Origin of the sequence: Salinarchaeum sp. IM2453, assembly GCF_019693215.1 — an archaeon.
Taxonomy (GTDB): Archaea; Halobacteriota; Halobacteria; order Halobacteriales; family Salinarchaeaceae; genus IM2453.
On record NZ_CP081183.1, the window covers coordinates 2129764 to 2245106 of the forward strand.

General features: G+C 47.1%; 102 protein-coding genes, 2 tRNA genes and 5 pseudogenes (1 of these 109 running past the window's edge). 60 read left to right on the forward strand and 49 right to left on the reverse strand.

The features are described from left to right. Nucleotides 1–49 precede the first annotated feature (49 nt). The gene (hemH, locus tag K0C01_RS10185; protein ID WP_221169598.1) at nucleotides 50–1108 is read right to left on the reverse strand and encodes a ferrochelatase; all 1059 of its coding nucleotides are present in this window, start codon (nucleotides 1106–1108) and stop codon (nucleotides 50–52) included. Nucleotides 1109–1222: 114 nt separating this feature from the next. Next, nucleotides 1223–1651, reverse strand: a complete 429-nt coding sequence (locus K0C01_RS10190; RefSeq protein ID WP_221171251.1) for a universal stress protein — start codon at nucleotides 1649–1651, stop codon at nucleotides 1223–1225. Nucleotides 1652–1855: 204 nt separating this feature from the next. On the opposite strand from K0C01_RS10190, the gene hisF reads away from it, so the two are divergent. After that, entirely contained in the window at nucleotides 1856–2671 is an 816-nt protein-coding gene (gene hisF / locus K0C01_RS10195) for an imidazole glycerol phosphate synthase subunit HisF (RefSeq protein ID WP_221169599.1), read from the forward strand. A 55-nt stretch (nucleotides 2672–2726) separates the two neighbouring features. On the opposite strand, the gene K0C01_RS10200 is transcribed toward hisF, so the two are convergent. Next, on the reverse strand, nucleotides 2727–3011 hold the full coding sequence (locus K0C01_RS10200; protein ID WP_221169600.1) for a DNA-directed RNA polymerase subunit L: 285 nt from the start codon (nucleotides 3009–3011) through the stop codon (nucleotides 2727–2729). A 118-nt stretch (nucleotides 3012–3129) separates the two neighbouring features. Here K0C01_RS10200 and K0C01_RS10205 point away from each other — a divergent pair, with 118 nt between their 5' ends. Beyond that, a complete protein-coding gene (locus K0C01_RS10205; RefSeq protein WP_221169601.1) occupies nucleotides 3130–4776 on the forward strand; it encodes a rhomboid family intramembrane serine protease in 1647 nt (548 codons plus the stop codon). Between the two features lie 49 nt (nucleotides 4777–4825). On the opposite strand, the gene K0C01_RS10210 is transcribed toward K0C01_RS10205, so the two are convergent. Beyond that, entirely contained in the window at nucleotides 4826–5452 is a 627-nt protein-coding gene (locus K0C01_RS10210) for an METTL5 family protein (RefSeq protein ID WP_221169602.1), read from the reverse strand. Between the two features lie 79 nt (nucleotides 5453–5531). Then, a complete protein-coding gene (gene dph2, locus K0C01_RS10215; protein WP_221169603.1) occupies nucleotides 5532–6560 on the reverse strand; it encodes a diphthamide biosynthesis enzyme Dph2 in 1029 nt (342 codons plus the stop codon). A gap of 127 nt (nucleotides 6561–6687) precedes the next feature. On the opposite strand from dph2, the gene K0C01_RS10220 reads away from it, so the two are divergent. From K0C01_RS10220 to K0C01_RS10245, 6 genes are all read left to right on the forward strand, one after another. Further along, the gene (locus K0C01_RS10220; RefSeq protein WP_221169604.1) at nucleotides 6688–7161 is read left to right on the forward strand and encodes a deoxyuridine 5'-triphosphate nucleotidohydrolase; all 474 of its coding nucleotides are present in this window, start codon (nucleotides 6688–6690) and stop codon (nucleotides 7159–7161) included. 140 nt (nucleotides 7162–7301) lie between these two features. Next, nucleotides 7302–7376 (forward strand) — tRNA-Ile (locus tag K0C01_RS10225). Nucleotides 7377–7800: 424 nt separating this feature from the next. After that, complete coding sequence (locus K0C01_RS10230) at nucleotides 7801–8847, forward strand: enolase-like domain-containing protein (RefSeq protein WP_221169605.1); 1047 nt, start codon at nucleotides 7801–7803, stop codon at nucleotides 8845–8847. Nucleotides 8848–9123: 276 nt separating this feature from the next. Further along, the gene (locus tag K0C01_RS10235) at nucleotides 9124–9690 is read left to right on the forward strand and encodes a hypothetical protein (RefSeq protein ID WP_221169606.1); all 567 of its coding nucleotides are present in this window, start codon (nucleotides 9124–9126) and stop codon (nucleotides 9688–9690) included. Between the two features lie 20 nt (nucleotides 9691–9710). Then, nucleotides 9711–9839, forward strand: coding sequence for an AbrB/MazE/SpoVT family DNA-binding domain-containing protein (locus K0C01_RS10240; protein WP_221169607.1), 129 nt, complete (start codon nucleotides 9711–9713; stop codon nucleotides 9837–9839). A 22-nt stretch (nucleotides 9840–9861) separates the two neighbouring features. Then, nucleotides 9862–11100, forward strand: a complete 1239-nt coding sequence (locus tag K0C01_RS10245) for an RNA-guided endonuclease InsQ/TnpB family protein (protein WP_221169608.1) — start codon at nucleotides 9862–9864, stop codon at nucleotides 11098–11100. A gap of 239 nt (nucleotides 11101–11339) precedes the next feature. Here the strand turns inward: K0C01_RS10245 and K0C01_RS10250 are convergent, their stop codons facing one another. From K0C01_RS10250 to K0C01_RS10265, 4 genes are all read right to left on the reverse strand, one after another. Beyond that, nucleotides 11340–12101 carry a hypothetical protein gene (locus K0C01_RS10250; protein ID WP_221169609.1) on the reverse strand — a complete coding sequence of 254 codons (762 nt, stop codon included), beginning with the start codon at nucleotides 12099–12101 and terminating at the stop codon, nucleotides 11340–11342. Nucleotides 12102–12171: 70 nt separating this feature from the next. Next, a complete protein-coding gene (locus K0C01_RS10255; RefSeq protein ID WP_221169610.1) occupies nucleotides 12172–13035 on the reverse strand; it encodes a hypothetical protein in 864 nt (287 codons plus the stop codon). Continuing rightward, nucleotides 13032–14309, reverse strand: a complete 1278-nt coding sequence (locus tag K0C01_RS10260; RefSeq protein ID WP_221169611.1) for an MFS transporter — start codon at nucleotides 14307–14309, stop codon at nucleotides 13032–13034. The genes K0C01_RS10255 and K0C01_RS10260 overlap by 4 nt, the downstream gene beginning before the upstream one ends. 265 nt (nucleotides 14310–14574) lie before the next feature. After that, nucleotides 14575–14757 (reverse strand): hypothetical protein, encoded by a 183-nt coding sequence (locus tag K0C01_RS10265; protein WP_221169612.1) that lies wholly within the window; start codon nucleotides 14755–14757, stop codon nucleotides 14575–14577. Between the two features lie 250 nt (nucleotides 14758–15007). Here K0C01_RS10265 and K0C01_RS10270 point away from each other — a divergent pair, with 250 nt between their 5' ends. The 3 genes from K0C01_RS10270 to K0C01_RS10280 all read left to right on the forward strand — a co-directional run bounded on the left by K0C01_RS10270 (nucleotide 15008) and on the right by K0C01_RS10280 (nucleotide 18561). Then, a complete protein-coding gene (locus K0C01_RS10270; RefSeq protein WP_221169613.1) occupies nucleotides 15008–15964 on the forward strand; it encodes an extracellular solute-binding protein in 957 nt (318 codons plus the stop codon). Further along, entirely contained in the window at nucleotides 15961–16779 is an 819-nt protein-coding gene (locus tag K0C01_RS10275; RefSeq protein WP_221169614.1) for an ABC transporter permease, read from the forward strand. Before K0C01_RS10270 ends, K0C01_RS10275 begins: the two co-directional genes overlap by 4 nt. Nucleotides 16780–17685: 906 nt before the next feature. After that, nucleotides 17686–18561, forward strand: a complete 876-nt coding sequence (locus tag K0C01_RS10280; protein WP_221169615.1) for a polymer-forming cytoskeletal protein — start codon at nucleotides 17686–17688, stop codon at nucleotides 18559–18561. Between the two features lie 196 nt (nucleotides 18562–18757). Here K0C01_RS10280 and K0C01_RS10285 read toward each other — a convergent pair whose 3' ends face one another. Next, complete coding sequence (locus K0C01_RS10285; protein WP_221169616.1) at nucleotides 18758–19594, reverse strand: helix-turn-helix transcriptional regulator; 837 nt, start codon at nucleotides 19592–19594, stop codon at nucleotides 18758–18760. A 267-nt stretch (nucleotides 19595–19861) separates the two neighbouring features. After that, nucleotides 19862–20269, reverse strand: coding sequence for a universal stress protein (locus K0C01_RS10290; RefSeq protein WP_221169617.1), 408 nt, complete (start codon nucleotides 20267–20269; stop codon nucleotides 19862–19864). Nucleotides 20270–20415: 146 nt separating this feature from the next. On the opposite strand from K0C01_RS10290, the gene K0C01_RS10295 reads away from it, so the two are divergent. The 5 genes from K0C01_RS10295 (at nucleotide 20416) to K0C01_RS10315 (ending at nucleotide 27115) form a co-directional block, all read left to right on the forward strand. Next, the gene (locus K0C01_RS10295) at nucleotides 20416–23508 is read left to right on the forward strand and encodes an efflux RND transporter permease subunit (protein WP_255568279.1); all 3093 of its coding nucleotides are present in this window, start codon (nucleotides 20416–20418) and stop codon (nucleotides 23506–23508) included. A gap of 296 nt (nucleotides 23509–23804) precedes the next feature. Continuing rightward, on the forward strand, nucleotides 23805–24284 hold the full coding sequence (locus K0C01_RS10300) for a redoxin domain-containing protein (RefSeq protein ID WP_221169618.1): 480 nt from the start codon (nucleotides 23805–23807) through the stop codon (nucleotides 24282–24284). 339 nt (nucleotides 24285–24623) lie between these two features. Then, on the forward strand, nucleotides 24624–24968 hold the full coding sequence (locus tag K0C01_RS10305) for a sensor domain-containing protein (RefSeq protein ID WP_255568281.1): 345 nt from the start codon (nucleotides 24624–24626) through the stop codon (nucleotides 24966–24968). Nucleotides 24969–25148: 180 nt separating this feature from the next. Further along, nucleotides 25149–26402, forward strand: a complete 1254-nt coding sequence (locus K0C01_RS10310) for an RNA-guided endonuclease InsQ/TnpB family protein (RefSeq protein ID WP_397541133.1) — start codon at nucleotides 25149–25151, stop codon at nucleotides 26400–26402. A gap of 155 nt (nucleotides 26403–26557) precedes the next feature. Beyond that, on the forward strand, nucleotides 26558–27115 hold the full coding sequence (locus K0C01_RS10315) for a diadenylate cyclase (RefSeq protein ID WP_221169620.1): 558 nt from the start codon (nucleotides 26558–26560) through the stop codon (nucleotides 27113–27115). Nucleotides 27116–27224: 109 nt separating this feature from the next. On the opposite strand, the gene K0C01_RS10320 is transcribed toward K0C01_RS10315, so the two are convergent. The 4 genes from K0C01_RS10320 to K0C01_RS10335 all read right to left on the reverse strand — a co-directional run bounded on the left by K0C01_RS10320 (nucleotide 27225) and on the right by K0C01_RS10335 (nucleotide 31886). Continuing rightward, nucleotides 27225–28907 carry a cation:proton antiporter domain-containing protein gene (locus K0C01_RS10320; RefSeq protein ID WP_221169621.1) on the reverse strand — a complete coding sequence of 561 codons (1683 nt, stop codon included), beginning with the start codon at nucleotides 28905–28907 and terminating at the stop codon, nucleotides 27225–27227. Beyond that, complete coding sequence (locus K0C01_RS10325) at nucleotides 28904–30700, reverse strand: cation:proton antiporter (RefSeq protein WP_221169622.1); 1797 nt, start codon at nucleotides 30698–30700, stop codon at nucleotides 28904–28906. Before K0C01_RS10325 ends, K0C01_RS10320 begins: the two co-directional genes overlap by 4 nt. 12 nt (nucleotides 30701–30712) lie before the next feature. After that, the gene (locus K0C01_RS10330; protein WP_221169623.1) at nucleotides 30713–31168 is read right to left on the reverse strand and encodes a universal stress protein; all 456 of its coding nucleotides are present in this window, start codon (nucleotides 31166–31168) and stop codon (nucleotides 30713–30715) included. Between the two features lie 406 nt (nucleotides 31169–31574). Beyond that, complete coding sequence (locus K0C01_RS10335; protein ID WP_221169624.1) at nucleotides 31575–31886, reverse strand: DUF7521 family protein; 312 nt, start codon at nucleotides 31884–31886, stop codon at nucleotides 31575–31577. A 67-nt stretch (nucleotides 31887–31953) separates the two neighbouring features. On the opposite strand from K0C01_RS10335, the gene K0C01_RS10340 reads away from it, so the two are divergent. Then, the gene (locus K0C01_RS10340) at nucleotides 31954–33144 is read left to right on the forward strand and encodes an ISH3 family transposase (protein WP_397541158.1); all 1191 of its coding nucleotides are present in this window, start codon (nucleotides 31954–31956) and stop codon (nucleotides 33142–33144) included. A gap of 256 nt (nucleotides 33145–33400) precedes the next feature. Here the strand turns inward: K0C01_RS10340 and K0C01_RS10345 are convergent, their stop codons facing one another. Continuing rightward, nucleotides 33401–33799, reverse strand: a complete 399-nt coding sequence (locus K0C01_RS10345) for a winged helix-turn-helix domain-containing protein (protein ID WP_221169625.1) — start codon at nucleotides 33797–33799, stop codon at nucleotides 33401–33403. A gap of 138 nt (nucleotides 33800–33937) precedes the next feature. On the opposite strand from K0C01_RS10345, the gene K0C01_RS10350 reads away from it, so the two are divergent. Further along, nucleotides 33938–34114: a DUF6498-containing protein gene (locus tag K0C01_RS10350; RefSeq protein WP_221169626.1), complete on the forward strand. Its 177-nt coding sequence runs from the start codon at nucleotides 33938–33940 to the stop codon at nucleotides 34112–34114. Between the two features lie 135 nt (nucleotides 34115–34249). Beyond that, the gene (locus K0C01_RS10355; protein WP_255568284.1) at nucleotides 34250–35329 is read left to right on the forward strand and encodes a DUF6498-containing protein; all 1080 of its coding nucleotides are present in this window, start codon (nucleotides 34250–34252) and stop codon (nucleotides 35327–35329) included. Between the two features lie 651 nt (nucleotides 35330–35980). On the opposite strand, the gene K0C01_RS10360 is transcribed toward K0C01_RS10355, so the two are convergent. Further along, complete coding sequence (locus K0C01_RS10360; RefSeq protein WP_221169628.1) at nucleotides 35981–36400, reverse strand: HVO_A0114 family putative DNA-binding protein; 420 nt, start codon at nucleotides 36398–36400, stop codon at nucleotides 35981–35983. A 724-nt stretch (nucleotides 36401–37124) separates the two neighbouring features. Next, the gene (locus K0C01_RS10365; RefSeq protein WP_221169629.1) at nucleotides 37125–38576 is read right to left on the reverse strand and encodes a PAS domain-containing sensor histidine kinase; all 1452 of its coding nucleotides are present in this window, start codon (nucleotides 38574–38576) and stop codon (nucleotides 37125–37127) included. A 181-nt stretch (nucleotides 38577–38757) separates the two neighbouring features. Between K0C01_RS10365 and K0C01_RS10370 the strand changes: the two genes are divergently transcribed. From K0C01_RS10370 to K0C01_RS10385, 4 genes and pseudogenes are all read left to right on the forward strand, one after another. After that, a complete protein-coding gene (locus tag K0C01_RS10370; protein ID WP_221169630.1) occupies nucleotides 38758–39228 on the forward strand; it encodes a cation:proton antiporter domain-containing protein in 471 nt (156 codons plus the stop codon). Between the two features lie 372 nt (nucleotides 39229–39600). After that, nucleotides 39601–40893 (forward strand): annotated as a pseudogene (locus K0C01_RS10375) (cation:proton antiporter); the annotation flags it as partial. Nucleotides 40894–40976: 83 nt separating this feature from the next. After that, nucleotides 40977–42623: a cation:proton antiporter domain-containing protein gene (locus K0C01_RS10380; protein WP_221169631.1), complete on the forward strand. Its 1647-nt coding sequence runs from the start codon at nucleotides 40977–40979 to the stop codon at nucleotides 42621–42623. 135 nt (nucleotides 42624–42758) lie between these two features. Then, the gene (locus K0C01_RS10385) at nucleotides 42759–44141 is read left to right on the forward strand and encodes an APC family permease (RefSeq protein ID WP_397541159.1); all 1383 of its coding nucleotides are present in this window, start codon (nucleotides 42759–42761) and stop codon (nucleotides 44139–44141) included. 124 nt (nucleotides 44142–44265) lie between these two features. On the opposite strand, the gene K0C01_RS10390 is transcribed toward K0C01_RS10385, so the two are convergent. Further along, complete coding sequence (locus K0C01_RS10390; RefSeq protein ID WP_221169632.1) at nucleotides 44266–45084, reverse strand: TrmB family transcriptional regulator; 819 nt, start codon at nucleotides 45082–45084, stop codon at nucleotides 44266–44268. Nucleotides 45085–45445: 361 nt separating this feature from the next. Here K0C01_RS10390 and K0C01_RS10395 point away from each other — a divergent pair, with 361 nt between their 5' ends. Then, nucleotides 45446–46174 carry a hypothetical protein gene (locus K0C01_RS10395; RefSeq protein ID WP_221169633.1) on the forward strand — a complete coding sequence of 243 codons (729 nt, stop codon included), beginning with the start codon at nucleotides 45446–45448 and terminating at the stop codon, nucleotides 46172–46174. 54 nt (nucleotides 46175–46228) lie between these two features. Here the strand turns inward: K0C01_RS10395 and K0C01_RS10400 are convergent, their stop codons facing one another. After that, nucleotides 46229–46678 carry a hypothetical protein gene (locus K0C01_RS10400; RefSeq protein ID WP_221169634.1) on the reverse strand — a complete coding sequence of 150 codons (450 nt, stop codon included), beginning with the start codon at nucleotides 46676–46678 and terminating at the stop codon, nucleotides 46229–46231. A 488-nt stretch (nucleotides 46679–47166) separates the two neighbouring features. Between K0C01_RS10400 and K0C01_RS10405 the strand changes: the two genes are divergently transcribed. The 5 genes and pseudogenes from K0C01_RS10405 (at nucleotide 47167) to K0C01_RS10425 (ending at nucleotide 49800) form a co-directional block, all read left to right on the forward strand. Next, a complete protein-coding gene (locus K0C01_RS10405; protein ID WP_221169635.1) occupies nucleotides 47167–47442 on the forward strand; it encodes a hypothetical protein in 276 nt (91 codons plus the stop codon). Beyond that, a complete protein-coding gene (mnhG, locus tag K0C01_RS10410) occupies nucleotides 47435–47845 on the forward strand; it encodes a monovalent cation/H(+) antiporter subunit G (RefSeq protein WP_221169636.1) in 411 nt (136 codons plus the stop codon). Before K0C01_RS10405 ends, mnhG begins: the two co-directional genes overlap by 8 nt. 207 nt (nucleotides 47846–48052) lie before the next feature. Continuing rightward, entirely contained in the window at nucleotides 48053–48535 is a 483-nt protein-coding gene (locus tag K0C01_RS10415; RefSeq protein ID WP_255568286.1) for a GNAT family N-acetyltransferase, read from the forward strand. 152 nt (nucleotides 48536–48687) lie between these two features. Then, nucleotides 48688–48885, forward strand: a pseudogene (locus tag K0C01_RS10420) (zinc ribbon domain-containing protein); the annotation flags it as partial. Between the two features lie 669 nt (nucleotides 48886–49554). After that, the gene (locus K0C01_RS10425) at nucleotides 49555–49800 is read left to right on the forward strand and encodes a DUF7861 family protein (protein WP_221169637.1); all 246 of its coding nucleotides are present in this window, start codon (nucleotides 49555–49557) and stop codon (nucleotides 49798–49800) included. Between the two features lie 494 nt (nucleotides 49801–50294). Here K0C01_RS10425 and K0C01_RS10430 read toward each other — a convergent pair whose 3' ends face one another. The 4 genes from K0C01_RS10430 to K0C01_RS10445 all read right to left on the reverse strand — a co-directional run bounded on the left by K0C01_RS10430 (nucleotide 50295) and on the right by K0C01_RS10445 (nucleotide 53159). Beyond that, on the reverse strand, nucleotides 50295–51035 hold the full coding sequence (locus K0C01_RS10430; RefSeq protein WP_259372367.1) for an SDR family NAD(P)-dependent oxidoreductase: 741 nt from the start codon (nucleotides 51033–51035) through the stop codon (nucleotides 50295–50297). Nucleotides 51036–51214: 179 nt separating this feature from the next. Then, a complete protein-coding gene (locus K0C01_RS13100) occupies nucleotides 51215–51382 on the reverse strand; it encodes an FAD-linked oxidase C-terminal domain-containing protein (protein ID WP_221169638.1) in 168 nt (55 codons plus the stop codon). Between the two features lie 182 nt (nucleotides 51383–51564). Beyond that, nucleotides 51565–52644, reverse strand: a complete 1080-nt coding sequence (locus tag K0C01_RS10440) for an SPFH domain-containing protein (protein ID WP_221169639.1) — start codon at nucleotides 52642–52644, stop codon at nucleotides 51565–51567. Nucleotides 52645–52781: 137 nt separating this feature from the next. After that, on the reverse strand, nucleotides 52782–53159 hold the full coding sequence (locus K0C01_RS10445) for a VOC family protein (protein WP_221169640.1): 378 nt from the start codon (nucleotides 53157–53159) through the stop codon (nucleotides 52782–52784). An 860-nt stretch (nucleotides 53160–54019) separates the two neighbouring features. Between K0C01_RS10445 and K0C01_RS10450 the strand changes: the two genes are divergently transcribed. Beyond that, nucleotides 54020–55351, forward strand: coding sequence for a hypothetical protein (locus K0C01_RS10450; RefSeq protein ID WP_221169641.1), 1332 nt, complete (start codon nucleotides 54020–54022; stop codon nucleotides 55349–55351). Between the two features lie 1142 nt (nucleotides 55352–56493). On the opposite strand, the gene K0C01_RS10455 is transcribed toward K0C01_RS10450, so the two are convergent. The 4 genes from K0C01_RS10455 to yciH form a co-directional block, all read right to left on the reverse strand. Further along, nucleotides 56494–57078 (reverse strand): DUF4382 domain-containing protein, encoded by a 585-nt coding sequence (locus K0C01_RS10455; protein ID WP_221169642.1) that lies wholly within the window; start codon nucleotides 57076–57078, stop codon nucleotides 56494–56496. A 132-nt stretch (nucleotides 57079–57210) separates the two neighbouring features. Then, nucleotides 57211–57447, reverse strand: coding sequence for a hypothetical protein (locus K0C01_RS10460; RefSeq protein ID WP_221169643.1), 237 nt, complete (start codon nucleotides 57445–57447; stop codon nucleotides 57211–57213). Between the two features lie 322 nt (nucleotides 57448–57769). Further along, entirely contained in the window at nucleotides 57770–57913 is a 144-nt protein-coding gene (gene rpoP / locus K0C01_RS12840; protein WP_255568288.1) for an Rpo12/RPC10 RNA polymerase subunit family protein, read from the reverse strand. A 108-nt stretch (nucleotides 57914–58021) separates the two neighbouring features. Continuing rightward, complete coding sequence (gene yciH, locus K0C01_RS10465) at nucleotides 58022–58315, reverse strand: stress response translation initiation inhibitor YciH (RefSeq protein WP_221169644.1); 294 nt, start codon at nucleotides 58313–58315, stop codon at nucleotides 58022–58024. Between the two features lie 870 nt (nucleotides 58316–59185). On the opposite strand from yciH, the gene K0C01_RS10470 reads away from it, so the two are divergent. The 6 genes from K0C01_RS10470 (at nucleotide 59186) to K0C01_RS10495 (ending at nucleotide 64731) form a co-directional block, all read left to right on the forward strand. Further along, nucleotides 59186–59419 carry a hypothetical protein gene (locus tag K0C01_RS10470; RefSeq protein WP_221169645.1) on the forward strand — a complete coding sequence of 78 codons (234 nt, stop codon included), beginning with the start codon at nucleotides 59186–59188 and terminating at the stop codon, nucleotides 59417–59419. Between the two features lie 492 nt (nucleotides 59420–59911). Further along, nucleotides 59912–60514 (forward strand): helix-turn-helix domain-containing protein, encoded by a 603-nt coding sequence (locus K0C01_RS10475; protein WP_221169646.1) that lies wholly within the window; start codon nucleotides 59912–59914, stop codon nucleotides 60512–60514. Nucleotides 60515–60612: 98 nt separating this feature from the next. Then, nucleotides 60613–61362 (forward strand): 4Fe-4S dicluster domain-containing protein, encoded by a 750-nt coding sequence (locus K0C01_RS10480; protein ID WP_221169647.1) that lies wholly within the window; start codon nucleotides 60613–60615, stop codon nucleotides 61360–61362. Beyond that, nucleotides 61359–63389, forward strand: a complete 2031-nt coding sequence (locus K0C01_RS10485) for an aldehyde ferredoxin oxidoreductase N-terminal domain-containing protein (protein ID WP_221169648.1) — start codon at nucleotides 61359–61361, stop codon at nucleotides 63387–63389. Before K0C01_RS10480 ends, K0C01_RS10485 begins: the two co-directional genes overlap by 4 nt. A gap of 6 nt (nucleotides 63390–63395) precedes the next feature. After that, nucleotides 63396–63785 carry a hypothetical protein gene (locus tag K0C01_RS10490; protein ID WP_221169649.1) on the forward strand — a complete coding sequence of 130 codons (390 nt, stop codon included), beginning with the start codon at nucleotides 63396–63398 and terminating at the stop codon, nucleotides 63783–63785. After that, nucleotides 63775–64731, forward strand: coding sequence for a cytochrome b/b6 domain-containing protein (locus tag K0C01_RS10495; protein ID WP_221169650.1), 957 nt, complete (start codon nucleotides 63775–63777; stop codon nucleotides 64729–64731). Before K0C01_RS10490 ends, K0C01_RS10495 begins: the two co-directional genes overlap by 11 nt. 714 nt (nucleotides 64732–65445) lie before the next feature. Here the strand turns inward: K0C01_RS10495 and K0C01_RS10500 are convergent. Next, on the reverse strand, nucleotides 65446–65676 hold the full coding sequence (locus K0C01_RS10500) for a hypothetical protein (RefSeq protein WP_221169651.1): 231 nt from the start codon (nucleotides 65674–65676) through the stop codon (nucleotides 65446–65448). A gap of 775 nt (nucleotides 65677–66451) precedes the next feature. Between K0C01_RS10500 and K0C01_RS10505 the strand changes: the two genes are divergently transcribed. The 3 genes from K0C01_RS10505 to K0C01_RS10515 all read left to right on the forward strand — a co-directional run bounded on the left by K0C01_RS10505 (nucleotide 66452) and on the right by K0C01_RS10515 (nucleotide 70658). Next, the gene (locus K0C01_RS10505) at nucleotides 66452–67342 is read left to right on the forward strand and encodes a coiled-coil domain-containing protein (RefSeq protein ID WP_221169652.1); all 891 of its coding nucleotides are present in this window, start codon (nucleotides 66452–66454) and stop codon (nucleotides 67340–67342) included. 484 nt (nucleotides 67343–67826) lie between these two features. Then, nucleotides 67827–69146, forward strand: coding sequence for a DEAD/DEAH box helicase family protein (locus tag K0C01_RS10510; protein ID WP_221169653.1), 1320 nt, complete (start codon nucleotides 67827–67829; stop codon nucleotides 69144–69146). A 3-nt stretch (nucleotides 69147–69149) separates the two neighbouring features. Continuing rightward, a complete protein-coding gene (locus K0C01_RS10515; RefSeq protein WP_221169654.1) occupies nucleotides 69150–70658 on the forward strand; it encodes a DUF790 family protein in 1509 nt (502 codons plus the stop codon). A gap of 245 nt (nucleotides 70659–70903) precedes the next feature. On the opposite strand, the gene K0C01_RS10520 is transcribed toward K0C01_RS10515, so the two are convergent. The 3 genes from K0C01_RS10520 to K0C01_RS10530 form a co-directional block, all read right to left on the reverse strand. Beyond that, complete coding sequence (locus K0C01_RS10520; protein ID WP_221171259.1) at nucleotides 70904–71461, reverse strand: TATA-box-binding protein; 558 nt, start codon at nucleotides 71459–71461, stop codon at nucleotides 70904–70906. 366 nt (nucleotides 71462–71827) lie between these two features. Next, nucleotides 71828–72844 carry a 3'-5' exonuclease family protein gene (locus tag K0C01_RS10525; RefSeq protein WP_221169655.1) on the reverse strand — a complete coding sequence of 339 codons (1017 nt, stop codon included), beginning with the start codon at nucleotides 72842–72844 and terminating at the stop codon, nucleotides 71828–71830. 679 nt (nucleotides 72845–73523) lie between these two features. Continuing rightward, entirely contained in the window at nucleotides 73524–74789 is a 1266-nt protein-coding gene (locus K0C01_RS10530; RefSeq protein WP_221169656.1) for a glycosyltransferase family 2 protein, read from the reverse strand. Between the two features lie 1001 nt (nucleotides 74790–75790). Here K0C01_RS10530 and K0C01_RS10535 point away from each other — a divergent pair. Together K0C01_RS10535 and K0C01_RS10540 are read left to right on the forward strand one after the other, a co-directional pair. Beyond that, nucleotides 75791–75919, forward strand: coding sequence for an AbrB/MazE/SpoVT family DNA-binding domain-containing protein (locus tag K0C01_RS10535; RefSeq protein WP_221169657.1), 129 nt, complete (start codon nucleotides 75791–75793; stop codon nucleotides 75917–75919). Nucleotides 75920–75941: 22 nt separating this feature from the next. After that, complete coding sequence (locus K0C01_RS10540) at nucleotides 75942–77180, forward strand: RNA-guided endonuclease InsQ/TnpB family protein (RefSeq protein WP_221169658.1); 1239 nt, start codon at nucleotides 75942–75944, stop codon at nucleotides 77178–77180. A 152-nt stretch (nucleotides 77181–77332) separates the two neighbouring features. Here K0C01_RS10540 and K0C01_RS10545 read toward each other — a convergent pair whose 3' ends face one another. From K0C01_RS10545 to K0C01_RS10550, 3 genes are all read right to left on the reverse strand, one after another. Next, nucleotides 77333–78181: a hypothetical protein gene (locus K0C01_RS10545; RefSeq protein WP_221169659.1), complete on the reverse strand. Its 849-nt coding sequence runs from the start codon at nucleotides 78179–78181 to the stop codon at nucleotides 77333–77335. A gap of 284 nt (nucleotides 78182–78465) precedes the next feature. Next, nucleotides 78466–78600: a hypothetical protein gene (locus K0C01_RS12845; protein WP_255568290.1), complete on the reverse strand. Its 135-nt coding sequence runs from the start codon at nucleotides 78598–78600 to the stop codon at nucleotides 78466–78468. Between the two features lie 163 nt (nucleotides 78601–78763). Next, nucleotides 78764–79036: an AbrB/MazE/SpoVT family DNA-binding domain-containing protein gene (locus tag K0C01_RS10550; protein ID WP_221169660.1), complete on the reverse strand. Its 273-nt coding sequence runs from the start codon at nucleotides 79034–79036 to the stop codon at nucleotides 78764–78766. Nucleotides 79037–79406: 370 nt separating this feature from the next. On the opposite strand from K0C01_RS10550, the gene K0C01_RS10555 reads away from it, so the two are divergent. Further along, complete coding sequence (locus K0C01_RS10555) at nucleotides 79407–79808, forward strand: hypothetical protein (protein WP_221169661.1); 402 nt, start codon at nucleotides 79407–79409, stop codon at nucleotides 79806–79808. A 178-nt stretch (nucleotides 79809–79986) separates the two neighbouring features. Here K0C01_RS10555 and K0C01_RS10560 read toward each other — a convergent pair. Next, nucleotides 79987–80127 (reverse strand) — tRNA-OTHER (locus K0C01_RS10560). A gap of 580 nt (nucleotides 80128–80707) precedes the next feature. Continuing rightward, nucleotides 80708–81799 (reverse strand): glycosyltransferase family 4 protein, encoded by a 1092-nt coding sequence (locus K0C01_RS10565; RefSeq protein ID WP_221169662.1) that lies wholly within the window; start codon nucleotides 81797–81799, stop codon nucleotides 80708–80710. Between the two features lie 487 nt (nucleotides 81800–82286). Between K0C01_RS10565 and K0C01_RS10570 the strand changes: the two genes are divergently transcribed. After that, the gene (locus K0C01_RS10570; RefSeq protein ID WP_221169663.1) at nucleotides 82287–83207 is read left to right on the forward strand and encodes an NAD-dependent epimerase/dehydratase family protein; all 921 of its coding nucleotides are present in this window, start codon (nucleotides 82287–82289) and stop codon (nucleotides 83205–83207) included. 230 nt (nucleotides 83208–83437) lie between these two features. Here the strand turns inward: K0C01_RS10570 and K0C01_RS10575 are convergent, their stop codons facing one another. Beyond that, nucleotides 83438–85213 (reverse strand): zinc ribbon domain-containing protein, encoded by a 1776-nt coding sequence (locus K0C01_RS10575; RefSeq protein WP_221169664.1) that lies wholly within the window; start codon nucleotides 85211–85213, stop codon nucleotides 83438–83440. Next, entirely contained in the window at nucleotides 85206–85832 is a 627-nt protein-coding gene (locus K0C01_RS10580; RefSeq protein WP_221169665.1) for an IS607 family transposase, read from the reverse strand. The genes K0C01_RS10575 and K0C01_RS10580 overlap by 8 nt, the downstream gene beginning before the upstream one ends. Nucleotides 85833–87125: 1293 nt before the next feature. On the opposite strand from K0C01_RS10580, the gene K0C01_RS10585 reads away from it, so the two are divergent. Next, nucleotides 87126–87440 carry a YbjQ family protein gene (locus K0C01_RS10585; protein WP_221169666.1) on the forward strand — a complete coding sequence of 105 codons (315 nt, stop codon included), beginning with the start codon at nucleotides 87126–87128 and terminating at the stop codon, nucleotides 87438–87440. Nucleotides 87441–87884: 444 nt separating this feature from the next. On the opposite strand, the gene K0C01_RS10590 is transcribed toward K0C01_RS10585, so the two are convergent. Then, the gene (locus tag K0C01_RS10590) at nucleotides 87885–88790 is read right to left on the reverse strand and encodes an ATP-grasp domain-containing protein (protein WP_221169667.1); all 906 of its coding nucleotides are present in this window, start codon (nucleotides 88788–88790) and stop codon (nucleotides 87885–87887) included. Next, a complete protein-coding gene (locus tag K0C01_RS10595) occupies nucleotides 88787–88948 on the reverse strand; it encodes a hypothetical protein (RefSeq protein ID WP_221169668.1) in 162 nt (53 codons plus the stop codon). Before K0C01_RS10595 ends, K0C01_RS10590 begins: the two co-directional genes overlap by 4 nt. A 279-nt stretch (nucleotides 88949–89227) precedes the next feature. Here K0C01_RS10595 and K0C01_RS10600 point away from each other — a divergent pair. The 5 genes and pseudogenes from K0C01_RS10600 (at nucleotide 89228) to K0C01_RS10620 (ending at nucleotide 94526) form a co-directional block, all read left to right on the forward strand. After that, a pseudogene (locus tag K0C01_RS10600) lies at nucleotides 89228–90321 on the forward strand (IS630 family transposase). 75 nt (nucleotides 90322–90396) lie between these two features. Further along, nucleotides 90397–90723 carry a cupin domain-containing protein gene (locus K0C01_RS10605; RefSeq protein WP_221169669.1) on the forward strand — a complete coding sequence of 109 codons (327 nt, stop codon included), beginning with the start codon at nucleotides 90397–90399 and terminating at the stop codon, nucleotides 90721–90723. Between the two features lie 102 nt (nucleotides 90724–90825). Further along, nucleotides 90826–91695 carry a sulfurtransferase gene (locus tag K0C01_RS10610; RefSeq protein WP_221169670.1) on the forward strand — a complete coding sequence of 290 codons (870 nt, stop codon included), beginning with the start codon at nucleotides 90826–90828 and terminating at the stop codon, nucleotides 91693–91695. Between the two features lie 187 nt (nucleotides 91696–91882). Next, nucleotides 91883–92356, forward strand: a complete 474-nt coding sequence (locus tag K0C01_RS10615) for an LUD domain-containing protein (protein ID WP_221169671.1) — start codon at nucleotides 91883–91885, stop codon at nucleotides 92354–92356. Further along, nucleotides 92349–94526, forward strand: coding sequence for an LUD domain-containing protein (locus K0C01_RS10620; protein ID WP_221169672.1), 2178 nt, complete (start codon nucleotides 92349–92351; stop codon nucleotides 94524–94526). The genes K0C01_RS10615 and K0C01_RS10620 overlap by 8 nt, the downstream gene beginning before the upstream one ends. Before the next feature lie 359 nt (nucleotides 94527–94885). Here the strand turns inward: K0C01_RS10620 and K0C01_RS10625 are convergent, their stop codons facing one another. Further along, a complete protein-coding gene (locus tag K0C01_RS10625) occupies nucleotides 94886–95086 on the reverse strand; it encodes a hypothetical protein (protein WP_221169673.1) in 201 nt (66 codons plus the stop codon). 622 nt (nucleotides 95087–95708) lie between these two features. Further along, a complete protein-coding gene (locus tag K0C01_RS10630) occupies nucleotides 95709–97178 on the reverse strand; it encodes a short-chain fatty acid transporter (RefSeq protein ID WP_221169674.1) in 1470 nt (489 codons plus the stop codon). A 508-nt stretch (nucleotides 97179–97686) separates the two neighbouring features. Here K0C01_RS10630 and K0C01_RS10635 point away from each other — a divergent pair. Genes K0C01_RS10635 through K0C01_RS10645 form a run of 3 tightly spaced genes read left to right on the forward strand, consistent with a single transcriptional unit; the run spans nucleotide 97687 to nucleotide 99325 of the window. Continuing rightward, a complete protein-coding gene (locus K0C01_RS10635; RefSeq protein WP_221169607.1) occupies nucleotides 97687–97815 on the forward strand; it encodes an AbrB/MazE/SpoVT family DNA-binding domain-containing protein in 129 nt (42 codons plus the stop codon). Between the two features lie 22 nt (nucleotides 97816–97837). Further along, a complete protein-coding gene (locus tag K0C01_RS10640; protein WP_221169675.1) occupies nucleotides 97838–99097 on the forward strand; it encodes an RNA-guided endonuclease InsQ/TnpB family protein in 1260 nt (419 codons plus the stop codon). Between the two features lie 57 nt (nucleotides 99098–99154). Further along, nucleotides 99155–99325, forward strand: coding sequence for a hypothetical protein (locus tag K0C01_RS10645; RefSeq protein WP_221169676.1), 171 nt, complete (start codon nucleotides 99155–99157; stop codon nucleotides 99323–99325). Nucleotides 99326–99330: 5 nt separating this feature from the next. Here K0C01_RS10645 and K0C01_RS10650 read toward each other — a convergent pair whose 3' ends face one another. Next, a complete protein-coding gene (locus K0C01_RS10650; RefSeq protein WP_221169677.1) occupies nucleotides 99331–99669 on the reverse strand; it encodes a hypothetical protein in 339 nt (112 codons plus the stop codon). A gap of 319 nt (nucleotides 99670–99988) precedes the next feature. After that, nucleotides 99989–100245: pseudogene (locus K0C01_RS10655) on the reverse strand (alpha/beta hydrolase family protein); the annotation flags it as partial. A gap of 363 nt (nucleotides 100246–100608) precedes the next feature. Between K0C01_RS10655 and K0C01_RS10660 the strand changes: the two are divergent. The 3 genes from K0C01_RS10660 (at nucleotide 100609) to K0C01_RS10670 (ending at nucleotide 104004) form a co-directional block, all read left to right on the forward strand. Beyond that, on the forward strand, nucleotides 100609–101709 hold the full coding sequence (locus K0C01_RS10660; protein ID WP_221169679.1) for an NAD(P)-dependent alcohol dehydrogenase: 1101 nt from the start codon (nucleotides 100609–100611) through the stop codon (nucleotides 101707–101709). 309 nt (nucleotides 101710–102018) lie between these two features. Beyond that, complete coding sequence (locus tag K0C01_RS10665) at nucleotides 102019–103038, forward strand: amidohydrolase family protein (protein ID WP_221169680.1); 1020 nt, start codon at nucleotides 102019–102021, stop codon at nucleotides 103036–103038. Between the two features lie 294 nt (nucleotides 103039–103332). Next, a complete protein-coding gene (locus K0C01_RS10670; RefSeq protein ID WP_221169681.1) occupies nucleotides 103333–104004 on the forward strand; it encodes a peroxiredoxin in 672 nt (223 codons plus the stop codon). Nucleotides 104005–104141: 137 nt separating this feature from the next. Here K0C01_RS10670 and K0C01_RS10675 read toward each other — a convergent pair whose 3' ends face one another. Then, nucleotides 104142–105413: a GTP-binding protein gene (locus K0C01_RS10675; protein ID WP_221169682.1), complete on the reverse strand. Its 1272-nt coding sequence runs from the start codon at nucleotides 105411–105413 to the stop codon at nucleotides 104142–104144. 88 nt (nucleotides 105414–105501) lie between these two features. Between K0C01_RS10675 and K0C01_RS10680 the strand changes: the two genes are divergently transcribed. Both K0C01_RS10680 and K0C01_RS10685 read left to right on the forward strand, forming a co-directional pair. Continuing rightward, nucleotides 105502–106752 (forward strand): FAD/NAD(P)-binding protein, encoded by a 1251-nt coding sequence (locus K0C01_RS10680; RefSeq protein ID WP_221169683.1) that lies wholly within the window; start codon nucleotides 105502–105504, stop codon nucleotides 106750–106752. Between the two features lie 722 nt (nucleotides 106753–107474). After that, nucleotides 107475–107768 carry a DUF8139 family protein gene (locus K0C01_RS10685; RefSeq protein ID WP_221169684.1) on the forward strand — a complete coding sequence of 98 codons (294 nt, stop codon included), beginning with the start codon at nucleotides 107475–107477 and terminating at the stop codon, nucleotides 107766–107768. A 101-nt stretch (nucleotides 107769–107869) separates the two neighbouring features. Here the strand turns inward: K0C01_RS10685 and msrA are convergent, their stop codons facing one another. Further along, the gene (gene msrA, locus K0C01_RS10690) at nucleotides 107870–108463 is read right to left on the reverse strand and encodes a peptide-methionine (S)-S-oxide reductase MsrA (RefSeq protein ID WP_221169685.1); all 594 of its coding nucleotides are present in this window, start codon (nucleotides 108461–108463) and stop codon (nucleotides 107870–107872) included. 277 nt (nucleotides 108464–108740) lie between these two features. Between msrA and K0C01_RS10695 the strand changes: the two genes are divergently transcribed. Both K0C01_RS10695 and K0C01_RS10700 read left to right on the forward strand, forming a co-directional pair. After that, on the forward strand, nucleotides 108741–108986 hold the full coding sequence (locus tag K0C01_RS10695; protein WP_221169686.1) for a hypothetical protein: 246 nt from the start codon (nucleotides 108741–108743) through the stop codon (nucleotides 108984–108986). Nucleotides 108987–109353: 367 nt separating this feature from the next. After that, complete coding sequence (locus K0C01_RS10700) at nucleotides 109354–110793, forward strand: alkaline phosphatase (RefSeq protein ID WP_221169687.1); 1440 nt, start codon at nucleotides 109354–109356, stop codon at nucleotides 110791–110793. 41 nt (nucleotides 110794–110834) lie between these two features. On the opposite strand, the pseudogene K0C01_RS10705 reads toward K0C01_RS10700, so the two are convergent. After that, nucleotides 110835–110984: pseudogene (locus tag K0C01_RS10705) on the reverse strand (RNA-guided endonuclease TnpB family protein); the annotation flags it as partial. A gap of 398 nt (nucleotides 110985–111382) precedes the next feature. Further along, nucleotides 111383–114457, reverse strand: a complete 3075-nt coding sequence (locus K0C01_RS10710; protein WP_221171260.1) for an FAD-binding and (Fe-S)-binding domain-containing protein — start codon at nucleotides 114455–114457, stop codon at nucleotides 111383–111385. A 423-nt stretch (nucleotides 114458–114880) separates the two neighbouring features. Here K0C01_RS10710 and K0C01_RS10715 point away from each other — a divergent pair, with 423 nt between their 5' ends. Then, nucleotides 114881–115343, forward strand: partial view of an L-lactate permease gene (locus K0C01_RS10715; protein ID WP_221169689.1) — the 5' end (the start) only. Its footprint extends 1292 nt past the window's final position; 463 of the gene's 1755 nt are visible here — the first part of the coding sequence; the start codon lies at nucleotides 114881–114883; the stop codon falls past the right edge of the window.

Below are 115343 nucleotides of genomic sequence, written 5' to 3' on the forward strand. Positions count from 1 at the left end.
CGCTCGCTGAGCGTAGTTATCTGCGTGCAGGTCAAAAAGGAAGAATCAGTCAGTTCTCAAACGGCGCGTTTAGACAATATGTGTTTTCTTTTGGACGGCATTGACACTGTCGCAACTGATAATACTCAGGAGAAACATCAGCAATAATCGGCTCTACTAAGTCTGCGAGTAATGCCGGGAACCGATCGTCATCATGTGGGACAGGAATTCGATGGAACGAAAATCCTCGCTCAACTGCCTCTTTTTTAAGATCAATATCCAGCTCGACAAGTGTCTCAGATTGTTCGTGCATGAAGCTCATCGGTTCGACGATAACGTGTTCGACTGATTCATCTAAGGATTCAATCACTGTCTCGATGTCTGGTTCGGTCCAGTCAATTCCACGGTTTTCATGATTTTGGAATCCGAGGTGATATTCTTCTATCCCAAGCACTTGACTGATCATCTCGGTATATTCATCGACATAAAGATCATAGCGGCTGTCGCCTTCCAAATACTTTATTGGCGTACCATGAGCTGAGAAAACAAACGCTGTGTTTGAGTCATTTGGTTCAAGATTATTACGGTCCAAATACGTGGTAATGTTCTCTGCCCGCAACCTAGTGTACGATGGTGATCGGTGCCATCCTGTAATCGAATAAAAATTAGGATTATACTCAGAAAGATCTGCAATACTTTCTTCCAACGCGTTGACAGATGAAACTGTTGTCGACTGGCCACAAAGCGGATACACGGGAACTGCAATGACTTGTGAGATCTCATCAGCCGCCAGTTGTTCTGTAATATCCGGAATTAACGGATCAACGTGTTGCATTGCATGGTACACATTAACGGATTGGCAACGTTGATCTAGCTCTGTATCGAGAGCTTCCTTCTGTGAGGTGGCCTGTTTAATAAGTGGTGATCCATCAATTTCCCGGTATTCTTCAAGCAATCCAGGCAAACGTCGTTCAGCGAGTTGCTCTGATCGTTCTCGAATCTCAGCCTCGGTTGTATCTCCATCCAATGAGGCATTGTCCATAAAGATACGAATGAGATAGTCTCGAACAGTATTCCGATCTACGGTCTGTGGCTCACCATAATTAAGTAATACAATTCCTGTTTTCATGTTTCTCCCGACTGATTACGGTAAGCTCATATTGGAGCACACACAAAAAAGTCTGGTGAGGTACTAATTGGCTTCTTGAGTTCCAGATCCGCAATTTTTCTTGTCGCACTGTGACTATCTGACAACAATCACGGGGATTGGAGCACGTTTTGAGACCGCATCTGCTACGTTTCCAACAAGGAATCGCCGGGACGCACGCTTCCAGTCTGAACCGTGTGCTCCAATAACAATTGTGTCATATTCTTCGGCACGGTCAATAATATTTCGCGCTGGATGCCCAATGCCAGTTAGCGTCGTGACTTCTCGGTTACGCTTTTTTGCAATCTCCTGAGCACGTTTGAATACCGGATCCGTTCGTTTGGTAACTGCTTCCTCAGCGTCATCTTCCAGTGCAAGCGTTGTTGCCTCACCCATCATCGAAGAAGGTACTCCAATTACGTGCAGGACAGATATTTCGGCCTCAGGAAAATTATCTATTGCATATTCGAGCGCTTTTTCGGCGTGCTCTGAGTCATCCATCGGTACGAGGATCTCTGACACCATGTCTCGATCAACGTTGCCTGTCAATGTGAATCACTAGGGAGGAATGCTTCAGATGTTACTAGTACAAATTATCTATATGCATTCACAGACGAATTAAGGCGGGTGACACGGAAGCTGTTCCAAAGGTGGTTGGCTGAACTATCGTAAAGTCATATAAACCGCTGTTCGGCCATTTTATACGGTGGCATCCGTTAGCGGATAATAATGACACTCACAAAACGCATCATTCCATGTATCGATGTTGACTTAGATGAAGATGGGAACGCAGCCGTTTATACTGGGGTAAACTTTGAAGACCTCAAGTATACAGGAGATCCCGTTGAAATGGCTAAGCGATACAACGAGGCAGGCGCTGACGAGTTCGTCTTTCTCGATATTACCGCATCTGCTGAAGGTCGTGAAACGATGCTTGATACGGTTTCTGCGGTTGCCGATGAATGTTTCATTCCGCTTACTGTCGGAGGTGGAATTCGAACAAAGGAAGATATCAAAGAAACGCTACGTGCTGGAGCCGATAAAGTCTCGATCAATACTGGAGCATTGAATAACCCTAAGTTAATTAACAACGGTGCAGCGGCATTTGGTTCACAATGTATTGTCATTTCCGTTGATGCTAAACGGCGCTTCGATGAACAGGGAGAGCATTATGCACAGATCGACGGTGAATCATGCTGGTTTGAATGTACAATCAAAGGCGGCAGAGAAGGAACTGGTCGCGATGTGATTGAATGGGCAAATGAAGCAGAATCACGTGGCTCCGGTGAATTATTCATCAACTCCATCGATGCAGATGGAACAAAAGATGGCTATGATATTCCACTTACTCGAGCTGTTTGTGATACGGTAAATACACCAGTTATTGCGTCTTCAGGTTGTGGTGGTCCAGAAGACATGTACGAAGTTTTTGCTGAGGCTAATGCTGATGCTGCTCTTGCAGCGTCGATTTTCCACTTTGACGAGTATGGAATCAATGAGTGCAAACAGTACTTAGACGAACGTGGAATTCCGGTTCGCAGATAACTTGGTTTGTTATAGTTGATACAATGCTACTGATCTGTTTTCTTTTTAGGTGATATTATGTCGCTGCTTCAAAAGCGGATGTGAATGCGTCTGTCTTTTCACGGACTTGGCTGGCACCGTCCTCAAGTGCGTCTAGGGGATCTACACCTGGTTCGGTCTTGATTGTTAGCACCGGATCAGTTTGCCCACCAGACTGTTCCGGGTTCATGTCATATGTCGCCGCAGTAACTCCTTCTGTTTCTAGTAGCGCACCCTTCAGAACATTCATAAATGTGTGACTCTCTCCGGCAATTTCAATTGAAAGTTCATTATCACTATGATCGATAACGCGAAGATCCATATTAACAAAGAGGTCCGTAATCTGTTTGTAATTTACGGAACAGCCCCTGTTGCTGAAAGAGAAATTTGTCCAACAATAATTCTGCGTTTTATATGCAGACAGTTCATACCAATGCACAATGGAGACGGAGCTTCTGTCTTATGCGTTTTCCGGACTTCTTGTTATTGTGTTTTTCATCTCGATCGCACTTGCGTTTCGGTTCAGTGACGGACACGTTCGTCTGCGAAAGCGGCTCAAATCGCGACTGATATATGGACTTCCCGTCGGTTCGATGATCACGATTGTGACGGTTCTTGCAGTATACCTCTTTTTGCAAGGCGGGATTCATGATTGGGATAATCCTGTTGTCCATCCTTTCAGATCATGGTCTTACTTTTATCCAACTGGTACAGTCGCCTCTGGATTTGCACATGGTTCTCCCTCTCACCTAACCAGCAATCTTACAACTACGCTGATCCTTGCGCCAATCGCTGAGTATATCTGGGGCCACTATCCAGATGGACAAGGTGGCACAAACGCTAGCCGTGATCAGCCGTGGTATCGGTATCCGATTATACGAGCTTGTGTTTTGTTCCCTGGTGCTGCGTTTGTGATTGCTGTGTTGACTGGAGCTTTTTCGCTTGGGTCAGTGATCGGATTTTCTGGTGTTGTATTTGCATTTGGCGGGTTTGCCGTTGTTTATTACCCGATTATCACAGTCGTCGGATTACTTGTCGTTGGTGTTGTTCGAACAATTCTTGACGGATTAGTCGAACCAATTTCCTTTGCTGGTGTAACATCAACTCTTCCTGGATGGACTAGCACAGCTGTTCAGGGGCATGGCCTTGGTTTTTTGATTGGTGTACTACTTGGAATTACGCTCCTCTACCACCGAAATAAACGTCCACGTATCTTCGAATTGTTTGTTGCACTCCTCATCTATGGACTTACTCGAGGGTTATGGCAGATTTACCGACCACTTGGCGGAAATGAATTTGTACTCTATCGTGCTCTCGGTGTGAGTGTCGTATTAATCGGTGCGGTTCTTGTTACTGCTACCGTTGTCGCGTCTAAACGGCCGTTATTCGAAGGCTCTTCTGTCACTCAGCGAGAGGCGGGTGTCATTTCATTAGTTGCTATTTTGGCTTTTCTGATTGGTCCCGGAATTGTGACTAATCTTGTTATCATCGACTATCACGATGAGCCAGCAGATGATGAGTTAGCTGTTGAGGACTATATCATTGGATACGATGAGAATGCGGAGAATCCAACAGAATTTGTGTTTGATGCCCCTGGTACTGATGAGACAATCGAACGAACAAGTAGCGGCGTCTATGTTGCTAGCGATCAGCGACAACTCTGGATCATGGATACGTCACAAAACCAACTTCGGTCAACCGGAACTGCAGACATTCAGATTGGCGGGATTGGGTGGCGTGAAACTGTTACTGCAGAGCGAGACGGATTGCAGGTTCTAGGTGCACAGTCGGTCTATGCTGTCGAGTTACGTCACGATGATCAGTTGGTCACAGCTTACGAATCCAACGCGTCAACAGCAAATATTCGCATTGACAATCGGAGTATCTCGTTTGCCCCCGACATAGATGACCGGTTTACAATTACGGTAGAGGGTTCTGACGGTGTCGAAGAAACGGCATCGATCCCGAGTGTCAACGAGTCAGTTGAGATTGGCGGAATTATGTTTCGAGCAAGCGAGACTAATGGTACGAAATTCATTAGCGCAGAACGTGATGGTACAGTAACAACAGTCGCCCAAGAAGAATAACTTGGCCTGTGTATCAGGGAAAGATAACCTCTAGACGGATGTCTGATGTTCACCCCCAGACAATTCGGAAGACTTCAGCATCGATAGATTTGGTTGCTTTTTCATGGAATGCAAACTGATGGTCAACATCTAACTCTGCTGCGAATTCGTGTGTGACTTCACCACCAAGTTCTTCGACAAAAGCATTAACAAACTCCTGACTCCCTGCATTATGCACCGAGTACGAAACTCGGGCAAGTGATTTGGCAGTCTTGAGGAACGATCGATCTGCGCCTTCGTTGCCATCTTGGGCGCCGAATGGTGGGTTCATCAACACTGTCGTCTGCGAACGCTTTGTGGAAAGAGGCGGATTGCGGGCATCTGCACAGATCCAGTCAACTGATGTATTTGTTGCAATACGCTGTCGGTTCTTTATAGCAGTTGATAGTGCGTCTCGATCAAGTTCAACACCAATAACACGGTCCGGGCCGCGCAATGCTGCTGCCAGAGCAAGCATTCCGGTCCCACTTCCAAGATCAATAACAGTCTGATTCTCGATGTCTTCGTGCAGGTCGGCAACGTGAACAATGCTGGCGGCTAATTCTGGGGGTGTTGTGTACTGTTCTAAATCAACAAGTGGGTCATCAAACCCAGCCACTACACCTAGTCGTTGGGCCAAAGACCGCCGTGTACTCATACACTTTAATACACTGTGCTAATACTAAAGTATTGTTGAATTACTTATAGTAATTCATTGAGAATCTCGGAGCTATCGTTTACCAAGTCCCGTGGAACGTATCAAATGACAACTCATCCATTGGTTTTTGCCCGGTCGCAATCTCATACTCTTCCGGTGTCAGTAGTGGCTTTGGGAACTGTGGTCCGTCATCGGTCGTGATTCGCGGACAGCCAGTGTTTACAAATGCATCAACATCGAAGCTATGGAGACGGTCTGGAGTCACCTCGTCCGTTGTGATCAGATATGCGTTCTCGTTATCTTCCACAATTTCTGTTGCTGTCTCCCATCGGCCTTGTCCAATCTTTGTACAGTAAATAACTCCCCAGGTAGTTGCGTCCATCGCTTTGTGGATCGTTGCGTAGCGTTTTTTGATAAACTGTTCCGACTCTGCTTCGGTGACAATATTGTTTACCGGATCAGCTATCACAACGGTCTTTTCGGGGTGTTCCATCGCCAATCCAACCGGATGGAACTTACCGCCACCTACATAAAGGAGATATTCCGCATCAAGATCTGCACTTGTATAATTGCATCCCAAGACCTGACCTTCGCGAGTTAGTCGTTCATCGCCGTCGTCAGTTAGTGGTGTGTAACCGTCATTTTTAATAAACTTCTTAATCCCATCGATTTTATTGAGATGCTGGGCTGTGGTTGTGAGCCCAACCTTCTCTGTAGAGTTAGGAATTGACTCTAATGCTTGCTCAACAATGGGCAGTGGATCAACATTTGAGAACAGCGGAACGTATATCATCCCATCGCTGTTTTGCATTGGGGTATGACCGAAATGAATGAATAAATCTGTCCGTCGAGCTAACTCCATATCAAGATCACATGCTCCATAGCAAGGCTTTCCAGAGACAAGCATGGAAACATCGCGATCAAGGTAGGCATCAATGTCGTCTACAACATCTGTTGACTGCCGTTTTAGTCCTTCGGGGAACTGCAGACCAATTGTCTCAGCATCCTTCTCGGCGACGGCGTCAGCAATCCGATCAAGTTCATAGTCCCATTCCCGATCATGAGTAAGGACAAGCCCTGAGCCGCCAATACCATCGTTATTCGCCATTTTACTGTATTAGTGATTACGTGCGTAAAACCTCGCCGCTTTTCTCTCTGGCAGTAAATATCGATCCACTTTCGATGATTCTCATTGCTCTCGAAAAGCATTTGCAAGCCGACCAGATACATCCGATATGTATCGTTCTGGGTCTTTTGTTGCAGAGCATATTGAACCGGTGAACGCTGAGCAGGTACAGCCAAATGGCGTGGATTTGACTACCGAAATGATTTATGAACAGATTACCCCCGGTGCAATCCGTCAGAACGGGAAGGAAATTGGAGATCGAGCTGAGATTGAGATGGTTAACGGTGAATTTCAGCTTTCGGCAGGTGCCTACATTCTCCAGTACGGAGAGGTAATCTCTGTTCCTGACGGCCACATCGGTTTTGTACTACCGCGATCCTCCCTTATGCGTAATTCCGGCATGCTCAATACTGCTGTCTGGGATGCAGGGTATGAAGGCAAAGGAGAAGGCCTTCTCACCGTAAACCGACCACTTACTATTGAGCAGGGCGCACGAATTGCTCAGTTTGTACTAGCCGAAGCAAATCATGACGGACACTATAATGGATCCTATCAGCACGAACGGGTCAGCGAAACAGAGTAGAAATATATACTTCCCGTAGTGTGCTCTCGAAATGTGGACTCCATTAGCTCACAAAATATAAAATATGTGGTATTAACTATCTGAAAAGCCAAAGACTGTTCCGACAAACATTAGTTACAGTTTATCCTACAGACCAGTGAGGGCCTGTATCTCAGTCTGGTTAGAGAGAGCGGCTCATAACCGCTTCGTCCTCGGTTCAAATCCGGGCAGGCCCACTCTATAAAGGTGCGTTTTCCAGCCACCTGCTATACGGCTATTATCAGACGTCTCAACGTCTGAAAAGCAGATATTGGAAATCGGATTACCACCCATTTTTCAATGAGCTCACCGGATTGGTGAGCGGTGGGCGTCGCCGTCATGCGATTAAAATAGCCGAAAAGAGGTGGTCAAAATGACAGTCCGCAGATGTAAATTTTGCGGGACTGTCGTTTCAGACGACTTCTGTCGTGTTTTCGGCGATCAAGAAGATGTCATCTGGCGATGCCTTGCTTGTGACTGCAAAAAACGACTCCAGAAAGGATCGGGTGCGGATAAAAATGTCAGATTACCCGACCCTTCCGAACATCCGAACCGAAATCAAGAATCTTCTGTAGAAAAGACCAGCCTAAGCCATACCTGTTAGAAACACATATACGATTTATGCTCTATGATCACCTGAGTGACCTTAGCGTTGAAATTGAGGGGTATGACCTACATCGTAACGAACGAGAGACTTCCAGCGGTTTTACCCGTGTCACAACAACTGTTTCGCTCCACGGTGAGGATGAGACAGGGCATGGTGAAGATGTAACATACGATGCAAATGAACACGACACATTCCATCGTGCGTCATCTCTCTCGATAACAGGACAATTTACGCTGACAGAGTTCTCTGATATGATTGGCGATTTGGATCTCTTCTTCGGGAGCAGACCAGAGCAATCTGTTTTTTGGAACTACCGACGGTGGGCATTCGAAAGTGCTGCACTTGATCTCGGGTTGAAGCAGACTGGAGTAAATCTTGCAGAGCGTCTCAACCGAGAATGTGATCCAGTACGATTTGTTGTAAGCACACGATTGGGTGACCCACCAACAGGTGATCGAATACTTAACTGGCTTGAACGAGATTCTAGCCTTGAGTTCAAACTTGATCCAACCTCTGACTGGACAGATGAAACTGTTTCTCTCTTAGCTAACACCAACGCCGTTCGCGTTCTCGATCTCAAAGGCCAATATCATGGAACGACAGTTGATCAGTCAGCAGACCCTGACCTGTACAGGCGAATCATCGATGGCTTTCCTGAGGCACTTATCGAAGATCCAGCATTAACCGAAACGACACGACCGTTGTTCGAAGGTCATGAAGGACGTGTTACCTGGGACTATCCGATTCGGAGTGTCGAGACTGTTGAACGCCTTCCTTGGGAACCTGCATGGATAAATATCAAACCCTCCCGATTCGGTTCAGTACAGGCCCTCTTTGATACGATTGAATATTGTCTCAACAACGGGATACAGATGTTCGGCGGAGGACAGTTTGAACTTGGAGTTGGACGTGGTCACCTACATGCTCTTGCATCGTTATTTTATCCCGATGCTCCGAACGACATAGCTCTCAAAGAGTACAACGATCCAACGCCAAGCAGTGGCCTTCCGTCGAGCCCACTTGTTCCTCCGTCAGAACAACAGGGATTTAGCTGGAAATAGTCGCTTGCGCCTCATACGAGATCAATCTTCCTTGTGTGTTCGTAGTATAAAGACATAAAATAAGTTATACTATCTGTACCGTTTAGAGCTGGACCTCAACAAACCGCCCTCCATTATCGATAGAGATCAACGCCAAGTCCGTTAACCAGCCGTATTGTAAACACTGAATAAATTAAATATAAATTATCTATTATCTTTGTATATTATACACCTATCTATATCCCAAATATCCCCTCCAAACTGGGTGTTAAGTATGCCTATTCATAGAATTGAGTAATGTTATTAGCCAACAGGCTAGAAATGGCTCCGCTCCTTGCCGATACGTTTACTGAAACCATTGAAGATAGCATTGAAACAATTATTGAGTTGCTGCCGACTATTATCCTCGTTGTCATAATCCTCGTCGCTGGTATCGTTGTTGCAAGAAGGCTTAGCCCTCCAGTGGAGCGGCTAGCCAATCAATTGAATATTGCTACTCGTCTTGACAAGACACCTCTTGAGAATGTTGTGAGCGAAAATCAAACCGCAGCGAGCCTTGTAGTATTCGTCGTGCAGTTGTACGTACTTTTGTTTGCGATTTTAATTTCTGCCGAGGTTGCGAATGCAACTGTAGCAAGTGACTGGGCAGAATTTCTAGTTCTCTATGTTCCTGAGTTGATCGGTGGTGGTTTGATTATTATCATTGGGCTTCTTATTGGTGATGCCACCGCCAAACGGATGCGGACTGCTACTGTCATCCAAGATAGTAATTATGGGGAATGGATTGTCACAGGAGCCAAGACTGCGGTGTACAGGCGGTACAAGGCGACTGCCCCGGGGTTGAAGCCGACAGCTTTATACTGAATCAAAAAGTATAATACAGTATGAGTCAGATGGAATGTTACCCGAAGATACGACAGCGCGGTGTCGTTACAATCCCAGAAGAAGTCCGAGACGGGCTTAATCTCGAAGAAGGCGACCAGCTGAAACTCACCGTCGAAAAACTCGACTGAACCAAAACTCGACCATCCAACGATGAAACACACGCTTCGCTTCCGTGCGTATCTGCCCGATGACGTAGCAACCGAAGCGTGGCGGCACATCGACATCCTCCGGCAGATTCGCAACCACGCTGTCCGAGACTACTACAACGCAGACTACAACGACAGGCCATCTGACTACGACCAACACAACAAACTCAAAAACTGGACAGACCAGTGGCCCACCTTTGCAGAACCCTCTCAACACGCCGCACAACAAGCCATCACCCAAATCCACAGCGATCTGGAAACCTTGAAAGAACGGCGAAAAGAAGGCTACAACGTCGGACGGTTGAAATGGCAAGGAGCGGGCGAATTCCGGTCGGTGTCGTACAATCAACCCCGTCGCTGGAACGTGGATCACAACACGGGCGACGACCGGTTCGTGCGACTCCGACTCGAAAAAATTGGCTGGTTCAAAATCCGAGCAGACCGCGACGTCCCACCAGCAGAGGACATTGACGAGATAATCCTGAAACAAGAAACGACGGGCGAATGGTACGTCTCGCTCGTCACCACTGTGGAAGGCACGCCGGGGAAACCGTCACTAAGCGAGATCGACCCCGAAGACTGTGTGGGTGTTGACCTTGGCATTACCAGCTACATCCTCACGTCGGAGAACCTGTCCGTTGATACACTCGACCTGTCCGATGAGTACGACCGTTACGCCCGCGAACAGCGGAAACTCGCTCGAAAAGAACACGGGTCCGCTAACTGGGAGAACCAGCGTCGGAAGGTGGCCCGAGCGAAACGAACAATCAAGCGGAAGGTCGAAGATTTCCAGCACAAACTGACGACGTGGTTGGTTACAGAGTACGATGTCGTGGCCGTCGAAGACTTAGATGCGAAGCCAATGCTGGAAACCAGCCAGAACGCCAAGAACAAGCAGGATGCCGCGTGGTCACGGTTTATCGAACTGTTGGAGTACAAGGCTGAGCTACACGGCACACACGTTGAAACGGTGAAGCCGGAAGGCACGACGAAAGAGTGCGCTGTGTGTGGTGTTGAGACGGATAAGCCACTCTGGGTGCGGGAACACTCGTGTCCAGCGTGCGGTCATACGGAAGACCGCGATCTGAACGCGGCGAAGAATATGCTCTACAGAGGACTCAAGCAGTTAGGGCTGGGACAGTCCGAATCAACGCCTGTGGAGACTGCGCTCCCTACGCTCACGCCTCAGCGAGAGACTGTGAGTGCAAAGCGCGTCGTTGAAACAGGAAGCCCTGGGGCTTGACCCCGGGGTGAGTTCACATTCATTGAACCATGCTCTGACTGGCTGGTGTTCCGTACTATCACAGGGAACTAATAGTAACTCTTCTTTATTGTCATGCTGATCTCGAACCGTACAAAGCCATGATCCTTCTTCACGGATTATTTCAAGATCAGTGAGTCGATAACGAGACATAATGGCAGTTAGCGCTCTGTGTATATATCCACTGCTGGTGTTTATCAGGTGGCGATTGTTTGCTCGTGCTACCGCTTTTCTGTTGGCGATGAGCAGCGAAGGCACAGCGTGCTATCACCTGTCCAATTAACGTCTCTTGACCCGCACGTAGGACACTGATAAGAATCCGTGTTGTATGCTGTTGAACCCCGTGGAGCAGCAAACATGCTGTCTTTGATTGCTTGCGTAAGATACGCCGGTAGATGCTGATGTTTGTATTTCACTCGATGTGCAAGGAATGCACTTGGTTGCGATGGATCAGACCCGTGCAAATCTTCCCATGTAACCGCAATTTCCCCGTTTTCTTGTCCTCGGGCAAGCTGCTTGAGTGGTGATGCTGCAGCTTCAAAGAGTGGTGTTGTTGTCCATGACTGGGGATCATCTACTGTTACGTCCTGATACGTTGAGACTGCAGATTTGTATACTGGTTTGGCCTCGCCAAGGTCTGCTATCACTCGAAAGTCACCTCCCATCTCTTTGAGACAGCCAACTTGTACTGTTCGTTCTGTACGACCAATAAGATCTTTTGTAATCATTAACCCAGCTGTCCCTCGCTGTTCGGCTCGTGTATCCAATCCAGCGACTCGATAACAGATTGCTGCTTTTAACAGATAGCTTATCCCGATCCCAGTCCAGCCCTTTTGTGAAAGCTCAAATGTGTCAACATCTTCACGTGGATCAGATAGCACAGACCAGGCGGCACGGCTGTACTCGTCGCCTGCTGAGTCATACGCTTGTGCTGCAAGTTCCTGTATAGCTGCCTGCCGGTGTCCACCAGTATTTACGCTCATGCATATACTTTGTTTGCTTACCAAAGCCTCCTGCTATTTATCTCCAGAAATCACCTCAGATGTCTTAATATCACCCAGGAAGTGAAACTGGCTCAAATTCTTGGAGCCCGAAATACGTAATAATGACTGCTCCAAGCCCAATCAGTAAAAGCCCAATAGCGATGATATCCCCAAGGACTGGAAGAATACCAATCACTTGCAGGAACATCATAACGGCCACAATTCCAAGAGCAGTTGCTAAACCGCTCCGCGAGGTGTCTATTTGCTGACCGATTAAGTATCCCAGCGCAATGATTCCATAGGCAATTACCAGCATCCCAGCAAGCAGTCCGATAATGCTAACCGGCAGTAAGACGAGTGTAAACGCCATGAACACAAAAAGGACCAAGAACGTGACTGCGAGAAGAGTACCGACACTTAGGCTGATAACCGGATAATTGCGTGCTGCTGAACCAACGGTGTTGAGAAGATGCTGATGTGTCCGCGAAAGCCAAGCCCCTGCAATTGCCAGCACGACTGTCATTACAACGATGGGAGTGTACGCTGCAACTGGGTCAGGATCGGCCGGAGTGAACTCAAGCGTTGACTGTTCAACAATTAATGCTCCACCAGCGATTTCTTTTGTCCCACCAATATGTTGGAACTCTCCATCGATAGAACCACTGCTCTCAACAATAAGTATCCCTGCCAACTGTGTCACGTCGTCTTCGATTGAGCCCTGAACCTGTAGCTCACCACCAATGATATACACTGGTCCAGATATAGATTCATCAGCCGGCACTGTAACGGTTGCATCTCCGACAATCAATGCACCATCATGCTCTGTTATCTCGTGTTCGCCTTCGATCATGAGTTCTGTAGTTTCAATACCTGCCCCGCCAGCTGAAATCATGAGTAAAGCGATGATCAACAGTGGAATTGTTTCTATATTCATGAAGGTACACCTCTTTTTGCTAACACAAACATACGATGAATATAGAGTAGTATCGGCAGACCAGCAACGAATAGGAGCGAAAGCGCATTAACATATATTAGGTGCGTTTCAAGGGGAAGCCCAATCCCTTCAGAATACAGTGCCAGTGCGGTACTCATGAACGTTGCTAGCCATCCAGCAATACCAACACCGAGTGCAGTATGGATCCCAATTGTCTCAGGAGTTGAGAGGTCTGGCCATAGAGCAAAATTAAGCGTAGTATAAAAACTAACTGCTAACACATAAAACATTGGCAGCAGCAGCGCTGGTGTACCGTCTGTTCCAAAGCGAATATCGAATACGTATAGCAGGTGAGTGAGTGCAAACAGACAGAATACCCAAAAAAATAACCAGTTTCGGCTAAAGTTTGTGTACAATAGCCCCCCAACCAGAGCGCCGATCACGTGCATAACCGCAATAAATAACCGGACATTCAGATCTGGTGACTGCCAAGAGGTATAGATATAGATCGGCTCTTCAATGATTCGAAGGAAGCCGAGACTGTCAATAAAGAAAACACCAAACATCAGCACGATTGGTGCTAAAAGTGCAAAACTAAATGTCCGGACAGGGGCAGGACGACAGAATCGACCGACACCAAAGTGTTCTCGCTTATGCTGTTCAGCAAGCATGTCGATAAATGCGAATTGTTTTAGAGAGAGCACACCGAGAATCAGCACACCCGGTACCATCATTACACTCATGACGAGACTGAATTGTTCAATTTGCCACTCAATAGGATATAACGCTGCAACGAAAAATGAAAGGCCTGCTACAGTTGCAGCGGCATATCCTCGATCCCTAACTGGGATAAAATCAATCATAAAACTGAATGTGACCGGAATTCCAACCCCGAGAGTCAAAGAACAGATAACAATCCATCCAATGAATGCCTCAGTTGTGGCTATGAATGGCGAGGCTATGGTCAAACAAAGCTGAACAAGGACAATCAAAAATAGCAACCGAAATTTTGCATAAAGATCTGTGCTCCACCCTTGTCTGTCCATCACTATTCCACTGAGGATGGCAACGATCAACGTAAGAAGAGCAAGCACAGCCATCACAACTGACACTTCCTCAGGTGGCATCCCAATTTCTCGTGTTCCAAGATCAGTCAGCCCCAGTTGTACAAAGGTGAGATTGTAATAGTACCCGGCAGTGAGTGTCGCAATATAGATCACATAGCCAGCAATTGGAGTCCACTGACGATTAGAGGCAAATTCAAAGAGTTTCATTTCTCACGACAAGACTGCATCTAATCTTCACTCCGAGTCATTAGATTTCTTGTGATCCCCAGAGTAATACCGTTTCTGTGCCTGACTTTCTGGGGTGAATGCTGTCATTTCGGTGCTCGGGCTCTCCATGTTAATCGCCATCATGGTTATCATCAGTTTCCTAACAAAGACATATAAGCATTTGGACAAGGAGATATTCTAGAGATTGTGTCATCTGGTCAGTGTAGTTAGAACAGGAAGCCTCTGTCTCAAGGGAGAGCGGCTATTACGGCAGGTGAGTAGGAAGGGGTAATTCACACTCAAGTGATCCATGGTCACGGTATGGATTGTATATATCATACTCTTTGGCGACTACAGAATCGGTGGTGTCCACTACACATGAGGATTCATCTATATCATATAATCTTGCCGTGTAATGAACAATCGCTGCGTTTCCATCTTGCGCCATGTACTGAGTAATATAGACTGATATTATGGGTATAACTCAAAACTTCGCAGTCTGCAACCTACCAATGCAGTCTTAACCTACAGACGATCTGCGAAGTAGTTACTTATCCATTATGGGTTCTCACTTTGGCTCTCTGATAAACAGTTCTGTAAATCTAGATTCGATCTTAATATGTAACTTATTTCATTCACACATTTTTCTAATGAAACTAAAAAAAGTTATATGTAGGAGAATGGGTAATGAAATCCACATGTCACCCCCCCAGAACAGTCGATCAAAATATCTGCACCGACGGGATCTCCTCAGTATCACTAGCGGATTTGTTGGTGTCAGCGCACTTGCTGGTTGCCTAACCCTTGGATCCAATGCGTTAACCGTTTTGTCTGCTGGTAGTCTGGCCACTACTTTTGAAGATTATATTGGTCCGGCTTTTGAAGCTGAGACTGATATTTCACTACACGGTGAGTACTACGGCTCAAATGCAATTATGCGGATGATCGAAGATAGAACGAAACATCCCGATGTGATTGTGAGTGCTGACGCGACATTACTACGTGATCGGTTGTACGGTAGTGTCACCAAGTGGGATATTGAATTTGCGTCAAATAGCGTTGGTATTGGCTATGATGAAAATACAGACTTTGCTGAACAACTTGACGCCGGAAATGCGTGGTATGACATTATCGAATCGACCGACAAAGATGATGTGGCAATCGCAGATCCGGATCTTGATCCTCTTGGGTACCGTGCTATTCAGGCATTTAAAATCGCACAGAAAGAACACAATCTCAATGACGATTTTGTAAGTAAGCTAGATGAGCTTACATACAGAGAACCAGAAGAACCACAGATAATGTCCAGCGTCGAGACGGGAGCACGATCAGCAGCTATCGTATACCAAAATATGGCTGTTGATCATGAAATGCCGTTTTATGAATTCCCTGAAAAGTATAATTTCAGTAATCCTGAGCTGGAAAACCATTATGCAACCGTTGAATACACGACCGACGAGGAAGAGTACACAGCAGAAGGACGCCCGATACTTTATAATGCAACAGTTAGCAACGAAGCTAACGAGCAGGATGCAGGATATCAACTGATTCAATTCCTTATTGACAATCCCGATATTCTTAAAGAAGCTGGACTGGTTGCTGGAGGTCAGCTTCCCCGTGCTTCAGGAACTGTCCCCGAACGTATTGATATATGAGCCTTACTGATATCCTCTCAATTCGTCGAACAAATCGCACAATAGGACTGTTACTTCCAGCTCTTCTCGGGAGCTTAATCCTTCTTTATTTTGCATTGCCGTTTGTTATGTTCCTTTTCCGTACTGGCTCAGCTGATATTATCTCAGGACTGTCAACGCCAGAGGCGCAATTAGCAATTCGAAATTCGCTTATTACGGCACCTATCTCGACGATGATTGCAACTGCTCTGGGCGTCCCTCTGGCTTACGTACTAGCCCGACGGTCATTCCGGGGAAAACGCTTCGTTGAGGCCTTGGTCGTCCTCCCACTTATTGTACCACCGGTAGTTGGGGGTGCTATGATTCTTACCGCAGTTGGCCGATTTACACCAATCGGTTCGGTCGCGGCTGCCGCTGGTATTCCGTTAACTGATAGTCTTATCGGGATTATCTTGGCACAGACATTTGTTGCTGCACCATTTGTTATTATCACCGCTCGAGCGGGATTCGGAGCTATCGATGAACGGCTGGAGCAGGCATCACGATCGCTTGGGCACGGACCGCTTCGAACGTTCTGGAATGTTTCGCTCCCGCTGGCAAAGGGTGCAATTCTGGCTGGAATTGTACTGACATTTGCTAGGGCTATTGGTGAGTTCGGAGCAACGATGATGGTCGCATATAACCCTCGAACAATGCCAACCCAGATTTGGGTTGATTTTATCGCGGGGGGTATCGACGAAATTGTTCCACTTTCGCTTGCATTGCTTGGCATTACACTGGTTGTCTTGGCGGCTGTTCAGTACTTTTCTCGTGTACCAACGGTGATTGATCGATGATTTTGGAAGTCGACTTACTTACACACTATTACAGCGGTAGCAAGGCGAACACCCACCCGTTTACGGGTGGGGATGAAGCCGACAATTGGGAACCATTCCACACTGGTAGTTCAGGCAGGATATTCAACGAAATCCACGAATTAATTTGCCTTCCATCACAATTATCAGATACTGACGTAAAACAACGGTCCCTCCGAGTCACCAGGGCAGAAGCACACAGAACCCACCGGCGGATAGGAAACGGCTGCTTGGCTCAGCCAGCGCCGTCGGTCGCAAACCACAATATCCCAATGTGGGAATCCCACGACCTCAGTCGTGTAGAGGAAGTCAGGATAGAGAGCGGGCCATTACTGATATTTCGTCTGGACTTGAGTCAGGAAAGTTGATCGGGCTTCTGGCCCCAACTGCGGTAAAACCACTATTGTGCAGACCATTGCCGGGCATCTATCTCCAACAGCTGGACGGATTAACACTAATGTTTAGCAGTTCTCCGTGCCAGAGACCACGGTGAAGCCACGGGCCATCGCGCCCGTGGCACTCCACAGAAGAATCAAGACGGATGCCACGGGGCTTGACCCCGAAGTTGTTGACGATGTGTGACAGTGGATATTTTATTGGATTATGTGATTCTTACTTAGTGAACTTACCCCGCCCTACTTGCTCCCTTCGGTCGCTCCTTGAGGACGGGAACGTAGCCTGTAAAAGTTAAACAGTCACTTTAATCAATTGTGTCTGAATTGGTGCTAGTCTTGTAGTGGTATTCTCTGTGGTAGTTTATTACCTACCCACAACCTGAGAAATATTCAGTTGCTAAGAATCAGTCAGCACGTAGTAAATCGTCACTGATTAGCGTAATTACATTTCCCAGTGTATTGTCTAGTGCGGTCAAATGGCCGTGAGTTACCGATGGTATGGAAAATACACACACGTAAACCTACATTCCTGCTGGCACCCAGCGATTCGGAAACAGGTTCGTCAGAGGAAAGCACTGTTATTAGTTCCCATACTGATGAAGATATTTCAGCCGAAGGCGACCTTCGTATTAAAGAAGGTGTTGAGGTGGATGGACGCGTTACGGCGACTGGGTCAATTGTAATGGAACCAGAATCATCCATTGAAGGCGAAGTTTCATCTGATGGGGATCTTGAAATGCATGACCAGGCAGAAATTGATTCAGATGCTCATGTCGGTGGGGACTTGACGATGGGCACAGAGTCGGAAATTGATGGGGATACAACAGCTACTGGAAGTACCTCCATGGGTCAAGAAAGTGAAATTGACGGAGATCTCCATACTGAGAGTTCCGTCAGCATGAGTAAAGGCTCCTCTGTAGACGGAGAAGTTACAGCCTCTGAGGAAGTAATGTTATCTCAAGACGCCGAGATTGACGGAGATGTTGAATCAGGCAGTGACGTCTCTCTCGCAGAGGACAGTGAAGTCGATGGAGATGTTCATTCTGAAGGTTCCGTCAGCACGAGTGATGGATCTTCTGTGGATGGAGATGTCACCGCTTTTGGGGACATCACGTTATCTCAGGGTGCTGAAATCGATGGTGATGCGGAAGCAGGTGGTGATATCTATCTTGCAGAAGAAAGTGAAATTGATGGTGAAGCCCATGCACAGGGATCTGTTGAAATGGCCGAAAGTTCCCGCATTGACGGCAATCTTGAGTCAGAAATGGTATCTGCAAGCCAAGGTTCCAAAATCAACGGTGATGTAGTCGCAAGCGAATTGCAAATGGACTCAGACACTAGTGTCCGAGGTGAGACAATCGAAAAGTAATCCCGACAAAAACGCCCCCTTTCCCTGCTCCCACTACCCGCACTTCCTTCTCAAATCACCTTCTCTTCCCCTGCATTTTTTATTTCATCAACCAAGCAACCGAGACCGATATGGCTAAAATTTCATACAAAAATACCCACGTATCTACTCTATTCCGAGCATAGACTTTTTTAGGCGTAGCAAATCCTCGACGCTACTACAAGTCTTCTTCTGATCCGGTCAGGCTAATTGAAGCTCTGACTGCAGATTCTCGGACCTGTTCGTATCGTTGCTCGGCCCACTCATACACTGAATTTTCTTCCCAGACCATTCCACCGGCAATCACGCCTCTATCGCTATACCCGAGAAGAGCAACGATAGGGCTCATTGCTTTCTCGTACTCAATAATCCATAATCCGTATGGAAGTGATACTGATGTCTCAAGTAGCTGAAATTGATTGGCAGATGCCAAATCAATAAGCGCAGACTGGACAGATGCAAACTCAGGAAACTGACATCTATTTGTATCCTCAATAATGACCTCAACCGCAATGTCGTTGTCAATTACATGATCACGAAGAAGGCTCACATACGGAACCTTCACCACTGGTGTAAATCCCATAACCGTTGATTTTGGCTGTAATCTCTTCGCTAGTGATTCAAGTACTTTCTCAGGAGCTTGTCGCTCAGGTAGCACAACCGTACATTCATCCAAATAATCCGGTTCAAGCTCAATTTCTTCAGGAATGTCCTCAAGCAACCCTGCTGCTCGCGCAAGTGTATTCGTCTTCTCTACGTATTCAGTGTGAAGATCTAGTCCGAGTTCACCAGCCATTGTTGATGTATATCCATTTTCTATCCGTTCGATCAATCCAATTTCTGCCAATTCATTAACTGCACGATTAATCGTTGATCGGGATACGTCCAGCTGTTCGTCTAGTTCCGGTTTCCAGAGTGGTTCATCATTAAGCACTTTAAGAACTGACCGACGCTTTGCGATTATCTCACGCATATCGCTACCAGTGTGGTCAGATGAGTCTTTGGAGTTATTCATGTCTGTAGGGAAGGAAACCTGACTGGATATCTGTCGAACATATTTCTCTGCAGGTTATATTCTGCGTTTGATGACTTATTTAATAACTTTCTATATATTAGATAATGAACATTTTTGATTGCATATATACTATAATGGATGTTTTATTGTGCAGGTCTCAGTGTAATTATGGATTAATCAGTGGTTTGATTTGGAGACAATCGCAAAAACACTCTCTTGATTTCAATAAATCTAACATAGATCCGCATGGACTTCGCGATAACCTTCTCAGATAACATTTACCGGTACGCTTGCTTTCCTGACAATTGTTTCTGTTACACTCCCCATTAAGATACGTTTAATTCCGGATAGTCCTCGAGTTCCAATAACCACCTGATCAATGTTACTTTCATCAATGTATGCTAAGATTTCTTCTTGTGGCCGGCCTTCCCTTGTCACGTACTGTAGGTCAACACTATTGTTGTGCTCAGCAACCCGGTCATGTACCTCCTGTTCGATCTGCTTACTGCGTTTCTTGGCGCGCTTTTTTGCGCCGGTTAATTCATATTCTCCTTCTAATGGGTTGACAACGTATAGGACAACAAGTGTATCGTCATTGTGTTCGTTGATTGCAAACTCAAATGCTTTCCAGGCATTTTCTGACCCGTCGACCGGTACAAGAACCCGATTATTCATACCTGTACTATCAGCGGTACTGATATGATACTTATGCCAATATATCGCAGATAATATTACTAAATTCCGGGGACAACAGGCATATACGGAGAACAGCCTTATACAGGATATCTGTTTGAAACTATGGAGTCGATGGAGTGAAGAGTATGAGTGAAATTTCTGCACGAGTATCGAATGTACTTACGACATATACAAAGAGTATAATTCTTGTTATATTGCTGTTTACCGTTGCAATCGGAGTTGGAGTGACGCAAGTTGAACAAGAATCTGATACAGAGCAGTTTGAGACTGAATCTCCTGCTGCGGAAGCACAGGAGTATATTGGTGCGAACTTTACAGCTGACACAGAAGGAAGTGTAGCACCTGTTCAGATAATTCAGCGCGGAGATAATGTTCTTACACAGGAGGCGTTGCTTGAATCACTTGCACTGCAGCAAGATATACGCGATAACGAGAAAATTAACGAAACTCTGATTACCAATAGTAATCAGCCATCCATCACTGGGTTTGCAAATGCAATTGCTGCTGCAGCAATAAATCAAGAACAACCTGCATTTGGTGCTTCACTGGAGACGCAGCGTGACGTAATTGATGAACTTGAAGATGATGAACTTGAAGACATTGTTACCCTTGTCTTGGATGAGGAGGACCGATTTGACGCGCTCAGCTTTATGCCGTCATCTTATACTCCCGGATCATCGAACGCTACGGCTGGCCTTACTATTGTCAGTCAAGAACTTGAAAATGATGTACAGGATCCAGATGCCTTTCCGGATGATCTGACAGAAGCACAACTCGAGATCCGAGAACTTACACAGGATCGAGACTCGGAATACTCGCTGTTTGGCTTTGGGATTCTTAACGACGAAATTGAGAATTCTCTTGCAGACAGTGGTGCAATTGTCGGTCCTTTAGCACTACTTTTCGTTGTCGTTGCATTGACGATTGCTTACCGCGATATCCTTGATATTACGCTTGGTGTCTTTGGGATACTTCTTGTTCTAGTTTGGACCTTTGGATTCATGGGGTGGGCAGGAATTGATTTCAATCAGCTACTGCTTTCTGTTCCAGTGTTGCTAATCGGGTTGTCAATTGACTATGCGATCCATGTATTCATGCGCTACCGGGAGCAGCGCGAAGCTGATGAAAGTGCTGATAATTTACGACGGCCAATGGCTGTGGCACTGGCCGGGGTAGGTGCTGCATTAGTCTGGGTGACAGCTACTGCTGCTCTTGGGTTCTTGGCAAACCTCACAAGCCCGGTCGGCCCACTACAAGACTTCGGTATTGTGAGTGCATTTGGTGTTTTTGCAGCATTGATTGTCTTCGGGGTGTTGACGCCGGCCTTGAAAATTGAGCTTGACGGTGCGCTTGAGGCGCGTGGTATTAACCGACAAAAGCAAGCCTTCGGGACAGGTGGATCCGCTTTCAGCCGTGTTTTGCAAATTGGTGTCACAACGGCTCGTCGCGTTCCACTTGCTGTTGTCGTCTTGGCTCTGATTCTGTCTGCCGGCGGTCTCTATGGTGCAACACAAGTCGATACGAGTTTCGATGAAACAGACTTCCTTGCTGACAGTCCGCCTGATTGGACAGAGAATCTTCCCGGACCGATGGCACCTGGTACCTACCAAGCAAGTGATGATCTGGACTTTATCGGCGAAAACTTCCAGCAAGATGATAACGAGGCGGAGATACTGATACGCGGCAATGTAACTGACGATCAGACGCTTCGCTGGCTTAATACTGCAAGTACAGATGCCAGAGAATTAGATACCGTGTTTGTCGGAGCAGATGGGTCACCTGACATTACGTCACCGCTTTCTCTCATGGAAGAGGCGGCGGCACAAGGAAGTGATAACGCAGATATTCCTGAAACAGAACGTGACGAAGCTGAAAATAACTACGTTGAATTCTGGAATCTATACGAGCAGTCTGTCGATAATGCCGGTGTTCCAGAAGAGAATGTTACTGCACTGTATAATCGTCTTCTAGTAGCGAACCCACAAGCAGCAGAGTACATTTATAACGATGGCGATGAATACCAAGCGGTTCGACTGCAGTTCGGTGTTGTTGGCGACGCCGGCATTGGAGCCATTGCTGATGATAACAGGGAGATTGCTTCGAATCTTGAAGATGAAAGTGATGGTGTACTCACAGCCTCTGCGGCTGGTGATCAAGTCATCTTTGATAATGTCCAGGAGGATCTGTTGGATACGGTCATTCAAGGACTGGTAATCACTCTTGTGTCTGTGTTCGTATTCTTGGCTATCGCATACCGCTTGACCGGCAGTCCAGCATCATTAGGAATTGTAACAATGATCCCGGTTGCATTAGCCGTGACATGGATACTTGGATCCATGTGGGTGCTTGATATTCCGTTTAATACGTTGACCGGTACGATCACGTCCCTAACAGTCGGGTTGGGTATTGCATACAGTATCCACATAAGCTCACGATATGAACTTGAACTTCGTCGACAAGGTGATATCTGGAATGCACTTGAGACAACCGTTACAGGCACAGGCGGAGCGTTACTTGGTAGTGCCGCGACAACTGTCGGTGGGTTTGGAACACTAGTCTTCGCAATTTTACCAATCCTTCGCCAGTTTGGAATTGTTACTGGACTAACAATAATATATGCATTCTTTGCGAGCGTACTTGTCCTACCAGCACTGCTGGTTCTTTGGACACAGTACATTGGATTCTCAGCCGATGATTCGTCATCAAGTGATTTGTCAAGGGACGATGACTCGTCAGGACCTGGCTCCCCGACTGATGCGCCAACCCCGGCGACCACTCAGAATCAAGATCAGGAGGCAAGAAGTTCACCTGTTGAAGGCGATGCCCAGAGCACCGCTGGAACTGGTAGTACTCGACCAAAGACTGCCCTCGCCCAGGATTTCACAACACAAGACGATCCACAAGCAAAGTCTGTTCCACCTAATACTTCATCTATTGAGAATCATGTACAAGAACGGTCTGAAGCTCCTTCCAACGTAAATTCAGCTAAACCGGATGCTACGTCAGAGAATTCACCTCCGTTTAACCAAACAGCAGACAGCTTGCACCACCAAGCTGATGTAGTAATCATTGAAGAGCCAGATCCTAATGTGGCTGTGGATCCTTCAGAAGCAACTGACCCGGGAACAACAAGTAGTGTAGAAGATGCAGATTCAGTACCAACCCGAGATCATGATGACGTAACGGTAATCAGAGACAGTACAGCTAACAACCAGTAGTAGCATATTCTATTTTTCTGTCAAAGCGCTTTGCCAGTCAAAATAGCTGTTTGCAGCAGATTCAAAAAATATGGTAAGACGGATTCTTCGCTCCACTGCTGGCGGGCCATCAGCCGTCTGGTCGGAAGAGTGTCAGTCAGTCCTTCTGACGTCCGAGGTAAGGACGCTGAGTTGACCGGGTTCATCAGTCCGTCCATCATAGTACTTCACGGAAAGGGATTCTATAAACGCCTACAGCACTGTATGTCAGGTTGTACCAAGACTAAGTTTAAATTCATAGCGACAATATCACATTCATGGCTTCTGTTGGAAACCAAGCTCCGGACTTTACCGCAACAATTGTTGCGGAGGAAGATGGTACAATGGTCCTCTCGGACCGTCTCTCGGATGAGGCTCCGATTGTACTCGTATTTTTCCCTGGCCCATTTACTCCTACGTGTACGGACGAATTGACCGCATTTCAGGATGACTTAGACACATATAATGAAATTGGTGCGACGATTTACGCCGTCCATACAGATACGCCGAAATCTCTTGAGGTATTTCGTGATCAGTCTGGTATTGAGTTTTCACTGCTCAGCGACACCGCACGAAATGTCGTAGACGCATACGATGTTCGATGTGATTTTGAACAGTACGGTTTGATCGGTGTTCCGGATCGTGCAGTCTTTGTTATTGACTCTACTGGAAAAATCACATACAAATGGATAGCCGACGATATTAGTCAAGAACCAGACTATGAGCTCATCAAGGAGGCGGTTAGAAATTCTATTTGATCAAACTGATGACTTTATTCTGAACTAAGCCACGTTTTCGTTTAGCTCTTACAGGCTACGTCCCCGTCCTCAAGGAGCGACCCGCATCAGCGGTGAGTGAGTAGGCAGGGTAGTTCACTATCTCTATCCGGTCGTTGAAGGGACCGTCAAAGAATGATTTGGAGCATCTGGCATACGGACAAGTGAGCGTATGGAAGCATACTCCATCATCAATATTATCCTTGAGTTGATATTATTCTACGCGTTCTGTTGAATTATCTGGAGAACAGACAGAGGATACACAAAGACAAATTATAGTAACCGGAAAAGTCTATACTCAATGATTTATGACTATATGTGATGTCAACCATTCAATTGAATAGTCTTTACTCAATCTTCACTGAGTTTATCAGTGTTGTCACGGAGCGACAGACCTACCGAAATCTCCTTTATCTCCTCATTACTAGCATCGTCGGTGGGATTTACTTTCTTGGGATATTCTTTGGCTTTACTGTTTCAGCTATTCTTGTGTTTGCACTGATCGGCATTCCGCTTTTTGCTGTGTTGATCATCGGTGCTCGTGGAGCAGCAGCGTTTGAGCAACGGTTGACAAACCGCCTCCTTGAGACAGAAATTCAATCACCAGATTCCGAGATCGATCCCCGAACAGAAGGCTTACGTCCTGCATTTCGTGAGCTATCTTGATACAGCGAGAGAACCCCGCCCTTCCCGTGAGCGACGAGTGTTGCGATGCTCAGTCGGAACCGAGGAGCGAACAGGGCAGGTGAATCGCGTACGCTCAGGGAAACTGCCAACACGTTCCTACTGACTGGATATTCAACATCTACTCATAATTAGTTACTACATTGTCATAGACTATGTATAGTGAATCTGGTCACGACACGTACTATTACAGCGACACTCACCAACGACCGTGAGGGTGTCGTGCGTGAGCTGGATTCACTCGGTCGTTCCGGCAGTAAAATCTGGAACGTTGCTCGGTGGACCATCAGCCGCATCTGGGATCACACGGGAGAAATCCCCGACGAAGGACCGCTCAAGTCCTACATGAAAACACAGGGCTACTGGAAAGACTTGAATGCCCAATCCAGTCAGGCAATCGTCGAAGAATTGTCTGGCGCTTTCCAGTCGTGGTTCCAACAGGACGATCCAGACGCGAATCCACCGGGCTACCGGAAACACGGTGATCAGCGACCACGTAGCACGATCACGTTCAAAGAAGACGGGTTCAAACTCGACACCAAACACCAGCAAGTCCGACTGTCGAAAGGCAAGAACCTGAAGGATGGATGGGCCGACTTCGTCCTCTGTGAATACGACACCGGCCCTGACGCAAGCTTGGCTGGTGTTGAAGATGTCCAGCAAGTCCGGGCAGTGTGGGCTGATGACCACTGGGAGTTGCACTTCGTGTGTAACGTTGCCATCAACGTCCCTGATCCCCCCGGCGAAAAGACGGCTGGTGTTGACCTCGGCATCTGTAATACAGCAGTAGTCTCAGTCGGTGACGAGACACTGCTGTATCCTGGTAACGCCCTGAAAGAAGACGTCCACTACTTCCGGCAGAAAGAGTACGACACTGAAGGTGAGAACGGTCCCTCACAGACCGCAGAGTGGGCACGAGCGAAAAAATCACGCCGCCAGACACATGTCCTGCACGCGGTATCGAAAGATATCGTCGACCAGTGTGCAGAGCGTGGTGTTGGCACGATCGCGGTCGGCCATCCAAAGAAGATCCGGGAGGATGAAGATTGGGGACGCCACGGTAACAAACGGCTGCACGACTGGGCGTTTGAGACGCTGATTGAGCAGGTCGAGTACAAAGCTGAAGAACGTGGAATCGACGTTGAACGAGTTGATGAGTCTGAGTTGGCAACGTCGATCAGCTGTTGTGAGTGTGGCACGAAAGCTGATTCACACCGAGTTGAGCGTGGGTTGTACGTCTGTTCGGCCTGTGGACTGGTCGCCAACAGTGATCTGAATGCGGCAGAGAACATGCGAGTGACGGTAACTCCGAATCCCTCACAGGATAGGAGTAACGGCTGTCTGGCCCAGCTATCGGTTCGCCTGTTCGATAAACAAACGGGGCGAGTAGCCCCACAAGAACAGGTGCGACCGTAACCCGGCAAATATCCCAACGCTGCGGTGCGGTTCGGGAAGCCTCGTCGTTCACGACGGGGAGGATGTCACAGATGGGCGTTCCACTTTTCCGCATAACCGGTTGAATCAATGAAGACTTTAAATTAGATGCATCCTATATATGTAGTTACAAACTAATGGAAGAGCTAGACGAAGTTCTGGATAAGTATGCAAATAGTCAGGACCTAATGGACCAGATTCGGTACGTTGCTGAAACACTAAGCCTCAATTTTGACAGATGGGAAGAACCGTATGTGAGTGGCCCTGGGCTGTATTTTCTGGTTATTGCTGAGACTGACTTTGAGTCATATACTGACGCACTTGGAGAGAATGTCTGGCCGGTTGACCGGTGTAAGGTCGTGTCTGATTCTGCCGAGAAATTTCGACAAGTTGCCAAAGATGTAGCATTCAGTAGAGATGGAGCGATCATCGTGACTGGAGACGGAACTATCCAGCGACAAATGGTCCGTGTCCGAAGTCCTAATGAAACCGAAGTTCCAGAGGTTGCTGATATTGACTACCCTGACTGGATGGGCACAAAGCATATGAGTGCACTAGAGACATCACTCCGCGATAATGTCTTGTGGGCAGTTACACTCAGTGAGGAGGATGGCCGTGTCACGAGCTATCTCAATGGTACGTATCAGGACTACCCCCGGGATGAGATCGGTGGCCGATGGCGACCACATGGATAGCCTATACTTTATGAGTTTAGTCACATAGCTGTACTTCAGTCTTCAGGAAGCAAACGACATCAGCTGTAAGTGAGCATGGTTGGTTGGCCATCTATTTATGCTAAATATATCACCGACTGACAGGCTCGTCAGACAATCCTGAAAGATAGCGAAGATGCTCTTCTTTGAGACGAGAGATTTCTTGGTTATCTTCACATACTCGCTGTATATTCTCAATTAACTGGTTTGATGCTAGTCTATCTGGAAGGGCCACGAATGTTGCTCCCATATCAAGTAATTCTTGGGCATTAACCGGATTATCTGCTTGTACGATAATATCCGTTTCTGCTGCATACTCGATAAGGGATCTAGAGAGCGGATCGTAATCAACTGTCGAGACAACGAGGTTTGCTTGTGATACGCGTGCTTTCTCCATTGGATATGATGCCATCGCGTCACCAAACACGTAGTTTTGACAGTCTGACTCGAGTGCTTTGCGTTGTACTGGATCATTTTCGACAACAACATATGGCTCATTTAGTGCTTCAAGTCGTCGTACAAGCTGCCGTGCCTTTTGACTGTATCCAATAATTACGGTATGATCCTCGAGTGTCTTATCGACAGAACTGTGTTCATCTACCTGTCGAGTTCGATGCTCATTTATTATATACGTGCTAATTATACTATATAGCGTCTCCTCGTAGCGACGAATGAGTGCAGTAGCTATCATCGTTATTGCTGCTGCCAAAATAATTGCATTGAATAAATCTTGAGCAATCGTCCCAAGCATCCATGCCTGAATGGCGATGATCAGTGCAAATTCGCTTGTTTGTGTTAGTGCTGAGCTTGCAAAGAATGATGTTCGTATGTCGTATCCCTCATATAGAAACGCAACAGTGTATATAGCGGGATTGACAAACAGGACAAGGGTAATCAAAACAGCAGTCAGCACAAGTGTTTCAATCGTCGGTAATTGCACCAGAGCACCGATTGTGACAAAGAAAACTGCAGCGAAGAAATCTTTAATTGAGTTGATTCCATTGCGAACTGTCAACGCTTCTTCACCTGTATCTCGAATTGCTAATCCGGCAGCAAAGGCTCCAACAACAATGGAAACATTCGTTATTTCAGCGGCGGCAATAAATGCAATCAGAATAGAAATACTTCCCATTAATACAAGCTCATCCGATCCACCAGCGATCCGAACAAGGATTGGAAATCCGTAGCGATAGAAGACTATACCGGCAAGTAGCAATAGAACGCCAACCCCAATATTTGACGCGATTAACTGTGGATCTGTAAGTGTTTCTGCCGAGAGAATCAACACTAAGCCAATTGCAATAATGTCATCGAAGAAGTGTATTGAAGAAGACAGTCGCCCGTAGACAAGATTATTCTGGATTTCATTCGCGAGTATGCCTGATCCTACAATCGTTGAGCTAAGGATCGCAGCGGCGGCGAAATAAATCGCATTTCGACTGGGGTGTTCAAAGCCAAAGGACAAACTCAATCCATATCCAATGCTTGCGGCAATTACGCTTACGACAAGGAGTTGCGTAACCGCTGGAATCTCTACATCTCGGAATACCAACTGAATATCGCTTAAATCAATGCGAATTCCAAATACGAATACTAAAAATGCAATTCCCCATTGTGCAAGATCGATTATGTCATCTGGAGAAATGACTACCCCTGCGATGACACCAGCTATGATATAAAATGGAATAATTGGATAGCTAAACTGGTTAGCCAGTAGGAGCAGTGCACCTGCAGCAACGAATACGACAGATAGCGTAATAATGACTTCAGTCATTGTTCACCCCCCGATGTTTGTATATCAATATCGACCTCAGCGGCTGGGTAATCTTCATCTGTGTGCGTATCAACTTGCTGTTCAATCCATCTAATCTCCGTCTGAATTTGCTCTCTAAGCTTTGTCCTGTCTGTAACGTACATTTCGAGATAATCACTCAACTGATCGGCTGTTAAATGAGATGTTATCACAACATATGCTGCCCCTGCTTCATACAGTCGATGGGCGTCTTCGGCGTTTTCAGCTTCTGTGAATACAATCGTCTCATCGCTTGTTTCTGAGAGAAGAATCTCATTTACTTCCCGTTCCACACTTGAACTCAGCACGAAGTTAGCATTTTTCAGATTTGCTGCCTTGCGGACTTCTTTATGTTTGAAATCACCAAATATATGTTCGTATTGGTCTTGTTTCTGCAATTCTGAGCTGTGTTCTGTGTCTCTATCAATGACAACAACTGTGTCAAATTCCTCGTTAAGCACTGGAAGAGCTCGTTTCGTAACCTCGTCATAGCCAATGGAAACCACATGGTCGCCGTATTCAGACAACTCTTTGTCAGTCCCATTGTCTGAGGCAATTCGCTGAAACCATGGCTCAACACGCTCGTAGATCGTATGATTGTGGAGAATGACATATGTCGACACTGTCATCGTTAGCAGGGCCATCAGTGTGAGGTATCCAAGTACATCGGCTCCAATGTACTCTTGTTGGAAAGCAAGTGCTCCAACGACAAGTGAGAACTCACTTACTTGAACCATGTTGATTGAGCCAAGAAAAGATGTTTCGACGCTAAATCCTTCTCGATCAATCAGATAGAACATAATCCAGAAGTTTCCAATCATGAGGACAACAGACGCGATTATCGCTTCCTGCCAGTATGCAAGCAAACTTCCAAGACTTTCGATTTGAAGGCCGATCGACGCAAAGAACACAAGAATGAAGAAATCTGTAATCGGAGTAATACGGTCCTGTAATTCCTTGCTATATGGAAGTTGTGCAAGGCTGATTCCGGCGAGGAATGCTCCCACCTCAACGGAGAGGTCAAACAGTTCAGCGATTGCGATAAACAAAAATACCCAAGCAACTGCAACGATGAGAAAGACATCCTTGTTGTCTGCGATCCGTTTGAACAATCTTGGCAAAAGGTAGCGAGATGAAGCAATTGAGAAAATCCCAATAAAACTCATCATAACAAAGATAACAGCAAGTGTACTCGCAATTTCGCTGAGGTTGCCGAGTTGATCAGCACCGAATAAGGCAAGAACAACAACAAGATAGATATCTTGTACAATAAGCACCCCGACATCAATCTTGCCAGGGAGCGATGAAATTTCATCTTTATCAGTAAGTACCTTCACAATTATCGGAGTTGCACCGAACACAGTTGCTAAAGCAATGACTAGAATCTCTTGTGTAGCAAATCCAAGCAAGACTGCGACCAAGAGTGCTAATGCGGTTTGTAATATCGTCTGTCCGATTGCAATATTAGTAATTGGCCTTAGAATCTCGCGGATATCTTCAAGCCGCATTTTAAGCCCAAGCAGAAAGAGGAGGAACCCAAGCCCAAGCTCGGCCATATCATCAATCAGGCCTTCATCAGTGACGATGTCTAATGCTACTGGACCAAGTAGCACGCCTGTAATGATGTACGCCACGATGGTGGGTTGTCCGAATTGTCGTGCGAGTAACCCAACAAGAGTAGCCACAACGATAACGATAGCAAAATCAGCGGCAAGCGTGAAATCACCTAATGTACCAATCTCCTGAGCCCCGTCGAGAGAATATCCTTGAAGCATGTACAAAAAGCATTAACTATTAGCCAGTGAGTTTATTTGCTGCTTTTCTGTGGTCTGAGGAACAGCAAGAACCGGTGCAGGCGACTGTTGAAGAACCTGTTTTGCTGTATTCCGATTCAAAAGCCGTTCAACACCTGTCTGACTTCCGGTGTGTACAACTACCAGATCAATTTGTTGTATCTCAATATATCGGACAATCTCTTTGACAGGATATCCAGTAGAGACTGATCCGGTAATATCGTCGAATCCCCGTTTATTTGCCTGCTGGTAAACCTCCTGCATTGCCTCACAGTCAATATCTTCAAGATCGGTATTGAACACGGGAGGTCTGTCAAGTTTCTTAGGAACTGTATTATTTACATATAGTGCATGAAGCGTCGCATCATAGTTATCAGCAAGATTGACAGCAAGTGCAGCAGCTTCCTTTACGTGTCCAGTCCCATCGGTTGGTATCAACACTCGTTCCATCACAGACTCAACTATATTTTAGGGAAGCACACGTGTCATTCTTTCATTCACTTTCATTCTGGGTAAACTAGAACCCGAAAATAGGTAAAAAAACAGGTCTCATTGGATCTATTTACGGATACTAGTATTCAAACTCTGATAATAGCTCTAAAATAATGAAATATATTAAATATTTTGAGTCAACCACTGTCTGATGTTCACTAAGTGTTAAAAATAGATAGCGAGATGGATTTCTGTCCCACTCTGGGTGGAACCATCAGTCGTCTGGTCGGAAGAACGTCACTCAGTACGCTCTTAATTTAGGGCTAAGAATGTCAAGTGAACTGGATACACCAGTCCATCCATTCTGTCTCAAATTTGATCTGACTGACAGGCCATATGACAACCGCACCCATCCGGATCGGAGCTATCGGTCGTATTGTAGTACGGAGTACGCGATACAGGCCAGCCCAAATCCAATTAGCGCTGACTCAACTGTATAGAGAGCGAGAAGTTGCCCGTCCTTTAGTGGACCGGTATCAATCATTCCTGGGGCATAGAAGGCCTCTACGATTGTGCTGACGGTAATAAGTGCAAAGCCAAGCGTCGTGTACCGGAGACTTTTATGTTCAAACCGCTGCTGCGCCTTGTAGCTAAGAATAGTGAGTGTACTTCCGACGACGAACACGAGTAGGTTCGCTAGTTGTCCACTCTGGCTTAAGAGACCAGTTGCTGACACATAGTGATCAGAATGACGCGACTGAATCAGTCGCCTGATTCAGCCGCTGTCCGGATTCCTGTGTGTGATGGAGTTCCCAAGACTCAAACGCATCCTCACAGATCCGGACGAATACATTTCGAACAGTCAGTTGAAGTCTCTTAGCATGGAGTTGCTTGAGCTGATACCGATGGACGGAATCGAGGCCGGAGCCCTCGATTCCGAGGAGATCATGGAAGTCGTCTTACGAGCTGCTGTTGACACAACCTCAGTCAACGGCGTCACGACACACACTGAGGACACGCCAAACCGCGAGACAGTGATGGACTGGTTGCACACCCTGGACAAAAAGCCGATGCTTGATGCGGTTAACGATATCCTCGCACTGGTGGCAATGACGGTTCTCGACCGCGACCGGTCGAGAACCATCTGTCTGGACTTCATGGACAATCCGTTCCACGGTCATCCAGACGACGAGGACGAGTTCAGGAGGATGCAAGCACGCGACGGAACGACGAAGTGTCACCGGTACTGTACTGCGTTCGTCATCGCGCAGGGAAAGCCACTGACACTAGCGGTCGAACCAGTCGACGGCGAGGACAGCAAGGCGGACGCGGTCGAGCGCGTGCTCGCCTGCGTCAAGAAATACCCATTCGAGATCGACCAGATTCTCATGGACAGGGACCCCTTTGTCGGGGAGTTAATCGGTGTGCTTCGGGAGACAGCACCGCCAGTCTTTCCGGTCATAACCCGGAAAGACTCGCTCCGAGAGAAACTCTCCAAGACCGCGTCACATATGACCGAAGAGACAATCTGTGAAGGGAAGGAGCACGAACAGACATATCCACTGGCGGTGAACGTCACCTATCAGAACGGTGACCGCGGGAAGTCTGGTGTGAAAACGACGGGATACGCGGCGTACGGTCTGGAAGACCGCACGCCCGCGCAAGTCGCTACAGTCTACGACAAGCGTTCACGGATCGAGAAGAGCTACGAGAAGTTCCGAGAAGCGCGTGCCCTGACAACAACGCCTTCGACGACAATTCGGCTCTTCTACGTGGGCGTGGGGTTTCTGTTGGAGCAGCTGTGGCTCGTGTTACAGTGGGCGGTGCTCGCCCGTCCACAGCGTGGCGGGCGAGCACTTCCCGAAACGTTCACGTTTGGCGATGCGTTTCTGCATGGGGTCGAACGGGTGTTAGATGATGAACTCGGCTGGAAGGAGAAGCATCAGACGAACGGAGAAGGACTCCCACCAGGATACGACCACGGACTCGGTTAATCCGCCTCGCTTCGCCTGAAGCGAGGCTGGCGAACAGCGACAGCTGTCTTCGGAGATCGGTCTGAGCGACGACTATAGTCGAAACCAACCAGATTTGTGACTGTTCCTCAACTCTTCGTGGTGTCAGAAGTGTACTTCGTCTCGTATCGGCGTCCTTACGGTGTCAGACCGGACTCTTGCTGCCACCGCGATCAAGAGAATGGACAACTAGCGAGGTTGCTGGCTACGAACATCCAAACTTCTACATCAATCATGCTTATTCCTCCGTTTGTGAGTCTGGCTCCGATTGGTCAGTTGAATCCGGATCTCTGCGCCCCTCCCCAAGATCACGGAACAACTTTCCAAACTTGTCCACAGTGTCTTTTTGCACACGGATATCCACGTTGTAACTACCATTCTCCACAACAATATTGATTTCCTTTAGATCAGTTGAATACTGCTTGTATTGGCCATCTTCTGGATCAACAACTTGCTGTTCAGAAAGAAGATCATAGTTCTGGAGCATCTCAAGACGACGATAAATCGTTGGAAGGGATGCATCACATACCTGTTCTAACTCTTGAGCGGACATAGGTCTTACACTTGCTGCCGCCAGAATCTCTCGACTTATCTCGCTTGAAAGGGCCTCAAAGATATCATCCGGATCACTTGTCATTATTGATCGTGGCCGTGTAGAGTTAACACCACAAACGAGTGTCGTCAGACTTGTTTACCTACCGGTATTTGCATAACCTACTGCTCGGATAACAACTAACTCCCTACTGAATACTAAATAACGGTGTTAGTACAGGATATGTCCACCAAAACAAGATCATCACTGGTTCCGACGACAGCATTATTGCTCGTCAACTTGATCCCTCTTGCTGGCATCTTGGTGCTTGATTGGAATCCCAGGCTTGTTTTAGCCCTGTACTGGTTCGAATTCGCTGTTGTCATCTTACTTAATGTGGCGGGCGTGCAGAAAGGTTAGCACATCTCTACTGCCTGATTAGAGATTTCGGCTCAAATCATTATTTCATCTATACCAGGCCGTATTTTGAGGATCTGGCGCAGATAGAGATCAGCCGGTTCAGCCCTGTGAACACTTCTGCACGCCCGCCTTAATGTGCCAAAAATTATGCTTGCCGAAGGGGATCGTACTGGGCGGTTACCAGACGATATCCAACTGTCTCCAGAAGGTCCATCAGTTCGGCTCGGGAAAGCGTGGCTTGCAGTCGCTTCACTTGTCATATATGGAATGTTTTTCCTTGTAATTACTCGAGGATCCCCAATTTGGGACACACTCACTGAAGTTATGAGTACAGATGCTGAGTTGCTCACAGTAGGTACTGTGGTTCTCGCTGTGGCAGCAATGGCTGGGTCTCATCTTTTTAAACTACAACATGATTTTATTGGTAATGAGGAATACACGAATGTTACACCAGAATTCCAAACAGCTCGATTAGTCGGACAACTGTGGCTTTTCCTTGCTGTGCTAGTTTTTGCAGGTGGAATACAGTGGCTTGAAACAAATCCTACTTTTCTTGCTGCCATTTTGATTTTGGTTAAAGGAACCGGCGACGTAGCTGCTTCCCAGCTGCTTGGTATTACTTCACCAACTGTGGCACCGTTCTCAAGAGAGACATCTCCGGAAGAATCGCCAGAGTGGACCGGAACCCCGAGCATACGGCCATTGCTTGTTGTCCATGGACTCATTTTCGCTGTTGCTGCACCAATAGCGACGCTACTGACAGTTGGGATTTATGGGGGTATTCTGCTTGATCTCCTCAAATGGCCATTCTATGCGACAGTGATGTTCGGTGGTTTTCTGGCTATCAGCACCGTCGGATTATGGCTCTTCGGACTGGCAGTTATATACTACCGCTATCGCTATCTTGAGTACCGTGTATATTCTCACGGCCTATGTATTTACAACACCCGTCATGAGACAATTGCTACGTACATCCCAGCACACAAAGTCAGTGAGTGTATGATTTATCGCGGAATCTTCGGCCGCATATTTGGAACGGGAGTAATACGAGTCCGGATGAATGACACTCAGCATGCCGGCAGGTGGACACTCCAATCGGACATTGTCCCCGGCCAGAGCGCCCGTGTAACCAGTGATGACGAGGAGATGATTCAGGACTTGCCCTCGATTTCTGATCCAGAATCGGTACGTAACCAGATCAGCTGGTGGCAGTAATAACTGAACCGTATATAATACACTCTACACACGGCCCCAGTGAACAAGTAGGAAGTAATTCTGGGGCTATATATGAAACGACTATTTCAAAGGTATAATTTGATTACTGATTGTATTATGTACTATACTCACTGACAATCAGCAATTTCTGTACCAAGTGGCGGGTTCGGTATCTTGAGCTTGTGCTGTTGTTTCTGTCTTTGGATGCTATTCGCAACTAGTGGAATGTTTGAACTTGGAATTTATATTACTGCGTTGCTCGGCTTTGTAGCTCTTGCTCACGCCGAACTTAACGTGTATCTGGTTCTGTGGAGGGAAGGTGGGATAGATCCCAACAGCTCATGATGGCACATGATGGGCACGCTGGGAATTACGGAGATTATTAGCCTCCTTACAATCACTATATTATATATCATTGATCAGACAAACCTTGTCATGACCAGGATTGATGCTGGCAGGAGAGTAATATTTACTTCCATCGTCCGAATGCTTGTAGTGGTCCCTTGCTCCGTAGTGACTTGCTTTCGATCCGCTACTGAACCGGCATTTGGCGACGGACCCCAATTAGTATGGAAAGATATAACGTAGCGGTCGGTCGAAAGTCTCCGAGGTGTTCGGGTTATTATCCCAGCGTTTGGGATTCCTCCGCCTTCAGGCGGGGGAGGATGCCAATGGAAAGTCAACGTCTACTCGAACCGTATCATACGGCAGATATGACGTCATCATATCATCAGTCTCGGTCACCTCAATAACTCCGTGGCTTGAGAGTAATTTAACATCATTGCAAACGGTCTCTGTTCCTCGATCAACTACCCTTGAGAGCGTCTTGATATCAACAGGTTGCGCTGATTCAACCAATACGTTGAGAATCTCCATTCGCTGTGGTGTAACCACTTTTTGAAACGCATCTGGCGTATTAAGCACAATGGTCTTATCTGGATTTACTGCCCGTTCTCTGCTAGGTAGTGTTGTTTCCTGATCTATATTGTCCGTGGGTATAACCCATAATTGCAAGACTCGCTGGTCTTGGTCCTTCGCGTTATGTTCTTTGTCGTTATCATTGCTGCTCATACACTCTGTCAAACTCCCGTTAATTGATAGTCAGCGTAGGCACTCTGCTGTTTTACCGACTGCTGCTGCCTATCCCCGCATGTCTTGTGTTGTGTATCGTCTATCGAACCAGTTAGTCATTTTGTCCAGACCAACTAGTTCAATAATTTATATTCAAACATAATAATAATTCCCCACATGTGTAATATATATTACTAAACCGCTTGGCTTTTTCAGAACAGGAGAAAGACACGGTCTCTAGCCAGATTATCGATAGTACTGCTCTACTACGGTTGTGCCAATTTAACATTTACAGGCTACGTTCTCGTCTTCTAGGACTGACCGGTGTTGACTACCTCGGTATCAAGTAGTTCGAGAGGTGAAGCGTCTTGTCATCACGGAAATTTTCGATTTCTGTACGACCCCGAAGCTTGTTAGTGGACCCCTGTTCTCCCCGAGCGTAGTTCGGTAGGCCTGGTCTGACCAGTCACACTCAACGCCCCTACCTTGCGGGTTGATTGACTGACACCCCGTAACTCACAACGCTTTGGGCTGTGAGTCACTGTGCTTTCGTGTGGATTCAAACTAAGTAAATGGTTATGGTCAACTACGTGTCGGCTTCCTCCAAAGGGGGGCAAGCCCTGTGGCATCCGCCTCGTACCGCCTGTGAATTTGAATCCAGCTATGAATCCAGAAAAGTTAGATATCCTGAGGTGCACCTCAGAATAGCTAGTTAGTTTCCAGATTACTTATCGCTAAATACAACGCTTGTAAACTCAAATCGGGTTCCACCGTCTTTCTCTGCTTTCAGAGTTATTTCCCAGCCATGCGCTTCGATGATGCGACGAACAATTGATAGGCCAAATCCAGTGCCGTCCTTTGATGATGAATAGCCGGGATCGAACACCAGATCTTGTCTTTCGTCTGGGATTCCTGGTCCGTTATCCTCGACGAATATACCATCATTGCCATCCAATTGACCGACGCGCACAGTAACATCTTGCCTCCCGTGCTCGACCGCGTTGCGAAATAGGTTCTCAAATACCTGTTGTAAGCGACTGAAGTCACCTTCCACTGTCATATTATCAACGACCTCTAATGTCGCATCATTAGTGTCGACTTGATTCCAACACTTGCCAACAAGATCAGTTACGTTGATTGATTCAACTTCAGCAATTGTCTCACCCTGTCGAGCAAGTGCAAGGGTATCTTCAACGAGAGTTTCGATGCGGTCGAGCGACTCAACAAGCGGGTCAGTATGTGGACTCTCAACTTCCTCTTCGAGAAGTGCAGCTCGTCCCTGTGCAACATTGAGCGGATTGCGTAGATCGTGTGAAATAACACTTGCAAATTCGTCAAGTCGCTCTTTCTGCCGACGAAGCTTTTGTTGCTGGTGCTTCTGTGTGGTGATATCTATAAGAAGTCCAATATCAGCGACATTGGCATCATCTCCGGATCCAGTTTCGATCCGCTGGGCGTAATCACTCACCCAGCGAATACCCTCCTCAGTCTGAAGACGGTACTCACGCTTATACGAATCTCCAGGCTCAGCCAGTGTTGCTTCCTCCTTTACTAATGATTCGTCCTCCGGGTGAACATAAGTCAGATATTCATCAGTGGATTTGATGTTAGTTTCCAACACTGGATTTGGTGTCGGATAGGTTTCAACAGCTCCCGTTGCTGGATCAATTTCATAGATAACACTGGTTGTCGCCTTGAGTATCAGCTCTATACGCTGCTGTGTCTGCTCAAGTCTTTGCTGGTATGCCCGCTGTTCAGTCTGATCTCGCGCAATGCCAACAATTTGCGTTACCTGTCTATCTTCGATGATAGGTGTCAGCGTTGTTTGCCAGTATGTTATTCCAGCAGGAACCTCAATCGTCTCTTCGTAGTTGATCGTATCACGACAATCAACACATCGCTGATAGTTTTCAACAAGTTCAGTTGCTTGCTGAGCGTCAAAGAGGTCTGATGGTGTCTGTTCCTGCAAGTCTTCCTGGGAAAGACCGGTTCGCTGTTGATGTGACGGATTATTACGTTGGTAACGGAATACATATTCTCCGTCCGTCTCCTCAACATTAATCAGAAATATACTGTCATCGACTGTGTCGAAGATCCGCTGATATACCTCCTCGTTTTCATTCGAATCAGAACCAGCGGTATTGATAACTTCATTGCTCTTCTCTTGATTTCCCATTGCATAATATATGTTTGGTAGATACAAAAGTAGTCAGTTCTGTGCGGCCACTGTGATATTGCCCCCATCTATGTGATTCGTAATCTCTGCTCCCAGAATGATAGCTACCTGAAGGAACCCAGGCAATCTTCTATACGGTGGTTTTATTTCCTTCAGAGTGTTTTCAGAACAGACAAGTCAAGTGGTTACTGATATCGCACTCACTGTTGATCTCGCAATCATTCTATTGAGCGCAGCATTACTCGGGTTTGTCGCCAGACAGACCGGACAGCCCACAATCATTGCGTATATTGTAGCAGGGGTACTTATTGGGCCTGTTGCCTTCGGAATTGTCGAGGTTACGGAACTGACTGAGACGCTCTCAGATTTCGGGCTTGCATTTCTCCTCTTTTTACTCGGAATTAAGATGCGGCTTGATGATATCCGACATGTTCTTTCTCCAATTGTTAAGATATCAATTCCGCAAATGACAGCCGTTGCAACTGTCGGATTTGGAGTTGCTTACGTGCTCGGGTTTTCGCTTCTTGAGTCAGTTATGATTGGTCTGGCGGTGATGTATAGCTCGACGGCAGTTGTAATTAAGATGCTTACTGACAAGGGTGAAGCAACGACCCTTCACGGAAAGATCGATGTTGGTGTCTTACAGCGTTAGCAAGGCGAAAGCCCACCCGTTTACGGGTGTGGATAAAGCCAACAACTGGGAATCTATCCACGGGACTGAGCTATCCCGGTGTTTTATCAGCAATCAGAACGTAGACATGACCACGCCGAGGCGGTTTCGCCGCCCTATTAAACGGATAATATCGGGATTCGGACCACACCACGTCTGAAGGAATCCCCTTCAGGCCGCTGGCTGTGGATTCCGGACACACGGTAACTCTGAATCCCATGCCGGGATAGGAGTAACGGCGGCTTGGCCCCGCCAGCGGTCTGGTCATGCCGACTGGACTGCAAACCTGAAACTCCCAACCAAGCGGTGCGGTGCCGTGGGAATCCCACCCCGTTCACGGGTGGGAGGAGGTCAATTGCGCAGGACATCGTCGTTGTTATTCTACTTGCTGTTTTGGCTGCAGGACGACCAGACAGTGTAGCTGAGATTGGGACAACTCTAGTGATCGTTCTTATACTTGTTGCGCTTATTATAGTTGCTGCATTAGCTGCCTCGAAATATGTTCTTCCGAAGCTCTTTCGGCGAATCGCCAACAACAAAGATGTCTTTTTCCTAATTGCAATCTCGTGGGTATTTCTGTTTATTTTTGTTTCTGATCAGATCAATCTCTTTCTTTCGCCACTTGGTATCGAAGCGTATCTCTCTATTGAGATGGGAGCATTCCTTGCTGGACTGGCAATTGCTCAACTTCCATACAGTAAACAACTACAAGACCGAGTCAACCCTCTAACTGACCTGTTTGTAATGATTTTCTTTGTCTCTGTCGCACTGGACATTGAAGCAAGCGAACTTCTATTCTACTGGGAGGAAGCGGTTATCGCTGCTGCAGTACTTATGCCTGCGAAATTCCTGATCTTCTTTGTCCTCATCAACTGGCAGGACTTCGACATTGAGACAAACTTCCTTGGCAGTCTGTATATGATTCAGGTTAGTGAGTTTGGCATTGTTGTCGGTGTTGCTGCACTCGAAGGGAATTTTATCAGCGAAGAGATCCTTGGATTCCTAACTCTGCTTGCGTTGATCACGATGGCTGTTTCGGTATACTTCATTGCCTTTGGTGACAAACTATTCAACCGATTTGAATCACAGCTATCACGGTTTGAACCTGAGGATACCTTCTCTGACGGCGCGAAAGATTACTATGAGCACGCTGTTGTTGTTGGATATGATGATGTCACGCGAAATATCCTTCCGTTATTGGATGAACATTATGATGATGTAGTTGTTGTTGATCGCCAGGTAGAACATACTGAGGCTCTGAAATCCGCCGGATTTGATGCTGTGTATGGCAACATGAAAAGTGCAACTATCCGCAAGGACATCGGCTTAAAGAAAGCTGACTTTGTTCTTTCATCATCTGACCAAGTTCCAGTGAATAAAACAATATTAGAGGAAGTACCTGACGATGCGACAGTATTTGTTGAGGCTAATACGCAAGAGGAGGCTGATGAACTGTACAAGCATGGAGCTGACTATGTTATTACGAGTGTTGATCTTGCAGCTGATCGATTGGCTAATTATCTCCGAGCGCACGCTGAAGGGCGCCCGGAATTCAACCGAGCGATCACAAGTGACGGAGAACTCCTTCGCAACCCGGATCCATTTCCGGAAACACATGACCAGATGGTTGGTGATCTTGATGATTAATCAAATTACCCGGTATACGTTGCGAAACACGCGTCTTCGGCTACTAAGTAGTAGCCGACAGCCGATGTGCGGTGGTGATTGCAATGTCTGAGCTTTTGACAACAGTTGCGGTTCTGTTCATTATTGCTGGACCATTCCTGCTAATCGCCGATTGGTTTGACTTCCCGGCGGTTCCATTTTTGATCATCGCAGGCATTCTTGCCGGTGCTCTTGTTATTGAGGAAGACGCATTGCTACTTGAGCTGGCTAGATACGGCGTCGCACTGTTAGTATTTGATTTCGGACTCCGGATTCAACTGGATGAAATCCGAACTGTTCTTGCCGATAGCGAACTTGCTGCCCTTGGTCATATATTCATTGCTGGATCACTGGGTACAGGATTTGGATTTGTACTTGGAGTGCCACTTGAGCAAGCGGTCTTTCTGGGTGTTGCTGTGGCACTGTCCTCAACGATGGTTGGAACAGCACTCTCAAAAACAGAACTCAATATAAATCTCGTTCGTGGTCGATTGGCAGACTCGATCAATTTTGTCGAAGATCTCGTTGCTGTCGGTATTATTCTGGTGGTCGGAGCAGGGACACTTGCGCCAGATCCTGTCGCAATCGAGCTAGGTTACGGTGTTATGCTACTAATTGGGGCTCTTATTGTCAACCGATACTTGTTCAGTCTGGTTGGCCGACTGGCGAGTGGATCTGATGAGCTTATGATTGTTGGCGTGGTCTCGTTGCTGGTTTTATTTCTCGGCGCGGCAGAGCTTGCTGGCATCTCGATCGTTATTGGGACATTTGCCGCCGGCATTGCGGTCCGACACGAACCTGGAGAATATCTCGGTTTGTTCACTGGTCTGGAATCAATCAAGGACTTCTTTATTGCAATTTTCTTTGTTACTGTTGGAGCACTGGTTGTGGTTCCGTTCTTCGAGATGCCTGCAGCCGCGTCCATCGAGAAACTCCTGATCGCTTCTGGATTAATCATTTTCACTGTGGTGATAAAACCAGTAATCACAGTTGCGACTCTTCTCTACCAAGGATACGAGGCACGTACCGCGACATTAACAGCGCTGACAACTGATCAAGTCAGCGAATTCGCTCTGATTATCGCAATCGAGGCGTTGTTGCTTGGCTTGCTGGCCCAGTCTGTGTTTGATGCAATTATCTTTGCTGCCGCTGTTACAATGGTCACATCGAGTCTCACACACCGATATGACGAACAAATATATCGGTGGCTTGCAGGTCAAAATATCCTCCCGACTCGGCACAGAAAAGTTGATGAGCTAAGCCATGTGTCTGAAGATATCTCAGACCATGCCATTATCGTCGGCTATGGAAGAACGGGCAGACAGCTCGTTGAGACGTATGAGGAAATGGACGAGCCTTACGTTGTGATTGAAAATGATTTAACCCGTCGTGATGAGATTGCTGCTAAGTGTGATCAGTATATCTTTGGTGATGCAATGAACCAGTATGTTTGGGAGAAAGCAAATGCCGATGAGGCTAATATCATTATTTCGACAACACTGTCCGAACGAATGTCTAAGCGGCTACTTGAATTTGACTTTGATCCAGATCTTATACTCCGTGCGACAGAACAGCGCACCGCCCTTGAGTTGCTTGATGCTGGAGCGACATACGTTATTGTCTCAGATCTGCTGGCAGGTGAGCAATTGATAAAGAAGGTCCGGGAAGTGCTTGACGACGATGTCAGTTCTGTAGAACCAAAGTTCCATTGACATACACATAAGTTGTCTACTGCAAAATCCACTTTCCATTGTCGCATTGAACAGCTCAAACACCGTCAGTCTGCTACACAAACAGCATTGAAAATAGGACGCTGACGCTAACTTAATTAGGCTAGCGCAGATACTATTGATACCGTGACAGATAACGGCGGCGGACAAACAGGTGAAGACGAACTTGATCGGACAATTGGGTTAGCTGGTGCTCTCACAATTGGGACAGGTACGATGATCGGTGCCGGTATCTTTGTTTTTCCTGGCCTGGCAGCAGGTGAGGCTGGACCTGCGGCATCAGTTTCATTCGCAATCGGAGCAGTCATTGCCTTACTGGTGGCATTGCCAACATCGGAGTTGGCAACAGCAATGCCCAAAAGCGGCGGTGGCTATTATTTTGTTTCACGCGGACTCGGAGCATTGCCGGGGGCAATTGTTGGGATTGGGCTCGTTTTTGGACTGACCTTTGCAACGGCGTTTTATTTGGTTGGGTTTGGCGAATATGTCATTGAGATTCTTATCGAAATAGGGGTCATAGAATCACCAGGTGTGGCGGTCGGACCTATTGAGGTCGTCAGCGTTGTTGGTGTTCTCCTTGGCGTGGGGTTGACGGTCCTCAGTGTGTTTGGCACAGAGAATACTGAATCGTTACAGAACGCTGTTGTTGGACTACTATTGGCAATTCTAATCGTCTTCCTTACAGTGAGCGGACTCGATTTACTTGGCGTTCGAGGAGAATCAAGAGTTAGTGGATCCTTCGCTCCAGAAGGATATACTCCGATTCTTACAACGGCTGCTCTTGTTTTTACCTCATACCTTGGTTTTGCACAGATTGCCACAGTCGCTGAGGACATTGTTAATCCTGATCGTAATCTTCCACTCTCAATGGTTGGATCAGTTGTTCTTGTCGGCGTCTTTTATGTTGTGACGCTCCTGATCACGGGCTACACTTTTCCAAGTGAGGAGTTATTGGAAATGGGTGAGACCGCAATTGTTGACGTGGCAGAGGAGTATCTCGGCTTGGCCGGCGCAATTGCTATCCTTATCGGTGGATTGCTCGCAACGCTGTCATCAGCAAATGCATCGATATTGAGTGCGTCTCGAGCACTATACGGTCTAAGCTCTGACCGACTTGCTCCACCGGTTGCTGCAAAAGTCAACCGGGAATATGGTACACCACACTTTGCGTTAGCGTTTGTTGGTGGAACTACGATTGTGCTTGTTGCTTTCGGGCGAACAGAGGTTCTTGCAGAAGTCGCATCGTTCCTACATCTCATTCTTTACGGGCTCATATGTGTTGCACTACTTGTCATCCGACGGCGTGATCCAGGCTGGTACTCCCCATCGTTCCGTTGTCCTGGATATCCAGCTGTTCCAATCATAGGGGGCCTTGCCAGTTTTGCGTTGATTCTGTTCATGCAGCGACTTTCACAGATCCTTGGCATCATCATTTCTGTGATCGCAATCGGATGGTATCTGGTCTATGCAAGAGATGTGAATCTGAAAGATGATCTCTAACCAACAGGAACTACCGCGGAATTGAAGCAATTTATCTAACGCTATTCGCTTTTTATGCCATAGCTGGTATACGGTAATGCCCGTCTTGATCAAGATACAATACCGTTCTGTACTCTCATCTTCTTCAGGGGTCGTTGGCAGGTAATGTCCCTAATCCAGCGGCCATAAGCCGACGGACAATTGCCACAAATCCATTATTAAATCCGCGACCAAACACCGCTTGCTCGCGTACCCCGTTCTCTGGGGTTGTCTCTTCAAATGTACTGACCATAATTGTCGCTTTATCAACCAAGAGCAACCGACTGATCGTCGTATCATCTTTAGGAATCGGCGACTCGTCTAACCATTTCAACTCAGAGAGGAACACAGAAGTGCTGGGAAGATGTTCCTGCAATTGTCTTTGTGTAGACTCATCGGTCGTACCAATTAGAACATTAGCTCCCCGAGCTGCTGCCTCAGCAAGATGATCAATGAGTCGTCCAGATAGATCAACACGTTGATCAAAAATTAGCAGTAGTTCTTCTTCTGCCTCTGTCGTAAGCTGATTAATTCGGTTTTCAATCGCCGCGCTGCCCGAAAGTGTCCATACCTCATGTTTTACCGATCCGTCGTCGTCAATCGGATCCATGATTTCCAGTGACTTCTGTAACTCGGCTACCCGCTCGGTATACTCTTTCCGAAGTGTTTCAGTTGCTTCAGGAATTGAAACAGCGCGGAATACCTTTGGATTTGAATGCTGGATCTCGATTAAACCTTTTTTTTCAAGTACGTCGGCAGCATCGTACACTCGAGTTCGTGGCACAGCAGAAATCTCGCTTATTTCCTTTGCCGTTGCCTCCGGCAAGCGCGTCAAAGCGGTAAATGTTCGCGCCTCATATTCTTTTAATCCCAATTTCTTAAGTAATTCAACCGCACTCTGTTGCTTTTGTGATGTCATATTCATGGGGCCCCAACCAATTACACAATAAAGTATAACCGGCTAGAAAAAGATAATTGTTCAGAGAAAAAGACTTTTTCCTGTTAAATGTGGTAATTTTGTAACTCAGATAATCACAACAAAACTATAACACCCTCACCCGTATTGTCTAATGGCACATGGCACTAGGTCCCAACCATATATTCGCTGTGTGCTATCTTTCTTTCTTTTTTGCATTCATATTAGTCTAACCAGCAATAGCTACCTGATACAATGCTGGCCTAGTTACATATCAGTACAGAGAAGTGGCGCCATTTCCCATCAAGTTTTGTAGCTTGTCATTGTGGTGAGCCCATGATATTTAACTCGACAGCTATGAGTACGTGTTATGACAGCTCTCAATCGAGTGCTTATACCGGTTGATGTGTCTGAGTCACCATCGGTTAGTGGAGCACTCGTTAATGCCTTGCCTCCAGCTGACGTGATCCTCCTTGGGTACTGGTTGATTCCACACCAGACAACATCGGAGCAAGCCCGTACACAGTTTGGTGCAGAAGGCCAACAGACACTACAGTCCGTTGCTGATCAGATCACAGATTACGGCCTTGGTGTACAAACAGAATTGGTATTTGCTCATGATCGAAGCCAATTGATCGACAGAGCTACAAACAAATATAACTGTCAATCGGTGCTAGTTCCAGGATCTGAGTCGCCTTCTACTGACACGCCACGCGGACTGGTACTCGTGAAGCCTGATGCCGATCTCGACCGGATTGCTACGACCATTGGAACACTGTTCGAGGAAACTGATGCCGAATTTACACTGTTTCATGTCGCTGGGGATTCGGTCGATCAGCCATACGACACGACTGAATATTTACTTCGAGGGATGAAAAGCCGACTTACAGAGCTTGGTCTTGACAAGGATCGGATTTCATGGAAACGATCAATGGCGTATAATCGGGTTGATGCTATTCTTTCAGAAGGTTCTGACTATGATTTTGTAATCCTGAGTGAATCCGAGCCAACACTGCGGGAGCGAATTTTTGGCCCCGTTCAGTCCGAACTTGCCAAAAATACACAGAAACCCCTGCTTACAGTTCGCGTTCGTGAATGAGCTAATACAAGATCATTGGTCTGCTCTGTTGTGTGTACATGCAGCCCCGGCGATTCACACGCTGGCTTCTGATGACACAAACACAACTGGAGTATTTCGTTCTCCGAGCAGCGTTTCTGCAATGGTCTCTGAGGCAAAAAACTGCTGTGTTGCTGATCGTGGCTCGTAATTGAGAACAACGACATCGATTGCCTGCTCATCAACAAGATCAAGCAATCCCTGCCGCACTGATTCTGTTGATTCGTCGTTGTACTCCAGTTTACGAAGACCAGCAGTCACCGTTGCATCGTATCCTTCTCCCATTGATTCAATTTGGCTGAGCATGCCTTCTTTTTCCTCGATCTCTCCACGGGTGAGGTGAGCAACAACGATCTCTGTCTGTGGACTTCCACCGAACAGTTCAAGAGCCTGACGAATTGTCTCTTTACTTTCAGCAGTAATCTTGAACTGCTCTCTCGTGATTATATCGGTCGTGTCGGTATTAAAGGGAACGAGTATTCGCATGATTTCTATTTTGTAGCAAGACGGAAAGTTCTGTTCGATAGAACCAAAAATAGCAATCCATCACGCAGCTCGGGTTGAAAACATCAACAAAAATATGTGTTTTGACTGCATGGATTTTCCCAATACTGACGTTTCTTTTACCGGTGGTTGTAACCAGAGAAAGAGCTTCATGCGTGACAGCCAACGGCCTCGGGGTCAAGCCCCGAGGGTTTCGGACGACCACGAGTCACTCGGCCTGCTCTATCTATAGACAACTAGGTTATCAGTATTTTGAGTGCTATTCACCACATTGTTACAACAATTGTATATTTCACTATCAGAGATAGCTAGTCAGTGCTAGCTTGTCTGTTCACTGATGATCCCTGGCACGTTCTCTAACGTGTAGGTTGTACATCAGGCTTGAGAGATGCAGAGATACGGACAGCACTTATTGATGTATCCTCCGTAAGGTATGACAGCTATCGTAAAATCCCAGCAGACAGGAACCCATGATTGAGCCAAGTATCGGGTATATTCAGACATTGTTTATTGCAGCGGCGACTTTTATTACTCTCATTATTGTGACATTTTACTGGACAAAAAAGACCTCGACAGCACACAGCTGCGTGATCACTGTTATCTTCTCCGGTATAAACACTGTTGCCGTACCTGCTTTGTTATCTGTCGGTATTGATGAACTGACACTGATCTATACATCACTTCCTTTTTTGATGGCTGTTTCCTTCTTTAGGCGTGCTATTGATGAGGTGATACGCTATGATTGAATTTATTTATTTCACGCTAATTGTCGTTTGTCTTATCTTTGGAATCTTTTTCACACTGGTGTCAGCAGTCGGAGTAATTCGGCTTCCTGACGTATATTCACGTGCACACACTGTTTCACAGACCGACACACTTGGCGTAGGTTTGGCGCTTGCTGGAGTAGCTTTTGCAGCAATCGCACTTGGTTGGGGCTCACCGACGGTAAAAATTGTCTTGCTGTTGTTCTTTATTTTTATTACAAATCCAACGGCAGCACATGCTATTGCTCGTGCTGCAAGTGAACAGGACATAGTTCCGTGGCGAGAAGATGATGATCGAAAAGACACAGACCTAGTGAATCGGACTACATCTGATGATACAGGGCATGATATGCCTCGTTCTGACTCTCAAGATACCAGCGAATAGCTATATTAAGGCCTGCAAAATGATCAGTAACGTAGGCCTTTCCGGAAGACCTTTGCTTTGCCCTGTGTAGGAAATGGCTAAAAACAATACCCAGTATCGTTCTACAGAAAAAGCAGGCAAAGTGCCTCGGAGCTTGACCCCGAGGTACTTCACTACGCTCAAGAACAAGACATACATCTATTCAGACGGCAAATATTTCGTCACCTGATGATTCGCACCTACCAACCAGATCGTGATTCTGAGGTTCTCTGGAAACTAAAACAGAGGTTTGAACGCGAGCTTGGAGACACCACTGGTGGTCCAGAAAAAATGTCTCAATATGAGGCAAAGCTGGATGATGCATACAGAGATCGCTACCTGCAGTGGGCCGCTGACTGTGTAGCTACAGAAGATTGCATCATGCTCGCTGAGATTGACAACGAAGTAGTTGGCTATGCGTTTGTTCTCCCAGAACGCTTTGCGATGATCTGGGACGCTGCCGTGCTTAATGAATTATTTGTTATACCAGATCATCGCGGTACAGTTGTTGGATCAAGTTTGATGGATGCTGTAATTGAGATTGCCTCAGCACAGGAACTCCCACTGGATCGACTGGTTCTCGATGTTGATCCAACAAATAAGCGAGCAAAGACGTTTTACGAGCGGTATGGCTTTGAACACTGGGGAGAGATGGTTGCTCGACCACTTTAACCACTCTTGTTATACTGCTGACGAAACCTTACGAGACGATCATCGAAAGAAAATACAACGAGTTGACACAACATATTCAGAAATATCTGTGGCTTGATAGGTTGCTGTCGTCTAATCTTCTTAGTAAAGGACGTGCGCTACTTCTGACCCGACAACAATTCGCGTGTCAGGACTGTGGATACGAGGCAAATGCCGATTACAATGCGGCGAAGAACATCGCCAATCGATATTGCGGGTATATCCACCGAGGGCAGAAGTCTCGCGGTGGATGGGCCAGTAGTCAACTGGCCCTGAAGTCAGGGACGTTGAACGTGAACGGTGAGTACACCCCTGCCGAATTGCCCGGCTAAAACGGGAGTCCACTGACAAGCTCCGGGGCTTGACCCCGGAGCAGTTGACAATAATACCAAGATGCATACTCATGGGTTTCGCTGTGGGAAGAGAAGCTGGGTCATGTGATCATTATGTTGTATGTTATAGATCTGAAGTCATATACTCTATAACATGAATCACGTACCTAATGACGTCATTGACAAAATCGATTCCTTTGGGAGAGATCTTCTTCACGGGACGCCATCTCAAGTCGAAGGACAACTTCGACGTGACCTTCGATTGACTATTGGGCGCAGGCGCGGACTGTTGAAACTGCCGAACTTTGTTATCTTACTGAGCACACACAGGCTCCGCAAACACTCCGTGGCCGAGGTTCGTTTGTAACGACGATCGTTGACAATGTTGATGATCGACTCCGGTCGTGGGGTGTTACTCCTCCCGACGCCTATGAGTATGTCCGAACAAGAGATAATTCTCACGTATACAGTGGACAACTCAGTCTCCCTTAACCACCCATTTACACTCCTGAAAGGCGTGAGCTTTCGCCTCGATACCGCTGTAGTCCAATATCCTTCTCACTGACAGTAGGATAGACCGCACTAGATACGTAGCAAATGCGATGTTGCTTTTCTCTTCAATATCGAGGCATTCCATACTGTTTTGCTCTTCTAAGTCTATTGTGAGTCATGGACCAAGACCGTATTCATGCTCAAAAGCCACAGCAAGATCCTGAGAACTGGTCGACTGGACAGATTGAATCAATACGTAGTGAGGACGGACACTGCATTGTGACAGTTCATACCGATGAAGGTTTGATTGAGCTTACCGTCACTACTGCTATTCGTGACCTCTTTGTGAGCAGGCTGCCAACAACAAAAGAAGAATCGCCAGTCGGGGAGGTGATCTGGTTTAAACGGCGAGGTAGACATTAATTCGACCGCTTCATTGGCATTATTAAGCGACAAAACCATATCTGTCGTTGCTTATCGGTTGTCTGCAAGGACAAGTTCTTGCTGATTATCGGTTCCAAATGGATCTGGATACGTACTCCAGTTCTCGTTCACCTCTGTATCTATAAGTAGGCAGTCCTCAAGCCATGTATTTATCTCAGCAATCTTAACGTTGTGCCCAATAAATATAAGCTCAACTTGATAATCTCTCTCTTTATTATCTCACCGATATTTAAAATTTACAGGCTATGTTCCTGTCCTCAAGGAGCGACCGCTGGGGACGAGTAGGGCGGGGATACAACCGTTCGCTCAGTCAAAAGATACTGTGAACAAATGAGAATGGAACTCCTCTGCTTGCTCTGCAAATGATCTTACTACCAGTATTTGAGATGCTCAGCCTGATAATCCTTGGAAAATGATAAATCGAGCACAGTAATCGTACATACCCGATAATCTTCGCCCAAAAAAGTTAGGAACTACGCTTCATGGAGTCGACCGCCATCAACTGCAATGTTCTGACCAGAGAGATAGCTCGCAGCATCACTACAAAAGAAAAGAATAGGAGCAGCAACATCCTCAAACGATGCTGGGCGGTTACGAGGGAGGTCAACCACATCAACAACACTGTTCTCAACAACAAACGGGGAGACAGTGTTGACTGTAATTCCATCGTATTGTGTATCGTAGGCTAATGCTCGAGTGAACATCAGTACAGCTTTTTTTGCTGCAAAGTAGGGAAAGTTCAAGGGCAATGAGTGGTCGTCACGTGCGTCAGCTACACCGAAGTTGATGATGCGACCCCATTCCTCCTGCCGCATTGCTGGAAGGACTCGCTGGGAACAGAGGTATGTGCCGTAGAGACATCCTTCGATAGTTCTTTTCCACTCATTGAATGAAAGCTCGTCCCAGTTTCCTCTTGGAAATGGACCAACAGTGTTAATCAGTATATCAACACTTCCGAGCGTAGATTCACAATCTTCCACCAGTGAATCAACTTCTTGAGAAACGGTTATATCTCCTTGAACAGTTGTTGCTCTGGCTCCCAAATCACGAGCAGCATCAGCAGTTTCTTCTGCCTCCGTTTTGCTTTCTCGATAATGGACAGCGACATCTGCTCCAGCGTCTGCGAGGTTGAGCAAAACCTCACGTCCGACACGCTTGGCTGACCCAGTAACAAGCGCAGTTCGACCAGTTAAGTTCGGGTTAAGATCAATCACAACTCAAGTTAGTATGTGCACCTGCAAAAACATATGCTATTCTACAACAGTACACATGTTATCTTTTTTTCACGTGAGTGCAGAGATCTGGATGCGGTTTCACAAGCTCGGCTGCTGAATCACTTACCTGCTCGCTCCATATGATCACTTCTTGAGAACGAGGACGCAGACTGTCAGAACTAAGAAGGTCGGTTGTTGTCTGGAAGTACCTTCCCTGGGTTAAGAATATTGTTTGGATCGAGTGATGACTTTACTGATTGCATTGCTTGCACTGTTTCTTGGTTATACTCAGAATCAAGGAACCCGATGATAAGGCAATTGAAGAATGACTCACTGAAGTCGAACAACGCTGTCCGATCAGCGACAATATCGCTAACACAACACCGACCAACCTCTCTGTTGCCACGCGTTGAATCGCTTCACACAGAGGATTCGCTATCCTTGTTTTATTGCAACCTCAATGGGTTGTCGTCCACACAAACTATAGGCCTATCACCAACCTGATACAGCTTGATGGTACACTGTCTTACTATTCCATCTCTTCCAAGATCTCGTCGGGATTCTGAATGTCTGCTTCGGTCTCTCCTTCTTTGATAGCTTGTGCTTCTTGCTCTATCTGTTCGAGATCAGCATTGGCTTCTTGACCTATTTCATCAAGAATTTCTTCGATATCGTCAATTCCGAGCAGTTCGCGGGTCTCCTCATCAAATCCAAGGCTATCAAGTGGTCCATCTTGTGTTTGGACATCGGAGCCAGTAAGATGCTTGCCATATCGGCCAACCAACGATGACAGTTCTTGTGGAACAATAAATGTGCTTGATTCACCCTGTCCAATTTCCTCAAGTGTTTCCATTCCTTTGTCGATCACTGCTCGTTCACCCATGGACTCAGCAGCGCGGGATGATAGTACTGTGGAAATAGCGTCACCCTGTGCTTCGAGAATCTGACTTTGCTTTTCTCCTTGTGCACGGATAATACTGGACTGTTTTTCACCTTCTGCTCGTTCAACAGCACTGCGTCGTTCACCCTGTGCTTCAAGGATCATTGCACGGCGTTTTCGCTCAGCAGACGTCTGTTTCTCCATGGCTCGTTGGACATCCTTTGATGGGTTTACCTCACGAACTTCGACTGATTCAACGCGAATTCCCCACTCGTCAGTGGGTTCATCCAATTCCTCACGAATTCGAGCGTTGATCTCTTGTCGTTTGTTCAGGGTGTCATCAAGCTCCATGTCCCCGATAACCGCTCGTAAAGTTGTCTGGGCAAGATTTGAGACTGCTTCTTTGTAGTTCTCGACTTCTAAAAATGCCTTCTTCGCATCCATTACCTTGATGTAGACGACAGCGTCTGCGGTCACTGGTGAGTTATCTCGTGTAATTGCTTCTTGTCGCGGTATATCGATTGTCTGGGTCCGCATATCGAACCGATATGTCTTGGACACAAATGGCGGGACAAAATTGATCCCTGGCTCTAATAGCTCGCGGTAGTCTCCGAGGATAGTCAATGCCCGCTTTTCGTACGCATCGACAATCTCTATGGAACTATAAATCGCTATGACAATTAACGTCAGTAGCAATATTCCAACGAATAGTGTCGTGAGTGCAACCATAGCCTACTATTCGGGAGACATCCGGGAAAGTCTTATCCTTGGCTGGATTCGCTGTACACCGTATCGCTAACCACCCTCAGTGGACGTTCCTAATTACTAATTAGCAGATACGGTTGGCGTACTTGTCTTATTTCTCATTATGCCTTGTCTGGATTGTACGCCTCAACTGAATCCACTGGATGCAGGAACGTTTGAATTTCAACCGTTCGCCCTTCTGGGTCTGTCGCAAAACACTGGTAAATATCAAACGCGTCGTTCGTTGTTGGTGGCTCCTCTACGGCTGATCCTAATTTGTCTGCCAACTGGTCAACCGCTTTCTGGTCTTTAACGAGAATCGTAATTATTCCGTCTGTTTCCGCCTTGTCCCCATCACAAAATCCAACAAGAATATTCTCGTGCTGGAGAATCGTACATCCAGCCTCCTGTTCGAGCCATACCTCCATGCCAATTTGGTTGCAATAAAAATCGACAATCTGATCGCGTCGTTCAGTCCGGAAGAAGACAATGCCACCCATGTATAACTCGTTTGGGTATCCGAATAAATGCCCATCGGCTCGACACATGTTGTGATCTTCACACACTGGGCACCTAAAGTCAAAAACGACATTAAGCAAAATACTCCACGTTTTATGTCCAAATGATAGTTTTCTCAAGTTCTCCGACTTATCAGATATGACCCTGTTCAACTGTATCTCACAGAGAATCTGTTTTTGTGTCAGCTGGAACGTCTGAACGGTCCAATGGGATTATACGCTGATATTGTCAGAAGTTTAAGAGAATATGGATCATGGCACTAACGCTGTCGTCTGTGATATGGAACTGGTCTGAGATCTGCAATTACCCCATAGGCGGCGTGTCTGACTCACCCTGTTCGGCGACATTCGATGTATGCTCGGACTCATTTGTCACAGCATATATCACTGCTGGATCATGCTCAAATAACGCCGCACTCGTTTACTGCCAACCCCGACATCGGTCTCAAGGCGACAGTTGTTCTTGATCTGAATTTCTGCAGACACCGGATCACGGTATGTTCAGACATACTCCACTCGTTGTGTCTGAACCCGATAACACTCGCGTAGATATTTATACAGAAGCCTCTCATGAAAATTAACTGCTGAGTTTCTCAGAATTACCGAAGCAGGGGTGAAAAATTGTCTCTAGGTTGTTTACGACGTTCATTGACACTTTTTTTGAACATCCACGACTACCCTTCCAACCTTTGCGAAAATACAGCGCAAACAATAGAATCTTTATTTAGTATAATACATATGATATTAATAAAATCAAAAAAAATTATTAAGAGTTGACAAAGCACATAACATAATTAATAATGCCTGCAATAAGCGGGGCCGCAGTGAACACTGATAAATCGATGTCTGAAAATAAGACAAGCTCATGGATTGGTGCGACTAGAGTTTTGGTTGGACTTTTATTGGCATACGAGCTTGCTTTCGGCGGGTGGTGGAAGCTTAATACGGATTGGATAGGCATCGGAGCGGGGGGACCACTCGCTGCTCGTGCTGCTCGTGCTGTCTCTGACGGGACATATATCTGGTATTCTGTTATTCTTGAAACCGTTGTAATTCCGTACGCTTGGGTTTGGAGCAATCTAGCACTGGCCCTTCAGTTATTGTTTGCTCTCGCTCTTTTGTTCGGGTTCTGGACCCGTCCAGCGGCAGTCATTGGAGTCCTATACTTTATGACTGTGTTCAATATGGGCACAATCCGAACCTCCCCAACATTCGCCGTTGCAATTGCTTTTTTGCTCGTTACTAATGCCGGATATCATTACGGACTTGATGCATGGATTCGACAACAATCTGGAAAGTGGGCACAGTGGTCTGACAGAATTGCTTCGTTTGGGTCAATATCTCGATCTCGGCATCCGTATATCGCTGCCTCTGCTGCCCTTATCGGATTGTACTACCTACTGACAATCCCTGAGCGAGGATATGCATTTGCTGATGGGTTGGCTCTTGTCGGAGTCGAACTCACACTACTGAGTGCTGTCGTCGCTGGTGGCTTTGCATTGGCGTACCGCGGTGCCAACGTGATTTCACTTGCTGCTGACGGACTTCGTGTCTTTATAGGATATCGGCTGCTTCATGAAGTGTTTGTTCGGATTGACCCAGGAGTAAACACTTTACCTGGATGGGCACCGCTTGAGTCACAAGAGGCAGTGTTTACAGATATCGCAGCTGCTCACATATCACCTGTTACGATATTTATTGAGGCTGTCATCCTTCCAATACTCCCTGCTTGGGTGATCTTCTTTGCAGTGATCCAGACCGTATCTGGAATTGCTTTGTTTATTGGCTACCGAACGCGTTTATTTGGATTCATTACGGTTGGCTATCTTGTTATGCTCATCGCGCTTGGATTTGTCCGGTTAGCTCCGCTGTTACTGATGAGTGCTATCCCTGCAGCCACTCTTGGTGGCAGATATGCAAGTATTGACAGTATTAATGGTCGATCACAGAACCCGATGACGGTTACATTCTCTCAACTTCCCGTCTCCTCTCAAACGATGTTATACGGTCTGAGCGTCATTTCAGTTGTTTTTGTTGTGGTAGGGCTTGTGCTTGGTGTTGAGCCAAGTGGATATAGATCAACAACAGGACAAATTAGTCTAGTAATGATTGGGTTTACTATTGCTGCTTTAGTATTCGGAGCACAGGGCTTTTCATCGCCAGAACAGACCTAACCGTTAAACGACTGACTCGAGTCAAAAAATCAGGTGAGACAGAATAAGGGAACTGTTTCTCTAGCTAGCAGATGATAACCGTAATTAAGTAATTTACCACCTGATATTGCAATCTTCTCGCACTCAAAAAGCGTACATGTCGCAAGGTACTAGACCGGTGATAACTGATAGCAGAAGGTAATACTGGGTTTAGGAGCTTTCACAGTAGACCTTTCGGGAGAGCCTTGATTGATAACTCGGGAAAATTGACCCTGTATACTTTTGATAGATAGATGTCCGCTCTATTCATGTATCCTTGAATTGCAGAAATAGCTGCTATCAGCTTCTACTCAATCCACTCGGTTTATTCTGCGTACCCTGGCCGACCCGCTAATCAATGTATATTCAACCCGACAGCAATCTTTGATTAGCGGGCTAGTATGGTTGTTACAGTCGCAATTTATGGATGCGATAATATTTGATAGGCCACTTTGTCCGGAGCTTTTGAGCTTCAGATGCAAACAGACAGACTATGTGTATTCCAAAAGTAGATCACACTGCCATTACGCGGTCGTGAGGCAAACGCCCATCTGGGGTGTAGATGAAGTCGACAATTAGGAGCCAATCAGTAATGAGAGCGCCAGTCCGACGTTTTGATTCTTTACCGATATGTAGACATGACTGTCCTAGGGTTGTTTGACCGCCTTGGTAAACGAATCATATCGGAATTCGGGCCACGCCACATCTGAGGAAATCTCTTTCGGGCCGCCGGCCGTAGATCCTGGCAAACACGGTGCCTCTGCATCCCATGTCGGGATCGGAGACGGCAGCCTGGCCCTGACAAGAGATACATCAGACCGATTGATCTGCAAACCTGAATCTCCCAACCGAGCGGTACGGTACCGTAAGGGGGGAGCCAATATCATCAATTTGTTGTCGATTCGAATTAGTCAAGCACAAGAAGTGGGCCGCTAAGCCCGCCGGTTCCAATCGAGCTAATCAACCAGACTACTATCAGGATGATCACACCGATTACAACGAGTTTTCGAGCAAACCGATTATGATGCGTGCGATCACGAGCCCTAAGATTACGAGCACAAAGACTCCGACGAGAAACGCGGCCGGGCCCATGAACAACGGCGCCACTATGGCTACCCCGGGTATCATTCTTCATCTTCATACTCGACAGTGATTCCATCAGCGACCGGTTGGAGTACGTACCCGTCAGCTTCTCTACGCTTAACAGGCGTGAAATCTCCTGTAAAGACTGTGCGGGTATCTTCCCGGATCTCGAATGACTGGTTAAATGTCAGTGGTGCCTCTCCTGGCACCTCAACGGTCGCGTCAGAGCCATCCTCAAGCGTCGCATCAATCTCATCAATATCCAACTGCAGGAAATCATAGGTCGCCACATTGAGTTCACGCTCGTCGATAAGCTGGGTGGTCTCATCCTGTAATTCGACTAAGTCGGCTTGCTGAGCCTCATCGTATTCGTAGTACTCACGGTTGGCTGGCTCTTCGTTATCTTCGTCACCGGCCTCTGCTTCTTCTGGGCCGAGCCACATGCCGACAATCGTCACAATGCAGGACGCGAAATCGGCAATATCACCAGGCTGATCGGTAACTTGTGTTGCAAGCGTTCCGGTGGCGTCATCTCCGAAACATCCCGCGAGCGACGCCATCCCTGCAGCAGTACTGGTGGCGATCAAATATGTTCGTCTACTGGCTGACTTCTCTTTTTCATCCATTGTTAATATTTTATATTTATCCGATGCTAATACTTATGAATATTCCTTAAGATTATCTCTCTCAGACGAGTATAGCCATCGTGATCGTTGTCGTTGACTGCGGCGTATACTGGGTGTCCGATTACTGTTGTACTACAATGGTATCGCTGTGGCGACATTAGCGGAGAGGGCAGCAACCTCAGTTGAATTGGCATTGGAGACGAGGGTACTGATTGTTTCTCCTAGACTAGTTTCGCTCACACTGATGCTATCAAGTACGTCACTCACGAACTCCGGTACTGCGTCTGGAAGGCCCTCAGCTGGGCCTTGACTCGGGGATTGATTCTCTGCGTTCTGTACTGCATTGTTCGCGTCTTCTGGTTGCGTCATTGCATCCGATAAAACACGATCGGTAGGGATAAAAGGGAAATACCATATCGTCGGATTAACCCGAGTATGATCGATTTTTACCTGAGTTAGTTCCCTTTTGCTCCATTTTTATCAAGCAAACAGTCGGTTACGAATTATGGGCTTCTGTTTAGCAATATAACTTTGAGATCCTCTTCGTACGCGCTCTGGTTGGACTGCATATTTGGCGAACGCTACGATATTTCGTCGAAGCTGATCAGTGGTAGATAACGGCTATGCTCCGGGTTCGAGTGTTTTTTATGGCCGTCACGATAGGTTTTGGTCTACTTTGGATTACTATTGTTTACCGTACCGCTACACCTCTCACGTCACTGCTAGTGTCCTTTAACCAGATTCGATGGCCACAGTACGGGCATCGGATGTTTAATCTATCGCTGTACTGGCCAGGGATAACTTCTTTTTTACATCTTACACAAGTGTAGTTCATGGCTAATCGTGGAAATTGAGGTATTGATCTGTTGCTCGTCTGCGGTAGTTATTTGACTGGTAACTCCGAGAGGACTCTTTCCCGATTTGGGGGACATGAGTAACTGATTTATCTTTCAACATTGTATCCATGCTCTTTGAGAATTCCCGGCAACGCATCGCGGTGATCCCCTTGGAGTTCAATCCGGCCATCCTCGACGGTACCGCCGGCGGCGACTTGTGATTTAAGATCAGAAGCAAGGGATGAGATATCGGTTTGGTCCATGTCAAACCCTTCGACAATCGTTACTGCTTTTCCGTACCGTCGTTCTTCAGTTTGTATTCGGAGTGACTGCTCGGATTTTGAGAGGTCACTGTTACTATCAAGTTCCTCAAGCAGTTCATCGATCGTGTCGTCTTTCACATATTAAATTAGGTGTCTATATTATTAACTCTGATGGACAAAAAAGTGATATTAGATCAAAAGTGTGTTGACTCAGCCAACTAAGTATCGAAGAAAATTGGAAACAAGACACTCGTAGGCGTATGATTTGATCGAGGGACTGAGCGACGCAAGCATTATCTATAATGCAGATACCAGTCTTGGATTATTAGCCACAGCAGTATCAAGACGGAAATCCCCCCGTTTACAGGTGTGGATGAAGTCAATAACTGTGATCTGATTCACACTCGTCGCTCTGGCCGGATATTCCAGAGTATCTATAGGGTAATCTTTGTCCGACTCAAATCACTCGATGACGACATAAAACAACGGCAACTCCGAGTCATTGGGTGAGATCCACAGAGAACCCACCGGCAGATAGGGGCAGCGGCTGCCTGAATCAGACAGCGCTTTGTTGACCGCAAAACTATAATCTCCCGCCCCAAGCGGCATCGGGGGAATCCCATTACATCAGTTGCGTGGAAGAAGTAAAGACGGGGAACGTGATGGATATGTTCCTTCCGTTGACGTTGATAAATTCCGACATATAGCCAGCTGAAAAACATCTGTAGAGAAAGCCGACACCCATATTGACTATGACATTTGAGGATACAGATATATCTGCACACCTCATCAAACGGTTTCGAGACGAACCAGACTGATATCGACCAGCCTATTTAAGAAGTATGAGAACAGCAATCTCAAGAAGTTCCATGGCACACGGTATGTTGTTGGCCACATGGGAAAGGAGCAAACCCCAATCATAAGTGATCTCCTGGCCGTACAAGGCCTGACACAGCTTGTTGAGTTCAAGAACGCTATACTGTTATCAGAGATCGCTGCCCCACTGAAATGTATTCATGTGGGGATTTCGGTGAAACAACAACGCGACAGCTCATTGGCCATCTTGACCAGCAGCCAGACGGACTTGATAAGTGCTTAGAAGAGATGGCCGAACTATCTGATGTCCCACCGCATCTGGTGGTAGCTGCTGAAGACCTTCACTGTAGGAGCTGGATATCTAAATATAAGCTCTATATTGTCGGCGAAGTTGATTGTTACAATAACCAGAGCGAATGGACCTGATTTATATGCCATCGATACAAGGCCTGCGACATTTGTAACCTCCATGTCCAAAACCAAATCGAAAGCTTCGGAATATACATTTAAATATGCTGTACCTATCTATCTTTGAATTGAACTGAGCCCAAAACTTAAATACTCTATATATCGACACCCTGATCCTTGTCTATAGTAAATTTCTGCTGCCGAAATCCATGACAAATATGGGCAAATCACCTTTATACTGTTCCTTTGCTGTAAATTTATAGATATTCAACATATCTCAGATCCTTTCTTTGATTCGTACCTTGTAGAGAGTGGAGGTCATGTTTGAGAATCTGTATTGCTATGAGCTATACAATAGTTTGTATTATGAATAAAATAAATCAATATTACTACATTATTGTCGCTAATACTGGCGCTCTTATAATGTCGTATTATAAATATTACTTTTATTTTCTCACATTGAGTTGATACAGAGGGAGATTAGCTTTTGACTACAGTAATTTCCCACGTATGGGAAAACCATCATTTGGGTCCGTCCAAGCAGAGCCAACACTAGTAGTTGCTGACATAACTCCTGTTGATGGTTGCCCTGTCCTTGAGATTTCAGGTAATATTATTTCTATTCAACGCGCAACACGACAAGACCATACACTCTGTGAATGCATCATTCAAACACAAGATTCGCAACTAAGTGCTAAAAAATACAATATTCCGGAAGACGCTCAATGTTTTTGCCGACAGTTGGATTGTATTGGATGTCCACCACACGTTCGTAGTGTATCAGGAGACATAATTCGCATTGAACTATATCTTCCTAACCGCAGATTTCTTCGGAGAATCCTTTCTGAAATTGAAGCTAGTACTGATTCAGTTGATATAATAAGCATCACAAATGAACGTTCGGAGAGACCTTCTGACTTGACCCGGGTTAAGCTTGATAGATTAACAACAAAACAGAAAGAGGCTCTCAAAGTTGCAACTAAGAATGGGTATTTCTCTGATCCGCGATCCGTTAACATGGAAGAACTTGCGTCACAGCTTGGGATTACTGCTTCTGCATTTGCAAAGCGACTTAGATCTGCCCAACGACAAGTTTTTACACAGCTTTATTAGTACCAGATATTGGTTAATGATACCGTGTACCATATAAATTGTTTCACATATTGAAGTGAATTCTTACTGACTCTTTGCATAAATGAATAACGTATTTGATGACTAATCAACCCGATCAGCAGGCAAGTGATCGTACTGATAACTCTGGTGAAACTTCGCGTCGAAGGTTTCTTCGCGGGTCTGTTGTGGGTGTTGGAGCCTTCTCAGCGGTAGCAGCCGCTGGGCTTATACGAACGCATGAGGTTGCAGCTGAAGTGCCTGATTCTGAGGGATACCTCGTGGTTGATTCAGAGATGTGTACAAATTGCAAAACTTGCATGTTAACATGCTCATCTGTCAATGAGGGGGAAGCGAGCCTCTCAAAGGCACGACTTCAGGTTACTGAAGACCCGCATGGAGTTGGAATGGAGTCAAGCAGAGCGTTTCCACATGATATTGAGGTAAACCAGTGCCGACAATGCGAAGAGGCACCTTGCGTTGATGTTTGTCCCACAAATGCACTCTATGCTGACGAGGAATCCGGCAATGTTCGACAAATCGAACAAGAGAAATGTGTTGGTTGTCGGCAGTGCATCGAGGCATGCCCTGTAGTTCCAACTAGAATTACTTGGACTATTGATGATCAAGTGGCTCAAAAGTGTGACTTGTGTACCAAATCTCCCAACTGGGATCAAGAGGGAGGTGTAGATGGAGATCAAGCATGTGTTGAAGTGTGTCCTATGGGATGTATCGAATATACAGAAGAGAAGCCAACTCAGGTCGGTGATGAGGGATACGATGTTAATCTGAAACGAGAGAATTGGCAAGAAAACTTTGCCGTCGGAGTTGACGGGGAGGAACCACCATGATTGGGCACGCAGGCAACATCCTTTACGTGAATCTAACTGACCGTACTGTGGATAAAATACCGACAGAAGCGTACAGCGAGTGGGTTGGAGGCCAAGGATTAGCATCAGCACTCATCTTTGACCTGATAGATGACTGGTCGACAGGCCCCTATGACCCGGAAAACGTGTATACAATTATGTCTTCCCCACTTGGAGGACTCCCAGTTCCACAAGGCCCTGGCGGCCGTACAAATCATAATTTCATTGGAGCCCAGCCATATCCCACTGAGTGGTACACTCGAAGTGGCATGGGTGGCCGACTGGGAGGGATGCTAAAGATGGCTGGCTACGATGGTATCGCCATACAGGGAAGCGCCAATGATCCTGTCTGGATCAATATTATTGATAATGAGGTGACCATTGAGAATGCAGACGACCTGTGGGGTCTTGACACATACGAGACACAAGCACAGATTTGGTCCCGATTACATGAGTCGTCCTCAAACTGGGAGCGACACAATAATAGCTCACGATCTTCACAGCGATCTGCGATCGCCACCATCGGACCTGGAGGCGAGAATTTAAGTCGGAACGCTGCCATCATCCATGAATCTGGCAGCGGTGCTGGCCAGGGAGGTGGCGGTGCAGTGTGGGGATCAAAGAATCTCAAGGCAATCAGTGTGCTCGGAACGGGCGCTGTTGAGATCGCTAACCCAGGAGAATTAATTGAATCTAGAAAGTGGATGATAGAAAATTATGGATACGATGTTGAATCTCCAGAGACATTAGGTGATCGACAGATTCCCCGCGAGGCTCGTCAACTTGATCGACACCCAGCCTCGCATGCAATTGGAGTCGCTGGAATTCAGTCTGGGCTTGGCTGTATGGGCTGTCACGCAAGTTGTCGATCTCGGACAGAAACAGGAAAAGGAAGAGGAAGCCAATGTGTCGACGTGGGGGCCGGAGTTATAGATAAAGAAGGCACTGAGGAACTAAACCGCGACTCGGATAATGTGCAAAAATACGGGATTAATGCATGGACGGCATCTGATCTGGGATATCTATATTCCTTATATCAGCTGGGATTCTTTGGTGAGGACGGTGAAATGAATCCTGATCTTCCATGGAACGAGTATGGTGATGCCTCATTTGCAGAAGAGGTGTACGAAAAAATCGCTAACCGGGAAGGTATTGGTGACGACCTTGCTGAAGGAATGGTTAGAGCTGCCAAAGAGTGGGGAAGACTTGAGCAAGACCTTGCGACTGGTGAGTTAGCATATGAGAACTGGGGATATTCATCACACTATGACAACCGGGCATTTACATCAACATGGGGATATCCAAGCATACTGACATCAAGAGACGTGAACCAGCACCTGTTCGTTTATGACTTGTGGTGGATGCCATATAACTGGGAAATTGAAGGAGAATCTCCACCGGTATCGGCCTCAGAATCGGCTGAGCTTATTCAAAATAAAACACTTCCCCATGAGGTAATGCCAGACTACAGCACATCAGCAATATACGGACAAAACGGAATTGAGACCACTGACTGGATTTTACAGTATTCACGGTTCTGGACCAACTCGGTCCAATTCTGCTCACAGGCACTTCCTGATTTGATTAATGGACATGCTGAGAACTATGATGGGGCTACTCCAGAAATTGAGCCCCGTTTTTTCAATGCTGTAACTGATGAGGATTTGACTTTCGAAGACGGAATGGAAATTGGAGATCGTATTCTCCATTTAGATCGGGCAATCTGGACGCTGCAAGGCCGACATCGTGATCAAGAAGTTTTCCCCGACTATATTTATGAAGTCGAGAACCGACAAGGGCCATTTCCAGTTCAGACAGACGACGGGTGGGAGTACGAGTATATTGAACGTTCTTTAGACCGGTCTCAGGTAGAAGAATGGAAAACAGAATTCTATGAGTACAAAGGATGGGATGTCGACACTGGACGACCAACAAGAGAGTCACTGGAGGAACATGATCTGGGCTATGTGGCTGATAAACTAGAGGAGAAAGACGTCCTTCCAAGGTGATCAACAATGCAACTACAACAACCATCTCCAGAACTTGCCAGACAGATTCTTTCAGACGTACCGTATGAAGATCGACTAACAGCATATAAGATGCGACATGGACCTGGACCACAGCGTCGGAGGCTTTACTCGCTTGAAGAAACTTCTGAATTTCTGTCGATCGATGATGGTGATACTCTACAGCAACTTGGTGGAAAAGGCTCTGTCACAGATATTGATTTTGTGGAACTGCAAGACTGGGTTGCTGAAGTTATTGGTGACCAAGAACTCGCTGCAGCGATTCATAACGAAATTGTGGATGCAGACTGCTATCGAGAAAAGCTACAGCGTATCCAGCCCCTCCTCAAGTCACGAGTCGAACAATCTAAGAAAGTGGTGAATACTCATGGCGACTGAAGAATCTACCTCACCCGATAGCTCGAAAAGTGCTCCTGAGCAGTTACTCGGTTCTGTAGAAAACTCTATCTCTAAAGGAACTAAGCATCTTATTGTTGCTGGCTTAATCCTTGGTGCAGTCGTTACTGGCATTTATATCGCGTGGACGAATAGCCAACTGTATACATTTGATACTGGATTCGCACTAGCCAATCAATATGATATGCTCTTTGACACAGCAACATGGGCATTCCCCGCGGCTGCTTCCGTTGGGCTGATTGGCGGTGGAATCGCGTCTCTCGCTTCTCGCCCTCACTCGGTTACAGCAACTAAAATTGAACGGCACAAACCGTTTGGGACATTCCTCGAGCACTGGGTCATGGCAGCTGGACTTGTCCTTTTTGTTATTTCCTACTTTGCACTTGGATTTCTGATGTTCCCACGGCTTGTGACATCGACTGAATCAGTTGGATTTGCGATTAATCTCCATTTCATCGGGGGTGTTTTTATTGCGTTTGCCGCCTCCTACCATGTTGCTAGTGTCATTATGGGATCTAGACAATTTCTCTTCCCGACTATCTCTGATTTGAAGATGATTCCTGCAGATCTGAAATCAACATTGCATAGCAGTGATCAACCTCCAGCAACAGGACAGTACCGACCGATGCAGAAAGCTGTCTACTCAATCTGGGCTGTGACGTTAGCTATAGTATCCATTGCTGCTGGGATTCGTATTTTCCCATATATCATCGGTTCTGGACCGATATATGGAACAGCCGTCACAGCGCAAGGAATTCTCACCTTAATAATAACTGTATTACTGATTGGTCATATCGCTTACTACACGTTAATCCCGTCGAACCGACCACTACTCATGTCTATGCTTACTGGCTGGTTGCCCCGTGAGTACGCAGAAAAGTACCATGACAACTGGACTAAGCAGCTGGATCAAAAACAGGATCAGTAGACCACAAAATAAAGAGTTGCCATACAATGTAGTAGCATTCACTTTACTTTTTATTTTAAATAAAACGAAAATAGGCTTAACTACGTGATCTTAGCATTTTATACAGTAATTCTACAGGGATACTGTGTTGCATAGAGCACTATGACAGACTCACAATAGCATTGTTATCTCGCGAAGTCTCGGTAAACACGGAATGGGCATAACTGCTCTTATATACGTACAGCAGTGGAAATTGAATTATCTACTCCTGATCGAGCTATATACGGAGTATGTTGGAGAAGAGGCGTATCAAATTTCCGGACATACAAGAGTATGACTGAATTGAAATTCCCAATTACGGACGAAAGAAATACTCTAAAAGCACAGTGGGCGTTATGTTATGCTGGTGAACATCCAATTGAACCATTGGTTATGGATACCAACTTATGATAACGCTAACTCTCAAATCGGATTCAGAGACAGTGGGTTGGCTCCAATAAGAATTAACACACACTTCCGGATCTAGCTGGGAGAAGGAGTCAAACTAAGACACTAGGCTTCTGTTGAACGTGACGCTTGTACTAGATTTGGCATTTCCTGTGAGGATTAGACTGCATACAGCATAGCTCATCAGCTCTGCCGACCTTTTCGTAGCAATTACTGTTGTGCTTGGCACTGTGCTGAACGGAGAGTGTATGTCAACGTGAACACGGCTGTTCTGACGGGTGGAACATATTATTTTCCTTTGTCGGATAGAATAGCAACTCTTGAATAAAGATACCACAGTTGGATTACTAATCCGAAGAACGGAATCATGATCGTAATCTCTGGAACCCGTTCAACAGGGTTTTTTCCTGCTGTTGTATTGTCACCAGCAAAACGCCGAGTGTCTATCGTAATCAATATCCAGAGCAATAGTTGAAGAAGTAAAAGTGATATTAGAACTGCTGGTATCAATCCATTCATTACCATATATTAATGACGCCGGAGTATAATCAGTGTGTGGGCATTCACCGGATTCCCGCTTGCATTTACACACACAGTTCCTGTTAACACTAAAGAAAGTAACCAAAGTCAATTCTCCTCAAATATAACTGCTATTCTACTGAGATAGTCGAGCGTATGCGCCATCCTCAACGTTTGTCCGCTGGATCTCTTTAGGTCATCGGAGCACTGCCGTTCATCAGCTAACATTGGTAGCATTTTCTCTTACTTTGATGTACAGCGTACTCGCGCTGGACTCCAGGATAACACCCCGTGTGCGAAATGAAATTGAAGCGGCCAGTGATATATATCGATATTAAGTTGAACCCATGTGATAATCCTGTCAATATCTAATGTATAGGCGGTTGAGGCAACTGCTCAGGGGCTTGACCCTGGAGAAGTTCACTCATTGGATGTCAGTCATACACTGATCCCCAGCTGGTTAGTACAGTGCTTACGTAATCAGTATAATATGTGACCTTCCCGGCGGCTTCAGGTAGTTTTATACTGTCGGAAAATAGAAATTAAGCTATCGGGAGACACTTGTTTCTGATTGCGGATCAGGATCAGTGAGAAGTTGCAGGCCGGTGTGACCGCACCGACCTGCGACGGCTCCCGTAGGTGCGTACGGAAGCCATGCAGAGAATTACGCTACGAGACTATCAAAGTCTCGCACGAACAGGTGTATCGCTAGCACATACCATCACCACCAACCCAGCACAGCAGCCTGCTTTTGCTACTACCAGAGGTGGTTGTGATGAGTGATCTCGTTTCACGAGTTGACGCGCTTGAATCACAAGTGATCAAACTATCTGATCAACTTCAGGCCAAAGACGCACAGATTGACTCGCTGAAAGACGAGATTACAGAACTCAAAGAAGCAAATGAGGAATTACGTGAAGAAAACGACGAGTTACGCGATGAACTTGAAGAAACGAATGAAGAATTGGATGAGATCAATTCGACAATGATTGATATTGAATCTAAACAAGAAGGTTGGGTCACAGAGTGGATCGACCAGTACCGAGACATGCTCTGTGAACTGCACAGCAAAGAACTGCAAAAGGGCAGTAAACTCCGGAAAGACCACGTCATGCCAGATCTGCTGCCAGACGGGCCTGACCAATTAAAAACAATCAAGCGAGACGGTGAAGTCTTCTACAAAGCCAAAGACCTTCCAGATGATATCGAAGCAAACGGCCCTGATGCCCTTCCATATGAGGATCTACTGCCAATTCAGAAATTAAACCGGATGGACGAGGATACGTTTAATCGAACGACAAATTCAGATGCTGAGGAGTTGGCAGCGGAACTGTGGGCTTCCCGTGGAGAGCGACATAGTCCGTGGAAACGTGGGTGTAAAAACGTCCGTGAGTATGTGTCTGCATCTGATCTAAAGATGTGGATTATTCGAGAACGATCAGATGTATCGCAGGAATACGCGAAGAAACTGGTATCCCGTATTATTGACGTGATGCATATGCTGACCCGAAATCGAATTCAGGTGAAGAAAAAGACACGTCGAACGGATGGGTTGACCTATCAGGAGCGACGCATCATTATCCCGGATGACGCAGAGATTCCCGGAGAATCATCCCCGACAGATACCGATCAATCTAGTCCGGGGACAAGTGTCGTCACCGGATGAACATGTCCCCGGGGCAAATTCCACCCCTGAGAAGGGTTAATCTCTCAGGCAACTAACCAAATTATGTTAGTGCGGTTATGTTAGTGTCGTACGGTTAGTTGTATGTACGTTCTAGCAAACGACGAGCAACGACGAAAGAGGGGGACGGGGCTAGAGGTCCCTTCCGGTGACGACACCTGTCACCGGAAGCGTGGTTCACATGATCTTCTCTATTTAGCTCGTAATCAATTTGTCCCGGGTAATTTATGCCGCCGATTGTCACATCACCGCTCGTCCAAACGGCAGCCGGCCGCATCGTCTGGATATCTTCTCTAGTCCGTTTCCGGTCTGTCGTAACTATTCGTATGTCTGTCAAACCGGTATCAGACGTGTACTAAACAGTATCAAGAAGATTAAGCGCTTATTGAGTTAGCTCGTGTTGAATGAGATGATGTCAGCTCTTTGGAGGAAGTTTTACAAGACGGAATACGTAGTATATGACTGAATGGAGTTGACGTTCGAGCGAGGAACAATTGCCATTGACGCTGAGCATACCGTTCCATATTCAAAGTGGGACGATCGAACCGGAACCAACCGTGCTCCCGGGTTCCGATACCACGACATCACGAACTATCTTACAGATTCGGGAATTTCATACAAAGACAATGTGCTTGATCTGGTACCGTCACCAGAACTGTCCAGTGGCATTGAGCTACGCCCGTACCAACAGAACGCTCTGCAACGCTGGCTGACTGACTGCCGTGGTGTGCTTGTTTTACCGACCGGTGCCGGCAAGACCTATATTGGAATGCAGGCTGTTGAAGAAGTCAACGCTCCGGCATTTGTCGTCGTCCCCACGCTCGATTTAGTTGATCAATGGATTGAGGAGCTCCAAACATTTGACATCAACATTGGGGAATACACAGGCCGGGAAAAACAAATCGAGCCGATCACAGTCTCTACATATGACTCTGCGTATAACCACGCTGAGAAGCTAGGAAATCAGTTTAAACTCATCGTGTTCGATGAGGTTCACCACCTTGCAGCAGAGGGTTATCGGCAGATTGCCGAATTGTTTGCTGCACCATGCCGTCTGGGACTAACCGCCACATACGAACGCGAAGATGAGAAACACGAAGCTTTGACCGAATTGCTAGGCGGCAAGGTCTACGAGATTGAGACTGAGGACTTGACTGGCGAATATCTCTCCGAGTACACAGTCGAACGCATCACCGTGGAGCTAACTCCCGAGGAACGTAGCGCATACGACGAACACGTTGAAACTTTTCGGGATTATCTTCGGTTGACAAACATCACAATGCGTGGTCCTCAGGACTTCCAAAAAGTTGTGCTGCGAAGCGGAAGTGATCCACGCGCGTGGCAGGCGGTTCGTGCTCGTAACGAAGCGCGGCAGATTGCGTACAATTCTGAGGGTAAAATTGATGAATTAGCCACTCTGTTAGACCGGCACCGTGAGGATCGAGTTATTATTTTTACTCGATACAATGACCTTGTTCACCGGGTTTCTGATCGATTTTTTATTCCTCCGATTACTCATAAGACAGGTAAAGACGAACGCCGCCGGATACTGCAACGGTTTCGAGATGGTACGTACTCGGCAATTGTTAGCTCACAGGTATTAGACGAAGGTGTTGATGTGCCGGATGCAAACGTTGGTATCATCCTGAGTGGTACGGGCAGCAGCCGTCAGTACCGTCAGCGCCTTGGAAGAATTCTCCGTCCTTCTGGTGATGTTGCTCAGCTATATGAACTCGTTTCCAGTGGCACCGGTGAAATCAGAACATCGTCCAGACGGAAAGTCTAATCTATGTTAACCAAGGAATTATTGGAAGTCACGAAGCGGAAACCAAACATTCAGCCTCGGTATAGAGACATCGACGATTATCAGTCAACTGCTAAAGAGGTAATTGATGTGTATGAATCAGGAAAATCCCGGGGCGAAATTGAGGATGCTATTGCTGAACTGGAAACTCATGACACGTTTAAGCTTGTCCGTGGGCTCTCTAAATTATTGGAACGGCGCGTTACGTTTGAGCAGCAAGCACCAATCACGCCGTCTCGAGTGCGTGACGCGGTCTTTAAACGAGGGATTGTGACATCTGCGGCGGAGCGGAGAGAAGTCATCGAGATGGTTGCAGCTGATCTCGACGTGACACCAGACGAAATTGAGGATAGTCTCTGGGCAGATCGCGAGCAAGAAGAAATCCTCATATCAGAACCCGAGATTGGTGCCAAAGAGTTGCTTCGGCAGTACAACCTGTCGCTGACACAGACATTGTTATTTGATGCGATAGAGATTGAGTTTACGGCGTCAAATAACTATCAGGAGATCTTCGGGTTAATGGCGTATCTGGGTTTAATGTACACTGTAGACGAGGATTTAGCAGTGACAGTTACCGGTCCTACCGCCTTGTTCAAGAAGACTCGGAAATATGGCAATGAGCTAGCAAAATTACTACCGAGCATCATGAAGGCGGATGAGTGGAGTGTTACCGCACAGGTCGAGACGGAGATAAGTGACGAAACCCGAATCTACGAATTTCCTCTTAACGATGATCAACAAAGGCTTTTTCCCAGCCGAACCACTGTTGAGTCATTCGACAGTGAGGTGGAACGAGACTTTGCCGCCCGCATTGATTCACTGGCCGAGGGCTGGACTGTTCATCGGGAGCCAACAATTCTTCGGACAGGGAATCAGGTAATGATCCCTGATTTTAGTTTCGAACGCAACGAAAACAAGTTTTATCTTGAAATAATCGGATTCTGGACGCCTGAATACCTTCACAAGAAATTAGAAAAAGTCAGAGCAGTAGAGTCAGAACATCCGATAATGTTAGCCGTCAACGAGTCGCTTAATTGCACGAAGGCTGACTTCAGCGATGCGAACGTTGAACAAGTATTCTTTTATCAGGACACAATCCCAGTTAAGCCGGTTCTTGCTCGACTCAACGCGATCGAAGAACGGGAAGCCAAACAAGATCTCCAGACACTCAAGCAAAATAGTATTAATATCTCTACCGATGAGATAACTGATATTAAGACGCTCGCCGACACTCATGATGTCGCGTCAGATGCAGCTGAGAGGTATGTGGCCGCAAACTATGATGGAGTCATCTCCAACAACAAGTTTGTTCCAACGTCAGTTCTTGAGAAGATCGAAGCAGAGATTGACGCTCTAGATAATACAACCTTGGCCAATGTCAACCAGGTTTTAGAAGAGTATGGGGTCGCTCAGACGGTCTTGGGCCATATGGACTATACTATCAATTATGTTTCCCTTGACCAAAGTGAAGCAAAAGTCACAAAATCGAAATGAACTAGTCAGGCAGGTGATGGATAGGTCACCTGTCAACAGGCCCTCAAGTCAGAAACGTTGAGTGTGAACGGTGATTACAGCGGTAGCAGCGCGAACGCCCAAAACTTCAGTTGTTAGAGGAAACGGTAAGAGACACAACTGAAGCCATGGGATGAGGTCAATGAGCCCTGCGAGTGCTCCAACCAGATATTCTGTCATGGGCCTTCGTCCAACCATTTTGCCAACAACCACCTGTCTCAAATTGCTCACGTGAGCAGACCAAGTTCACCGAGTCGATTACGGATTCGGTCAACGGCCTGTTCAGCGTCGTCAGGTTTCTTTCCCCCCGTTATGACGATCTTTCCACTCCCAAATAACAGCAGAACGACATCAGGGTCGTCAATTCGGTAGACGAGTCCGGGGAACTGTTCGGGCTCGTATTCGATGTTCTCAAGACCGAGGCCGATTGCAATGGCGTTGAGGTTAAGATTATGGCCCAAATCAGCCGACGAGACGATATTCTGGACGGTTACACCGTCCGGTTCAACCAGAATCGACAGATTGCGTAGCTTCTCAAATACAATCTCAACCGCACGGCGCATATCGTCGGTGCTTTTCGCACCAGTACAAACGATCTTTCCAGAGCGAAACAACAGCAAGGCTGCCTTGGGATCGTTTGTCCGGTAGACGGCTCCGGGGAACACCTCTGGGTCATACTCTATCCCCTCAAGATCCATCGCTACGGGTTCGAGATCGAGCTCCTGCCCAATTCCGGTCGAGGCAACAACATTCTCGATCGTGATTGTTTCTTTGGGGTCTGTCATACTTTCTTTGAGATCTTTCATATGTATTCACTGGAGCCGCTACTACCTTGCTGGTTTCGTATTTACAGAGAAAGCAGGCAGCGTGCCTTGGGGTCGTCGGAAACTCTCCGGTTTTTGTGATCGCGAGAATCGGAGATTCTCGAACGACTTGCCCCCGAGGTAAATGCCGTCAAAGATGTCTATATACTCGACGACAACAGTTCCCTACTGCTGGAGCAGTTATTGTAGGCTGTCTCGAGGATATTAATTCATCATAAGATTGGTGATCAATAAAGTTCTCGCTGAGATTACTGTCCAGTAAGAACCAGCAAGTGAGCCAAAATTACCGGAGTACAGACAAGGTAATCACGTATCTCAATAATGGACTCAACTATTACGACTCTTGAGTTCAAACAACGGTTCAACATCTGAGACAGCATATTGGTATATCATTTCGTATAATGTTCGGTACTTTGTAGTACCCTTCGTACTATTGAGTAGTTCTCGGCCAAAATACGGAATATCACTGCCACTTATTATGGGATCATCCAACGGTCGGTCTTCATCGAAGATTCCAAGTTCCTTTTGTCTATATCGCCAGTCTGTTGCATCCATCCCATGCTTATAGATATCCCAGTATGTTTTTGGAACATCCGCGACTGTCTCGAGTGAGAATCCCGGTCGCATGAGATCGTCATGCGTTAGCTGCGAAAAGAGATCTTCAACTCGCTCTACGACATTTCTGTCTTGCTGTGGGAGTGCTTGGCTGGCCAGTTTGGCACGGCCTCGAATATGTCCCAAATCAAATTCGCCATTGTACGTGAGAAGGGTGTTTGCATCGCGGGTCTCTAACCAGTCACAAAGCTCATTTATGAGATCGATTTCTGCCGTTGGGGATAGCTCTTCTCGGAACAGCACATCAGTTTCAATTTGACCACTTGGGTGTGGCTGATATCCAACACCAACACACAGTAGCTCAAGATGATCAGAGTTACTCAAATCAAGCTCAGCCTCGTCAACAGTCTGTATTGTTTCAATATCCAGAGCAAGACGACCGTCAGCTGTATTCAGATCTTCAGGGGTTTTATTTTCTGCGTTAGTTGAGATCAGATCCTCTGGCGGATCGACCGGCTCGATACTCAAATCTCCGTAGTTTGGCTCCAGTTCTTTCTGTCCGTTGTAAACATTACCATTTGCATCTTGAAACAGGTACCACTGGTCCTCTGTCAGTTCGTACTGTGGACTCCCCTCAAACAGTGTGAGAGTCGTCGTATTTCCATCGATATCTGTAAGTAGTATTCGTTCCCGAACATTACCTCCCTTGTGGATACTGTCAACCTGTGCAACGATGCTGATCTTGGTACCTTCTTCTATATCATCCACCACTGAGGTAGGTAATTTCATATTATGTACCAATTATACAGTGCAATAAAAACAGACTGAATAACAACAGTCGAACCAATTGGTAATAGATAAGTATAATGGTAGTTACTGCTGGCAGAATATACATCCGAAATGCACGCCGGGTAATTTACAACTGATTGCAAACACCCATAGCACAGGAGTAAAGAACTATTTACTCCATCCATTAGAAGCTATGTCTGGCTGAGATATCCGCGGAATGCCTCCAATGGCATTGATATTATCCTAAGGACTGCAGACCACTATGCCCCCCTGACAACGGCTGCCAGAATATCCGTTAGGTATCTTAGTACCTAAATAACCGACTTGGAAGAACGTCATCCGATTCAGATCCGGTAGGATCTCACAAGCCGATTCAACCGAAATCATCGGGATTCTTGATGTTCATTGTCTGGCCACCTTTTTCGGGTCACATCTTTGTTGACAAGGTCTTACGATAGCTATACCGCTCATGTGGTTCAAGATCAAGCTCTGCGATCAGCTTCGCTTCGATTAAACGCTACATCATCGCGCTTGTACTCTTGCTGCCACTTTTGCTTGCCTGGTGTTGAGCAGATAAAATATGCCTCAGAAAAGCAAATTAATCCAGTCTCCTTCAATAATCCGTGAAGCGTACCGTGGAGACTCGTAGAAGGCCCTTGTCTACTATGCTCGAAGGTGTTTACTTGTCGTCATCCGTCTTATTATCACTGAGTAATCCAGTGTCGAATTCTGTGCGGTTATTGCGGATGAGCCGACCAGTTCCATCGTGTTCCTGTAGAATATCGTTGTCAATGGCCTCATTCACTGATACGACCGTTTCAGGTGCAACTTTTTCAGTGACCTCAAACGTGGTGACTGGCCGAACCAGTCCCCATAGTGCACCGATTGAGTGAAACAGAAACGCAAGCGGTGTCAACAATAAATAGATCGGCCACAGAAGCGGATGCTTTGAATAGCCAACTGCTCCGAACAGCATATACACGAACAAGATGCCGAAGAGTCCCGCTGAGATTAACTCATAATACTGCATTGATGGGGCAGTACCCGGGAACAACGTAGCTGCAACAATCAATAATGGGATTAATGGTGAAAACGCCCACGCGATAATCCGCGTGTAGTATAGTGGACGATAGGCCAGCGGTAGTATATCCCCATCAGCCATTGTCCCAGAAATCCAGCGTCGTCGTTGCTTGATCATAGACCGGAGTGTAGGTGGAGCCTGATTTCTGAACCGTGTGTCATACACAGCAAATGATATTCCTCGTTCATCAGCTGCTTTCCAGATGAAATTTGTATCCTCCGTGATAGTTGGCCGATCCCACGTGATTTGATCCTCTATTGACGCACGAATTGCAACCCCGCCCCCCCAAGCATATAATGGATATCGTAGTTTAGGAAACGCGTATTGTTCAAACTGATACCCGACCCGGAAGATCTCACAGAGATATGTAATCCGCGATCCGGTATACAGTGGCTTCTCCGTGAACTGGACGATATCAGCATCTGGAAGCCCGACGAAATCTGTAACAAGCGTGTCCTCATCAAGATACAGGACATACTCTTTGTCGCAGGAAACATTTTGCCGGGCCCACTCGACAGCACGACCTTTATTTATTGCCTCACACTCATACGACTCTGGAACAACATGTACCGATGCCCCTTCAACGTCCATGGGTTCTTCAGCGATTACCAACACATCACTGATCCCATCAGGAAGTGCATTAACTGTCCCCTGAACTACATCGACATTATTGATTGTCAGTATTCGAACCTGAATTTCAGATAAATCCCAGTCAGTTTCTTCGGGCTTAACACCTCTATCACGCCCGAGAATGAAGACCTCGAATATCCACCATACGGCTGAGAAACCATAAAGAATCAAGGCTACCCAGAGCAGAATGATAATTGTGCCAACAACTGGGTTCGCAGTAAAAAAATCGATCACTCTATTCTGGTTTAGTAATGAAAAATATATATGAGATTTGGTTCACAACAAGATAATCACAAGGCAACGCTGGATCGTGTGGGTTCTTTGCTGTCCTCATCTGTTGTCACTCATTAGTTTGCTTTGGGAAACCCCTACGAATGAGGTATTTACGAAGTTGTCCGAAATATAGAATTAATTATAAATGCTGAATATCCCCTAACTTACCAACCAGATCGGTAGATAACTTGGTTAAAGTGCCACATCCCGATGACAGTCACACAATCACTACATGGTTAGCAAACTAAGAGAGAACAACGCAGGCAATTCGTCTCTGTGTGGATCAATCAACTAGCTGCTCGGGTTTAGTAAACTGGCTCTTTTCCAGCACCATTATACTGGTAGCGAGACGAGCGCCTGCCGGCTTTAGCCGTGAAATGAAGCAGACACGATATGATACAAACCTCCCGACACAGACGGCCTGTAATCCTGCTATTCCTTTCATATGAGGGATCATGAACTGGTCGACATGCGACATGCTGCTGCGGGGAACGCGCTCACGCTCAAGACGGCGGCGAGTGCATCTCACTACACACAAACAATTCACACCTTTTCGTAGCCCAACCAACACCGGTTGGCATGTCACCACGGCACATTCACTAGTGGCTGTAACGAGAAGTGGGGCCGATGGCCCGGCCCGCTGTTCACGGTGCTGGACGCGTATGAGTGTTAGTCTCGGTTTGGAAGATCCCCCCGAGCAGATCCTTAACCTGCCACATCCTCAACGAGGGGGGCCAAAGGTGCATCAGTGAGCTCGCACGTTCACAGCTAGGGGAATCAATTGACTGAATCCCCAATAAAAGAATTCTCCCAAATTCAGTCGTGTTGAGGAACCCAAACGGCTGAAGCCGTGTATGTTCTTTCCGGTATTACTGTACAGGCGGTACAAGGCGACTGCCCCGGGGCTTGACCCCGGGATTGAAGCCGACAGCTTTATACTGAATCAAGAAGTATAATACAGTATGGGTCAAATGGAATGTTACCCGAAGATACGACAGCGCGGTGTCGTTACAATCCCAGAAGAAGTCCGAGACGGGCTTAATCTCGAAGAAGGCGACCAACTGAAACTCACCGTCGAAAAACTCGACTGAACCAAAACTCGACCATCCAACGATGAAACACACGCTTCGCTTCCGCGCATACCTGCCCGATGACGTGGCGAGCGAAGCGTGGCGACATATCGACATTCTCCGGCAGATTCGCAACCACGCTGTCCGAGACTACTACAACGCAGACTACAACGACAGGCCATCTGACTACGACCAACACAACAAACTCAAAAACTGGACAGACCAGTGGCCCACCTTTGCAGAACCCTCTCAACACGCCGCACAACAAGCCATCACCCAAATCCACAGCGATCTGGAAACCTTGAAAGAACGGCGAAAAGAAGGCTACGATGTTGGGCGGTTGAAATGGCAAGGAGCGGGCGAATTCCGGTCGGTGTCGTACAATCAACCCCGTCGCTGGAACGTGGATCACAACACGGGCGACGACCGGTTCGTGCGACTCCGACTCGAAAAAATTGGCTGGTTCAAAATTCGAGCAGACCGCGACGTCCCACCAGCAGAGGACATTGACGAGGTAATCCTGAAACAAGAAACGACTGGCGAATGGTACGTCTCACTCGTCACCACTGTCGAAGACACTCCAGAGAAACCGTCACTAAGCGAGATCGACCCCGAAGACTGTGTGGGTGTTGACCTTGGTATCACCAGCTACATCCACACTTCGGAGAACCTGTCCGTTGATACACTTGACCTGTCCGATGAGTACGACCGTTACGCCCGCGAGCAGCGGAAACTCGCCCGAAAAGAACACGGGTCCGCTAACTGGGAGAACCAGCGTCGGAAGGTGGCCCGAGCGAAACGAACAATCAAGCGGAAGGTCGAAGATTTCCAGCACAAACTGACGACGTGGCTTGTCACAGAGTACGATGTCGTGGCCGTCGAAGACTTGGATGTGAAGTCAATGCTGGAAACCAGCCAGAACGCGAAAAACAAGCAAGATGCTGCATGGTCGCGGTTTCTTGAACTACTGGAATACAAGGCTAACCTGCACGGCACGCACGTCGCAAAGGTGGAGCCGGAAGGCACGACAAAAGAGTGCGCTGTGTGTGGTGTTGAGACGGATAAGCCACTCTGGGTGCGGGAACACTCGTGTCCAGCGTGCGGTCATACGGAAGACCGCGATCTGAACGCGGCGAAGAATATGCTCTACAGAGGACTCAAGCAGTTAGGGCTGGGACAGTCCGAATCAACGCCTGTGGAGACTGCGCTCCCTACGCTCACGCCTCAACGAGAGGCTGTGAGTGCAAAGCGCGTCGTTGAAGCAGGAGGCCCCGGGGCTTGACCCCGGGGTGAGTTCACGCATAGTCACTGCTTGTATATGCATGGGTTATCTCTGGGCTGTTGACTGCAACAAACATCCAAGACAGATACCTCAGGAGTTGACTATGTTACAGCTGGTTCTGCGCTTGATCGAACATGTTCATCTATCAGCGATTATCCCGTGACGAGACCACTCGCAATGACACCCCCGACGACAGCAAATACAATGCCAACTGCACCAAAGCCGATTGCTTTCTTTCGCAGTGACTGTTTGACCGTTTCAGGGTCACGATCAAACAATCGGAACGATGTCGTTTCAGGCTCAGTGATAATATCTTCTTGTGGATTTCGGTCGATTGTGCCAATCATCCAAACATGGTCCTCGTCCTCAAGAATTGCTGCCTGATACCGATCAGGATCACTTGTCATATTACCAATACTGATTGTGACCGAGTCAGGTATTATATCTTGCAGAAATCCTCCCTGCTCCAGATTGACAGTCTGTACTCCGTCTTCAAGGTACAGACGATTGTCTTCTAGTGGATCCGTGCTACTAGATAGCGATGAAAGATCAGTACCACTGAACGGGTCAATCCCAGGATTCTCTGGCTCCACTGTCACTGAGTCTAAAATTGAACTATCGACCTCAATAGAGCGGCCGTCTGCATACACCGTTATATCTCCTACAGCGAGTTCCCCGTCGATGGTTCGCCATCGATGGCTTGTTCCCCTGTTACCACTGCTTCGGGATTCTTTACGTTGAATACGCCACGCCCAAACTCCCGGGCGCGACACTGAATCGGTTAGTTCATCTGGAGCCGTTGTCGGAGTAACAGGTTCTTCAACTTCTAGTTGCCCCTGAATTAACTGGGCACCTTCGGAATTATCGTTTGTGACGGAAGCAGTATCTTCGCTTACATCGATAATCGACTGCCGTTCACGGTATGTCGCGAACCCGTGGTATAACATAAATCCGCCGACCAGCGCAATTACTCCGCCGACTATGATGTTGTCTTCTACCATATTTCCACACAGAGAGAACGTATACAATAGATTTCTGGTCTCGGAGAACGGATAGCCCAGAGAGTGTACTTGATCGCTCGCTAGACCTGCAATTGACTTTCTCTACACTCCTAAGTTATTAGCTGATTGCAAGCGCTAAGCCCCCTTCCTCAACGAGCACCGCAGTCCGCATCAGCGGACAAGGAGCGCAGGAGGGAGGGAATACAGCGCCATCTTCGGTTCAGTTTCACTCTGTGCCGGGTATGTATCATACTGCCAGTCGAAGACTGGAAGTGTGATGGCAGTTACTTATCGTCTCGGCTTAGAGCCCGACAAGAAAGGCGGTCGAGATGAATCTCGCCATCACCACCGAGTAGGAGTGGGTCACTCCGAATCCACGCCTCTGGAGACTGCGCTCCCTGTGCGGACCGTCGGCCCACGCCGACCGTCCGTGAAAAAGTGTGTCGCAGAACGAGGAAGCCACACCCTCAGCGAAGCCGTCAGGCTAAGCAGGGTGGGGTAGTTCACAAGATACGATCTGTTTTAGTGAGCGAATTAACCTTTGATTATTCTCTCCGAGTGACCCCGAGCTATTCGGTCAGCTCATTCGCGTGACTTCAGTGATCCAAAGAGACTATAACCAGCCTCAGATGGAGTCGCGTTATCCAACTCGTCGTTAGATGTTGCCGCCTGCAACTCTGATTTTGATTCGTGATTGACTTCCAGCACTGATCCAATCATGCGTGCGGAAATCTCATTATGGGAGCCTATGTCCAGTTGATCTCGAATTTCTTTTGGAAGGGTGACTCTCCCTTTTTCATCAACTTTCAGTGTGACTTCCGTTGCCGATTCCCCATCGACCGATTTATTTGCCATATTTTTCACCTTATTCGCATTGCATCTTGTTGAACAAAAATCTTTGCCAGATCGTATAGTTCATTTACTGTGTAAGTTATTGTAACAAAACAGCAGCAAAAGTATAAAAAATGCTGGCTGAAGTTGTGGCAATGCCGTTCAGTTGGTGAATAATCGGACCGACTAATATCTCTCCAAGAGCGTGAGGATTATGTATACAAACGTTGGAAAGTAGTTTTGGGCAGATCAATATAACAAAAATCCGGAAAGCATCAACGGACCGCTGCAGGGATCGAAGACTACCTTCCTGGGGTGCTGTGTCGGGATCAACGTTACACAGTCACGTTCGGCGGTCGCGATGTTCCTGAGTTAGGCTGCCATAGGTTAAACGATGACAGAATCCAGAACCAACAATAAGACAATCACTACATTTTGTCTCGGCGATACGTATTTATTTAGTCACTACTTCGACCGCGAAGATTTGTTCGTCGAACTGTGTGAGTACTATGATGATGATGAATACGTGTTCGAGATACCTGCCGAGGAGTTCAAACACGTCAAGGATCTTCTTATGCAGAACCATTACAACGTCATTACCGTCGAAGATATCCAGGCATACTGTGTGGTCATTGATCAATATGAAGAACATGCGGATATTCTCCAAGACTCGGTACTCTCGTGGAAACGCCGCGGTCATCGGTTTTTTCTGATGGATACTGAAATAGCGGTCAACAAGGCAGTCAATCAGGGGGCAACGCGGATCAGTGAGACTGAGTTTGCAATAGGACTGTAATCTGTACGCTCTGTGAGGAGCAACCTCGTTCCTTCTAGACCGGAATAACACCTTGTTTTTCATAGCTTGGGTAGCCAACTAATGTGTGAAATAATCCGGGTCAACTCCGAGGCACGCTGCCTGCTTTCCCTGTAGAAGTACAGATATCCGAGTTTCACACTACTGTAATTTTACAGAGTGGGCACGCGAGGATTCGAACCTCGGGCTGTCCGTGCGGGACCAGATGAACAATGGGATTGTGATCATGTCGCGCGAACTCACAACCACAATAATATTGGGCCCATAACACGGCCGTTCTCCCGAACTGAACTACGCGCCCTATTTATTTGATGTAAATCATCCCTAAAATAATTTTGCAATTTGTTGTACAATAACATACATATAGTTACATATTTCTATGTAAGTGTTCATCAGCGACTGAATAGATCACAGTAGATATGCATACACGCATTCACTCTATGCTATTCAAATAGTGAAAGTGCCCTTGAGTCAAGTATTTGTGCATCTCTGATCTCACATTGAAGTAAACTTCACAGACACTGCCGACAGATTGAGCAGCAACTCCAAACAGAGTAGTGCATTTTCACCCGTACCGTCGGCGTATATTGGTATAGACAGATCATAGAAGCATCTGCAGAGAGGTAGGTCGAGTACCTCGGGGGTCAACATCAAGATAGTTCACAAAAGAGCTGGTCGCGTGTTTCGGGATTTGGTCCCGAGGTTGTCGACGGGATTCATATCGCTTACTGCAGTAACGGGTGTGTCACATCTCACCAAGAAATGATTAATACATCTGGGAAATCTTCTTTTTGGTACATTGAGTGCATACTGTTGGAATCTTCTAGGTGATCGGCATCCGTTGTTATAGTGCGTTTACTAAATAGAAAACAGATGTGTCACTACCCAGTAGTGTTGTGTAGCTGTAACAGAAATTGCTCGATCCGGTCAACTGCTGTCTCCCAAGTCGGGTGCTTATGAAACCGTTCCTGTGCTGTCTCTCCCAGCTTAGCAAGCTGATCTCGATTAGTTCCAAGCCACTCAAGCGTATCGCGCAGCGGTTCAGGCTTCTCTGGCGGGATCAAGATACCGCTTTCGCCATTGTCAACGACCTCCCGGGCTCCACCAGAACAGGTTGCGATCGCTGGCAAGCCGAATGCCATCCCTTCGAGGTAGACAATCCCGTATCCTTCGTACTGTGAGGGTACAGCAAGAATCTGATGTTCAGTGAGGAGTTCATGGAGCTGTGTATCACTAATATGTCCAGTAAAGTCGACCTGTGATTCGACACCATTTGAAGCGATTAGCCTTTGAACTCGCTCTGTGTACTCTGGATTGACCGTTGGATCGCCGACAACCGTCAATGACCACGGAACATCAACATCGGTCAATGCTTGTACAAGTGTATGTAGCCCTTTTCGCTCAATTATTGACCCGATAAATAACACCTCAAGTGCTCCTGACTGCCTTGCCCGCTCACGAATCTCTTCTAGTGATACATCTGGAGAGATATGGTCTGTTCCAGGTCGGGCGACTGTGTTCGGCAGACCACCGCGAATCTGTTCGACAGTCGCTTTTGTTGTCTGGCTGTTGTATATACAACCGTCAACCGTTCTTAGATATGCCCACTCCATGAAGCGGTAGCAAGCTACTCTGTGTTGACACCACGATTCTGATGACCGTAAATGGTGAACAATAGTGACGATTGGTGGTCTGTTGGATTGTGCCCGGATACGTAGGTTCGGTCCAATCAGCGACGGGTGGCAGAGTTCATCTTCAACTAATACATCCACTTCGGCTGCCAGGTGCTGAACTTGTCTGTTCAGTGATTTTGACACGTTGTCCAGTAGATTTCGCCGGTAGCTATTGCGTTGCGGCGAAACAACTTCAACGGTGTGTTCTCGTTTCCGGAGTCCGTCCATTACTCGTCTATCGTAGAGATAGCCACCACTGGTTTGGTCGAGACCATCATAAACAACTAAGCCAATTTTCATCAGTGATCAGTCGTGTATGTTGTCGCTAAGGACTTGGTTTGTATAAGATATATTGTATATGAAAGACTTCTGGACAGCAAGGCTATTTGATGACGTTGCTGTATACATAACACTACAGTATATCTGCATGGTAAAAATTATAACGTAGATTATACTTTTGCTAATCACATCACAGGATACACGCCTGCTGTGAACTGCCTTGGAGTCAAGCCCCGTGGCATTCGCCTCGACTTTCTGTAAAAACAACCATCGGCAGTGTGAACCGGAAAGTCGTTCCCTCACCGTATTGTTCGGCCGTATCCTGTCAACAACTATTGTCGGCGATGCTATACTTGTATCTGTGTCAGGATTAAGATTGGTTCCAGCCTTCGTGATCATAGTCTGAGTAGTGGGCTTAAATTATTAGAAATAATATAGGAAAATGTTTGATACTTTTGTTTATAATAACTGGAGACACACTTTTCAATTGTCCATCATAATGAATGTCATGGAGCAGGCCCGGATTTTGGTCACTGGGGGGGCCGGGTTTATTGGCTCAAACATTGCCAACGAACTCGCCAAGCGAAACGATGTTATCGCTATTGATGATTGTTATCTTGGCCACCCAGAAAACCTCACTGACGATGTCGAATTTTCTGAGCGGAGCGTTCTTGACAACGATCTACCAACGAACGTCGATGTGGTAATTCATCTTGCCGCACTCTCCTCGTATGGGATGCATGAGGACAATTCAACTCAGGGAACCCGTGTCAACGTTGAGGGCTTTGTCAACGTCGTTGAGCAGGCTCAGCAAGATGGCTGTGAGACCGTGGTTTATGCCTCTACATCCTCTATTTATGGGTCCCAGACTGAACCCTCATCTGAAAACATGGAAGTAATGGCGAGTACCGCTTATGAGGCTTCAAAGCTTGCTCGAGAGCGGTATGCGGAATACTTTTCAACTCATCATAATATCTCGATGTGCGGTCTTCGATTGTTCTCAGTCTATCAGGGGTACGACGGGGCTGAGGAGCACAAAGATGAGTACGCCAACGTTATCGCTCAATTTGCGGACAACATCGCTCGAGGCCATCCACCGGAACTCTACGACGATGGTACGCAGACGCGAGATTTTATTTACATCACAGATGTGGTTAGAGCGTTTGAAATGGCTGCTAAGCACGAATTAGATGGGATATATAATATTGGTACTGGACGGCGTGTTTCATTTAACGAGCTGGTTAAGATGCTCAACGAAGAGCTCGGGACGGACATTAAACCCGAGTACGTTGAGAACCCAATCCCTGATGACATCTATATTCGAGATACATGTGCTGACTCGACCAAGTTTACCAACGCAACTGGCTGGAATCCCGAAATTCCGTTGGAAACAGGACTTAAGAGGGTCTGTTCTGCATACACCGAATAATCTCATTTCTATAGGTATCTACGGAGATATAGGCTGAGTGCTTCAAGATCGTGCAAAAAACTTTCATTTCTCGCGATAACGAGTGACAATGGTTCTTGGAACACTTGGCGCCGGAGTAGTCCACATCTATGAGTTACTCTGAAAGTTAGGTCAAATTGAGACAGTTCACCATCCAAAGTAGTGGCCCCAGAGGATGAGTAAGATCATCACTACGAATACCGTTCCTATTTTCAGCAGTGTTCAGCAGTGACCCGTTGGAATTGGGTGTACTGGCGGGTGGTTGGGCCACATCCATCACTACCATCCGCATTCGACTCGGACAGGACGACAGCGGGCGCTATGACAGCCGACCCACCACCAACGGTCGCCCTTGCCTGCTCAGGCCTGTAAGCAACAACGCCACGCCCGAACGTGAGTCGCGTACCAGCGGAACGGCGGGCTGGCACGGATTCGCAATCCCCCGTATAGGAGGACGTAAACCCGTGATCCAGCCCATCCGTCCCGCTGAAGAACACGCGGGCCACGTTCACCGCCGCGACGTAATCCCGGTCGCCTTCGAATCCACATCGAGCGTTGGCGCACCGGAAGTGCCCGCCCCACCACACTTTCTCATCGTGATCAGGCGACTTACACGTGTGCCCGGTTGAGCCACACCGCGGGCACACGCGACTCGTGTCCTGCGGATACACCCGCTCAACATCCACGCCGACGTGCTCACAGCGGTACTCGATCTTCTCGATGATCTCGCGCCGTGCCCAACTCGACAACTCCCACGACAACCCGCCTTCACCCGACGGCGGGGAGAGCGACCGCAGATCCTCGTGAACGACGGCGTCCACATCGTACACCAAGGCGAGCGCGACCACTTGATTCGCCACATCATGTGTCAACTGCTCGCGCTTCTGCTGGATCTTGTTGTTCACCCGTTCGTACTCCGCCTGTACCTCTTTGAACTCGTCTGTGTAATCTCGTCCGTTCCGTCGAAGTTCCGCTAATCTGGCGTTCAACCGTTGCCGTTCTCGGTGGAGTCGGCGCATCTTGTCGCGGTCGGCAAACCGAACGAAGTGCGGCCGCGACACCTGTTCGCCGTCCTCGTCAACGACGACAGCCGTCACGTCCTTGCGCATTCCGGCGTCGAGTGCCAACACACGGTCTGCATCACCGTCGGCGTCGGTAGTGTCTATGTCGACGGGGAACGAGAGTTCGTAGAATTGGTCGCCGTTCTTCCGCCTTGAGGACTGGAATTCGGGGGCTGACAGAGAACCGCGCGCGGTAAGCGTGTGGAAGGCGTCGTACCCGTCGAGGTTGTGTTCGTGCCACGACCAGTCTCCACGGCTTTCAGGCGTCACGGTATCGGGTGTCTTCATCTTCACCGTCAATGACTGGTCGTCTTCGTCGTACTGGTATTTGATGGCTTGGCCGCTGGCGGGGCCATCGTCTGCCGAGTACGGTAACACGCCGTTGCTGTACTCCGGCGGGTCTTGCAATTCGAAATACGACTCGGGGTATCGGCCGTGGCGGTCGTAGTACGAGTTGAGTTGGTCGATGAGAACGTCGACGTAGCCGCTGGAGAGGTACTCGCCGTCCTCCCACAGCTCTTCTTTGATGCGTCGACGGTGGATTCTGCGGATCTTGTGCGTAGGGAAGAGGTCTTGAATGGCTTGGAAGGCTTTGCGGCGGTCAGCGTGGCTCCGTAGAGTTTCACCCACCTTCTGGAGGATGCACCGCCGGATGCGTGACGGTAGGTATAGCTCAAAGTCCTCTGGCGGTGCCTCACCGTGGATTGTTTTGTACAGGGTGTAGTCGTCGAGTTCTTCGAACGGTTGGTGTTCGTCGAAGTACTTCCACGCTTGATGGTCGGAGTTGGAGATACCGGTGAGGTGTTCCGGCGTCCAGCGGGTGTAGAGAACGCGGGTGGCGACGTGTTGGACGAACTTGTCCAACCGTTTGTGTTGGTCGCGGTGGGTGTCCGGTAGTCGAACAGGCAACGAGAGATGGTCACTCATCAGCAGTCACCTCGGTTTCGACTGCGTTGACGACCTGCTGCTTTTTCGATGATCTCATCCCGTAGAGTTTGCCGGAGAAGCTGGCGACGAGCCTGATGAGGTCATCGACAAGTTCTTGCTGTGCGGTTTTGTCCGTCTCGTCTTCGACGACAGTGATGGTGACGCCGTGGTGGTCGAAGAGTCGTTCGAGATAGGAGAAGCCAAAGCGGGTGAGTCTGTCCTCGTAGGTGACGAGGACGCGTCCAAAGTCCGCATCTGGAATCTCGTCGAGAAGGGTGTTGAGACCGGGTCTATCTTCGTTGAGGCCGCTGCCAACATCGGTGTAGGTGGTTTCGACCGTCCATCCGTTGTCGTGTGCGTATTCTCGGAGGCGGTCGAGTTGACGGTCGAGGTCGCCGTTTTGTTTTTGCCCGTGGCTGGAGACGCGGGCGTAGAGGGCAACTTGGTCGCGGGGGCGAGCATCACCAGCGAGGCGGAGGAGTTCGCGGTGTGGGATGCGTCGGTCGCCGCCGGGTGTGCGTGTGTGGTCGAGGTCACCGTTTCGGCACCATCGTTTGACGGTTTCGGGGTGGACGCCGAGTTCCTCCGCGAACTCGCCGATAGCGTACGACCGTGGCATTGTCTTGTTGTTAATTGCTGCTTACTACTGTTTAAAGATTCGGAATTCAAAAACAGTTACAAACCCCAGTTAACATCCAAATCAGACTTCCAGTCATGACATAAGAGATATACCCAATAGCGGCCAAGACGGCAACATACGTCGCCTGCTTTGTGGCCTTTATTTGAAGAAAGGAATCATCATCTGCGCTCATGTTTCCATCATAGTATCCACGTTAATATATATTAGAATTGATGGATGCTGAAAGATGAGTTTAGGTCTATTCAGAGTGAGTTGATTCAGTATAGTACTCTCCGTGTTTCAGTAGCCCCAGACGCTGTTACCAGATGACAGAATAGGAACTTTAGCATACTGGATTTATCAGAAGCGCAGACAAGTATTCATCAGACGAAAAAATCACGGCTGGAAAAGGCTTATACTGTGCCATAATAACACATACCATATGACAGAAGGATGCTATCATTGCCAGGACACTATTGATCACGGTAATGGACATCAATGTCCCAGATGTGGAAAAGTTGCCCATTTGACGTGTTTAGAGAATCACGGACTTGTTGGGGAGAAGGGTGGTGGAATGTTGAGTCGTCCGACAACATATACAAAATGCCCAGCTTGTGGCGAAGAAAAACCACTTAATTAGTCATATGGTGCTATCGGCTGCGACAACGATTTATCAGCTATCACATGGTGTGCTCTACAGAGATTATATGGCAAGGGCTTCGGGAGACGTTCCTGAGGTTTTCATAAGTGATCACAGCCGACTCCGTTAATACATACCACAGTGTGTTATAACCTATGTATACAAACTCCCAGTGTCTTCATGAGCTTTTACGAAGATTCGAGGCGAACGCCTCGCGCTTCAGCGCGGGGAGGATGTCAACAGGTGTCCGGTAATACGATCTCTTTATTCACTGAAGATTCGGTAACAACCCGTATGCAACGCTGTCATTACATCGCTCGTAGTAATCAGTGGACTACCCTTGCCTACTCACCGCCGTTGGCGGCTCCTTGAGAACAGGATGTAGCCTGTAGAAGCTAAAACTACTCTTGTACTGGTATGTAAATCATCACAGTCTTGAACTTAATATTGAAATCGATTCCATCTGATTTTCCAGTATTCCGACGCATCAATCATCCCAGGATCAATCCTTATAGTATCTATCTGTTTGCTATGAGCTCTGTTGCAGATAGTAAATTATCGAATTCATGTTAGATGGCTAAAGTGCTGAAGTAACGTAAATTATTGTTTGAGTTACCGAAGGGCTTTGTTTACTATGATGTGTTTATTCGGATATGCAAGTAGTCAGTACAGAAACGATTCCAGGTGAAGAGATTGACGAAGCTCTCGGCATTGCTCGGGGGAATACAGTTGAGGCCCGTAATGTTGGACGGGATATTACGCAGAGCCTTCGCAATCTTGCTGGTGGAGAGTTAAAGGCCTACTCTAAGCTACTTACTGGTGCTCGAGATGAAGCATTGCAACGGATGATTGAAGACGCTGAAGAGTTGGGTGCTGATGCCGTTGTCAACGTGCGAATGGAAACATCAACCATTGCGTCAGGCGGCTCTGAGGTCATCGCATACGGGACTGCTGTTCGGCTCCAATAGTGCTTCTCTGCGTGAACCACTCAAGAACAGTCGTTATTTTGAGATCGATTTTATCCTTAAAAAGTGAACTATAACTTTGCGGGTGAGTAGTTGACTTCCTCCACACGACTGAAGTCGTTGGATTCCCACGGCACCGCGCCGCTTGGTTGGGATATTATGGTTTGCGACCGACGAGCACTGGCTGAGCCAAGCAGCCGTTACTCCGATCCGCTGGTGGGAGCGTAGTTCTGCCCCAGTGACTTGGAGGTACCGTTGTTTTACGTCGAAGGCGCTAATTATAGGTCAATCTATGTACATGCTTGTATTCCGTAGCATATCCAGCTGTAGCTACGAGCATCGAACGGGGCCCAGTTGTCGGCTTCATCCACACCCGTAAACGGGTGGGCGTTCGCCTTGCTACCGCTGTAAAAGTACGTACTTCTGCTGACAAAAACCCATGTCTGACTATCTGCTGGCATTTATCTTGATATCCCGAAAGAGTTCAACAAATGAACTGACAAACGTTTCGACAGCCCCATCTTCTCGAGCAAGACCAAGATACGGTTCGATGAGTTCTAGCTCCAGAACGAGGATGTCGTTATCCCGTTCGACATAGTCCACACGTGCATATGGTAGGTCTGCGGGTTCACATGCAAGGAATGTACAGGCTTGTTCAAGTACTGCGCGGGCACTTTTGATAATATCTGTGTTAGGATCATAATCGAGATCTGGCTCTGTGAAGTCACTGAAGTCGCCCGGTTTTGTCAAATCATTCCACGCATGACTGTATTCTCCTCGAATAAATACGATTGAGCGTTCGCCTTGACTGATCTCCGGGACGAATTGCTGAACAACAGTGTCCCCATCAGCACAGGCAATGTTGAATCGTGCCTGATCGTTCTTTGCTTCCCCGATGCTCGTTCGCCAGACACCGGCTGAACCGGCTCCTACAGCAGGTTTGATAACGGCTTTGTCCCACCCTTGCTCACGTAGAATTTTCTTGAGTGATATTTCTGTACCTCTCTCCAGACATACTGATGGCGGAATTGGGACGCCGACATCTTCGAGATCGCTGTAGTAGGATTTGTGCGCATTCCACCGGATCACTGGAACCGGATTGTAAGCGGTGACTCCATTCTCCTCAAGCTTCTCTAGAAATGATTGAAATTCAGCAAAATCAGTATGGTAATCCCAGCAGGATCGGATCAGGACAATATCATAGCTCGATAGATCACCGGCGTCTGACCAGACAACCGGATCAACCTGATATCCTTGATTCTTGATTTCAGTGGCAATTGCTTGTCCGTCTTCCGTCAAGTCAGCATACTCTTCGTCAGTAATAATTCCAATGTGGGGTTGATCAGATGTCATTTGTCAATAATCACTCTGACACAGTTTTGACCAATATAGAACAATCCATCAACACGAGGTGTTAGGCTAAAGCTAAACAGGTCACAGAGCACTGCTGATATCTCTGTCTGCCCATCAGTATCGAAATCGGTAGACTGCGTGTTCATTACGTTGCTCATATCAACATGTTACGGCCAGTGCTATTTTAACTCTTACAGGCTAGACACCGGTTTACAAGGAGTCATCGAAGGAAGCGAGTAGCCAAGACAGTTCAATGCCGTAATTTCTTATATAGGAGACGGCATCTTCAGCTGTTAGAACCGAGCAGGCTAAGTACTCCTTGAGAATTGTTTCCTAACACCTCTACAATTCCTAACCAGTCTACAGAGAAATAGGCAGAGTGCCTCGGGGCTTAATGAGTATGAAAACTTTTGTGAGCTAAGCTCGATAGAAGAGTAATGGAGCGCTCACGTCGAAAAGAAATTAAGCGTCACTTGACTGAGGAAGAAATCGATAAATTACTGCGTGAGACCGAAGACGATCACCACCTCCGCAGGCTTGGATTTTTGAAAAATCTCTACCAAGGCGACTCGATCCCGGAGGCCGCCGACCGAGAAGGTCGGTCGGCCACCACCGGTGGTCGCTGGGCCGACGCTTGGAACGAGGACGGCTTAGATGGACTGATGCCGAGTCTCGGGGGCGGCCGGCCCCCGAAAGTCGACGAGGATGAGCAAGAAGAGCTGGTCGAGATGCTTCGTGACGGCCAACCGTGGAAATCACAGGAGATTCAGCATCTTCTCCAGGAGGAATTCGGCGTTTCCTACAGTCCAAATTACCTTGGTACCTTCCTTCGGGAACTCGGTCTCTCATACGCGAAACCACGGCCAAAACGTCCACATCGACCAGAGAATCCTGATGAAATCCTCGAAGAGCGCGTCGATGACGCGCTCGACGAGGGCAACCAGCCACACAACAAACGTGAGGGAGAAGACGAGAAAGGATGGACTGTTGACGATGATATCTGCACCGATGGTGGTACAGTCCTCGGATTTTTGACGCATCGAAGCCACAACCGTACGATAATTCACGACGTGTCTGGTACGTAGACGATCCACACATTGAGCGGGAGTTAGTCAAGACACACGATTCTGCGGTTGGATTCTACGCGCTCAACGGCGAGAGCTTGGTTGAGTTCACTGAAGACGAAAAGAAGGAACGAATCTGTGGTGTATTAGAAATGGTTCGCGAGCAGAATCCCGGCAAGCGGATTCTGCTCGTTTTGGATAAGCACGGAGCTCATAGATGTAAATACACGCGCAAGCGTGCGCATGAACTCGGAATCGACCTGATTTTCATTCCATCAGGCTCACCGCACCTCAACCCAATCGAACAGGTCTGGAAACATCTCAAGTGGACGATGGCACCGATTGTCGTTGACAACGAAAGTGAATTCAAAACCCTTGTTCAGAGAACGTTCGAGAAAATAACGAACCGTGTCAGCTTCGCAAAGAAGTGGTGTGAGAAGTTCCTTGACTTTCAAAAGTTATCTTAGTCATTATGACCCCGAGGCAGTTGACACGATATATGGCGTAAATATAACTCTAAGTAGTACCTTACTGATAACACGATGCATATCCCTCAGGAAGACTTACAGGACAAGCTTGAGGCGACTGCCACCGATTCTGTTGGACTCATTGATACGGAAACGATGACCATTGGTCTCAAACGGTACAGTAAAGACGCAGCGAAAAAGAAAGGAAGCCGAAAGCATACTGAAGATGAATTGTATCATATCATTGGTGGGGCAGGAAGAATAACCGTGGGAGATGAGGTATACTCAGTCACTTCGGGGGATCTAGTTTATATTGAACAAGGAGAATCCCACGACATCATTGAGATTCATGATGAACTCACTGTTCTGAAAATACTCACCGACAAATCGGCATTCAACTAGTAAGTATCTCTACTATTGTTCCCAGATGTTGATATTCTAGAGGTGCCAAATACCAGACAATACCGCTAGGTTTTATTTTTATTCTTATATCTACATTAACTAATGGCGAACAAAGATATTCCAACACTCGTTGAGCCAGACTGGTTAGAAAAACGCCTTGATGATCCAGATCTCTGCGTAGTCGATTGTTCCGTAGATCTTACCTATGATATTGAAACCGGAGAAGCAGAATGCAGCTCTCTCCAGGACAAGTGGGAAGAATCGCACATCCCAGGGAGTATATTTGTTGATCTTATGGTCGACCTCTCTGAGACGAAAGACCCAGATTATGCGTTTCAATTGCCTGATCCAGAAGATTTCGCTACGGAGATGGAGTCTGTTGGTATCGGAAGTGATACTCGCGTCGTGGTGTATGATAACGCCAGCAACGAATGGGCTGCTCGTTTCTGGTGGATGCTACGTGTCTTTGGTCATGATCAAGTTGGTGTACTAAATGGCGGTTGGGAGCGATGGACAAATGAGGATAGGTCCACGTCATCAAAAGGTCCAACAATTTCAGATGTGACATTCATACCGGAATATAATCCAGACTTCGTTGCGGATAAAAAGGAAGTGCTGTCGTATATCTCAGACGAAAATACTGATGAGGCTCATGTAGTCTGTGCTCTTCCGCCAGACGAGTACAAACTGATTCATATCCCGAACACAAAAAACGTCCCTGCAATAGGTGAGTCTGCTCTCGTTGATGCCAAAACAAACACGTACCTCTCCGAGAACGAGATTCGAAATCGATTCAATGAGGTCGGTGTTACGGAGTCAGATAGACTGGTGACATACTGCGGAGGCGGGATTGCCTCGACCAGCGCAGCCCTTGCAGCGTATGCATCCGGAATTGAGAATGTTGCTGTGTATAACGGTGCTCTGGAAGAATGGCGTAGTGACTCCTCGCTTCCAGTAGCGACAACCGACTAATACAACTGTTGTGTCATAATCACTTCGCTAGTATCAATTGCAGACATGCACCCGATAAAGTAAGGACTATACGAGCGAGAACTGACTCATGAACAAATGGCTAAGCACCCGCTTCACAATCACATAGAGTGCAAGCAGATGAACTGTGGGAGGGGTATAGATGGGTACCGTTGATCGTTTTTCCAAGATGGCAGAGACGACCGGTGCTGAGGTCCACACGGTATCCAAAGAAGATGCAAAGGACGTGCTTCAAGAATTAATCAAACCACCTGCAGTAGGTGTGCAACCACTCACCGATACTGTTTCTCTCCCATCCATTGTTGATCCCCCGACTAAACAGAAGTTCATAGATGAGGCCAAGACCGGAATCACAGATGCAATCATTGGGATTGAGACGCTTGGAAGTGTTGTGATCCCCTCTGACGGTCGACAGACAGGACCAGTTAGTCTCTTTCCTGCACGGCAAATTGCTATTATTGAAGCATCCGACATTGTACCTGACATCGAGACAGCATTTTCTGTACTACACGACCAGTATGGCCAAGGTATGGACAATACTGTGATCGTTACTGGCCCCAGCTCTACCGGCGATATGGGCGAGTTGGTAACTGGTGTCCACGGCCCAGGAGAATTACATATTGTGGTGATCTGCGATGAATAGTGATTCACACGCGGATTATACAGAATATATTCGTAATCTCATCGATAACGAAGGTAAACAGATTGCAGATAATGCTCGATATCTCAATAGAAGACGGTACGCTGCATTTGAGGAGCTTGACACAGACGAACACGAACATCTCCGTGCTGAAGCTCGGTCAATCAAAGAAGACGCAATTGATCGGCTCCCTGAGCTGATTGATCAGCTAACCGAACAGGTTGAAGCAAATGGCGGCTCAGTATACCTTGCTCAAGACGCTGCCGACGCAAACGCCTATATCCAGGAAGTCTGTGATGATGTGGACGCTGACACAGTCGTCAAGAGCAAATCAATGACAAGTGAAGAGATTCAGATTAATGATGCCCTTTCAGCTGCAGGCATCGATCCAGTTGAGACAGACCTGGGTGAGCTGGTTATCCAAGTCGCAGACGACGATCCCTCTCATATCGTGGGGCCAAGTCTTCACAAGTCTCGCGGCGATATCGCTGAATTATTCAACGAGTATTTTGACCCAGAGGAGCCACTTGAAACAGCAGAAGAGTTGACACAATTTGCTCGTGACTATCTTGCTCAACGAATTGAAAAGGCCGAAGTCGGGATGACCGGGGCAAATTTTCTTGCTGCAGATACAGGGACAATGTGTCTGATCACAAATGAAGGAAATGCACGAAAAGTCGTCGAAGCAACAGACACACATATTGCAGTTGCAGGGATTGAAAAGATTATTCCTTCATTTGAGGACCTTGCTATCTTCCTTCAATTAGTTTCTCGATCGGGAACGGGACAACCAATTTCATCATATACATCTTTGTTCTCACCACCAATCGATACACCACCGGTTGAGCGGGATCAGCGAGAATTCCATCTTGTATTAATCGATAACGGTCGAATGAAAATGCGTGCGGATGATCAGCTTCGTGAAACGTTGTACTGTGTACGCTGTTCTGCTTGTCTCAATTCCTGCGCAAACTTCCAGTCTGTTGGCGGTCATGCTTTTGGGGGTGAGACATATACCGGCGGTATCGCGACCGGTTGGGAAGCAGGTGTACATGAGCAGGGTTCCGCATCAGAGTTCAATGATTTGTGTACTGGCTGCTCACGGTGTGTAAACCAGTGTCCAGTAAAGATTGACATTCCGTGGATCAATACCGTAATTCGAAATCGCATTAACCGCGAGGAAGATCCAAACACATTTAATTATCTTGTTGATGGCCTTTTGCCTGATGACGCACCTACTGGGATCAGTCTGCAGAAGCGCTTTTTCGGGAACTTCGAGACGATAGCAAAGATCGGCGCTACCACAGCTCCTCTCTCGAACTGGACAGCCAGCACCTCTGTGATTCGTATCCTCATGGAAAAGGTGCTTGGCGTTGATATGCGTCGGGACCTTCCAACATTTGCGACTCAGACACTTCAGGACTGGTTTCAATCACGTGAATCACCACAGACTGATACAGTCACTCGACAAGTTGTGTTATATCCTGATCTCTATACAAACTACATTAATCCCGATCGTGGAAAGTCTGCTGTGCGAGTATTAGAAGCACTCGGAGTAACAGTGAGGATGCCGTCTGTCCGATCTAGTGGCCGTGCACCTCTATCACAGGGGATGGTGAAAATGGCCTGTAGTCATGCACAGGCTGTGATCGAAACCCTCAATCCGTATATCGAAGCTAATTGCGATATTGTTGTTGTTGAACCAAGCGATCTTGCAATGTTCCGGCAGGAATACGGTAGATTAGTCGACAAAGAGAGCTACAAACGGATCTCCAAAAACAGCTATGAGATCATGGAGTATATTCATCAATTAAGCGAGAGTGGAACTGACCTTGACGTACTTGGCCAAAGTGACGATACACAGGTCTTTTATCATAGCCACTGCCAGCAGCGCACACTAAATATTGAAGACTATACTAAGCATATTCTTGAGCAACAAGGCTATCGGCTGAAAACAAGTGATGTTGAATGTTGTGGGATGGCAGGATCGTTCGGATATAAAAATAAATATTATGACCTAAGCGTTGATGTCGGGAGTGATCTACAGAGCCAGTATACAGAGTACGACATACCTGTTATAGCAAGCGGTACTTCTTGCCAGGACCAAATCGCCGACCTGTCAGACAACCGTCCGCCACATCCGATTGAACTGATCGATCCTAAATATAATTAAATTTAAATTTTACAGGTTACGTTCCTGTTCTCAAGGAGCAACGCAGTGAGTAAAGCAAACGAGTAGCGCATCAGGGTGAGGATGCAGCCGTCGCTCAGCCCACGAAGAACCATTCAACTTAGGCGCTGCCGAATCACAGAAATTCAAGACGGATGCCACGGGGCTTGACTCCGAGGTTGTTGACAGTAGTAACAACAGAACCACGTTAAGTAGAATCGCTTGCGATTTTTGACCTCCTCACACAGATGAAGCCGTGGGGAGAGGTCAAGTAATGTACATCCTGTTATCTTATCAAAAGCTATTCCTATAGCCGGAATGTTGCTATCAGTAATATAAGTACAGAATAGATTATTTGTTATTTAGGCTGTCCATGTATCGCCCCACTTTGACTGTGGAATTCTCAGCCGCTCTCCTTTGCCGTCGCCATCGATACGTTCAACAATAACAGCGTTAATTTTCCCAGCGGATGAGGTCTCTTTTTTTACAACCTGGTATTTACCTTCTCTATCTTTAAGATCTTCAACGGTGTCACCGACTTCAACTGTACTGAGATCTTCCATGTTATACCATATGTTTTCAAACTACGTTAGATTATCTACCTACCCTGGTTTTCTAAGTGCATCCTTGAAAAGAAGTGGTTAGGGTACATGACTCGCCCGCATGGCAACGTTAGCCGAAGTTGACCTCCTCCCACCCGTGAACGGGGTGGAATTCCCTCAGACGTGGTGTGGCCCCAATCCTGATATGATCCGTTTGTTCGGGCGGCAAGGCCGCCTCGGTGCAATCATATCCATGTCTCGATCACACATTAAAGCTCCGGAATAGCCCAATCCCGTGGAACACTTCCCAGTTGTCGGCTCCATCCCACGGCTAAAGCCCTGTCTCTTACCCACAAATGAAGTCGCTGTCGGGATCGATGAGATCGGCTGAAAATGCCAATATCTACGGATATAACACCCTCATAGAACAATTTTGCTGATCTCGGTTATCCGCGTTCAGTCACTCCCCGCTGCCGATATCACTGCCCGAATCGCTACTCATCTCGATCTCTTGAGCACAGATCGGGGTCGACAGCGTCTGAAACGTCCGTTTGAGTCTCGTGAACCTATGGGCAAGAGACAGGGCTAAAGCCGATGGGCTTTCGCCTCGCTACCGCTGTAAACAAAATAATACTGACTAGAATCAGAAGAGAGCTAGTGCCTCATATGGCAAGAGATACAGCATGACAGCTAGGAACGGCGTCAGTGCGATTAGCATCACAATAGCATAGCCGAACATTTCACGGGCTTTGATCCGTGTAATTGCAAGGAGTGGAATTGCCCAGAATGGATTAACTAAATTCGTGTGGGCGTCACCAACTGCATACGCCATTGCAGCATGTCCAAACTCAACACCCAGTCCCTCTGCAGCTTCCATTAGTGGAGGGCCTAGAACTAGCCATTGGCCACCACCAGACGGAATAAACGCGTTTGTGATTGCAGCAACGAGCCATGCAATAACCGGGAATGTCTCAGCAGTCGACGCGTCAATAAGCACTTCTGCAATATATGTTGCAAGACCGGATCCACTCATGATCCCCTGAATACCGGCGAAAAATGGGAATAAGAGAATAATTCCTGCAGCTGCAGTCGCTGCTTCACCGAATTTTTCCCTGTATGCAGATGGATTTGTCCAGATCAATAATCCTGCCATCAGAAACCCGAAGTTAACAACATTAAGATCCCATGCCCCGAGCCCGTCCGTGATAAGCATGTAGAACACATATGTGAATCCAGTTATTCCAATGATCCCTCCCAGTATCAAGCTATTATCAATGCGTTCTGCCGGTGTTTTTGCTTTGCTCTCTTCTCTGCCATCCTCCTCGCCACCATCCGCTTCTTGGCTAAAGAGTTCACTTTCAGGAATATATTCTGTGATGTCTCGGGCCTGCTTGCCGGACGGTGTAATGGCATAAAGAACAAGTGATGCAAAGATAATCGAAAGGATGGTTAATGTAATCCCATATCCATGTGCGATTGTCTCTGTGATTGGGATACCGTCATTCGGAAGCATATCAAACACTGTTCCGTCCCCAACTGACCCTGAATCAGTAAGCAACAGTGGGCCAGACCCCGACAGCCCCCAGTGCCAAGTAAGCCCCAGCCCCATGTAACCAGACACTGCAAGCAACGGATAATGGACATCAATCCCTTTCTTGTGCGCGACTTTACCCATCTCTCGAGCGAAGATCGCCCCCAAAATGAGACTAAATCCCCAATGAATCCATGCGATTGCCATCGAAAAGACAGCAACAAGCACGACAGCTTGTGGAGGTGTTGACGGGATATGTGCAAGCCGGACCAGTATTGCATTTGCTTTAGGATGGTAGGCAAGTGCAAATCCGGTCATTAGGATAACAGTCATTTGCATGGCAAATGCAAGGAAATCCCAGAATCCATCAAACCAGTGTTCGATTAGCCCAAGTGGTCCTGCTGTTCCTCCTTCAGCTTGCTCAATTATGCCTAATTCGCCGAGAAGTAGCGCAGCGAAGAAGACAATATATGTGAGCAAAATAGCAAAGAGAAATGGGCTTGGCATCCACCGTTCAACAGTGTTTGCAATCCGTATTCCCAACTGCTCAATTGTCAAGCCCTGAGTATCATTACTTGACATGCATATATACCAAATCATCCGTCTTACCTAAATATTCGCAAACGGCAGTGAAATCTCGGTGACGCCCCGTTCGCTCCTTAATGAGGAGAAAATGCTTGTATAGTTTTACGATTGTCTTCCAAGTTGACTACCCCTGCCTATTCGACGCCGTTGGCGGCTCCTTGTGGCGGGGGCTTTCTGGTTCCACGACGCGCTTTGCAGATCTAAATTCAAACTCTATATGTCTCGGCATGTTGACCGGTGAAATACTCCGCAAGCAAGGCCCGAGGCATTCGGCTTGCTTGCTCTGTAGGTATCAACATATGCCTCCTCCCCGCCATTGCTATCATCGTCTGCCCCCTCAACAATTGTTCCTTCCATTCCAGAATGTATAGGCGGTTGAGGCGACTGCCCCGGGGTCATCCGAAAACCTCCGGTTTTCGTGATCACGAGAATCGAAGATCTCGAACGACTTGACCCCGGGGTTGAAGCCGACAGCTTTATACTGAATCAAAAAGTATAATACAGTATGAGTCAGATGGAATGTTACCCGAAGATACGACAGCGCGGTGTCGTTACAATCCCAGAAGAAGTCCGAGACGGGCTTAATCTCGAAGAAGGCGACCAACTGAAACTCACCGTCGAAAAACTCGACTGAACCAAAACTCGACCATCCAACGATGAAACACACGCTTCGCTTCCGTGCGTATCTGCCCGATGACGTAGCAAGCGAAGCGTGGCGGCACATCGACATTCTCCGGCAGATTCGCAACCACGCTGTCCGAGACTACTACAACGCAGACTACAACGACAGGCCATCTGACTACGACCAACACAGCAAACTCAAAAACTGGACAGACCAATGGCCCACCTTTGCAGAACCCTCTCAACACGCCGCGCAACAAGCCATTAGTCAGATTCACAGTGACCTAAAGACGCTGCAAGAACGCCGAAACGAAGGCTACGATGTTGGGCGGTTGCGCTGGCAAGGTGCAGGCGAATTTCGGTCGGTGTCGTACAATCAACCCCGTCGCTGGAACGTGGATCACAACACGGGCGACGACCGGTTCGTGCGACTCAGACTCGAAAAAATTGGCTGGTTCACCATCCGAGCAGACCGCGACGTACCACCAGCGGACGAGATTGATGAGATAATCCTGAAAAAAGAAACGACTGGTGGATGGTACGTCTCACTCGTGACGACGGTGGGTGACACACCCAAGAAACCGGCGGTGAGTGAGATTGACCCCGAAGACTGCGTGGGCGTTGACCTTGGCATTACCAGCTACATCCACACGTCCGAGAACTTGTCCGTGGATACGCTCGACCTGTCCGATGAGTACGACCGTTACGCACGCGAGCAGCGGAAACTCGATCGGAAAGAACACGGTTCGGGCAACTGGGAGAAACAACGCCGGAAAGTCGCCCAAGCGAAACGAGCAATCAAGCGGAAAATGCGCGACTACCAGCACAAACTGACGACGTGGCTTGTCACAGAGTACGATGTCGTCGCAGTCGAAGACTTGGATGTGAAGTCAATGCTGGAAACCAGCCAGAACGCCAAAAACAAGCAAGATGCCGCGTGGGCACGGTTTATCGAACTGCTGGAGTACAAAGCCGAGCTCCACGGCACGCACGTTGAGACGGTCGAACCTCGCGGGACGACCAAAGAGTGTTCGGTCTGTGGGGTCGAGACAGCTAAGCCAATCTGGGTACGCGAGCATTCGTGTCCAGCGTGCGGCCATACCGAAGACCGCGATCTGAACGCGGCGAAGAATATTCTCTTTCGTGGTTTGAAGCAGTTAGGGGCGGGACGCTCCGAATCAACGCCTGTGCAGACTGCGCTCCCTACGCTCACCCCTCAACGAGAGGCGGTGGGTGCAAAGCGCGTCGTTGAAGCAGGAACTTCCTTCCGCGAGGCCGGAAGCTCCGGGGCTTGACCCCGGAGAGGTTCACACATTGCAACGGTTACTAACGAAAAATATGATAGCGAAGTTGTGAGATCAAAGCCGCTTGTTGAGTTTGGCGACTATGTCAACCGAGGTGAGAAAGTCGCTGAGCCACAACCAGATGACAGGGGATTTAGTGTGTGCCACCACGCTACCATAGATGGTGTCGTGTCTGATGTGACTCCACGCGAAATTGAAATTCGTGGACATGATATCTAAACTTGTTATGTGAGCTGCCCCTGTCTACTCGCCGCTGTTGGCGGATCCTTGAGAAAGGGGATTTCTGGTTCAACGACGCGCTTTGGAGACACATCATTGGCTGTTACCTTAGTGTTCCCAGAAAGCACAGTCTCCGCAGGCACTGATTCGGCCATACCCTGACCTACCGTCTGCGCAGTTGCTTTAACTCCAAGCTTTTCCAATCCGAGGCGTGGCCAATATTCTTGTGTGAGGGTGTAATTATATACTTCTTTACAGGTTTGAATATCGGTCCATGCAGCAGTGGCTGTCTCGGCGTATTCCGGCGTTGCAGCGTACTTGAACGCCTCCTTAGCTACGACCATACTGTAAGATATTCGATTATCTTAAACGTGCGGAAGACAAGAGAGCGCACGGCGGTATCCCCGCCCTGCTCTACTTGCTCTCTTCGGTGGCTCCTTGAAGACGAGGACGTAGCCTGTAGAAGCTAAAACTCTGGGGGTTTGTATCAACAGTATTTCTGTGAGAACTACTAATGAGTTCAGAACACAGTTCTGAGGATTGTAATATCGAGAAATCCTGTTTAGCTCTTATAGGCCGTTTCTCCTTTCTCCAGGCATTACCTACGACAGAGAGTGAACTGCTCTGGGGTCAAGCCCCGTGGCATCCGCCTCGAGTTTCTGTAATATACTCGATACGGGAGATCTCCCTGGATAGGTCAGGATTCTCCTCGGGGTACCAAGATATTTTCTATCAGTTCTGCTCGAAAATGTGACATTGTATTATTGTACTGGTCTTCAAGATCAGTCAATCCAATCCAAGCAATACCAGCACCATAGAGATCAGGATACTGTTCCATCTGCCAGTAGGCAGAATATCCACCAAGATCCAGCAAAGACAATGACGCAATCCTCGTCTAGAAAGTTATATCGCTCAAGTAGACTCCTCAGCACCAGTAACAATGTCAATACAGGCGCGTCGTGGAGAGCGTTACCGTCACTCTATTGTTCAAGTTCACTACTTTTGATATCAAAAACATGGATTTAGTCGTGATCGGTAACATCATAGTATAGTGTTACTTCTGGGCTTATGCGGCACAGGGCACTGATCTCTCTTCCTCGAAGATCGAGCGAAGTGAGTGAGTAGGGAGGGGACAGAGCGCCCGTCTTCTGTTTCCTTTCACATATTCTATTATAAATAATAAGCCTAATACTTCAGATGGTATATTAGGGCTAATTTCAGAGAGCTGAACCATAATAACCAAAATGGATTACTCTTCAGATTAATCTGTGGTGTAGATACATATGAAAACCGACGCAGCAGTAATCTATGAAGAAGGCGGACCGTTTACGATTGAATCTGTAGAAATAGAACCGCCACAAGATGACGAGATTCTCGTAGAAATTGCTGGGGTTGGGTTCTGTCACACTGATGTCTTGGCTCGAGATCAGCACACTCCTACCCGTCTGCCAGCAGTACTCGGGCATGAGGGGGCTGGCGTTGTTCAAGAAGTTGGAGATGCAGTGACTTCCATTGAGCCGGGCGACTCAGTTGTGCTATCGTTTGATTATGATGATCAATGTCCGAACTGTAATCAAGGGGATGTTGCCTACTGTGAGGGATTTTTCCCACATAACTTCATTGGTCGTCGACCTAGTGATGGGAGCTCTCCACTGTCTAAAGGCGATGAAACTATTAGTGGGCGGTTTTTCGGACAGTCATCATTCGCACAACATGCAATTGCTACCGAACGAAATGCCGTGAAAGTCCCGGACGATGCCCCATTGGAATTACTTGGTCCGCTCGGGTGTGGGATACAGACTGGTGCTGGCGGCGTAATTAATGCATTGAATGCTCAAGCAGGCTCGTCGATTGTCATCTTTGGAGCTGGTTCTGTAGGTCTCAGTGGACTTCTTGGCGCCAACGTGAAGGGTTGTAGTGAAAAGGTTGTAGTTGATATACAACAGTCCCGACTTGAAAAAGCAGAACAACTTGGGGCAACAAACGTCATTAACCCTAACAAGGTAGATGATGTTGGAGAAGCGATTCGAGAATATCTTGATGGTGGAGTAGATTACAGCTTGGAAGCTACTGGGGATCCCTCTGTGCTGCGACAAGCTGTGGATGTACTTCAACAAGGAGGTACCTGTGGTGTTGCTGGTGCCCCGCCGGTAGGCACCGAAGTTTCATTGGAAGTCAATACAATTCTCGCTGGTCGAGAGATCCGTGGGATTACTATTGGAGATGCACATCCGAAGGAATTTATCCCAGACTTAATTGACCTCTACCAAGACGGTCAGTTCCCATTCGATGAACTCATAACGCTATACGACTTTGAGAATATCGAACAGGCTGTCGAAGATCAAAAAAGTGGAGAAGTTATCAAACCAGTTCTGACAATGTAGTTTCGTTTTGCTCACAATTTTATTTGGTCCTCTAACGCAAACAGTGTGTTCTGCTTTGATTTTGTTAGTAATATTTGAATTTACTGCAGGGGGATCCGACTGTTTTGACCATCAAGTGGTTCACAGACAGATTGCTTTGGCCTTGAGTGTATAGCAGTGTACAGTGGAAGTGAGAAGCCTACGGCCTTAGTCGTGAAAAGTGGTCAATACGACCTCGTCACAAGCCTGCTACAATTCAAAATAATAGTTGCTGAGTTATGAACGAAGCATATTCAAAGATCATATCGTTATTCAGTGCAGAATGCGAGCATGAAAGAAATCACGGGGACGATTCTCGCTGGGAAATCCTTTGATCCAATCCGCGGTCGTGTTATTATTAACGACGGTCGGATTGAGGCAGTTGAAAGGGCAAATACAGAATCAACGGATATTATCCTACCAGCATTTGTCAACGCACATACCCACCTTGGAGATTCTGTTGCTAAAGAAGCAGCTGTCGGAAAGTCACTTGAGGAAGCAGTAGCCCCTCCAGATAGTCTAAAACATCAACAATTAGCAGGTGCTGATCAATCTGATCTTGTATCGGCGATGCGCCGAACACTCCAGTTTATGGAACAGACTGGTACTGTCTCTTGTCTGGACTTTCGAGAGTCTGGCATCCCTGGCGCCCGTGCACTTCGTGAAGCGGCTGAACCCCTATCGATTGACCCATTTATTTTTGGAAGTGGAGATTCGTCCGTTCTTGATATTGCCGACGGGTATGGCGCTTCAGGAGCAAAGGACGATGATTTTACCAAAGAACGTGCTGCTTGTCGAGACCGTGACGTTCTGTTTGCGATCCACGCTGGAGAGCCAGATGCAACCGACATACATCCAGCGCTTGATCTAGAACCGGATTTATTGATCCACATGGTGCACGCAAAGCAGGAGCATCTTACTCGAGTTGCTGAGCAGTCAGTGCCAGTTACAGTATGTCCTCGTGCGAATGCTGTCCTCGATGTTGGAACGCCTCCAGTACGGGACTTACTCGATCACACAACTGTTGCACTCGGGAGCGATAATGTAATGCTTAATCCGCCGTCAATGTTCCGCGAAATGGCATATACGGCAAAACAATTTGATGTCACCGCTCGTGAGGTGCTTCAAATGGCGACTTCGGCTGGTGCTGAGATCGTCGATCATGATGTTGGTGTAATTGCCCCCGGTAAACGAGCAGCACTTACTATCCTTGATGGAGACTCTAACAATCTGGTTAATTCGGCTGACCCAGTCCAAGCAGTTGTTCGACGTGCAACAGGACTGGATATCAAACGCGTGATTTTGAATTGACTTTCTCAAATTTCGATGAAAACGGCCATTGGGCCCCGTGAAATGGTAGTAATGTCTAACTTTTACAGGCTATGTCCCAATCCTCAAAGGTCCACCGAAGGGATAAGTGAACAGGACTGACTTCCTCCGACAGCCAAGGCCAGTCCTTTCGCTTTGAGATACTGTAATTCACTTCTACCTTTGGGCAAGCTTAATGCTTTAGTGTCTTTTTGGATTCGTACAGATACCATTTATTAAGTCATGGAATAAGTTAACAACATCTATGTAGGAGAATCATAAACTTACTCATGATAGATGAAACACGAACCTGTTTCGCAACAACCACAACTAGGAGAGTCATTTCCTGATCTTACCGTTCAGACATCGCACGGAGAACTTTCACTTCCTGACGAATACGAAAATGAGTGGTTTGTACTGTTCAGTCACCCAGGTGACTTTACACCGGTCTGCACAACTGAGTTTGTAGCATTTCAACAACGATACGATGAATTTTCCGATTTAGGCGTTAATCTTATTGGACTGTCTGTTGATCGAGTGCACTCACACATCAAATGGATTGAATGGATTGAAGAAGAGCTTGACGAACAAATTGAGTTTCCGATTATTGCTGACGATACAGCTTCAGTTGCTAGAAGGCTCGGGATGATTCACCCCAAGATGGGAACAAGTACGGTTCGAACAGTATACGTTGTTGATCCTAATGGGGACATTCGTTTGCAACTTCAGTATCCAATGGAAGTTGGACGAAATATTGATGAAATCCTTCGGTCTATCCGTGCACTGCAGACTACGGATGAAGAGAACGTGGCTGCTCCAGCGAATTGGCCGAACAATGACAACTTTGGAGATCGTGTTTTACTTGCTCCACCATCTGATATGAATACCGCTAAACAACGGAAATCAGACGCCGAATCAGATGAATATGAATACCGCGACTGGTGGTTCTGTCTGAAGGATAGAGAGTAAATATAGTGAAAACCGTTCTGATTTTCAGAAGTATTTAGGAGTCTTCAACCACATTCAATAGTACTAGCGGGGATGCACTGTGTCACACTCCCGTTTGCCGATCCTTGAGAACAGGAGTACAGCCTGTAGATGGTAAGCTATTCAGCAATTCCGACTTCTGTAGATTCATCATCCGAGTCGGAATCAGTGTTTTCATCGCCCTCAGGTATGTTAAATTCGGGAAGAGGATCGTCAAGTGTTGACCAGTTGCTGTTCATCTCTTCGTCATCAAGAACACACTTATGTAAGTCAGTGCGAATTTCATCGTGATCGATTGACGCCCCGATTAGCACAAGTCGGGTATGACGATCTCCATACGGCTCTTCCCACTCCTCTTTGAGCTCAGGATATTTCTCGAAGACTCTCTGCTGTTCTTCCAGCGGCAAGCTCGCTACCCACTGTACTCCGGGAGCTATTCGAATCGACTGGCCTGCAACATGAAGTTCAATGGCACGGTCGTCACGTCCAGCAAGCCAGACATGACCTTTTGATCGAACGACTCGGTCAGGGAACTCATCGAGGAACGTGGCAAAGCGACTAGGGTGGAATGGCCGGTCAGACTCGAACACGAATGAAGTAACACCGTGCTCTTCTTCTGCACTCTCATGTGGTTCTCGAAGCTCCTTCATCCATCCAGCTGACTGACTGGCTTCCTCAAAGTCGAATAGTTCAGTGTCTACCAGCAAGTCTGGATTAACTTTACCGTGCGTGGTTCGGACAATCTCTGCCCGTGGCTGGAGAGTCTCAAGCAGGGATTCGATTTTATCAAGTTCTTCGTCATCAACTAGATCGCACTTATTTAGTACGAGTACATCGCAGAACTCGACCTGCTCAACAAGTAAATCTCCGAGGTGCTTGTCGGTCCCATCATCATCAAGCACCGCATTAGATGACATTGCATCAGAGAATTGATGTGCATCAACGACTGTGACAGTTGTGTCAAGGTAGCAGTGCTCAAGTGGTTCAACCCCCGTCTCTTCGTGGAAATCTGTTGAATCCATATCCTCAATCCCATCAAATCCGAGGGTTAGAGTTTGTGCGACTGGAAGCGGTTCTGCTACGCCAGTTGACTCCACCACAACAGCGTCAAACTTTTTTTCGGATGTCAGCCGATCAATTGCCTCAAGCAAATCACCTCGAAGTTCACAGCAGATACAGCCATTTGAGAGTTCAATTAACTCTTCGTCTTCTTCAGAAATATCTGATGACTCAGCAACGAGGTCAGCATCGACATTCACCTCACCCATATCGTTAACTAAAACGCCGATATCGCGATCAGCGGCAGTACTAAGCAGATGATTTACAGTTGTGGTTTTTCCAGCTCCGAGTATACCGGATAGAACTGTAATTGGTATTGTTTGTTCGCTCACACTATAATAATACTAATATCTATATTAATATATTTTGTTATTATACTAAATAGATTTAATAAATTAGAGAACAAAGGTAGGTATAGCAATGGAAAGTTTTCGATGTGCGATTGTCGGAGGCGGTATTCATGGTGTTTATATGGCTGGTCGAATACTCGAGGAGACACAGATTACAGCATCAGAACTTGTCGTCATTGATCCAAATAAGAAATTGCTGAGTACATTCAGACAGCGAGTTTCAGCCTGTGGGATGGAGACACTTCGATCACCATATGTCCATCACGTCGGAACAGATCCGTTCTCATTAGAGACTTACGCAGAAGCAAATCACCGCGGAGGAGAACTTGTGGAGACCGTTCATTATCCTGAGCGTCCAACACAGTCATTATTTTTTGACCACGCTGACAATGTTATTAGCCGGTCGAAACTTGACAAATTACATTGGACTTCTAAGCTTGAAAATGCACAGTATGTCACTAATTCGTCGAGCGAATCTAGTGTCCAACTTATTCTTGAGACTGATGATGGTTCCATGATGGTTGATACGTGCATTCTCGCCATTGGAGTTGGCGATCAGCTAACAATTCCTGAATGGGCTGCCAACGTTGAAGATATTAAGCATGTTTGGGGGGAGTTTAATCGATCGAGACGCTGTGAGCGGACGATTGTTGTAGGAGGTGGAATCACTGCTGGACAATTAGCAACAACCATTGCTGGCAGACAAATTAAAAATACCGGGTCAGAAACAGAACACATCCAAGTTCTTACTAAATCACCAATTGAGTGGGAAACCACTGAAGCACCTCCCCCATGGCTCAACTGGGATCACATCGAACGAGAACTTCATCAGTATCCGCCGGCGTCACAACAGCGGTATAACCTGATATGTGAGGTAAGAAATGACGGAACAATGCCTCCATACCTATATGATAAAATTGACAGCTATCGGTCGGATGGTATTCTTGATCTTACGGAAGGGAATGTTGTATCAGCACGGCAGGAGGGTGATCAAGTCGAGCTTAGACTTGCCTGCGGTGACAAAATAACTGCAGACCGGGCTGTTCTTGCTACAGGGTTTGATTCTTCATTTCAGATTCCATTAGTTGACCGGCTTGCAAATTCGTTAAACTTGGAGCGGGGTTATCGGGGGTCTCCTGTCCTTGATGATGATACGCTTGGGTGGCACCACCATGATAAAACAGATACACCGTTGTATGTGACGGGGGCATTAGCGCTGTGTACTGTTGGGCCATTCGCATCAAATATTGTTGGTGCTCGTCGGAGTGCTGACCGTATTATTCCTGCAATTAAACAGAGACTAATATGTAAACCATCTTAGCACTGAAACTATTTCTTTGCCCTCGGGTAGTTGACTAGTCAACGGCCTCGGCGTCAAGTGGCTCGAGAAGTGAAGTGTCTTGTCATCAGGGGAATCTTCGATCTCTGTACGACCCCGAGGTTTGTCAGTGGGCTCTCGCTCTACTAGACCGTAGTTCGGTAGGTCTGGTCTGACCAGTCACGTTCACTGCCCCTAAGTTAAGAGCTAGTCAACTGGTGGCCCATCCACCGCGAGACATCTGCCTGTAATAGATCCATTCATATCCCAAGCCACTACCTGACAAATGTTTATACAATAGAGAGAACCAGCCCCACTGTTGAACGTTGTTGGCGTCATTGAGTGTCGGCCGCCTCCAAGGGGGCAAGCCCCGTGGTATCCGCCTCATACCGTCTGTGAAATACCCCTGCCTACTCGCTTCCGTCGTTCGCTCCTTGAGAATGGGGGACTTAGTCTGTGAGAGCTAAATGCTACTTCCTTGTTTCAAACTAGATAACGAGGCGGGGTCCCCGATCTACTGCAGATGGACTCATCAGCCGTCCGGTTAGAGAGGTGTTCGTCAATATCTTATCAAGTCAGGAGCGAGGACGCTATGGAAGCCAAATGCACTGGATTTCTCTTTTTTGGATAGGGCCGAGTTTGCTGACAGGTCCCGAGCCCCGTGTTTGAGGCCGATGACAGAATAAAACAACAATCGTGACAAGTAAGCTTTATTGATATATCTAATGTATACATTGCTTCTTGAGATAGTCGTATATGTAGTCAGTGTATACCATACATCACGAGAAGACATGACATCGTTTGCACTTGGTGACCGCGTACGGGTTGACATCCCGGACGTGACTCATCCTGCATACGAAGAATATCATGGACGTCATGGCATAGTTGTGCAGTTGCTTGTACACTCTATGGGGATGAATAGAGCCAAAAATCACGGAGAACCGAGCTATCGAGTTCAACTTGATGATGGCACCATCCAAGATTTTGGGTCTCCGCATCTTCGTCCACCGATTGAGTAATATTTGGCCGTCTCTCACGGCCGATCACATAATATTTTGACATATTTCCCGGTGAATGTAGCAGTAACCAATATAACTCGGTTGAGATACAGAGGAATCGTTCAGTTGATAAATGGAACATCGACTGAATGTCCCGCTACATGAGCGTTTAGCATCGCAGCTGTAGGTGAGTCTCTGATATCGTTATCGTTGTAGCCCGCATTGTAGAATGCCTCCATAATCCATCGCTTTCCCTGGATATTATACTTCTGATGGTAATCTTCTGCCATGTAAAATTTGTCTATTTGCTCAATGCGCGTTTTTATATCTGATTGATTGCATAACTTTTCTTCAAGATATGTATCAAGATCTTCTCTTTGCTGCGGCGTTATAGTAAAAATGACATTTTGGTACTGGCGCTTTGAGGGCTGATAAGACGGATTGTGTTGGTCAAATGCATAATCCAATAGCTCAGTAAACGAAATTCGGCTGTGATCATACTCAATTTGAACTACTTCTGTATGATTACCTATGAGCTGATATGAAGGATTGTCTTTTGTTCCACCTGCGTATCCAACACGTGTTCGCACAACGCCATTGAGAGATCCAAATGCTGCATCTGGTCCCCAAAAGCATCCCAATCCAAATGTTGCTGTATCGAGATCTGCAGGAACTTTCCTATCATACTCTTTGATGAGTGCTGGTGTCAAATTCATTTTAGATATTTATCTGATGATATAATATTTGAGTTTGAACTGCTTAACCGTATCTCGACAGATCCACCAAGATAGCAAGTAGGGTTGCTCAGGGGCTGATCTCAGAGCAACTTGCTGTTCATAATATTGTCTTTATTTATACGCGTTCAGCAAACAATGAACCTCTCCGGGGTCAAGCCCCGTAGCAGTCGCTTCGACCGCCTGTACATAGTGTTATATTCTTGCTAGTATTACTCATAGCAGCCTTTTAGTCATTAACGCACAGCGGGTTAATTGTATGGTAATAATCATTGATGGGTCCATTACCTACGAAACACCTGAAGGTTCAAAAACAGTTGAACAAGATGAGATTGTCTACGATAAGACCACAGACCACTGGTGGTTTGTAGCTGAAGGACAAGAGCTCACTCGGATCCCACGCGAACGTGTTTATCTGATTACGGGAACGAAAGGATCAGCAACAAAAGAATTGGATTCGAAGGAATCAGGTCGAGAAACAGACGAATACGGACACCCAGTTTGAACTACTTTGTCTACTCGCCGCATTCGGTTACTCTTTGAGGACGTGGACGTAGCTTGTAGAAGTTAAAAACTGGAAGTCAGATGGGACTTATGATTAACTTGTTTTGTCGCCCAGCCAAAGTGGAGCCTCTCGCCTTGGTACCATTGTAGTCCATTTTGAACTAACTGCTCTGGCACTTATCCTTATTTATATATCCCATGTGGATTTTGTATTTGAGATTAACGCCAGATATCTACAGGCGGAGCAGGCCGAGGCGGTTCACGAAAAGTACCGTAGCGTATGGATTATGTGTCTCACTATACCAGTATATTCTGGAAAATATAAATATTATAATACTTTTTGTAAGGTGCTTGTGTCAATTCAGGTGATGTCAGAAAGCAACACAAATGACATCGATCACGGTGGCACAGATAATACAGACCGGCGGACATTTATGGGAGCCTTGGGGGCGATGGGAAGTGGAGCGGCTATTGACATTGGTCTTGGTGACCGATTTGGTGGTTCTAACCAGGGACTTGGTGTCTCAGATCCGAAGAACTTGATTCTCTTTATTCCTGATGGAGGCGGGCAAACACAGGATACAGCGGCACGCTACTACCGAGCGTATGAAAAGAATCCTGAGGCGTTTCCATTGAATATTAACACCGGAATGATTGAAGACGTGGAAATGGGTATTGACCAGGCTGATATTAAAGGTTCAATGTCAACGTATCCTGATGATCCAGATGGTCAGTTGATTACGGATTCAGCGGCAGCCGGAACTGCAATGTCGACAGGATATAAAACATATTCTGGAGCAGTCTCAGTTGACCATGCTGGGCGCCCGATAGAAACAATCTTAGAGAAAGCAAACGATGCCGGATACGCAACTGGATTAGTTACGACGACACAGATGACACATGCGACTCCAGCAACATTCGGAGCTCACGTAGAGAGCCGTGGTATGCAGGAAGAAATTGCACGACAATATATCCAGGAACAAGATATCGATGTACTCCTTGGAGGAGATCGGTCACACTTTAGCCCAGAAGATCGTAGCGACGGCCAAGATTTGATCGCGCAAGCAGAGTGGCAGGGTTATGAATATGTAACAACAAAAGATGGCCTTGAGTCAGTCTCTGGGGGGAAGGTGCTGGGACTGTTCAGTGAAAGCGGACATCTTGACTACTACATTGACCGGTTACATAATCCAGACAATACACAGCCTGGATTGGAACTAATGACGGAAGTTGCTATCTCAATACTGCAGGAGCAATCAGACAGAGGGTTCTTTTTAATGGTTGAGGGTGGTCGTGTTGATCACTACGGACACGCCAACGATCCAGCAATGATCCCTGAGCAGGTTGAGCATGACTACGCGGTCGAAGTTGGCATGGATTATGCAGATGAAACTGATAACACTCTTGTCGTTAACGTCGCAGACCACGAAACAGGCGGATTGTCTCTCAGCCGTGATTCGTACTATATGGATTGGGATCCGATTGTAAATCAAGAGGTCTCACAATGGCGAATTGCAGAAGAATTAGAAGACGCAATTAGTATTGGCGAGGTCCGTGATACGATTGAAGAATACACTGGGATTGATGACCTTTCTGATGATGAAGCTGCAGAACTGATCAATGACCCAAACGCAATTCGTGGCCGAGATAGTGTTATTAATGAGCGGGCAGGCCTTGCATGGGGAACAGACGCACACAGTGCTCAGGATGTTCCGATATATGCCAAGGGCCCCTCCGCGGAATACTTTAAAACAGGGATTGACAACACCGAGCTTATGAATGGATTTACTTCCCACCTTGATATTTGAGCCAACTTTGGCTGTTACCTACACTCGTGAACTACCCCTGTCTACTCACTCACCGCTGACGCGGGTCGTTCCTTGAGGCAGGGGCTTCCTGGTTCAACGACGCGCTTTGGAGACACCTTATCGGATGGGTCCTCAGTCTCCCCAGAGAGCACAGTCTCCGCAGGCACTGATTCGGCCATGCCCTGACCTACTGCCTGCGCAGTTGCTTTAACTCCAAGCTTGTCCAATCCGAGGCGTGGCCGATATTCTTGTGTGAGCGCGTGATTGTATACTTCTCGACACGTCTGAATATGGGGCCCATGCAGTAGTAGCTATCTCAGTGTCTTCCGGCGTTGCAGCGTACTTGAATGTCTCCTCAACCACTACTAATATGTTAGTTTTCCTATCACTTGAACATTCGGGAAGTAAAGGAGCGGACGGCTGTATCCTCTCCCTACTCGCTCCCTTCGCTCGCTCCTTGAGGACGGGGACGTAGCCTGCAAAAGTTAAGATAGATCCAAATCGTACTACGTTGATATATCTTTTTAGGACAGAGTAAGAGTACGTTACAGTACAACGGTGGTCTTGATTAGGGGATACTGTTCACTTGTTAGTCATCGCTTGTTGCGGTTGTTGATGGTGAAGACGCACTGATATGTTCTGATTGAGCAGAGCCAGTAACTGCTTTTGCAACCATTTCGATTGGGTGATCTGGCTTATCACCGACTGGACCATCCTCAATCTGTGTCCGGCACGACGCTCCAGGAGCAACAACACGGTCTCCATCACTCTGGCGAATCTTGTCATACACCAGACGCCCAATGGCCTTTGAGATTCCATAGTGTTCTTTTTCATAACCGAATGACCCGGCCATTCCACAACAGCTTGAGTCAAGCGGATCAACAGCATATCCCGCCCGTCTCATCACACCAACAGCGTGATGGTCTTTGTTTGTTGCCTTCTGGTTGCAGTGGCCGTGATATGTAAGGTGGTGATCCGGTGCATCAAACGTAAGTCGTTCGTCTACTCTAAACTGATCCATATACTCAAGAACGCCAAAGGCGGCACCAGAAACTCGTCCGACTGCTTCTCCGTCGAGTATATCCAGATATTCATCCTGGAACATGACAGCGTCAGATGGTTCAACAAAGATGACGGAATATCCATCCTGAACCTTTGGATCGAGCAACTCAACGTTTTGTTCTGCTCGGGTTCGAACCGTGTCAAGGAATCCCTTTGAGAAAGCAGCCCGTCCTGACGGAGCAAGATTATCCATGATCTCGACGCGAATGCCTGCCGATTCTAGTGTTTTGATAGCGGCTATCCCAGGCTCCGGGTAGCTGTATGTCGTGTATGTGTCCGGGAACAAGACAACCTTGTCGATCGCCTCTCGCTCGGAAATTTGTGGTCCGCCTCGCTGTTCGAACCAATCAAGAAGTGTTGTGCGACGGAATGTCGGAAGCTTTCTATCTTTTGCAATACCCATTACCTTAGATAGAATCTCTCTGCTTCCCGGAACTTTCTGCGCGATATTTGAGATTGGGGCCAACATGCTTCCGACCTTTGAGAGTCGATCAACATCTCTGAAGAGTTTATCCCGGATACCAGCCCCATCTTTTTCGTGATGCTGATGTTTAACCTCTGCACGAAGCTTTGCCATGTCAACTCCAGTTGGACAATCACTCTTGCAGCCTTTGCAACCAATACAGAGGTTCATGATCTCTTCTTGGAAGCGTTCTGAGTGAAGTTCTTTTTCAGGGAGGTTGCCGCTGATTGCGGCGCGAAGCATGTTTGCTCGACCGCGCGTTGTTTGTGTCTCTTCTTTAGATACACGATATGTTGGACACATCACGTCACTCTCTGTCTGGCGACAAGTTCCACACCCATTACATAGTTCAACTAAATGTGAGAACCCGCCTTCTTCGGTGAAGTCAAGTTCGGTCTGCGGCTCAATGGACTGATAATCTGCCCCATAGCGAAGGTTCTTCCGCATATCAGCTCCAACGCCGCGACCACTGTCGGGTCCATAGTCTTCGGGATCATCTCGGTACACGACATTACCAGGATGCATGATCCAGTCTGGATCAAAAGCAGTCTTGATCTGCTTGAATGCATCCCACAGATCTTCACCATACATCTTTGGGGTAAACTCAGTTCGTGCCATTCCATCGCCGTGCTCACCGGAAAATGACCCATGGTGTTCAACGACAAGATCGGTCACGTCCTGCGTAATTGATCGCATCTTCTCAATCCCTTCTTGTTCTTTGAGATTCAGGATTGGGCGGATATGCAATGTCCCAGAGCCTGCATGAGCGAAGTATGCGGCCGATGTACTGTGATCATTAAGGACTTCTTCAAACCCTTGCACATACTCGGCTAGTTCTTCTGGTGGGACAGTAGCATCTTCAATGAACGGATAAGGTTTAGGATCTCCTTCCATTGACATCAGCAGTGGAATAACCGCCTTTCGAAGCTTCCAGATACGGTCTTGTTTCTTCTGAGAGTATGCCTCAACGACATCGAAGGCATTGCCATTCTTAACAAAAAAATCATTTGTCTCGGCGATTGCGTCCTCAAAGTCATGAACTAGTTCAGAATCAAATTCAAGCATGAGCGCGGCTTTTGCGCCTTCGGGGATTGGATCTGTATACTCTGAATAGCCTTCTGATTCTGCTGCCATTCTAAAGACATCATCATCCATCAATTCAACGGCGCTTACATCAAATTCAAGCGCCTCTGGGACCGCCTTCATCGTGTCGACAAGATTATCGAAAAAATACAGCGCGAGAGCTGTTTCCTCTGGGACAGAAACCAGTGAGACTTCAGCTTCAACGATCACTCCAAGCGTTCCTTCGGCTCCAACAAAAAGCTTGGACAGATTGATAACGTCTTCTCCTTCTTCGTTTTCGTAGATTACACGGTCAAGATTATAGCCAGTTACTACGCGCTTAAGATTCGGATACCGATTTTCAATTTCTTCCTTGTTCTCCTCGACCAGCTGTCTAACCGTCTGATAGATACGAGACTCAGCGTTGTCTTTTTGTATAATCTCATTGTACTCATCTGAGTCTAGCACAATCTCTCGGGTGTGAATAAGATCACCGTTTGCCAGAACAACCTGCAGCTCCTCTGTATATGCGTCAGTAATTCCATATCGAACTGAGTGCGCGCCTGTGGAGTTGTTTCCGATACCCCCACCAATTGTGGATCGGTTAGATGAAGCAGGGTCTGGAGCAAATTTAAGATCATATTCAGCAAGAGCTTCGTCAAGATGGTCTTGTACAAGACCAGGCTGAACAACTGCTCGTTGGTCCTCGGGACGGAGTTCGATGATATCATCCATGTGGCGGGTGAAATCAAGAACAATGCATCCTGGTCCTACTGTCTGTCCACCAAGAGATGACCCGGCTCCACGTGGTAAAACAGGCACATCATGCTTTGATGCAACCTCAATAACCGCTTGCACGTCGGCAGCTGATTTGGGCAAAACAGCACCTGCTGGCTGTGCTTGATAGATGCTGCCATCGGTTGCATACAGTACCTGAGCGTAGCGGTCAAATTTCACTTCGCCACTTACCCGGGAGCGCAATTCACTAGCAAGGTCTTGATACTCCTCAACATCTGGGCGGTCGAGATTTAGATTGCCAGCTGACGCAATCTCTGTATGTCGTTCGGTATCCGACATTGGCAATTCATTGTTATCTTCCATGTACATAATTGTTCAGGATTGATCTCTGATATAAACCCGAAGGAGGCAGGACATAAGAATAAAGGCCGGTGAAATAGTCGGGAAACATCCTTTGCGGTGGCTCCCTCAATTGTCCTGTAAACTGTTCTGTTCTCCCCGACAATCGTATCCGTGGATGGTCCTTAAGAGCAGAGAGGTAGCTTAGAAAAGCTACTTCAGTCAGCTCCTGACGTGAGGATTCATAACGATGACATTCGAGCTGAATTGTACATTTATTTTCATCATTAATATAGAGAAATAATATCGATGGAAATACATGCAGTCGAAAAAATTCTGACACGATGGCATCGTTATCTTGCTTAACCTGTCGTTTCTCGCATAGCCGATATAGACGTGGTGTAAAATCTCCGGAGGTAAGCGATGGCTAGCTTTGTGGAAATTGGTGCCGCCATTTCCCCACTTGTTATTGTAGCCATTCTACTCATCGGATTTCTATGGCCGGCTGAGCGAGCAATGCCGGTTGCATGGGTCGTTGCTGGCGTTGCTGCATTCGTTATTTGGGACATGCCTGTAGATTGGATTACTGCTGCGAGTATTAGGGGAGGATTGGCAGCCATTGAGATTCTATGGATTGTATTTGGTGCGCTTGTCCTGTTATACACGCTTATGAACTCAGGAGCAGTTGATCGGATTAACGAAGGATTTGCGTCAATTAGTGAGGACCGGCGTGTGCAGATTGTTCTATTAGCATTCTTTGTTGCAACATTTATTGAAGGGGTTGCTGGATTTGGAACGCCAGCTGCTGTTGTCGCCCCGCTGTTGCTTGCATTGGGATTCCCAGCCCTTGCAGCAGTCATCGCCGCGTTAATTGGACACGCCATAG

Excerpts from the sequence above, each read along its gene's own strand:
- hemH (WP_221169598.1), bottom strand. The coding sequence starts at position 1,108 with ATGAAAACAGGAATTGTATTACTTAATTATGGTGAGCCACAGACCGTA.
- K0C01_RS10190 (WP_221171251.1), bottom strand. The coding sequence starts at position 1,651 with ATGGTGTCAGAGATCCTCGTACCGATGGATGACTCAGAGCACGCCGAA.
- hisF (WP_221169599.1), top strand. The coding sequence starts at position 1,856 with ATGACACTCACAAAACGCATCATTCCATGTATCGATGTTGACTTAGAT.
- K0C01_RS10200 (WP_221169600.1), bottom strand. The coding sequence starts at position 3,011 with ATGGATCTTCGCGTTATCGATCATAGTGATAATGAACTTTCAATTGAA.
- K0C01_RS10205 (WP_221169601.1), top strand. The coding sequence starts at position 3,130 with ATGGAGACGGAGCTTCTGTCTTATGCGTTTTCCGGACTTCTTGTTATT.
- K0C01_RS10210 (WP_221169602.1), bottom strand. The coding sequence starts at position 5,452 with ATGAGTACACGGCGGTCTTTGGCCCAACGACTAGGTGTAGTGGCTGGG.
- dph2 (WP_221169603.1), bottom strand. The coding sequence starts at position 6,560 with ATGGCGAATAACGATGGTATTGGCGGCTCAGGGCTTGTCCTTACTCAT.
- K0C01_RS10220 (WP_221169604.1), top strand. The coding sequence starts at position 6,688 with ATGTATCGTTCTGGGTCTTTTGTTGCAGAGCATATTGAACCGGTGAAC.
- K0C01_RS10230 (WP_221169605.1), top strand. The coding sequence starts at position 7,801 with ATGCTCTATGATCACCTGAGTGACCTTAGCGTTGAAATTGAGGGGTAT.
- K0C01_RS10235 (WP_221169606.1), top strand. The coding sequence starts at position 9,124 with ATGTTATTAGCCAACAGGCTAGAAATGGCTCCGCTCCTTGCCGATACG.
- K0C01_RS10240 (WP_221169607.1), top strand. The coding sequence starts at position 9,711 with ATGAGTCAGATGGAATGTTACCCGAAGATACGACAGCGCGGTGTCGTT.
- K0C01_RS10245 (WP_221169608.1), top strand. The coding sequence starts at position 9,862 with ATGAAACACACGCTTCGCTTCCGTGCGTATCTGCCCGATGACGTAGCA.
- K0C01_RS10250 (WP_221169609.1), bottom strand. The coding sequence starts at position 12,101 with ATGAGCGTAAATACTGGTGGACACCGGCAGGCAGCTATACAGGAACTT.
- K0C01_RS10255 (WP_221169610.1), bottom strand. The coding sequence starts at position 13,035 with ATGAATATAGAAACAATTCCACTGTTGATCATCGCTTTACTCATGATT.
- K0C01_RS10260 (WP_221169611.1), bottom strand. The coding sequence starts at position 14,309 with ATGAAACTCTTTGAATTTGCCTCTAATCGTCAGTGGACTCCAATTGCT.
- K0C01_RS10265 (WP_221169612.1), bottom strand. The coding sequence starts at position 14,757 with ATGGCGCAAGATGGAAACGCAGCGATTGTTCATTACACGGCAAGATTA.
- K0C01_RS10270 (WP_221169613.1), top strand. The coding sequence starts at position 15,008 with ATGTCACCCCCCCAGAACAGTCGATCAAAATATCTGCACCGACGGGAT.
- K0C01_RS10275 (WP_221169614.1), top strand. The coding sequence starts at position 15,961 with ATGAGCCTTACTGATATCCTCTCAATTCGTCGAACAAATCGCACAATA.
- K0C01_RS10280 (WP_221169615.1), top strand. The coding sequence starts at position 17,686 with ATGGTATGGAAAATACACACACGTAAACCTACATTCCTGCTGGCACCC.
- K0C01_RS10285 (WP_221169616.1), bottom strand. The coding sequence starts at position 19,594 with ATGAATAACTCCAAAGACTCATCTGACCACACTGGTAGCGATATGCGT.
- K0C01_RS10290 (WP_221169617.1), bottom strand. The coding sequence starts at position 20,269 with ATGAATAATCGGGTTCTTGTACCGGTCGACGGGTCAGAAAATGCCTGG.
- K0C01_RS10295 (WP_255568279.1), top strand. The coding sequence starts at position 20,416 with ATGAGTGAAATTTCTGCACGAGTATCGAATGTACTTACGACATATACA.
- K0C01_RS10300 (WP_221169618.1), top strand. The coding sequence starts at position 23,805 with ATGGCTTCTGTTGGAAACCAAGCTCCGGACTTTACCGCAACAATTGTT.
- K0C01_RS10305 (WP_255568281.1), top strand. The coding sequence starts at position 24,624 with ATGTCAACCATTCAATTGAATAGTCTTTACTCAATCTTCACTGAGTTT.
- K0C01_RS10315 (WP_221169620.1), top strand. The coding sequence starts at position 26,558 with ATGGAAGAGCTAGACGAAGTTCTGGATAAGTATGCAAATAGTCAGGAC.
- K0C01_RS10320 (WP_221169621.1), bottom strand. The coding sequence starts at position 28,907 with ATGACTGAAGTCATTATTACGCTATCTGTCGTATTCGTTGCTGCAGGT.
- K0C01_RS10325 (WP_221169622.1), bottom strand. The coding sequence starts at position 30,700 with ATGCTTCAAGGATATTCTCTCGACGGGGCTCAGGAGATTGGTACATTA.
- K0C01_RS10330 (WP_221169623.1), bottom strand. The coding sequence starts at position 31,168 with ATGGAACGAGTGTTGATACCAACCGATGGGACTGGACACGTAAAGGAA.
- K0C01_RS10340 (WP_397541158.1), top strand. The coding sequence starts at position 31,954 with ATGGAGTTCCCAAGACTCAAACGCATCCTCACAGATCCGGACGAATAC.
- K0C01_RS10345 (WP_221169625.1), bottom strand. The coding sequence starts at position 33,799 with ATGACAAGTGATCCGGATGATATCTTTGAGGCCCTTTCAAGCGAGATA.
- K0C01_RS10350 (WP_221169626.1), top strand. The coding sequence starts at position 33,938 with ATGTCCACCAAAACAAGATCATCACTGGTTCCGACGACAGCATTATTG.
- K0C01_RS10360 (WP_221169628.1), bottom strand. The coding sequence starts at position 36,400 with ATGAGCAGCAATGATAACGACAAAGAACATAACGCGAAGGACCAAGAC.
- K0C01_RS10365 (WP_221169629.1), bottom strand. The coding sequence starts at position 38,576 with ATGGGAAATCAAGAGAAGAGCAATGAAGTTATCAATACCGCTGGTTCT.
- K0C01_RS10380 (WP_221169631.1), top strand. The coding sequence starts at position 40,977 with ATGTCTGAGCTTTTGACAACAGTTGCGGTTCTGTTCATTATTGCTGGA.
- K0C01_RS10390 (WP_221169632.1), bottom strand. The coding sequence starts at position 45,084 with ATGAATATGACATCACAAAAGCAACAGAGTGCGGTTGAATTACTTAAG.
- K0C01_RS10395 (WP_221169633.1), top strand. The coding sequence starts at position 45,446 with ATGACAGCTCTCAATCGAGTGCTTATACCGGTTGATGTGTCTGAGTCA.
- K0C01_RS10400 (WP_221169634.1), bottom strand. The coding sequence starts at position 46,678 with ATGCGAATACTCGTTCCCTTTAATACCGACACGACCGATATAATCACG.
- K0C01_RS10405 (WP_221169635.1), top strand. The coding sequence starts at position 47,167 with ATGATTGAGCCAAGTATCGGGTATATTCAGACATTGTTTATTGCAGCG.
- mnhG (WP_221169636.1), top strand. The coding sequence starts at position 47,435 with ATGATTGAATTTATTTATTTCACGCTAATTGTCGTTTGTCTTATCTTT.
- K0C01_RS10415 (WP_255568286.1), top strand. The coding sequence starts at position 48,053 with ATGATTCGCACCTACCAACCAGATCGTGATTCTGAGGTTCTCTGGAAA.
- K0C01_RS10425 (WP_221169637.1), top strand. The coding sequence starts at position 49,555 with ATGGACCAAGACCGTATTCATGCTCAAAAGCCACAGCAAGATCCTGAG.
- K0C01_RS10440 (WP_221169639.1), bottom strand. The coding sequence starts at position 52,644 with ATGGTTGCACTCACGACACTATTCGTTGGAATATTGCTACTGACGTTA.
- K0C01_RS10445 (WP_221169640.1), bottom strand. The coding sequence starts at position 53,159 with ATGGGTGGCATTGTCTTCTTCCGGACTGAACGACGCGATCAGATTGTC.
- K0C01_RS10450 (WP_221169641.1), top strand. The coding sequence starts at position 54,020 with ATGTCTGAAAATAAGACAAGCTCATGGATTGGTGCGACTAGAGTTTTG.
- K0C01_RS10455 (WP_221169642.1), bottom strand. The coding sequence starts at position 57,078 with ATGGATGAAAAAGAGAAGTCAGCCAGTAGACGAACATATTTGATCGCC.
- K0C01_RS10460 (WP_221169643.1), bottom strand. The coding sequence starts at position 57,447 with ATGACGCAACCAGAAGACGCGAACAATGCAGTACAGAACGCAGAGAAT.
- rpoP (WP_255568288.1), bottom strand. The coding sequence starts at position 57,913 with ATGAACTACACTTGTGTAAGATGTAAAAAAGAAGTTATCCCTGGCCAG.
- K0C01_RS10470 (WP_221169645.1), top strand. The coding sequence starts at position 59,186 with ATGTATTCATGTGGGGATTTCGGTGAAACAACAACGCGACAGCTCATT.
- K0C01_RS10475 (WP_221169646.1), top strand. The coding sequence starts at position 59,912 with ATGGGAAAACCATCATTTGGGTCCGTCCAAGCAGAGCCAACACTAGTA.
- K0C01_RS10480 (WP_221169647.1), top strand. The coding sequence starts at position 60,613 with ATGACTAATCAACCCGATCAGCAGGCAAGTGATCGTACTGATAACTCT.
- K0C01_RS10485 (WP_221169648.1), top strand. The coding sequence starts at position 61,359 with ATGATTGGGCACGCAGGCAACATCCTTTACGTGAATCTAACTGACCGT.
- K0C01_RS10490 (WP_221169649.1), top strand. The coding sequence starts at position 63,396 with ATGCAACTACAACAACCATCTCCAGAACTTGCCAGACAGATTCTTTCA.
- K0C01_RS10495 (WP_221169650.1), top strand. The coding sequence starts at position 63,775 with ATGGCGACTGAAGAATCTACCTCACCCGATAGCTCGAAAAGTGCTCCT.
- K0C01_RS10500 (WP_221169651.1), bottom strand. The coding sequence starts at position 65,676 with ATGAATGGATTGATACCAGCAGTTCTAATATCACTTTTACTTCTTCAA.
- K0C01_RS10505 (WP_221169652.1), top strand. The coding sequence starts at position 66,452 with ATGAGTGATCTCGTTTCACGAGTTGACGCGCTTGAATCACAAGTGATC.
- K0C01_RS10510 (WP_221169653.1), top strand. The coding sequence starts at position 67,827 with ATGGAGTTGACGTTCGAGCGAGGAACAATTGCCATTGACGCTGAGCAT.
- K0C01_RS10515 (WP_221169654.1), top strand. The coding sequence starts at position 69,150 with ATGTTAACCAAGGAATTATTGGAAGTCACGAAGCGGAAACCAAACATT.
- K0C01_RS10520 (WP_221171259.1), bottom strand. The coding sequence starts at position 71,461 with ATGACAGACCCCAAAGAAACAATCACGATCGAGAATGTTGTTGCCTCG.
- K0C01_RS10525 (WP_221169655.1), bottom strand. The coding sequence starts at position 72,844 with ATGAAATTACCTACCTCAGTGGTGGATGATATAGAAGAAGGTACCAAG.
- K0C01_RS10535 (WP_221169657.1), top strand. The coding sequence starts at position 75,791 with ATGGGTCAAATGGAATGTTACCCGAAGATACGACAGCGCGGTGTCGTT.
- K0C01_RS10540 (WP_221169658.1), top strand. The coding sequence starts at position 75,942 with ATGAAACACACGCTTCGCTTCCGCGCATACCTGCCCGATGACGTGGCG.
- K0C01_RS10545 (WP_221169659.1), bottom strand. The coding sequence starts at position 78,181 with ATGGTAGAAGACAACATCATAGTCGGCGGAGTAATTGCGCTGGTCGGC.
- K0C01_RS10550 (WP_221169660.1), bottom strand. The coding sequence starts at position 79,036 with ATGGCAAATAAATCGGTCGATGGGGAATCGGCAACGGAAGTCACACTG.
- K0C01_RS10555 (WP_221169661.1), top strand. The coding sequence starts at position 79,407 with ATGACAGAATCCAGAACCAACAATAAGACAATCACTACATTTTGTCTC.
- K0C01_RS10565 (WP_221169662.1), bottom strand. The coding sequence starts at position 81,799 with ATGAAAATTGGCTTAGTTGTTTATGATGGTCTCGACCAAACCAGTGGT.
- K0C01_RS10570 (WP_221169663.1), top strand. The coding sequence starts at position 82,287 with ATGGAGCAGGCCCGGATTTTGGTCACTGGGGGGGCCGGGTTTATTGGC.
- K0C01_RS10575 (WP_221169664.1), bottom strand. The coding sequence starts at position 85,213 with ATGAGTGACCATCTCTCGTTGCCTGTTCGACTACCGGACACCCACCGC.
- K0C01_RS10580 (WP_221169665.1), bottom strand. The coding sequence starts at position 85,832 with ATGCCACGGTCGTACGCTATCGGCGAGTTCGCGGAGGAACTCGGCGTC.
- K0C01_RS10585 (WP_221169666.1), top strand. The coding sequence starts at position 87,126 with ATGCAAGTAGTCAGTACAGAAACGATTCCAGGTGAAGAGATTGACGAA.
- K0C01_RS10590 (WP_221169667.1), bottom strand. The coding sequence starts at position 88,790 with ATGACATCTGATCAACCCCACATTGGAATTATTACTGACGAAGAGTAT.
- K0C01_RS10595 (WP_221169668.1), bottom strand. The coding sequence starts at position 88,948 with ATGAGCAACGTAATGAACACGCAGTCTACCGATTTCGATACTGATGGG.
- K0C01_RS10605 (WP_221169669.1), top strand. The coding sequence starts at position 90,397 with ATGCATATCCCTCAGGAAGACTTACAGGACAAGCTTGAGGCGACTGCC.
- K0C01_RS10610 (WP_221169670.1), top strand. The coding sequence starts at position 90,826 with ATGGCGAACAAAGATATTCCAACACTCGTTGAGCCAGACTGGTTAGAA.
- K0C01_RS10615 (WP_221169671.1), top strand. The coding sequence starts at position 91,883 with ATGGCAGAGACGACCGGTGCTGAGGTCCACACGGTATCCAAAGAAGAT.
- K0C01_RS10620 (WP_221169672.1), top strand. The coding sequence starts at position 92,349 with ATGAATAGTGATTCACACGCGGATTATACAGAATATATTCGTAATCTC.
- K0C01_RS10625 (WP_221169673.1), bottom strand. The coding sequence starts at position 95,086 with ATGGAAGATCTCAGTACAGTTGAAGTCGGTGACACCGTTGAAGATCTT.
- K0C01_RS10630 (WP_221169674.1), bottom strand. The coding sequence starts at position 97,178 with ATGTCAAGTAATGATACTCAGGGCTTGACAATTGAGCAGTTGGGAATA.
- K0C01_RS10635 (WP_221169607.1), top strand. The coding sequence starts at position 97,687 with ATGAGTCAGATGGAATGTTACCCGAAGATACGACAGCGCGGTGTCGTT.
- K0C01_RS10640 (WP_221169675.1), top strand. The coding sequence starts at position 97,838 with ATGAAACACACGCTTCGCTTCCGTGCGTATCTGCCCGATGACGTAGCA.
- K0C01_RS10650 (WP_221169677.1), bottom strand. The coding sequence starts at position 99,669 with ATGGTCGTAGCTAAGGAGGCGTTCAAGTACGCTGCAACGCCGGAATAC.
- K0C01_RS10660 (WP_221169679.1), top strand. The coding sequence starts at position 100,609 with ATGAAAACCGACGCAGCAGTAATCTATGAAGAAGGCGGACCGTTTACG.
- K0C01_RS10665 (WP_221169680.1), top strand. The coding sequence starts at position 102,019 with ATGAAAGAAATCACGGGGACGATTCTCGCTGGGAAATCCTTTGATCCA.
- K0C01_RS10670 (WP_221169681.1), top strand. The coding sequence starts at position 103,333 with ATGAAACACGAACCTGTTTCGCAACAACCACAACTAGGAGAGTCATTT.
- K0C01_RS10680 (WP_221169683.1), top strand. The coding sequence starts at position 105,502 with ATGGAAAGTTTTCGATGTGCGATTGTCGGAGGCGGTATTCATGGTGTT.
- K0C01_RS10685 (WP_221169684.1), top strand. The coding sequence starts at position 107,475 with ATGTATACATTGCTTCTTGAGATAGTCGTATATGTAGTCAGTGTATAC.
- msrA (WP_221169685.1), bottom strand. The coding sequence starts at position 108,463 with ATGAATTTGACACCAGCACTCATCAAAGAGTATGATAGGAAAGTTCCT.
- K0C01_RS10695 (WP_221169686.1), top strand. The coding sequence starts at position 108,741 with ATGGTAATAATCATTGATGGGTCCATTACCTACGAAACACCTGAAGGT.
- K0C01_RS10700 (WP_221169687.1), top strand. The coding sequence starts at position 109,354 with ATGTCAGAAAGCAACACAAATGACATCGATCACGGTGGCACAGATAAT.
- K0C01_RS10710 (WP_221171260.1), bottom strand. The coding sequence starts at position 114,457 with ATGTCGGATACCGAACGACATACAGAGATTGCGTCAGCTGGCAATCTA.